The organism is Kangiella sediminilitoris (genome assembly GCF_001708405.1).
Classification (GTDB): domain Bacteria; phylum Pseudomonadota; class Gammaproteobacteria; order Enterobacterales; family Kangiellaceae; genus Kangiella; species Kangiella sediminilitoris.
In genome coordinates this window covers 2170001-2285343 of the sequence record NZ_CP012418.1, presented here as the reverse complement: position 1 = coordinate 2285343, position 115343 = coordinate 2170001, and the positions used below count along the sequence as shown (strand labels likewise).

The 115343-nt window shown below is 44.7% G+C and carries 116 protein-coding genes, 1 tRNA gene and 1 pseudogene (1 of these 118 cut by a window edge); 73 read left to right on the top strand and 45 right to left on the bottom strand.

Annotated elements, in window-relative coordinates; genetic code table 11:
• Positions 1 to 199, bottom strand: the 5' end (the start) of a protein-coding gene (locus KS2013_RS10760; protein WP_068993683.1) for a YiiD C-terminal domain-containing protein. Its footprint begins 245 nt before the window's first position; only the first 199 of its 444 coding nucleotides appear in the window; its start codon is at positions 197 to 199; its stop codon lies beyond the left edge, outside the window.
• A gap of 138 nt (positions 200 to 337) precedes the next feature.
• On the opposite strand from KS2013_RS10760, the gene KS2013_RS10755 reads away from it, so the two are divergent.
• The 7 genes from KS2013_RS10755 to KS2013_RS10725 all read left to right on the top strand — a co-directional run bounded on the left by KS2013_RS10755 (position 338) and on the right by KS2013_RS10725 (position 8138).
• The gene (locus KS2013_RS10755; RefSeq protein ID WP_068993680.1) at positions 338 to 2053 is read left to right on the top strand and encodes a vWA domain-containing protein; all 1716 of its coding nucleotides are present in this window, start codon (positions 338 to 340) and stop codon (positions 2051 to 2053) included.
• Positions 2054 to 2065: 12 nt separating this feature from the next.
• On the top strand, positions 2066 to 2764 hold the full coding sequence (locus KS2013_RS10750) for a sigma-70 family RNA polymerase sigma factor (protein WP_228703674.1): 699 nt from the start codon (positions 2066 to 2068) through the stop codon (positions 2762 to 2764).
• Complete coding sequence (locus KS2013_RS10745; RefSeq protein WP_068993677.1) at positions 2761 to 3654, top strand: hypothetical protein; 894 nt, start codon at positions 2761 to 2763, stop codon at positions 3652 to 3654. Before KS2013_RS10750 ends, KS2013_RS10745 begins: the two co-directional genes overlap by 4 nt.
• A gap of 207 nt (positions 3655 to 3861) precedes the next feature.
• Complete coding sequence (coxB, locus tag KS2013_RS10740; RefSeq protein ID WP_068993674.1) at positions 3862 to 5034, top strand: cytochrome c oxidase subunit II; 1173 nt, start codon at positions 3862 to 3864, stop codon at positions 5032 to 5034.
• 2 nt (positions 5035 to 5036) lie between these two features.
• Positions 5037 to 6596 carry a cytochrome c oxidase subunit I gene (gene ctaD, locus KS2013_RS10735; RefSeq protein ID WP_068993670.1) on the top strand — a complete coding sequence of 520 codons (1560 nt, stop codon included), beginning with the start codon at positions 5037 to 5039 and terminating at the stop codon, positions 6594 to 6596.
• A 61-nt stretch (positions 6597 to 6657) separates the two neighbouring features.
• On the top strand, positions 6658 to 7215 hold the full coding sequence (locus tag KS2013_RS10730) for a cytochrome c oxidase assembly protein (RefSeq protein ID WP_068993667.1): 558 nt from the start codon (positions 6658 to 6660) through the stop codon (positions 7213 to 7215).
• A gap of 29 nt (positions 7216 to 7244) precedes the next feature.
• On the top strand, positions 7245 to 8138 hold the full coding sequence (locus tag KS2013_RS10725; protein WP_068993665.1) for a cytochrome c oxidase subunit 3: 894 nt from the start codon (positions 7245 to 7247) through the stop codon (positions 8136 to 8138).
• A gap of 67 nt (positions 8139 to 8205) precedes the next feature.
• Here the strand turns inward: KS2013_RS10725 and KS2013_RS10720 are convergent, their stop codons facing one another.
• Positions 8206 to 8862, bottom strand: a complete 657-nt coding sequence (locus KS2013_RS10720; protein ID WP_068993663.1) for a Fe2+-dependent dioxygenase — start codon at positions 8860 to 8862, stop codon at positions 8206 to 8208.
• Positions 8863 to 8959: 97 nt separating this feature from the next.
• Between KS2013_RS10720 and KS2013_RS10715 the strand changes: the two genes are divergently transcribed.
• Complete coding sequence (locus KS2013_RS10715; RefSeq protein ID WP_068993660.1) at positions 8960 to 9766, top strand: hypothetical protein; 807 nt, start codon at positions 8960 to 8962, stop codon at positions 9764 to 9766.
• 46 nt (positions 9767 to 9812) lie between these two features.
• Here the strand turns inward: KS2013_RS10715 and KS2013_RS10710 are convergent, their stop codons facing one another.
• Together KS2013_RS10710 and KS2013_RS10705 are read right to left on the bottom strand one after the other, a co-directional pair.
• Complete coding sequence (locus tag KS2013_RS10710) at positions 9813 to 10688, bottom strand: YheT family hydrolase (RefSeq protein ID WP_228703673.1); 876 nt, start codon at positions 10686 to 10688, stop codon at positions 9813 to 9815.
• A 199-nt stretch (positions 10689 to 10887) separates the two neighbouring features.
• Positions 10888 to 12225 carry an HD-GYP domain-containing protein gene (locus KS2013_RS10705; RefSeq protein WP_068993655.1) on the bottom strand — a complete coding sequence of 446 codons (1338 nt, stop codon included), beginning with the start codon at positions 12223 to 12225 and terminating at the stop codon, positions 10888 to 10890.
• Between the two features lie 229 nt (positions 12226 to 12454).
• On the opposite strand from KS2013_RS10705, the gene ndhC reads away from it, so the two are divergent.
• The 23 genes from ndhC to pnp all read left to right on the top strand — a co-directional run bounded on the left by ndhC (position 12455) and on the right by pnp (position 36623).
• On the top strand, positions 12455 to 12811 hold the full coding sequence (gene ndhC, locus KS2013_RS10700; protein ID WP_068993651.1) for an NADH-quinone oxidoreductase subunit A: 357 nt from the start codon (positions 12455 to 12457) through the stop codon (positions 12809 to 12811).
• A 6-nt stretch (positions 12812 to 12817) separates the two neighbouring features.
• Positions 12818 to 13354 (top strand): NuoB/complex I 20 kDa subunit family protein, encoded by a 537-nt coding sequence (locus tag KS2013_RS10695; RefSeq protein WP_068993648.1) that lies wholly within the window; start codon positions 12818 to 12820, stop codon positions 13352 to 13354.
• The gene (locus KS2013_RS10690) at positions 13329 to 14039 is read left to right on the top strand and encodes an NADH-quinone oxidoreductase subunit C (protein ID WP_068993645.1); all 711 of its coding nucleotides are present in this window, start codon (positions 13329 to 13331) and stop codon (positions 14037 to 14039) included. Before KS2013_RS10695 ends, KS2013_RS10690 begins: the two co-directional genes overlap by 26 nt.
• Entirely contained in the window at positions 14032 to 15285 is a 1254-nt protein-coding gene (locus tag KS2013_RS10685; protein ID WP_068993641.1) for an NADH-quinone oxidoreductase subunit D, read from the top strand. The genes KS2013_RS10690 and KS2013_RS10685 overlap by 8 nt, the downstream gene beginning before the upstream one ends.
• A gap of 15 nt (positions 15286 to 15300) precedes the next feature.
• Positions 15301 to 15804, top strand: a complete 504-nt coding sequence (locus tag KS2013_RS10680; protein ID WP_068993637.1) for an NADH-quinone oxidoreductase subunit NuoE family protein — start codon at positions 15301 to 15303, stop codon at positions 15802 to 15804.
• A gap of 15 nt (positions 15805 to 15819) precedes the next feature.
• A complete protein-coding gene (nuoF, locus tag KS2013_RS10675; RefSeq protein ID WP_068993636.1) occupies positions 15820 to 17091 on the top strand; it encodes an NADH-quinone oxidoreductase subunit NuoF in 1272 nt (423 codons plus the stop codon).
• 39 nt (positions 17092 to 17130) lie between these two features.
• Positions 17131 to 19365: an NADH-quinone oxidoreductase subunit NuoG gene (gene nuoG, locus KS2013_RS10670; RefSeq protein ID WP_068993635.1), complete on the top strand. Its 2235-nt coding sequence runs from the start codon at positions 17131 to 17133 to the stop codon at positions 19363 to 19365.
• Complete coding sequence (nuoH, locus tag KS2013_RS10665) at positions 19365 to 20405, top strand: NADH-quinone oxidoreductase subunit NuoH (protein WP_068993630.1); 1041 nt, start codon at positions 19365 to 19367, stop codon at positions 20403 to 20405. The genes nuoG and nuoH overlap by 1 nt, the downstream gene beginning before the upstream one ends.
• A complete protein-coding gene (gene nuoI, locus KS2013_RS10660) occupies positions 20402 to 20893 on the top strand; it encodes an NADH-quinone oxidoreductase subunit NuoI (protein ID WP_068993627.1) in 492 nt (163 codons plus the stop codon). Before nuoH ends, nuoI begins: the two co-directional genes overlap by 4 nt.
• A gap of 36 nt (positions 20894 to 20929) precedes the next feature.
• Positions 20930 to 21598, top strand: coding sequence for an NADH-quinone oxidoreductase subunit J (locus KS2013_RS10655; RefSeq protein ID WP_068993625.1), 669 nt, complete (start codon positions 20930 to 20932; stop codon positions 21596 to 21598).
• Positions 21595 to 21897: an NADH-quinone oxidoreductase subunit NuoK gene (gene nuoK, locus KS2013_RS10650; RefSeq protein WP_068993623.1), complete on the top strand. Its 303-nt coding sequence runs from the start codon at positions 21595 to 21597 to the stop codon at positions 21895 to 21897. Before KS2013_RS10655 ends, nuoK begins: the two co-directional genes overlap by 4 nt.
• A complete protein-coding gene (gene nuoL, locus KS2013_RS10645; protein WP_068993622.1) occupies positions 21897 to 23915 on the top strand; it encodes an NADH-quinone oxidoreductase subunit L in 2019 nt (672 codons plus the stop codon). The genes nuoK and nuoL overlap by 1 nt, the downstream gene beginning before the upstream one ends.
• A 27-nt stretch (positions 23916 to 23942) precedes the next feature.
• A complete protein-coding gene (locus tag KS2013_RS10640; RefSeq protein WP_068993621.1) occupies positions 23943 to 25454 on the top strand; it encodes a complex I subunit 4 family protein in 1512 nt (503 codons plus the stop codon).
• A gap of 2 nt (positions 25455 to 25456) precedes the next feature.
• Entirely contained in the window at positions 25457 to 26884 is a 1428-nt protein-coding gene (gene nuoN / locus KS2013_RS10635; RefSeq protein ID WP_068993620.1) for an NADH-quinone oxidoreductase subunit NuoN, read from the top strand.
• A gap of 161 nt (positions 26885 to 27045) precedes the next feature.
• Positions 27046 to 27122: transfer RNA gene (locus KS2013_RS10630), tRNA-Met, on the top strand.
• A 284-nt stretch (positions 27123 to 27406) separates the two neighbouring features.
• Entirely contained in the window at positions 27407 to 27859 is a 453-nt protein-coding gene (gene rimP, locus KS2013_RS10625; RefSeq protein ID WP_068993619.1) for a ribosome maturation factor RimP, read from the top strand.
• Positions 27860 to 27914: 55 nt separating this feature from the next.
• A complete protein-coding gene (nusA, locus tag KS2013_RS10620; protein WP_068993618.1) occupies positions 27915 to 29408 on the top strand; it encodes a transcription termination factor NusA in 1494 nt (497 codons plus the stop codon).
• A 17-nt stretch (positions 29409 to 29425) separates the two neighbouring features.
• The gene (infB, locus tag KS2013_RS10615) at positions 29426 to 32065 is read left to right on the top strand and encodes a translation initiation factor IF-2 (protein ID WP_068993615.1); all 2640 of its coding nucleotides are present in this window, start codon (positions 29426 to 29428) and stop codon (positions 32063 to 32065) included.
• Positions 32066 to 32090: 25 nt separating this feature from the next.
• Positions 32091 to 32459 (top strand): 30S ribosome-binding factor RbfA, encoded by a 369-nt coding sequence (gene rbfA / locus KS2013_RS10610; protein WP_068993614.1) that lies wholly within the window; start codon positions 32091 to 32093, stop codon positions 32457 to 32459.
• Positions 32460 to 32485: 26 nt separating this feature from the next.
• Entirely contained in the window at positions 32486 to 33400 is a 915-nt protein-coding gene (gene truB, locus KS2013_RS10605) for a tRNA pseudouridine(55) synthase TruB (RefSeq protein WP_068993611.1), read from the top strand.
• 10 nt (positions 33401 to 33410) lie between these two features.
• Positions 33411 to 33962: an alpha/beta hydrolase gene (locus KS2013_RS10600; RefSeq protein WP_083217838.1), complete on the top strand. Its 552-nt coding sequence runs from the start codon at positions 33411 to 33413 to the stop codon at positions 33960 to 33962.
• Positions 33963 to 34148: 186 nt separating this feature from the next.
• On the top strand, positions 34149 to 34418 hold the full coding sequence (gene rpsO, locus KS2013_RS10595) for a 30S ribosomal protein S15 (protein ID WP_068993606.1): 270 nt from the start codon (positions 34149 to 34151) through the stop codon (positions 34416 to 34418).
• Between the two features lie 84 nt (positions 34419 to 34502).
• Entirely contained in the window at positions 34503 to 36623 is a 2121-nt protein-coding gene (pnp, locus tag KS2013_RS10590) for a polyribonucleotide nucleotidyltransferase (RefSeq protein WP_068993602.1), read from the top strand.
• 96 nt (positions 36624 to 36719) lie between these two features.
• Here the strand turns inward: pnp and KS2013_RS10585 are convergent, their stop codons facing one another.
• The 4 genes from KS2013_RS10585 to KS2013_RS10570 all read right to left on the bottom strand — a co-directional run bounded on the left by KS2013_RS10585 (position 36720) and on the right by KS2013_RS10570 (position 40168).
• Entirely contained in the window at positions 36720 to 37403 is a 684-nt protein-coding gene (locus KS2013_RS10585) for a CPBP family intramembrane glutamic endopeptidase (protein WP_068993598.1), read from the bottom strand.
• A gap of 152 nt (positions 37404 to 37555) precedes the next feature.
• A complete protein-coding gene (locus KS2013_RS10580; RefSeq protein ID WP_228703786.1) occupies positions 37556 to 38428 on the bottom strand; it encodes an endonuclease/exonuclease/phosphatase family protein in 873 nt (290 codons plus the stop codon).
• 481 nt (positions 38429 to 38909) lie between these two features.
• Positions 38910 to 39410 (bottom strand): hypothetical protein, encoded by a 501-nt coding sequence (locus KS2013_RS10575; RefSeq protein WP_068993594.1) that lies wholly within the window; start codon positions 39408 to 39410, stop codon positions 38910 to 38912.
• Positions 39411 to 39583: 173 nt separating this feature from the next.
• Complete coding sequence (locus tag KS2013_RS10570) at positions 39584 to 40168, bottom strand: YceI family protein (RefSeq protein WP_068993591.1); 585 nt, start codon at positions 40166 to 40168, stop codon at positions 39584 to 39586.
• A 255-nt stretch (positions 40169 to 40423) separates the two neighbouring features.
• Between KS2013_RS10570 and miaB the strand changes: the two genes are divergently transcribed.
• From miaB to KS2013_RS10460, 22 genes are all read left to right on the top strand, one after another.
• Positions 40424 to 41773, top strand: coding sequence for a tRNA (N6-isopentenyl adenosine(37)-C2)-methylthiotransferase MiaB (gene miaB, locus KS2013_RS10565; protein ID WP_083217837.1), 1350 nt, complete (start codon positions 40424 to 40426; stop codon positions 41771 to 41773).
• A 24-nt stretch (positions 41774 to 41797) separates the two neighbouring features.
• The gene (locus tag KS2013_RS10560; RefSeq protein WP_068993588.1) at positions 41798 to 42817 is read left to right on the top strand and encodes a PhoH family protein; all 1020 of its coding nucleotides are present in this window, start codon (positions 41798 to 41800) and stop codon (positions 42815 to 42817) included.
• A gap of 4 nt (positions 42818 to 42821) precedes the next feature.
• Positions 42822 to 43313, top strand: a complete 492-nt coding sequence (ybeY, locus tag KS2013_RS10555) for an rRNA maturation RNase YbeY (RefSeq protein ID WP_068993584.1) — start codon at positions 42822 to 42824, stop codon at positions 43311 to 43313.
• Between the two features lie 62 nt (positions 43314 to 43375).
• Entirely contained in the window at positions 43376 to 44230 is an 855-nt protein-coding gene (locus KS2013_RS10550; protein ID WP_068993582.1) for an HlyC/CorC family transporter, read from the top strand.
• A gap of 34 nt (positions 44231 to 44264) precedes the next feature.
• Complete coding sequence (lnt, locus tag KS2013_RS10545) at positions 44265 to 45806, top strand: apolipoprotein N-acyltransferase (protein ID WP_068993579.1); 1542 nt, start codon at positions 44265 to 44267, stop codon at positions 45804 to 45806.
• 248 nt (positions 45807 to 46054) lie between these two features.
• Positions 46055 to 48673 (top strand): leucine--tRNA ligase, encoded by a 2619-nt coding sequence (gene leuS, locus KS2013_RS10540; protein ID WP_068993576.1) that lies wholly within the window; start codon positions 46055 to 46057, stop codon positions 48671 to 48673.
• Positions 48674 to 48695: 22 nt separating this feature from the next.
• On the top strand, positions 48696 to 49208 hold the full coding sequence (locus tag KS2013_RS10535; RefSeq protein WP_068993573.1) for an LPS-assembly lipoprotein LptE: 513 nt from the start codon (positions 48696 to 48698) through the stop codon (positions 49206 to 49208).
• Positions 49209 to 49222: 14 nt separating this feature from the next.
• The gene (holA, locus tag KS2013_RS10530) at positions 49223 to 50308 is read left to right on the top strand and encodes a DNA polymerase III subunit delta (RefSeq protein WP_068993569.1); all 1086 of its coding nucleotides are present in this window, start codon (positions 49223 to 49225) and stop codon (positions 50306 to 50308) included.
• A 2-nt stretch (positions 50309 to 50310) separates the two neighbouring features.
• Positions 50311 to 50970, top strand: coding sequence for a nicotinate-nucleotide adenylyltransferase (nadD, locus tag KS2013_RS10525; RefSeq protein ID WP_083217836.1), 660 nt, complete (start codon positions 50311 to 50313; stop codon positions 50968 to 50970).
• Between the two features lie 8 nt (positions 50971 to 50978).
• Entirely contained in the window at positions 50979 to 51323 is a 345-nt protein-coding gene (gene rsfS / locus KS2013_RS10520) for a ribosome silencing factor (protein ID WP_068993566.1), read from the top strand.
• A gap of 20 nt (positions 51324 to 51343) precedes the next feature.
• On the top strand, positions 51344 to 51814 hold the full coding sequence (gene rlmH / locus KS2013_RS10515; protein ID WP_068993562.1) for a 23S rRNA (pseudouridine(1915)-N(3))-methyltransferase RlmH: 471 nt from the start codon (positions 51344 to 51346) through the stop codon (positions 51812 to 51814).
• Positions 51815 to 51867: 53 nt separating this feature from the next.
• Positions 51868 to 53817, top strand: a complete 1950-nt coding sequence (gene mrdA, locus KS2013_RS10510; RefSeq protein ID WP_068993558.1) for a penicillin-binding protein 2 — start codon at positions 51868 to 51870, stop codon at positions 53815 to 53817.
• On the top strand, positions 53807 to 54925 hold the full coding sequence (gene rodA / locus KS2013_RS10505) for a rod shape-determining protein RodA (RefSeq protein ID WP_407656672.1): 1119 nt from the start codon (positions 53807 to 53809) through the stop codon (positions 54923 to 54925). Before mrdA ends, rodA begins: the two co-directional genes overlap by 11 nt.
• Before the next feature lie 42 nt (positions 54926 to 54967).
• On the top strand, positions 54968 to 55969 hold the full coding sequence (mltB, locus tag KS2013_RS10500; protein ID WP_068993551.1) for a lytic murein transglycosylase B: 1002 nt from the start codon (positions 54968 to 54970) through the stop codon (positions 55967 to 55969).
• Positions 55970 to 55988: 19 nt separating this feature from the next.
• A complete protein-coding gene (locus tag KS2013_RS10495; protein WP_068993547.1) occupies positions 55989 to 56870 on the top strand; it encodes a septal ring lytic transglycosylase RlpA family protein in 882 nt (293 codons plus the stop codon).
• 37 nt (positions 56871 to 56907) lie between these two features.
• Positions 56908 to 58074: a D-alanyl-D-alanine carboxypeptidase family protein gene (locus KS2013_RS10490; RefSeq protein WP_228703671.1), complete on the top strand. Its 1167-nt coding sequence runs from the start codon at positions 56908 to 56910 to the stop codon at positions 58072 to 58074.
• A 59-nt stretch (positions 58075 to 58133) separates the two neighbouring features.
• The gene (locus KS2013_RS10485; RefSeq protein ID WP_068993541.1) at positions 58134 to 59021 is read left to right on the top strand and encodes a D-amino acid aminotransferase; all 888 of its coding nucleotides are present in this window, start codon (positions 58134 to 58136) and stop codon (positions 59019 to 59021) included.
• Positions 59018 to 59284 carry a YbeD family protein gene (locus KS2013_RS10480; RefSeq protein ID WP_068993538.1) on the top strand — a complete coding sequence of 89 codons (267 nt, stop codon included), beginning with the start codon at positions 59018 to 59020 and terminating at the stop codon, positions 59282 to 59284. The genes KS2013_RS10485 and KS2013_RS10480 overlap by 4 nt, the downstream gene beginning before the upstream one ends.
• A gap of 16 nt (positions 59285 to 59300) precedes the next feature.
• Positions 59301 to 59954 (top strand): lipoyl(octanoyl) transferase LipB, encoded by a 654-nt coding sequence (lipB, locus tag KS2013_RS10475; RefSeq protein ID WP_068993535.1) that lies wholly within the window; start codon positions 59301 to 59303, stop codon positions 59952 to 59954.
• A 102-nt stretch (positions 59955 to 60056) separates the two neighbouring features.
• On the top strand, positions 60057 to 60977 hold the full coding sequence (lipA, locus tag KS2013_RS10470) for a lipoyl synthase (protein WP_068994547.1): 921 nt from the start codon (positions 60057 to 60059) through the stop codon (positions 60975 to 60977).
• Between the two features lie 270 nt (positions 60978 to 61247).
• A complete protein-coding gene (locus tag KS2013_RS10465; RefSeq protein ID WP_068993532.1) occupies positions 61248 to 61730 on the top strand; it encodes an FKBP-type peptidyl-prolyl cis-trans isomerase in 483 nt (160 codons plus the stop codon).
• A 120-nt stretch (positions 61731 to 61850) separates the two neighbouring features.
• On the top strand, positions 61851 to 62513 hold the full coding sequence (locus KS2013_RS10460) for a glutathione S-transferase family protein (protein ID WP_068993529.1): 663 nt from the start codon (positions 61851 to 61853) through the stop codon (positions 62511 to 62513).
• 24 nt (positions 62514 to 62537) lie between these two features.
• Here the strand turns inward: KS2013_RS10460 and KS2013_RS10455 are convergent, their stop codons facing one another.
• Positions 62538 to 63341, bottom strand: coding sequence for a M48 family metallopeptidase (locus KS2013_RS10455; protein WP_068993526.1), 804 nt, complete (start codon positions 63339 to 63341; stop codon positions 62538 to 62540).
• Positions 63342 to 63500: 159 nt separating this feature from the next.
• On the opposite strand from KS2013_RS10455, the gene KS2013_RS10450 reads away from it, so the two are divergent.
• Complete coding sequence (locus tag KS2013_RS10450; RefSeq protein WP_068993523.1) at positions 63501 to 64100, top strand: hypothetical protein; 600 nt, start codon at positions 63501 to 63503, stop codon at positions 64098 to 64100.
• Between the two features lie 23 nt (positions 64101 to 64123).
• On the opposite strand, the gene KS2013_RS10445 is transcribed toward KS2013_RS10450, so the two are convergent.
• Positions 64124 to 64570, bottom strand: coding sequence for a hypothetical protein (locus tag KS2013_RS10445; RefSeq protein ID WP_068993521.1), 447 nt, complete (start codon positions 64568 to 64570; stop codon positions 64124 to 64126).
• Positions 64571 to 64721: 151 nt separating this feature from the next.
• Here KS2013_RS10445 and KS2013_RS10440 point away from each other — a divergent pair, with 151 nt between their 5' ends.
• Positions 64722 to 65501: a DedA family protein gene (locus tag KS2013_RS10440; protein WP_068993518.1), complete on the top strand. Its 780-nt coding sequence runs from the start codon at positions 64722 to 64724 to the stop codon at positions 65499 to 65501.
• On the top strand, positions 65498 to 66172 hold the full coding sequence (locus KS2013_RS10435; RefSeq protein ID WP_228703670.1) for a LysE family translocator: 675 nt from the start codon (positions 65498 to 65500) through the stop codon (positions 66170 to 66172). The genes KS2013_RS10440 and KS2013_RS10435 overlap by 4 nt, the downstream gene beginning before the upstream one ends.
• Here KS2013_RS10435 and KS2013_RS10430 read toward each other — a convergent pair.
• Together KS2013_RS10430 and KS2013_RS10425 are read right to left on the bottom strand one after the other, a co-directional pair.
• Positions 66165 to 67568, bottom strand: coding sequence for an ATP-binding protein (locus tag KS2013_RS10430; protein ID WP_068993511.1), 1404 nt, complete (start codon positions 67566 to 67568; stop codon positions 66165 to 66167). The genes KS2013_RS10435 and KS2013_RS10430 overlap by 8 nt on opposite strands.
• Entirely contained in the window at positions 67549 to 68247 is a 699-nt protein-coding gene (locus KS2013_RS10425) for a response regulator (RefSeq protein ID WP_068993508.1), read from the bottom strand. Before KS2013_RS10425 ends, KS2013_RS10430 begins: the two co-directional genes overlap by 20 nt.
• A gap of 353 nt (positions 68248 to 68600) precedes the next feature.
• On the opposite strand from KS2013_RS10425, the gene KS2013_RS10420 reads away from it, so the two are divergent.
• Positions 68601 to 69470, top strand: coding sequence for a DUF1853 family protein (locus KS2013_RS10420; RefSeq protein WP_068993505.1), 870 nt, complete (start codon positions 68601 to 68603; stop codon positions 69468 to 69470).
• A 3-nt stretch (positions 69471 to 69473) separates the two neighbouring features.
• Here the strand turns inward: KS2013_RS10420 and acs are convergent, their stop codons facing one another.
• The 9 genes from acs to sfsA form a co-directional block, all read right to left on the bottom strand.
• Positions 69474 to 71405: an acetate--CoA ligase gene (gene acs / locus KS2013_RS10415; protein WP_068993502.1), complete on the bottom strand. Its 1932-nt coding sequence runs from the start codon at positions 71403 to 71405 to the stop codon at positions 69474 to 69476.
• A 116-nt stretch (positions 71406 to 71521) separates the two neighbouring features.
• On the bottom strand, positions 71522 to 72388 hold the full coding sequence (panC, locus tag KS2013_RS10410; RefSeq protein ID WP_068993499.1) for a pantoate--beta-alanine ligase: 867 nt from the start codon (positions 72386 to 72388) through the stop codon (positions 71522 to 71524).
• 16 nt (positions 72389 to 72404) lie between these two features.
• A complete protein-coding gene (gene panB, locus KS2013_RS10405; RefSeq protein ID WP_068993496.1) occupies positions 72405 to 73199 on the bottom strand; it encodes a 3-methyl-2-oxobutanoate hydroxymethyltransferase in 795 nt (264 codons plus the stop codon).
• Between the two features lie 23 nt (positions 73200 to 73222).
• The gene (locus tag KS2013_RS10400) at positions 73223 to 73873 is read right to left on the bottom strand and encodes a deoxynucleoside kinase (protein WP_068993493.1); all 651 of its coding nucleotides are present in this window, start codon (positions 73871 to 73873) and stop codon (positions 73223 to 73225) included.
• Positions 73863 to 74384 (bottom strand): 2-amino-4-hydroxy-6-hydroxymethyldihydropteridine diphosphokinase, encoded by a 522-nt coding sequence (gene folK, locus KS2013_RS10395; RefSeq protein WP_068993492.1) that lies wholly within the window; start codon positions 74382 to 74384, stop codon positions 73863 to 73865. Before folK ends, KS2013_RS10400 begins: the two co-directional genes overlap by 11 nt.
• Before the next feature lie 12 nt (positions 74385 to 74396).
• A complete protein-coding gene (pcnB, locus tag KS2013_RS10390) occupies positions 74397 to 75746 on the bottom strand; it encodes a polynucleotide adenylyltransferase PcnB (RefSeq protein WP_068993491.1) in 1350 nt (449 codons plus the stop codon).
• A gap of 42 nt (positions 75747 to 75788) precedes the next feature.
• Positions 75789 to 76664: a tRNA glutamyl-Q(34) synthetase GluQRS gene (gluQRS, locus tag KS2013_RS10385; RefSeq protein ID WP_068994545.1), complete on the bottom strand. Its 876-nt coding sequence runs from the start codon at positions 76662 to 76664 to the stop codon at positions 75789 to 75791.
• Between the two features lie 89 nt (positions 76665 to 76753).
• Positions 76754 to 77200: an RNA polymerase-binding protein DksA gene (gene dksA, locus KS2013_RS10380; RefSeq protein ID WP_068993488.1), complete on the bottom strand. Its 447-nt coding sequence runs from the start codon at positions 77198 to 77200 to the stop codon at positions 76754 to 76756.
• A gap of 171 nt (positions 77201 to 77371) precedes the next feature.
• On the bottom strand, positions 77372 to 78094 hold the full coding sequence (gene sfsA / locus KS2013_RS10375) for a DNA/RNA nuclease SfsA (RefSeq protein ID WP_068993485.1): 723 nt from the start codon (positions 78092 to 78094) through the stop codon (positions 77372 to 77374).
• Positions 78095 to 78480: 386 nt separating this feature from the next.
• On the opposite strand from sfsA, the gene KS2013_RS10370 reads away from it, so the two are divergent.
• A complete protein-coding gene (locus KS2013_RS10370; protein WP_068993482.1) occupies positions 78481 to 78795 on the top strand; it encodes a hypothetical protein in 315 nt (104 codons plus the stop codon).
• 83 nt (positions 78796 to 78878) lie between these two features.
• Here the strand turns inward: KS2013_RS10370 and KS2013_RS10365 are convergent, their stop codons facing one another.
• Positions 78879 to 79208 carry a Rieske (2Fe-2S) protein gene (locus tag KS2013_RS10365; RefSeq protein WP_068993479.1) on the bottom strand — a complete coding sequence of 110 codons (330 nt, stop codon included), beginning with the start codon at positions 79206 to 79208 and terminating at the stop codon, positions 78879 to 78881.
• 215 nt (positions 79209 to 79423) lie between these two features.
• Between KS2013_RS10365 and KS2013_RS10360 the strand changes: the two genes are divergently transcribed.
• From KS2013_RS10360 to pepB, 3 genes are all read left to right on the top strand, one after another.
• A complete protein-coding gene (locus KS2013_RS10360; protein ID WP_228703668.1) occupies positions 79424 to 80158 on the top strand; it encodes an alpha/beta hydrolase in 735 nt (244 codons plus the stop codon).
• 75 nt (positions 80159 to 80233) lie between these two features.
• Complete coding sequence (gene ribA / locus KS2013_RS10355) at positions 80234 to 80815, top strand: GTP cyclohydrolase II (protein WP_068994544.1); 582 nt, start codon at positions 80234 to 80236, stop codon at positions 80813 to 80815.
• Between the two features lie 31 nt (positions 80816 to 80846).
• Positions 80847 to 82118, top strand: a complete 1272-nt coding sequence (pepB, locus tag KS2013_RS10350; RefSeq protein ID WP_068993474.1) for an aminopeptidase PepB — start codon at positions 80847 to 80849, stop codon at positions 82116 to 82118.
• A 42-nt stretch (positions 82119 to 82160) separates the two neighbouring features.
• Here the strand turns inward: pepB and thpR are convergent, their stop codons facing one another.
• A complete protein-coding gene (gene thpR / locus KS2013_RS10345) occupies positions 82161 to 82748 on the bottom strand; it encodes an RNA 2',3'-cyclic phosphodiesterase (RefSeq protein ID WP_068993471.1) in 588 nt (195 codons plus the stop codon).
• 58 nt (positions 82749 to 82806) lie between these two features.
• Between thpR and mrcB the strand changes: the two genes are divergently transcribed.
• Positions 82807 to 85119: a penicillin-binding protein 1B gene (gene mrcB, locus KS2013_RS10340; protein WP_083217834.1), complete on the top strand. Its 2313-nt coding sequence runs from the start codon at positions 82807 to 82809 to the stop codon at positions 85117 to 85119.
• On the top strand, positions 85109 to 85537 hold the full coding sequence (locus KS2013_RS10335; RefSeq protein ID WP_211267764.1) for an HIT domain-containing protein: 429 nt from the start codon (positions 85109 to 85111) through the stop codon (positions 85535 to 85537). Before mrcB ends, KS2013_RS10335 begins: the two co-directional genes overlap by 11 nt.
• A 13-nt stretch (positions 85538 to 85550) precedes the next feature.
• Here KS2013_RS10335 and KS2013_RS10330 read toward each other — a convergent pair whose 3' ends face one another.
• The 8 genes from KS2013_RS10330 to KS2013_RS10295 form a co-directional block, all read right to left on the bottom strand.
• Positions 85551 to 86588: a M28 family peptidase gene (locus tag KS2013_RS10330; RefSeq protein ID WP_068993468.1), complete on the bottom strand. Its 1038-nt coding sequence runs from the start codon at positions 86586 to 86588 to the stop codon at positions 85551 to 85553.
• Positions 86585 to 87958: an FAD-dependent oxidoreductase gene (locus KS2013_RS10325; protein ID WP_068993461.1), complete on the bottom strand. Its 1374-nt coding sequence runs from the start codon at positions 87956 to 87958 to the stop codon at positions 86585 to 86587. The genes KS2013_RS10330 and KS2013_RS10325 overlap by 4 nt, the downstream gene beginning before the upstream one ends.
• Positions 87955 to 89244, bottom strand: coding sequence for a kynureninase (kynU, locus tag KS2013_RS10320; protein WP_068993458.1), 1290 nt, complete (start codon positions 89242 to 89244; stop codon positions 87955 to 87957). Before kynU ends, KS2013_RS10325 begins: the two co-directional genes overlap by 4 nt.
• A gap of 15 nt (positions 89245 to 89259) precedes the next feature.
• Entirely contained in the window at positions 89260 to 90099 is an 840-nt protein-coding gene (locus KS2013_RS10315; protein WP_068993455.1) for a cyclase family protein, read from the bottom strand.
• Complete coding sequence (locus KS2013_RS10310; RefSeq protein ID WP_068993452.1) at positions 90096 to 91115, bottom strand: amidohydrolase family protein; 1020 nt, start codon at positions 91113 to 91115, stop codon at positions 90096 to 90098. The genes KS2013_RS10315 and KS2013_RS10310 overlap by 4 nt, the downstream gene beginning before the upstream one ends.
• Positions 91116 to 91118: 3 nt before the next feature.
• Positions 91119 to 91658 (bottom strand): 3-hydroxyanthranilate 3,4-dioxygenase, encoded by a 540-nt coding sequence (locus KS2013_RS10305; protein WP_068993449.1) that lies wholly within the window; start codon positions 91656 to 91658, stop codon positions 91119 to 91121.
• A gap of 10 nt (positions 91659 to 91668) precedes the next feature.
• Positions 91669 to 92091, bottom strand: a complete 423-nt coding sequence (locus tag KS2013_RS10300) for a RidA family protein (RefSeq protein WP_068993445.1) — start codon at positions 92089 to 92091, stop codon at positions 91669 to 91671.
• A 331-nt stretch (positions 92092 to 92422) separates the two neighbouring features.
• The gene (locus tag KS2013_RS10295; RefSeq protein ID WP_068993442.1) at positions 92423 to 92908 is read right to left on the bottom strand and encodes a YajQ family cyclic di-GMP-binding protein; all 486 of its coding nucleotides are present in this window, start codon (positions 92906 to 92908) and stop codon (positions 92423 to 92425) included.
• A 150-nt stretch (positions 92909 to 93058) separates the two neighbouring features.
• Here KS2013_RS10295 and KS2013_RS10290 point away from each other — a divergent pair, with 150 nt between their 5' ends.
• Positions 93059 to 94972, top strand: a complete 1914-nt coding sequence (locus KS2013_RS10290) for a DUF885 domain-containing protein (protein WP_068993439.1) — start codon at positions 93059 to 93061, stop codon at positions 94970 to 94972.
• A gap of 64 nt (positions 94973 to 95036) precedes the next feature.
• Here the strand turns inward: KS2013_RS10290 and KS2013_RS10285 are convergent, their stop codons facing one another.
• The 6 genes from KS2013_RS10285 to KS2013_RS10260 all read right to left on the bottom strand — a co-directional run bounded on the left by KS2013_RS10285 (position 95037) and on the right by KS2013_RS10260 (position 101467).
• Positions 95037 to 96482, bottom strand: coding sequence for an aldehyde dehydrogenase (locus KS2013_RS10285; RefSeq protein ID WP_068993436.1), 1446 nt, complete (start codon positions 96480 to 96482; stop codon positions 95037 to 95039).
• An 18-nt stretch (positions 96483 to 96500) separates the two neighbouring features.
• Positions 96501 to 97292, bottom strand: coding sequence for an SDR family oxidoreductase (locus KS2013_RS10280; RefSeq protein ID WP_068993431.1), 792 nt, complete (start codon positions 97290 to 97292; stop codon positions 96501 to 96503).
• Between the two features lie 70 nt (positions 97293 to 97362).
• Positions 97363 to 98217 carry a GGDEF domain-containing protein gene (locus KS2013_RS10275; protein ID WP_068993427.1) on the bottom strand — a complete coding sequence of 285 codons (855 nt, stop codon included), beginning with the start codon at positions 98215 to 98217 and terminating at the stop codon, positions 97363 to 97365.
• A gap of 186 nt (positions 98218 to 98403) precedes the next feature.
• A complete protein-coding gene (locus KS2013_RS10270; protein ID WP_068993422.1) occupies positions 98404 to 99051 on the bottom strand; it encodes a prenyltransferase/squalene oxidase repeat-containing protein in 648 nt (215 codons plus the stop codon).
• A gap of 79 nt (positions 99052 to 99130) precedes the next feature.
• Entirely contained in the window at positions 99131 to 100408 is a 1278-nt protein-coding gene (hemL, locus tag KS2013_RS10265; RefSeq protein WP_068993420.1) for a glutamate-1-semialdehyde 2,1-aminomutase, read from the bottom strand.
• A 45-nt stretch (positions 100409 to 100453) separates the two neighbouring features.
• Entirely contained in the window at positions 100454 to 101467 is a 1014-nt protein-coding gene (locus tag KS2013_RS10260; protein ID WP_068993417.1) for an aspartate carbamoyltransferase, read from the bottom strand.
• Positions 101468 to 101624: 157 nt separating this feature from the next.
• Here KS2013_RS10260 and KS2013_RS10255 point away from each other — a divergent pair, with 157 nt between their 5' ends.
• A complete protein-coding gene (locus KS2013_RS10255) occupies positions 101625 to 101813 on the top strand; it encodes a rubredoxin (RefSeq protein WP_068994541.1) in 189 nt (62 codons plus the stop codon).
• Between the two features lie 58 nt (positions 101814 to 101871).
• Here the strand turns inward: KS2013_RS10255 and yghU are convergent, their stop codons facing one another.
• On the bottom strand, positions 101872 to 102735 hold the full coding sequence (yghU, locus tag KS2013_RS10250) for a glutathione-dependent disulfide-bond oxidoreductase (RefSeq protein ID WP_068993413.1): 864 nt from the start codon (positions 102733 to 102735) through the stop codon (positions 101872 to 101874).
• A gap of 122 nt (positions 102736 to 102857) precedes the next feature.
• Positions 102858 to 103604, bottom strand: a complete 747-nt coding sequence (locus KS2013_RS10245) for a hypothetical protein (RefSeq protein WP_068993411.1) — start codon at positions 103602 to 103604, stop codon at positions 102858 to 102860.
• A 246-nt stretch (positions 103605 to 103850) separates the two neighbouring features.
• Here KS2013_RS10245 and KS2013_RS10240 point away from each other — a divergent pair, with 246 nt between their 5' ends.
• From KS2013_RS10240 to KS2013_RS10220, 5 genes are all read left to right on the top strand, one after another.
• Complete coding sequence (locus tag KS2013_RS10240; protein WP_068993408.1) at positions 103851 to 104384, top strand: RNA polymerase sigma factor; 534 nt, start codon at positions 103851 to 103853, stop codon at positions 104382 to 104384.
• A gap of 3 nt (positions 104385 to 104387) precedes the next feature.
• The gene (locus KS2013_RS10235; protein ID WP_068993407.1) at positions 104388 to 104825 is read left to right on the top strand and encodes an anti-sigma factor family protein; all 438 of its coding nucleotides are present in this window, start codon (positions 104388 to 104390) and stop codon (positions 104823 to 104825) included.
• Positions 104822 to 105154, top strand: coding sequence for a YbjQ family protein (locus tag KS2013_RS10230; protein WP_068993406.1), 333 nt, complete (start codon positions 104822 to 104824; stop codon positions 105152 to 105154). The genes KS2013_RS10235 and KS2013_RS10230 overlap by 4 nt, the downstream gene beginning before the upstream one ends.
• A gap of 92 nt (positions 105155 to 105246) precedes the next feature.
• On the top strand, positions 105247 to 106584 hold the full coding sequence (gene msrA, locus KS2013_RS10225; protein WP_083217833.1) for a peptide-methionine (S)-S-oxide reductase MsrA: 1338 nt from the start codon (positions 105247 to 105249) through the stop codon (positions 106582 to 106584).
• 86 nt (positions 106585 to 106670) lie between these two features.
• Positions 106671 to 107480, top strand: a complete 810-nt coding sequence (locus tag KS2013_RS10220; protein WP_068993405.1) for a DUF817 domain-containing protein — start codon at positions 106671 to 106673, stop codon at positions 107478 to 107480.
• On the opposite strand, the gene KS2013_RS10215 is transcribed toward KS2013_RS10220, so the two are convergent.
• The 3 genes and pseudogenes from KS2013_RS10215 to KS2013_RS12080 form a co-directional block, all read right to left on the bottom strand.
• Positions 107452 to 107871 (bottom strand): CopD family protein, encoded by a 420-nt coding sequence (locus tag KS2013_RS10215; protein WP_068993400.1) that lies wholly within the window; start codon positions 107869 to 107871, stop codon positions 107452 to 107454. The two genes, KS2013_RS10220 and KS2013_RS10215, sit on opposite strands and share 29 nt — an antisense overlap.
• 3 nt (positions 107872 to 107874) lie before the next feature.
• A complete protein-coding gene (locus tag KS2013_RS12165; protein WP_228703784.1) occupies positions 107875 to 108081 on the bottom strand; it encodes a CBS domain-containing protein in 207 nt (68 codons plus the stop codon).
• Between the two features lie 447 nt (positions 108082 to 108528).
• Positions 108529 to 109649 (bottom strand): annotated as a pseudogene (locus KS2013_RS12080) (chloride channel protein); the annotation flags it as partial.
• A gap of 214 nt (positions 109650 to 109863) precedes the next feature.
• Here KS2013_RS12080 and KS2013_RS10205 point away from each other — a divergent pair.
• From KS2013_RS10205 to erpA, 3 genes are all read left to right on the top strand, one after another.
• Positions 109864 to 110610, top strand: a complete 747-nt coding sequence (locus KS2013_RS10205) for a DUF6776 family protein (RefSeq protein WP_068993395.1) — start codon at positions 109864 to 109866, stop codon at positions 110608 to 110610.
• A complete protein-coding gene (locus KS2013_RS10200; protein ID WP_068993392.1) occupies positions 110591 to 111052 on the top strand; it encodes a bactofilin family protein in 462 nt (153 codons plus the stop codon). Before KS2013_RS10205 ends, KS2013_RS10200 begins: the two co-directional genes overlap by 20 nt.
• Before the next feature lie 77 nt (positions 111053 to 111129).
• Positions 111130 to 111456 (top strand): iron-sulfur cluster insertion protein ErpA, encoded by a 327-nt coding sequence (gene erpA, locus KS2013_RS10195; RefSeq protein WP_156768993.1) that lies wholly within the window; start codon positions 111130 to 111132, stop codon positions 111454 to 111456.
• 12 nt (positions 111457 to 111468) lie between these two features.
• Here the strand turns inward: erpA and KS2013_RS10190 are convergent, their stop codons facing one another.
• The 3 genes from KS2013_RS10190 to KS2013_RS10180 all read right to left on the bottom strand — a co-directional run bounded on the left by KS2013_RS10190 (position 111469) and on the right by KS2013_RS10180 (position 115247).
• The gene (locus tag KS2013_RS10190; RefSeq protein ID WP_068993386.1) at positions 111469 to 112581 is read right to left on the bottom strand and encodes a GGDEF domain-containing protein; all 1113 of its coding nucleotides are present in this window, start codon (positions 112579 to 112581) and stop codon (positions 111469 to 111471) included.
• 65 nt (positions 112582 to 112646) lie between these two features.
• Entirely contained in the window at positions 112647 to 113753 is a 1107-nt protein-coding gene (locus tag KS2013_RS10185) for an anhydro-N-acetylmuramic acid kinase (protein ID WP_068993383.1), read from the bottom strand.
• A gap of 18 nt (positions 113754 to 113771) precedes the next feature.
• The gene (locus tag KS2013_RS10180) at positions 113772 to 115247 is read right to left on the bottom strand and encodes a peptidoglycan DD-metalloendopeptidase family protein (protein ID WP_228703666.1); all 1476 of its coding nucleotides are present in this window, start codon (positions 115245 to 115247) and stop codon (positions 113772 to 113774) included.
• Between the last annotated feature and the right edge of the window lie 96 nt (positions 115248 to 115343).

Genomic DNA, 115343 nt, shown 5'->3' with positions numbered 1-115343 from the left:
TATTAACCAGCGACCAGCCTGCAATAGTGGCAACAGTGTAGATGCTGCCAGCGAAGGCAGTATTATGTATGTTCTTATTGGTTTCAAAAGGCGCAGTAACCTGAATCGATTGCGCTGTTAAATTGGCGATATGTATTTCAAGTGCTTTGGTGATCGGAATTTCTCGATGCACCAAGGCTTCAAGCTGTTGCGGGTTCATAGTTGTAAACGGCTGCCTTCGTTAATTATTGCCACTCTATCAATTTTTAAAAAAAAGTTAACCCTTTTTAGGTATGACCACGTTTATAGAGTCAGAAACCATGTTGGTAGAGATTTCATCATTAAAGCGGAGTGGACCATGAAACAAGAAAAAAAGAGTTCTTTTAAATACGCACTATTGGCAACTATGGTTGCTACAAGCTTAACGGCCTGCCAGAACTCGGGCTCTCAGAATGAATACGATAAGCAGAAGGCTGAAAAGCAACGTAAAGAGCAGCAGCTTGCCAAAAAAAAAGTCAGGATGGCTGAAGAAGCTGAAATGATTCAAGTTACTGGTGCCAGAGTGAAACGTAGCTCTGCTGATTTTGCACCACAAGCAATGATCAGCAGTCCCGCGCCAGCTTATGAACCTCCGGTTAATCGTGAGCAGTATCAGAAAATTGAGCCATCGGATATTCATTCGACAATGGAGCAGCCAGTATCCACCTTCAGTATTGATGTAGATACCGGCTCTTACTCGAATGTAAGGCGAATGCTGAACGACGGTTATTTACCACCAGAGGATGCGGTACGTTTAGAAGAGTTTGTGAACTACTTTAACTATGACTACCCAACCCCTGAGAGAAAAGATATGCCGTTTTCGGTGTCGACAGAAGTCATGAATGCGCCCTGGAATAAAAACGCAAAGTTGATGCAGATAGGAATCAAGGGATACGAAGAAATGAGTCAAGAGCTACCACCTTCCAACCTGGTGTTTCTGGTCGATGTGTCGGGCTCAATGCAAAGTCCGGACAAATTAGGGCTGGTAAAGAAGGCATTAAAGCTTCTGGCAAAGGGCAGCCGAGAGCAGGATAGCATTTCTCTGGTCGTTTATGCCGGTGCATCGGGTGTGGTACTTGAACCGACAGCGGCAAACGACAGAGTGAAAATAGAGCAGGCTCTGGATAGCCTGACTGCTGGTGGCTCGACCAATGGCGGTGCAGGAATTGAGCTGGCTTACAAAATGGCGGAGCGGGCATTTATTAAAGATGGCATTAACCGCGTAATTTTGGCAACCGATGGTGACTTTAATGTGGGCACAGTCAACCGCGAGCAGCTGATTGATATAGTTGAGCGTAAAAGGAAGACAGGAGTGAGCTTCAGTGCCCTCGGGTTTGGCAGGGGGAACTACAATGAGCACCTGATGGAACAGTTGGCCGATAAAGGAAATGGTAATTATGGCTATATTGATAATCTGCAGGAAGCAAAAAAACTATTAGTCGATCAGCGCGCAGGTACATTAATGACCATCGCCAAAGACGTAAAAATACAGGTGGAGTTTAATCCTGCAGTGATTGCTGAATACCGCTTGCTGGGTTATCAGAACCGCATGTTAGAACGGGAAGATTTTAATAACGATAAGGTGGATGCTGGGGAAATTGGTGCAGGTCATACCGTAACTGCTTTATATGAGGTGGTACTGCAAGACTCGGACGGTAAGCGACTGGAGCCGCTACGTTATGGCTCTAAGGAAACTTCCAGTAAAGAAAGCAAATTAGATGAAGCTGCAATGATTAGTTTGCGCTATAAACTGCCAGAGTCGGACACCAGTACTCTATACCGAAACTATCTTACTTCCAGCCAGTTAAAAGCAGCAGATGGTGGCGACAATATACGCTTTGCCGCCAGTGTTGCAGGATTTGCACAGCTACTGCGTGGCGGTCAGTTTTTACAGGACTGGGGCTGGGAAGATGCAAAAGCACTGGCTCAGGATGCCAAGGGCATGGACGAAAACGGGTATCGGGGTGAAATGCTTCAGCTAATAGGGCTTGCGCAGCTATTGGACGACCGTCCAGCGGCCGGTGGCAGTCAGTAAGCGGAGGCCATTTTGTTGAAGACGCTTGCACAAACGAATGGGAGAGGTCAGTATAAAACCGTTAATGACAGTTTATATGTGAAGGCAACCCCAGTGAGAGACAGTGCAGGCGACAGTGGAAACATGAAGGATACTGCCATCAGTGATGAGGCGCTGATGGCAGGCTATGCATCAGGAAATATCAAAGCTTTCGAAAAACTGTATTTGCGGCATAAAGATCCATTATTAAGATTTTTTTTACGTCAGGTCAGTCGCCGTGATGAAGCCGAAGAACTGTTTCAGGATACCTGGCAGCGCTTAATCAAGCATAGCAAGGCTTATAAGAGCAGCGCCAAATTCACAACCTATTTGTATCATATTGCCCGAAATCGTCTTATCGACCATTATCGAGCGTTAGGCAGACAGCAGGAGTTCACTCAGGACTTTGATGGGTGGGAGGACGATAACAGTAGTCAGATACCGATCGAACCAGAGCATTTAGTACAACAGGAAGAGCATAAGCACCAGTTTTTACATGCTTTGGAACAATTGCCAGCGCTTCAGCGTGAAGTCGTTATCATGAAATTGGAAACAGGCATGACAGTTAATGATATAGCTGAGGTGGTACAGGAAAAGCCAGAAGCAGTCAAAAGTCGATTACGCTATGGACTGGATAAATTGAAACACTATTTACGCGAGCTTAACCCGTCAGTGGTTGAGGGGGCGTCATGAGTAATAAGATGAACGAGCAAGACCGAGACAAAAACATAGGCCGAGCTTATAAGAATGCCAGCAATGAAACGACAACGTCAGAGCTGGATGATTCGATTATGGCCATGGCTCAGGAAGAGGTAGAGGTGCAGGATGCTGGCGACAAAAGTTGGTGGCAACGACTGCGGATGCCTGTGTCAATTGCTGCCTCTCTGCTAGTAACGGTTGGTATTGCTCGTTTTATGGTTGAGCTGGGGTATTACAGCCCTGACTCGATTGCCAGTAGTGAAAACCAGGTGGAGGTGATGGCATATGCGGAGGAGGTTAGTGCTGAGCATGCGCCGATGAAACCTGATGCTCCTACACCGTCTAAACACGCTGAACTAGCGGCAAAAGCAAAAGAAAGCGCGGATGCAGCTCAGGTTAGTGCTGCACGTATTGCCGTTGAAGAAAAACGCATTATGAGCCAGCGTCAAGAGCAGGAAAGGCATGAGGCTGAAGCTGAAATGCAAATGGTGCAAAAGAAATCAATCGAACAAAAGCCGGTGGAATCGGAACCAAGTGCGATTCAATCTAAGGCAGAAGATTCGGCTTTGGCTGATTTTGCACAGGAGACATCTGAGGTGGAGACCATTGTGGTCACAGGCTCTCGAATTAAACGAACTGAGCTTGAAACCGAAGCAAAAGATGATGCTAATCATTTAGGTACCTTAAAGGAAGGCAGTGGGACTGGTAACCAGATTTCCGCCCCAGCTCCCGTTCTAAGCGCTGAAGAGTGGCTTGAAGAGATCAGGCTGGCACTAGAGGCAGAGGATTTGGAAGCTGCCAGGGCTAAATGGTCGGATTTTAAACAATACTATCCGGACTATGACGTTGATAAGTCCTTGAAGGATCGTCTTGAAGCACTCTAAACACTGAAAATCTGGCTTTTAGTGTCAGGATTTATTGCAGATCACCTAGTTTTTCTGAGTTTACTCAAGTAAAATGGCGACCCTAAAAATTTGACCCAGGTCATTGCAAGGCTGTTTCGTTGGTGAAACGGGCCTTTTAATGTCTGGGATGTTTTGTTTAATAATAAGTTCCGCCTAGGCGGGTAAATATTAAGTGGAGAGAAGAGCATGTCATTGTTCCGCAAATTGGCTTTGATTGTTGCCTCGTTCTCAGCATTATTGTTGAGTGGCTGTGGTGGCGATTTAAAGTACAACATGCGTGAAGGTGTGACCGAGATTAGTAGAGAAGTCTACGACCTGCACATGATTGTAATTTGGGTCTGTGTAGTTATCGGTATTATCACTTTCGGCGCAATGTTCTATTCGATGTTCGCGCATCGTAAAAGTAAGAATCCAAACCCAGCTAAATTTTCGCACAGTACAACTGTGGAAATTATCTGGACTGTGATTCCTTTTATCATCCTTATTGCGCTTGCCGTTCCGGCTGTAGGCCTGTTAATCAAAATGGAAGATGCCAGTAACTCTGAGCTGACTGTGATGGTTAAAGGTTATCAGTGGAAATGGGAATACAAGTACATCGATGGTGATGACAACCTAGGAAATGACGTTAGTTTCTTCTCGAACCTGGACCAAAAATCACGTGATTTATCCGTGAACTCTGGTTCTGGCTTCTCTGGTACAGAAATTACTGATGAAAACTACCTGTTGGAAGTGGATAACCCGCTAGTTATTCCAGTTGATACAAAGGTACGTTTCTTAGTTACTGCTGATGACGTTATCCACTCGTTCTGGGTACCAGATTTCTCAGTTAAAAAAGATGCAGTTCCAGGCTTCATTAATGAAGTATGGACAAAAGTTGACGAGCCGGGTACTTACCGCGGTGTGTGTGCTGAGCTTTGTGGTAAAGACCACGGCTTCATGCCTATCGTCGTAAAAGTACTTCCTCAAGCAGAATATGACGCTTGGTACGCAGAGAAAGTGGCTGAAGCAGAAGCTGGTCCTGATCTGAATGAGCGTACTATGAGTCAATTAATGGCAGAGGGTGAAGCCGCATACAACAAGTACTGTGCGTCTTGTCACATGCCTAACGGTGAGGGTAATGGTCCATTCCCATCGCTGGTTGGTACTGAAGTCGTTACTGGCGAAGGCAGCATGGCTAAGCACATTGATATCGTAATAAACGGTGTTTCTGGTACAGCAATGCAGGCGTTTGGTAACCAGCTAACTGAAGCTGAAATCGCAGCGATTATTACTTATGAGCGTAACGCTTGGGGTAATGACACTGGTGAGAAAGTTCAGCCTCAGGAAATTCACGACATTAAAAATGGTGGAGGGGAGTAATCATGGCTGACCATAAACCAAAAGGTATTTCTCGCTGGTTGTTTACGACCAACCACAAGGACATCGGTACTATGTACCTGGTGTTCTCGTTCATCATGTTCTTGATTGGTGGTGGCATGGCTATGGTTATCCGTGCCGAGCTTTTCCAACCAGGCTTGCAGTTTGTTGAACCAAACTTCTTTAACCAGATGACTACATTGCATGGTTTAATCATGGTATTTGGTGCCGTGATGCCTGCAACTGTTGGTTTGGCTAACTGGTTGATTCCTATGATGATTGGTGCGCCTGATATGGCTCTACCACGTATGAACAACTGGAGCTTCTGGATCCTTCCAGCAGCCTTTGGCTTGTTGCTTTCATCATTATTCATGGAAGGTGGTGCTCCTAACTTCGGTTGGACGTTCTATGCGCCTCTTTCTACGACCTATGGTCCTCCATCGACTGACTTCTTTATCTTTGGTGTTCACTTGATGGGTATCTCATCCATCATGGGTGCTATTAACGTAATCGTAACGGTGTTCAACATGCGCGCACCGGGCATGACGTTGATGAAGATGCCTCTTTTCGTATGGACCTGGTTGATTACTGCATTCTTGCTTGTCATGGTTATGCCGGTACTTGCGGGCGCGGTTACAATGATGTTGACTGACCGTCACTTCGGCACGTCGTTCTTCGACGCGGCAGGTGGTGGTGATCCAGTATTATTCCAGCACGTATTCTGGTTCTTCGGTCACCCAGAAGTTTACATCATGATCTTACCAGCGTTCGGTATTGCTTCGGCGATTATCCCGACTTTCGCTCGTAAGAAACTGTTTGGTTATTCTTCAATGGTTTACGCGACGGCGTCAATTGCATTCCTATCGTTCATCGTATGGGCTCACCACATGTTTACAGTGGGTATGCCGGTACAGGGTGAATTGTTCTTTATGATTGCAACCATGCTGATTGCAGTTCCAACCGGTGTGAAAGTATTCAACTGGGTTGCGACCATGTGGCAGGGTTCGATCACATATGAAACACCAATGCTTTATGCTCTGGCATTCGTGATTCTGTTCACTATCGGTGGTTTCTCTGGCGTAATGTTGGCGATGACTCCGGTTGACTGGCAGTACCACGATACGTATTTCGTTGTGGCACACTTCCACTATGTATTATTCCCGGGTGCAATTTTCGGTACGATGGCTGCGGTTTACTACTGGTTACCTAAGTGGACTGGACGTATGTATGACGAGAAGCTGGCGAAAGTACACTTCTGGTTATCAATCGTATTTGTTAACTTGACGTTCTTCCCAATGCACTTCTCTGGTCTTGCGGGCATGCAGCGTCGAGTTCCTGACTATGCGATCATGTACTCAGACTTCAACATGTGGTCGAGTATCGGTGCATTCGGTCTTGGTTTAATGCAGCTTCTATTTGCTTGGATCCTGATTAAGGCATGTATCCTTAAGAAAGGTGAGAAGGCGACTGACCAAGTATGGGAAGGTGCTGAAGGTCTTGAGTTTACTCACATGCCTTCACCAGCGCCGTATCACTCGTTCGATACGCCGCCTAAGATCGACTAATTGGAACTTGAACAGCAAGTTTTTAAGAAAAGTTGCTAAGACGTAACAGAGGTTAAAAGCGATGAGCCAAGAGCAAGTAAAAAATGAAAACAAAATTATGACTAAGAAATTAGTCGTAGTGGTCGTTATCATGGTTGCTTTTGGCTTTGCTATGGTTCCTTTGTACGACGTTTTTTGTCAGATTACTGGGCTTAACGGTAAGTCCAATGGTCTGGCGGTCTATGAAGAGCAGGAAGCGGACATGAGTCGCGAAATTACTGTTCAGTTCATGACCATTAATAAAACGGATATGCCGTGGGATTTCCGTCCAGTGAAAACTGAGGTTAGAGTTCACCCCGGCAAAGAGTATGAAGTCTATTTTGAAGTAAAAAATCATACGGGTAATAAAATGGTGGGGCAGGCTATCCCTAGCTTCTCTCCAAATTTAACGGCTCAGTACTTTAATAAAACTGAGTGCTTCTGCTTTAATCAGCAGACGCTGGCCGCTGGGCAAAGCGAAGAAATGCCGATGCGTTTCTTTATCGATAAAGATATTCCGGCGCGTTACGATACCATCACGTTAGCCTATACTTTGCATAACGTGACCCCAGATGATGAATCATTAGCAGCCGCTGAGTAGCTGGCGACGTCTTTAACGGAGACATTAATATGAGTGAACAACAAAATACAGAATACGAAAAGTATTATGTACCAGAGCAGAGCAAGCTGCCGTTTATCGGCTCAATTGGTCTGTTATTAACAGCATTCGGTGCTGGTCATATGGTTCAAGGCAATTACCCTGAAGGTTATATCCTATACTTGGGATTGATTGTTTTGACCGGGATGCTATACACGTGGTGGTCGGCGACTATCCGTGAATCGCATGATGGTTTATATAGCGCACAAATGAGCCGTTCATTCCGTCAAGGTATGATCTGGTTCATTACATCAGAAGTGATGTTCTTCGCTGCCTTCTTCGGCGCATTATTCTATGGCCGTGTATTGGTTATGGAGTGGTTAGGCGGTGCGGGTAACAATGCTGCGACCCATGAGTATCTATACCCAGAGTGGATCCCGGGCTGGCCATTCACCTCTAACCCAGGTGAGTTGGACAACGGTTATCCTACAACATGGGAAGCTATGGGAGCTTGGGGCTTGCCTGCGATTAATACGGCAATCCTGTTATTCTCGTCTTTCACATTGACCATTGCTCACCACGCATTACTCGAAAAAAATCGTCCTACGTTGATCCTTTTTACTGCTATCACAGCTGCGCTAGGTTGTATCTTCTTAGGCCTGCAGGTTTGGGAGTATATGCACGCCTATCAGGAAATGGGCTTAACGCTAGGCAGTGGTTTCTATGGTTCAACATTCTTTATGTTGACAGGCTTCCACGGTATGCACGTGACGGTCGGTACAATCTTCTTGATTGTGATGACGCTACGTTGTGCCAAAGGCCACTTCACGCCAAAAGATCACTTCGCTTATGAAGCAGGTGCCTGGTACTGGCACTTTGTCGACGTGGTTTGGGTATTCCTATTTATCTTTGTTTATATCCTATAAGCAGCGATTCTGGAAACACTTTAAAAAAACCGCCTTCGGGCGGTTTTTTATGCTGGCTGGCTTGAGTTTATTCAGCCCAATGCCGAAGAAGGTTATTATAAGTTTTGCTCAGCCTATCGTATTGGGTAGTTTTGCCACGTTGCTCAAACTCTTCGGACATGGAGCACTTCAAATCGAACAACATCTCCCGTTGCTGACTGTCGCGTATATGACTCTGGATCCAGCCAACCATAGCGAGACGTTCTCCAGTTTTCACAGGGTTTACCCGGTGGAGGTAATGGCTGGGGTAGAGTAAAAGCTCGCCTTGTCCGAGTTTCCAACTACGCTCTCCCGTCGTATCCTCCAGAACAAGCTCGCCTCCTTCGAAGTTATCAGAAGGTGTCAGTCCAAGGGTAAAAGAAATGTCTGTGCGGGTATGTCCCATTAGGGCGTCGTCGACGTGCAAGCCATACTCCATCCCGGACTGATAACGATTAACCATAATATTGGTATATGACCGCGGTAGAGCTGCAGATTGTACCAGGTTATTTTGTTGGAGATGGTTGAGCAACAGTCGGAGCGCAGCTGGTTGCTCTCCTTCTAGTCGAAGTTGCTGGTTTCGTTTAACTTCCTTAGCGGCTCGTCCGGCGGTTTCTAAACCATCTAAAAAGTCATACTTTTTGATGGTCTCGACGATGGCCTCCAGTGTGCCACCTTCGATAGCGTGCTCGATATGTAAAATCATGAGTTTTAGTCAGTCCTTACCGATTTTATTATTGAGAATTATTCGCATTTGTGAAATCATAGCCAGTATAGCAACTTTATTGAAATAAGGTAATTTGATGTTTGAGAAACGTAAAGTTTGGGCAGGTGTAGGCTCTGCCTTAATCGCTACGAGTGTCGCAGCGCAGCCCAGCGATAATTTGACAGTAACCCCGGTCACTTCGACTGTTGTAAGCTTTTCTTCGATGGGCGAAGGAGAAGGTGGTGAAGGTGAGGGTGAAGGTAGCGCTAAGGTTGATTTACGTACCGATAACTCTGCCTATCTGGCTCGTTTAGGACTAATTCGTGGTCATCTATGGGTCGGAATGAAATTATATCGAGAAGGTCATCTGGCCATGGCAAAAACTCATATGAAACATCCAGAGGATGAGTTATATGCAGGTCTGGCACCGGTATTTAAAGCTCGCGGTGTCGAAGGTTTTGCTGATGAGCTAAGCGTATTAGCCGATGCTGTAAATAATGAGGAAGGTGATAAGGCTGTCGAGTCTGCCTATCGACACTTAGTAGCGGCAATATCAAAAAGTGAACAGATGGAAGATCGTACAGCGAAAGAGGCTCTGCTGAGTATCAGTCAAATGATTCGCACTGCGGCTGACGAGTATGCTATTGGCGTAAAGTCAGGAGAAGTAGTGAATGTTCATGAGTATCAGGATGCCTACGGATTCACTGAAATTGCAATACAGCGGCTTGAACAATTAAGTGATGAACAGAAAATGCAGGCTGCTTCTGATATTGAGTCGACCAAGAACTGGTTGATGGAACTGAGAAGCTTGTGGCCAACAGTTGATCCGAAAGGTAATGTGGAAGGTGATGCAAAGCATTTATACGGTGCTTCAGCACGTATTGAGCTAGCTGCGCTTAATTAGTCAGTACTGTAAAATCAAAAAAGCCACCCTCGGGTGGCTTTTTTGATCAATCCTGAAGTAAAGAAAGGGACTGTTCTTTGATAAAATCGTCTATCCAGCTATCAAGTTTATAATTTTTAATGTAGCCACAGTGTCCCCCATGCTCTGTCAAATAGCGCTTTATGTACGGTGTTTCGGGTAAAGTATAAATCCCCTGGTAATCAATAATAGGATCGTCTTTGCTCATTAGAATGGTCGTTGGGGTGTCAATCTGAGCCAGTCTGTCGCCACAAATATTGTAACCGTCAAAGTAATCGTTAATGGTTTGGTAATCGCCATAATATTGAACAAGCTTCTCCGTCAGGTCGCGCATCGAGTCCGTCTGAAGATCTTCTTCGAGATCATACAGATCAGGGAACAGCTCCTGCTTTTTTCGAATCGAGCGTTTCCATTTATGCATAAAATATTTCATGTAAAGTGAAAAGCTTGTTTCGAGCTTTATAAGAATGTCAGCGGGGTCGAGTGCCGGACAGACGGCAATCGTTTTGGTTAATGAAATACCAGCCTGCTTTGCACGATTTGTCACTCTCAGTGCAAAGTTGCCACCAAGGGAAAATCCACAGAGTAAAAGCTTGCTCGGCTTAAAGTCTTGCTCAATCCTGGCAACAGCCTGAACGACTTCATCCAGACGGTTTGAGTGGAAAAGCTCCGCATTAAGGTGATGACTGGTTCCGTGATCACGAAGATTAAGTCGAATAATAGAAAAGCCAAGATGGTAAAGGGTATTGGCAGTAGATAGCTGGTATAGAGATTCATGGCTTCCTTCCCAGCCATGAATAAGTATAGCTAAGGGGGCCTCAGAAGAGGCCGCAGGAGTATAAAAGCTCTGAAGCTTGATACCATCTTCGCATTCAATAATCCGCTCTTCACTATTTAATAGCATAGTGTGAGCTTGTTTCTTTAAATTGTTACGACGTAATTTAAAGGTCGCTAAAAGCGATTGAAAATGTTCGTTGCTACACCCAAAAGGGGCTTTATATTGGGTTGTCTGAATGGAATTTGTCGACATCATCAGTGAAAACTTTTTAAGGATATAACAACTCTAGGGTAAAGCTGCCATAAATACAAATAGACCTTAAGGTTTAGGCTGCGGCTGCTCGTATGAATTCCTCAAAATCAAGGTTAACCTGGTGGTCTGCAAGGGTATGTAATATTTTTAGAGGTTGACCGGTTTTATCGATGAGTTGCTTTGATAAATCTACGGCAACCGGTTTAACTCGTTGTTTATTTGCATCGGTGATAATTTCAACAACCGGAGCGAGTTTATTGTCTGGGTTAACCGATAGGACGACTCCCACCTGTCCAGAGCTCAGTTCAACAAGACTACCAACGGGGTAGACACCAACCATCTGGATAAAATGCTGTATCAGTTCGTCGTCGTACAGCTTTCCCTGTCCTTTATATAATTCTGAGAGTGCTTTGGACGGAGACATCCCGTTCCGGTAACAGCGATTACTGATCATAGCGTCGTAACTGTCAATAATGGCTATAATGCGATCATATTGCGAAAGTAACTCAGGCTCTAGCTGTCGAGGATAGCCATTACCGTGCATCCTTTCATGGTGATTGTAGGCAGCTGTACAAACCTGTTCATCAATGCCTCCGTGTTCCCGTAGGAAGACATAACCCAGGACAGTATGTTCTTTCAAAATCTTGAACTCGTCATCGGTCAGTTTGCCAGGCTTATTGAGAATATGTTGGGGGACTTTCATTTTTCCTACATCGTGAAGAATGCCACACATTCCAAGTAACTCCAGCTCTTTCCTGGGAAGTTGCAGATGCTTGCCAAAGGCAATGGCGAGTATTCCTACTCGAACGCAATGCTCAGATGTATATTCATCGCGATGTTTTATCTTAGAAAGCCAGAATAGAGCAGTTTCATTATTTAAAATGCTGTCAACACAGCTGGACACTATCTGTTTAGACCCTTCAATATCAATTTTACTGTCGTGCTGGACATCCTGCATTAATTTGGCGATATGTTTTCTGGACCTGTCAAAAGTTGCCTTTGCCCTAGGTAGCTCGTCCCTTAACCTTTGACTGGCTTCTTTGGGGGAAAGATCAGGTTTCTTATAGATAGGTCTACGTTCGCGACTGAGTAGCTGATCGGCATAAATGGTGGTATATGAGTGGTGGTCAATATAGACATGCTGACAGTATTTCTTGAGCATACGGATATCATCTTCTGAAGATAGAGTGACTTCCTGAAATTGAACTGGAACATCTGTCCATGGGCGATCAAGTTGAACAACCGTCATACCCATAGCCAACCTGGATACGGGAATTTTTTTCTTTTCAAATTTATGTGAGACCACAGGACGTGGTGCAGATGACTGCCTGTTTTCTTTCTCTGATGACCTGCTAAAAAAGCTCCTTATTGAGTCAAACACTGTCAATCCTCCATGATTTCCTATAGTCATATTAATGTGTTTTGGTTAATTTGCAAGAAACATTGGCGTATAAGGGCTGGCGGAGGAAAATCACTGATATTAAAGAAATATGAGGGAAGCAGACTGTGTAAATATTTTATTCCGAAAATTGTAATGCGTAATCATCACTAGCCAAAGATTAAAACTGCTGGTAAGGTATTTGCTGTGAATGCCTAAATCTTATTGATTTATAACAAATTAGGGCAACATTTTACGATCTATGATAGAACAATACGCACCTATTCTAGTGTTCATTCTGATTGGGTTACTATTCGGAGTTGGTTTGCTGTTAGTCGGGTACTTCGCTAGCCCTACCAAGCCAAGTGAAGCCAAAGGGAAACCGTTTGAATGCGGCTTTGATGCCTTTGAAGACTCCAGAATGAAGTTTGATGTACGGTTTTATCTAGTAGCAATTCTCTTCATTATTTTCGATCTCGAGATCGCATTTCTTTTTCCATGGGCCGTAGTTCTGGATGATATCGGATGGTTTGGATTGACCACAATGGGAATATTTTTATTGTTGTTGTTGGTTGGCTTTGCCTATGAGTGGAAAAAAGGTGCCTTGGAGTGGGAGTAAGAGGGTATGGGATTAGAGGAAAAACTCAATAGCGACGGATTTGTAACGACCAGTATCCAGGATTTGCTGGACTGGGCACGTACAGGTTCGATGTGGCCAGTAACATTTGGTTTAGCCTGTTGCGCTGTGGAAATGATGCACGCTGGAGCAGCCCGCTATGATATGGATCGGTTCGGAGTGATATTTCGCCCTAGCCCAAGGCAGTCAGATGTCATGATTGTGGCTGGTACTCTTACCAATAAAATGGCTCCTGCCTTACGCCGAGTGTATGAGCAGATGCCCGAGCCGAAGTGGGTTATCTCAATGGGTTCCTGTGCAAACGGTGGCGGTTATTATCACTACTCATACTCCGTTGTGCGAGGTTGTGATCGAATCATACCCGTTGATATCTACGTACCAGGTTGTCCGCCCACAGCTGAAGCGCTCTTGTATGGCATTATTCAGCTGCAAAATAAAATTAAGCGCCAGACTGTAATCGCACGTGACTCACGTAAGAAAAAAAAGAACTCCATAGAAAATGGTAGTGAGGTTGCCAGTGCCTGAAGCATTACTGAAGCAGCTAGGAGAAGTATTTGAAGATGCTCTTGTATCTTGTGAGGAAGCTTTAGGAGAAATCACTATAGAGATAGGCAAGGATGATTTGCTCAGCGTAATGACACGGCTAAGAGATCACGACGATCTCGCTTTTGAGCAGTTAATTGATTTGACTGTGGTGGACTATCTGACCTATGGACAGGATGAGTGGGCAACGACGGAAGCGACAAGCTCGGGATTTAGCCGTGGACAAGAATCGTCACAGCAACAGAGGCAGGTCTGGCAAAGGGAACGCTTTGCAGTGGTGTATCACCTGCTGTCTATTTCACGGAACCAACGCTTAAGAGTTAAGTGTTTTGTTAAAGAAAATAGGACCACCATACCATCTGTTATTTCTATCTGGGCCTCGGCTAACTGGTACGAAAGAGAGGCTTTTGACTTATTTGGCATACTCTTCACGGGGCATCCGGACTTACGCCGAATTATGACTGATTATGGTTTTGTCGGTCATCCTTTCAGGAAAGACTTCCCCTTAATTGGTAACGTCGAATTACGCTTTGATGCGAAGCAAAATCGTTGCGTCTACGAACCAGTTTCGATTGAACCAAGAGTATTGGTGCCGCGCGTCATCCGAAAGCAGAAAGATGAAACCATCTACGTTGCAGCCCCGGAGGGAGGAAGCAAAGATGCCTGAGATTCGTAACTACACGGTCAACTTTGGGCCACAGCACCCAGCAGCGCATGGTGTCTTGCGTTTGATACTGGAAATGGACGGTGAAACAGTGGTTCGTGCTGATCCGCATGTTGGTTTATTGCACAGAGCGACAGAAAAGTTAGCAGAGAGTAAGCCTTTTAACCAGAGCATTGGTTATATGGATCGTCTGGATTACGTTTCCATGATGTCAAATGAGCATGCTTACGTGATGGCGATTGAGAAGCTAATGAACATCACACCGCCAAAGAGAGCTCAGTATATTCGAGTGATGTTTGCTGAGGTAACAAGAATTCTGAATCATTTGATGTGGTTGGGTGCTCACGCACTAGATATTGGTGCAATGACCGTCTTCCTGTACGCCTTCCGTGAGCGGGAGGCTTTGATGGATGCTTATGAGGCTGTCAGCGGTGCTCGAATGCACGCAACTTATTTCCGTCCAGGTGGAGTCTATCGAGATTTGCCAGAGACAATGCCGCAATATCAGGAATCAGCATTTACGGACAAGAAAAAAGCAGAAGAACTTAACGCAAACCGTCAGGGTTCACTGCTGGATTATCTATGGGATTTTACTGAATCTTTTCCACAGTGCATAGAAGATTATGAGAGCTTGTTAACTGAAAACAGAATTTGGAAACAGCGGACAGTTGGCGTTGGTATTGTTCAGGCAGAAAGAGCGCTACAGCTCGGTTTCTCGGGACCAATGCTGAGGGGTTCAGGTGTGGCATGGGACCTGCGTAAGAAACAACCATACGAAGTCTATGATGAACTGGAATTTAATATTCCGCTGGGTAAAACCGGTGACTGCTATGACCGTTATCTGGTCCGTATGGAAGAGATGCGCCAGTCCAATAAGATTGTACGCCAATGCATTGAGTGGTTACGAAACAACCCTGGACCAGTGATGCTGGATAATCACAAAGTAACTCCCCCAGATCGTGAAACAATGAAACATGATATGGAAGCCCTAATTCATCACTTTAAACTTTTCACTGAGGGATACTGTGTTCCTGAGGGTGAGGGTTATGCTGCGGTGGAGCATCCGAAGGGTGAGTTTGGAGTCTATTTGGTATCGGACGGGGCTAATAAGCCTTATCGGGTAAAAATACGTGCGGCCGGCTTTGCACATTTGTCAGCGATGAACGAAATGGTGAAAGGGCATATGCTGGCGGATGTGGTAGCTGTAATTGGTACGCAAGATATCGTTTTTGGCGAAATTGATCGTTAGCTGGTGTAGATAGAGATGTCGCAAACTGAAACTAAAACACTGGAAGACCTGCTTAGCTCAAAAGGGCTCGAGCAAGCCGCTGACTGGGTAAAAAAATATCCAGAGGAGCGTAAGCGTGCAGCAATTATTCCGATAATGTCTATTGTGCAAGAAGAATTGGGCTATCTAACACAGGAATCAATGGATGCTGTAGCCGATTATCTGGTGTGTCCTAAAATTGCAGCCTATGAAGTAGCAACTTTTTACTCTATGTTCCGTTTAAAAGCTGCCGGTAAGTATGTTATTTCTTTATGTACGAATGTGTCCTGTATGCTGGCAGGCAGCGAGGATATAAAAAAATGGTTTAAAGACGAACTTGGTATTGAGCCTGGAGAAACCTCGGCTGATGGCAAGTTTACTTTGAAAGAAGTAGAGTGCATGGCTGCTTGTGGTGGCGCCCCAATGTTGGAAGTAGACAAGCAGTACCATGAAAATTTAACGGTGGATAAGGTGGCGCATCTAATCCGCGAACTGAAGTAAAGAACAGGCTAAAGCATGGCAAATGAAGTTTGTTTTAGAACATTGGAACTAGACAAGCCTTGGACACTGGAGACATACCAGTCTGCTGGTGGTTATGCTATGTGGCGCAAAATACTGGCGGAAAAGATCTCGCCAGATGAAATCATCGAACAACTTAAGCTGTCTGCATTAAGGGGGCGTGGTGGTGCAGGTTTCCCCACAGGATTAAAGTGGAGTTTTATGCCCAAACATGATCCTGGACAAAAGTACGTAGTCTGCAACTCTGATGAGGGTGAGCCTGGAACATTTAAAGACAGGGATATCTTACGTTATAACCCACATCAACTTATAGAAGGTATGGCCATAGGTGGCTACGTTATGGGAGCAACGGTTGGCTATAACTACATACGCGGGGAATTCTATGAGCCAATTGAGCGCTTTGAGGAGGCTCTGAAGGAAGCTTATGATGCGGGGCTTTTAGGCAAAGATATTTTGCAGTCTGGTGTCGACTTTGACCTCTATAGTCATATCGGTGCTGGTGCATACATATGCGGCGAAGAGACTGCATTACTGGAATCTCTCGAAGGGAAAAAAGGTCAGCCGCGATTCAAACCGCCATTTCCGGCAAATTACGGTCTATTTGGGCGTCCAACCAATGTGAACAATACTGAAAGTTATGCTTCCGTTCCTGTTATTCTTGAGAAAGGTGGAGACTGGTTTCTAAATCTCGGCAAGGAGAATAACGGCGGCACTAAAATTTTCTCTGTATCAGGTCATGTAAATAAGCCGGGCAACTATGAAATTGGCCTCGGCACACCGTTTAAGGATTTATTGGAAATGGCCGGGGGAATGAAAGACGGTAAAAAATTAAAGGCTGTCATCCCTGGCGGTTCAAGCGCGCCAGTGCTTCCGGCAGATGTCATGATGGATATCACCATGGACTACGATGCCTTGGGCAAAGCTGGTTCCATGTTAGGTTCTGGTGCGGTGATTATCCTGGACGAGGATACGGATATGGTGGAAGTCTTAGGCCGTATCGCTCATTTCTATTATGAAGAATCATGTGGTCAGTGTACCCCATGCCGTGAAGGAACAGGATGGATGTCACGCATGATTCATCGGATTGCTAACGGTCAGGGGCAGCCAGAAGATCTTGATAGACTGGATGAAATCGCTGGCAATATCATGGGGCGTACTATTTGTGCTTTAGGTGATGCCGCCGCTATGCCTGTGCAAAGTTTTATAAAGTATTTTAAGGATGAATTTGTGGCGAAGATTGATAAGGCTCAGGCTCGGAAGGCGAGTTAATCGTACGAATTATTGATACAACGAGGGTGAATAGAACCAATGGTTTCAATTGAAATTGATGGTAAAAAAATAGAAGCCGAACAGGGCGCTATGATTATAGAAGTGGCTGATGCCAATGGCATTACCATTCCTCGTTTCTGTTATCATAAAAAGCTATCCATCGCGGCAAATTGTCGGATGTGTCTGGTTGAGGTCGATGGTTCTAAAAAGCCTCTCCCCGCTTGCGCGACACCAATCTCAGACGGCATGGTGGTTAAAACTCAATCTGAGTTTGCGCAAGATTCACAAAAATCCGTAATGGAGTTTCTATTAATCAATCATCCGTTAGACTGCCCTATTTGTGATCAGGGTGGTGAGTGTGAACTGCAGGACGTAGCACTTGAGTATGGTAAGGATGTCTCTCGTTTTTCAGAAAAAAAACGGGCTGTCGTTGATGAAGATCTGGGCCCTTTGATAGAGACAGAAATGACCCGATGCATTCACTGTACTCGTTGCGTTCGTTTTGGTCGTGAGGTTGCGGGTATCAGAGAACTCGGTGCTGTTGGCCGCGGCGAACATATGGAGATCAGTACCTTTATCGAACAGTCGGTTGACTCTGAAGTCTCTGGAAATATTATTGATTTATGCCCAGTTGGGGCTTTAACAGCAAAGCCCTCTCGTTATCAGGCCCGGTCATGGGAAATGGCACAACGAGACTCGGTTTCTCCGCATGACTGTATAGGTGCTAATTTACATGTCCATACTTTGCGTAATCGTGTCATCCGCGTTGTTCCTAAGGAAAATGAAGAAGTCAACGAAGTCTGGCTGGCTGACAGAGACCGCTATTCTTACGAGGCACTGACCCAAAGTGAGCGTCTCTTGAAACCAATGATTCGACAGAATGGAAACTGGCAAGAGGTTGACTGGGAAACAGCTTTGGAGCGTGCGGCCAGTAAACTGAATATGATGGCACAGACAGATGGCGCGGATCAGATTGCTGCCATTGCGCACCCGAGCTCTACTACGGAAGAGATGTATTTATTGCAAAAGGTCATTCGTGGGCTGGGTTCGAATAATATCGATCACCGTCTCAGAACGTCTGACTTTACCTGGCAGAAGTTTGAGCCTTTGCACCCTGAGCTTGGTGTTAAGTTATCAGAGCTCGACAGCTTGGATTCCTGTCTTTTAATTGGAGCAAATTTAAGGAAAGAGCAGCCACTGGCTTCATTGCGAGTTCGTAAAGCTACTCGCCATGGCGATATTGCCTCAATTGGTTTATACCCGGTTTATCATAACTTTAATCTCAAGCATGAAATAATTACAGACGCTGAAACCTGGCTGGGTCAGTTGGCTGCTATCGCGAAATATCTGCTTGAACGTCAAAACGAGTCAGAGAAAGAGCATTGGTCAGATGCAATGGATCTGGAGCAGTTAGAAAATCTGGTAGCTCATGTTCCGGTCAAAGACGAACATAAAAACATCGCAGAAATGCTTTTGCAGTCTGACAAAAGCAGTATCATCCTGGGGGCCAGCGCTCTAGAGTTTAGCTATGCTGGACACTTAAGGTTACTGTCAAAAGCTATCGCTAATTTGTCCGGTTCGAGTTATGGCTTTTTCCCGCACGGCGGTAACAGTGTCGGCGCATATCTGGCAGGTGCCATTCCGCATCGCGGACCTGCGGGTGCTGATGTTGAGCAGGATGGTCAGCACATCAAAGATTTATTTGAACAAGGAAAAAAGGCTTACGTTCTACTGAAAACAGAACCCGGAAAAGAGTCGGTGATAGCAGACAAAGCGAGACAGAGTCTCGAGCAGGCAGATTTTGTCATTTCAATGACCTGTCATGCCGATGATGAAGCATTTGAATATGCTGATATTATTTTGCCAGTTGCCAGCTTTCTTGAAACATCGGGCTCTTACGTTAATTTGAATGGAACCTGGCAAGATTTTTCAGCAGCCGTAAATGCACCGGCAGAAGCTAAGCCAGCGTGGAAAGTGCTTCGGGTACTAGGCAATTTACTGAATTTGAAAAATTTCGATTATGTATCGGCGGAAGAGGTAAGAAAGGAAGTCAAAGGACGCCTGAGTGCGGTGGGTGACAGGATTAAGCCGAAGTGGCAATGTCCTGAAAGTTTACCCAAAAACGGATTTTCTCCTCGTCCAGTCAATATGTATCAGATTGACGGTTGGTTACGCCGAGCACCATCATTACAGGCCACGGCGTTAGCGCAGGGTCGCGAGATTCTAAAAAGGCCACGTCTAAGTCCATTCCATAATATTGTAGGGGGAGTCTGATGCTGGATATGATAATCGACTTCTTCATTATTGGTTTTAAAATCGGACTGATTTTGTTGCCCTTGATTTTGGCTGTGGCCTACACCACTTTCGCCGAGCGAAAACTGATAGGTTTCATGCAAATGCGTCTGGGACCTAACCGGGTGGGTCCCAAAGGTTGGTTACAACCAATTGCCGATGTCATTAAGTTATTAATGAAAGAAGTGGTTGTTCCAACGGGTGCAAATAAAGCTCTGTTTCTTTTAGCCCCAATATTATTTATTGCACCGTCCTTTGCAGCATGGGCTGTCATTCCGTTTGATGTTGAGTTGGTATTAGCAAATAGTGACGTTGGCTTACTGTATATTTTAGCGATGACTTCAATTGCTGTGTATGGGGTGATTATAGCGGGATGGGCCTCGAACTCTAAATATGCCTTGCTCGGTTCATTACGATCAGCATCACAAATTATTTCTTATGAAATCGCAATGGGTTTTGCTCTGGTTGGCGTATTGATGGCATCGGGAAGTATGAACCTTGGCGAAATTGTTAAGGCGCAGGAAGGTGGCTTAATAAATTGGTTCTGGATCCCATTGTTGCCATTATTAGTCATTTACTGGATTTCAGGAGTGGCTGAAACAAACCGTGCTCCTTTCGACTTACCTGAGGGTGAGTCTGAAATCGTAGCGGGCTTTCATGTGGAATATGCGGGGATTTCTTTTGCTCTATTCTTCCTTGCAGAATATGCCAACATGATTTTAATTTCGGTACTAACCACTTTGTTCTTTTTTGGCGGCTGGCTGAATCCGTTCCAAGGTATTCCGTATGTGGAGCAGGCAACTGCCTGGATTCCCGGCATTGCATGGTTATTACTCAAATCCGGTTTCTTTTTATTCCTATTGATTTGGCTAAGAGCAACTTTCCCTCGTTATCGTTATGATCAAGTTATGCGACTGGGTTGGAAAGTTTTTATTCCGGTAACTATCGTCTGGTTATCCATTCTAGCCTTCATGATTAAAGCTGGTGTGAGTCCCTGGTTTACTGGAAGAGGTGTTTTATGACTAAGTTAAAACATCTATTAAGATCATTTACTTTACGAGATCTTCTGACGGGACTACGTATTACTGGAAAACATTTATGGCGACGTAATGTGACCATCCAGTTCCCGGAGGAGCAAACTCCACAATCTCCTCGCTTCCGTGGCTTGCATGCCCTGCGCCGTTACCCTAATGGGGAAGAGCGCTGCATTGGTTGTAAATTATGTGAAGCGGTATGTCCCGCTGCGGCTATTACCATTGATGCGGGGCCAAGACAGAGTGATGGCACCAGACGTACCACACGTTATGAAATCGATATGTTTAAGTGCATATACTGCGGATTTTGTGAGGAATCCTGCCCGGTTGACTCCATTGTAGAAACACGGGTTATGGACTACCACTTTGAAAAGCGCGGGGATCATATCTTAACCAAAGCCCAATTATTGGCAATAGGCGATAAGTATGAAGATATGATAGCCGAGGACAGGAAACAAGATGCCAAATACAGATAACAACAAATCAGTGATAGGCGCTGTTAAGGATAATGGATGACAGTTGAATCCATTGTATTTTATTTATTTGCCACATTAACTGTGATTGGCGCAATTGGCGTCATAACAATACGTAATGCGGTTCAAGCGGTTTTGTGCCTGGTGCTGACATTCTTTTCGGCTGCTGTTTTATGGATGCTGCTGGAAGCAGAGTTTTTGGCTGTAACGTTGGTTTTGGTATATGTCGGCGCGGTAATGGTTCTGTTTTTGTTCGTGGTGATGATGCTTGATGTTGATTACGCCAGTTTGAAAGCGGGTTTTACAAAGTATTTGCCACTGGGAATTATTACTGCACTCGCTATGTTTGGAGGGATTTACTGGGTCATAAGAAGTGAGGTTTTTGGTCTGGATAAAGTCCCTGAGCCAGCAAAGCATGGGCCGGAATACAGTAACGTTACCGAGTTGGGCAGTGTACTTTACACCAACTATTTCTTTGCCTTTGAGGTGGCTGGAGTCATTCTATTAGTGGCCATAATTGCCGCTATAAGCCTGACTTTCAGGGGCAGACGCGACCGCAGAGGACAAAGTGTGCCAACTCAGCAACAAACTAGCAAGGAAGAGCGGTTACGAATTGTCGATATAGAAATAGGACCAAGACAAGATGGCCGCGATAAAATTGAGAAGAAGAAAAAATCAAAGCGTAAAACAAAAGGAGGCAAGTCATGAGCTTAACCCATTACTTAATCGTGAGTGCCTTATTGTTTTCGATTAGTGTAGTCGGCATCATTATTAACCGAAAGAATGTGATCACGCTATTGATGTGCATAGAGTTAATGTTATTGGCGGTTAATACGAACTTCATTGCTTTCTCGCGTTACCTGAATGATGAAGTTGGTCAGATTTTTGTATTCTTCATTCTGACTGTAGCCGCAGCTGAAGCTGCTATCGGATTGGCGATCTTAGTGGTTTTATTTAGAACGAATAAGAAAATTGATGTGGCGGAGCTGAAGGAGTTGAAAGGCTAATGACGATACAGACTCAGTTACTTCTTGCTGTCATGGCTCCTTTGGTAGGGGCTATTATTGCCGGCCTATTAGGCAAAAAGCTGGGTAAGGTAATTACACATAGAGTAACCATCACTGGTGTTGCTGTATCTTTTGCTATTTCAGTCAAGTGGTTCTTTGATTTTTTATGGGGTGATGCTACCGCTATCGACCTGACGATCTATGAGTGGGCAAGCTTTGGTCAGGTGACGATACAGATAGGTTTTTTATTGGATAGTCTGACATCAATCATGATGCTGGTCGTAACTTTTGTCAGCCTGATGGTGCATATTTACTCGATTGGCTATATGCATGATGACAAGGGTTATCAACGATTTTTCAGCTACATTTCGCTGTTTACTTTTTCCATGCTGATGTTAGTGATGTCCAATAATTTTCTGCAGTTGTTCTTTGGATGGGAAGCTGTGGGGGTGGTCTCATATCTATTAATCGGATTCTGGTATCAAAAAGAAACCGCCATATTTGCAAATATGAAGGCATTCCTGGTTAACCGTGTGGGCGACTTTGGTTTCCTATTGGGTATCGGCGCCATCTTCTTATTATTCGGAACTTTTGACTATGCCCCGGTATTTAAGACCATGGGACAGGCTGAAGAGTTGATATCGCTTGGTGGGCAACAACAGACAAACGCTCTTGCGTTGACTGGGCTGGATCAACAGTTCAAGGTCTGGGGCGGAGTGGAATGGTCGGCTATTAGTTTTGTTTGTATCTGTCTCTTTATTGGTGCCATGGGTAAGTCTGCGCAAGTTCCCCTGCACGTATGGCTTCCAGACTCAATGGAAGGTCCTACCCCAATTTCAGCATTGATCCATGCAGCAACTATGGTGACTGCGGGTGTCTTTATGGTAGCCAGAATGTCGCCCTTGTTCGAGTTCTCGGAAACTGCTTTAGCAATGGTCACTCTCGTGGGTGCTATTACAGCGTTGTTTATGGGACTGGTGGCGATTGTTCAGAATGACATCAAGCGCATAATTGCTTATTCAACCTTATCGCAGCTGGGTTACATGGTGGTGGCTCTGGGTGTCTCAGCTTATTCTGCAGCTATATTCCATCTGTTCACTCATGCTTTCTTTAAAGCATTGCTGTTCCTTGGTGCAGGGTCGGTGATTGTGGCGCTTCATCACGAACAAGATATCCGGAAAATGGGCGGATTGTATAAGAAGTTACCCATTACCTATTGGTGCACATTAGCAGGGACCTTAGCTCTCATCGGCACTCCCTTCTTTTCAGGCTTTTATTCCAAAGACACAATTATTTCGGCCGTAAGTAATGCTGAGGGGGGCTTTAGCAGCTTTGCATATTTTGCTGTGCTGACAGGCGTAGTGGTGACTGCTATATACAGTATTCGGATGTTGCTTATTGTGTTTCATGGAAAGTCGAGGCTTGAGCCTGAGCAGTATAATCAACTACAAGAGTCACCTAAAGTTATTACCTGGCCCCTCATTGCATTAGCTATCCCATCTCTGGCTGCGGGATTTGTTTTTGGGAAGTCGGTATTATTTACCACCTTTTTTAACGACTCGATAACGGTATTAGAACAGCACAATGTTTTGTCTGGTGTTAGAGAGCATTATGATAGTGCGATAAATTTTGCCTTACATGGAATGTTGAGTTCTGTATTTATCATGCTTATTGCGGGAATTGTTATCGCAATAGTTGTTTATGGTTGGGCTCCACGATTTGTCACTATGTGGTCGATCTTCCTTAGACCAATTAAGCGACTTCTTGAACGTAAATACTTTTTTGATGAATTTAATCAGAGGGTATTCGCCAGAGGAAGTTACTGGATAGGTAAGACATTTTGGCGTTACGGAGACAAGGCTATTATTGATGAAGGAATTATCGATGGTGGTACTCAAGCGCTGAAGAAGATTGCATTAAAAGTTCGCAAACTGCAAACAGGTTACCTGTTCCATTATGCACTGTTCATGCTCGTAGGCCTGGTGGCCTTCCTGGGCTGGTTATTGTTTAAGGGATAAAGTATTAGACGTGGATAATAAGAATTTATGTTAGACCAATTACCGGTTTTAAGTTTACTCATCTGGTTGCCGCTACTCAGCGGGGTTCTGGTGTTGCTTGGCCCAAGCGACAAAATGCAGACCTGGGCGTTTCGCATCGGAATCCTTATTTCACTTCTGGTTGTTGTATTAAGTGGTTGGGTATTAATAGAGTTTGATCGGACAACTGCAGCTTATCAATATACTGAAGTAACTCGTTGGATCCCTTCTTTGAATATTGACTATGCATTAGGAATTGATGGTATCTCACTCCCGCTGATTGTTTTAACAAGCTTGATTAATCTACTTGTTATCTTTGGCTCAACTGCATCCATTGGTTTTCGTAAACCTCAGTTTATCGCGGCTGTGCTGCTACTTACTGGTGCAATGAACGGTGTGTTTTCCTCGCTCGATAGCATACTGTTTTATGTATTTTGGGAAGCGATGCTCATCCCCATGTTTTTAATGATAGGTATTTGGGGTGGTCCTAATCGGATTTATGCGACCCTGAAGTTTTTTCTCTATACCTTTTTCGGTTCCATATTTATGCTGGTGGCGCTTATTTATATGGGGCGAGAGGCCGACAGTTTCGCAATTGAAGCAATGCGGGAAATGCCCTTATCAACAACTGAGCAAAACTGGATTTTCTGGGCATTTCTAATCGCATTTGCGGTCAAGATACCGATGGTTCCTGTGCATACGTGGCTTCCAGATGCTCATGTTGAAGCACCTACGGGCGGTTCAGTGATACTGGCTGCAATTATGCTAAAAATGGGCGGCTACGGCTTTCTGCGTTTCACCTTGCCTGTTACTCCGGATGCGTCAGCAGCTTTTGCTGACATTTTGATCATTTTATCGCTTCTGGCTATTGTCTATATCGGTTTTGTTGCTTTGGCGCAAAAAGACATGAAAAAGCTGATCGCCTACTCATCCATTGCTCATATGGGCTTTGTAACTCTGGGAAGTTTTGTTATTTTGCAGCTAACCGCACCAGATACGCAGTCGATGGCAATGCAGGGTGCAATGATACAGATGGTATCGCACGGATTGATTTCGGGCGCATTATTCTTCTCTATCGGCGTACTATATGACAGGCTTCATACCAGGAAAATCAGTGATTTTGGTGGTGTCGTCAATAGTATGCCTATATTCGCATCCTTTTTGATGTTATTTATTTTGGCAAATGCCGGTTTGCCTGGAACCTCCGGCTTTGTCGGTGAATTCTTTGTGATTATTTCTTCCTTCCAGGCCGACTGGAGGATAGCACTGTTTGCCGGATTGACTTTGGTTTTGGGAGCAGCGTATAGCCTCTGGTTCTATAAAAGGGTCATATTCGGTAAGCCTGCCAGTGAAAATATTGCTCGGCTGGATGATATTAATTTTCGAGAAACAAGTGTCCTTGCCATCCTGGCAATACTTATTATCGCCTTAGGCGTCTATCCACAACTTTTAATCAGCGTAATGCAGCCCAGTATCGAACAGTTACTGGACTTTGCGGGACGCAGTAAGCTGGGAGGTTAGAAATGTATAATTTAATGCACTTACTTCCAGAGATGTTTTTACTGACAGCATCCTGCATTATTTTACTGGTTGATGTTTTCTCTAAAGATCTCGACAGAAATTTAACTTATCGACTGACGCAGCTCGCTTTGTTGGCCACTGCAATTATCTGTGTGGTGCAGTTTCCGCAACTACAATATCATTTATATGACCGTCATTATGTACTGGATCCTATGGCTGGAATTATAAAAATAAGCGTCATTATTCTGGCTATGCTGGCGTTATTATTTGCCCGGCCATACATTTTGCCCCGTCGCATTTTACGAGGTGAATATTATCTGCTGCACCTGTTTGCCGTGCTGGGGATGATGGTGCTGGTCAGTGGCGGCAGTATGCTGACCCTTTATCTCGGCTTGGAATTGCTATCGTTATCTCTATACGCCATGGTGGCCATGCAACGACACTCATATGAGGCGGCAGAGGCGGCGGTAAAGTATTTTGTTATGGGGGCAATAGCGAGTGGCTTTTTACTTTACGGGATGTCGCTGATCTACGGGGTAACTCAGGAAATACATTTGTCTGATATTGCAGCTTATATCGCTCAGAATGAAGCAAGTTTAACCCTACGGTTTGGTTTAGTTTTTATAGTGGTTGCCATTGCCTTTAAGTTTGGTGCGGTACCTTTTCAAATGTGGGTACCTGATGTTTATGATGGTGCGCCAACTTCTACTACCGCCTTTTTATCATCGGCACCCAAAGTAGCAGCATTTGGTTTGGCCATTAGAGTTCTGGGCTATGGGTTTATTGGTGTCATCGCTGACTGGCAGGGATTGCTTATAATTCTCGCCTGTTTATCTATGCTCATAGGTAATGTTGTAGCCTTGATTCAGAATAATATCAAAAGGTTACTGGCCTATTCAGCGATAGCACATATTGGTTATTTCCTATTGGGAATTATAAGCGGTACTGCCGATGGGTTTAGTGCTTCTTTCTTTTATATTCTGATTTACGCCATTATGTCGTTAGGCGGCTTTGGCTGCCTGATTTACCTGGGCAAAGGGATTGAAGATGTTAAAAATATCGACCAACTTAAAGGATTGGGCAGAAATAACCCCTGGGGAGGTTTACTGATTAGCTTCCTGTTCCTTTCTATGGCAGGTCTTCCCCCCTTTGTTGGTTTCTGGGCAAAGCTTGAAGTATTTCTGGCGGTATTAAATTCTGGCTTTGTGTGGTTGGCTGTTTTAGGTGCCGTTATGTCGATCATTGGTCTGGTGTATTATCTGAAAGTGGTTAAGGTTATATTCTTTGATGAACCTGAGTCAGAGCAGAAGGTTGTAGCCGCTCGAGGACTGCGATTGGGCCTGGGATTGACAAGTTTGAGCGTGGTTGCACTGGGTATATTCCCTACTAAGCTATTGGAGTTATGCCAGCAGGCGTTTGAATATTTCTAATTAGTGAAATTTAATTGGATTTATTCTGAAAGAGCTCTTGTCAAAGCATTATAAGTGAGTATAATGCGTTTCACGTTGATGTAGGGGCTCGTTAATTCCTACGCCAACTTGGCTCTTAGAGCAACTTATTAGTGATACCAGACTCTAATAAGTTATATGGATGCGGGGTGGAGCAGCCTGGTAGCTCGTCGGGCTCATAACCCGAAGGTCGTCAGTTCAAATCTGGCCCCCGCTACCAAATTTAAGAAAGTGAGTCATCTGTATATAAATTGACTGACTTCATATTATGAATATAATAATAAGGCCCCTTTTATAGGGGCTTTATTGTTTCTAGGTTTGTTTGCGTTTGCAATAAACCTGTTTGGGTAAAGTGGATATTGAGCTTTATCGCTAATATCCTTTAGCCCGTCATAAAGATTGAGCTTTGTGCTCAACAGTTTGATAAATGATGGGGCCATATGGGCCTTTTTTTGTATTTGGCATTTGAGTTTTGCCGAATAAAGAGAGTAAGCAGAGAGCGTAATGAGTAAGCAGTCACAACTGGAACAAATTATTCGCCCAGCCGTTGAAGCCGCAGGCTTTGAGTTTTGGGGATTAGAGTATTTGTCACAAGGTAAGCATTCGATTTTACGGGTGTTTATTGAACATGAAGACGGTATTTCTGTGGATGATTGCGCTGAAGTAAGTCATCAGGTTAGTGGTGTTTTAGATGTTGAAGACCCTATCAATGGTTTTTACAACTTGGAAATATCATCGCCTGGTATGGATAGACCCTTGTTTACAGAGCAGCAGTTTGCCCAATATCTTGGGGAAGAAGTTGAGTTACGTTTATCAGTACCGCTGAATGGACGACGTAAGTTTAAGGGCACTATTGAGCAAGTAAATAATGGCGTGATCAGTCTGTTAGTTGACGGTGAGTCACACGATATTAATGTACAGCAGGTTGAAAAAGCCCAGTTGATCGCAAAGTATTAATCTCGAAGGGATTAAAGTTAAAAGTAATCGCGAGTTTTATTGAAGGTTAACACGTATGAGCAATAAAGAAATTTTGTTAGTGGTTGAGGCCGTCTCTAATGAAAAGGACGTCAAGCCAGAAGTTATTTTCGGTGCTTTAGAAGCAGCGCTAGCAACGGCTACGAAGAAAAAGCATGGTGTAGATATTGATGTGCGTGTTGACATCGATCGTGAGACTGGTGAGTACGATACCTATCGTCGCTGGACCGTGGTTGAAGATGATGCCGTCGAAGATCCGTTAACGGAAACAACACTGTCAGCTGCGCAGCATGAAGATCCTGATGCTCAGCTTGGTGACCACGTTGAAGAGCAGATTGAATCGATTGAGTTCGGCCGAATTGCCGCTCAAACAGCTAAGCAGGTTATCGTACAAAAGGTACGTGAAGCGGAGCGTGCAAAAACCGTTGAGGCGTTCCGTGATCGTGTCGGTGAATTAATTACCGGCGTCGTTAAGAAAATCACTCGTGACTATATTTACCTAGATTTAGGAAATAATGCTGAAGCCGTAATTCAACGTGACGAAATGATGCCACGTGAAACGGTTCGTGCTGGCGACCGTGTCCGAGGTCTGCTGTATGCGATAAAAGATGAAAATCGTGGTCCTCAGCTGTTTGTTAGTCGTACTCGTCCTGAAATGCTGGAAGAACTATTCCGTATTGAAGTACCAGAGATTGGCGAACAAATCATAGAAATTAAGGGTGCAGCACGTGATCCTGGTTCGCGCGCAAAAGTTGCCGTAAAAACCAATGACAAGCGTATTGACCCTGTCGGCGCTTGTGTCGGTATGCGTGGCGCTCGTGTTCAGGCCGTTACAGGCGAGCTTAATGGTGAGCGAATTGATATCGTGTTATTCGATGATAACCCGGCTCAGTTTGTCATTAACGCTATGGCACCTGCAGAAGTCGCATCGATTGTTGTTGATGAAGATAACCGCAGTATGGACATTGCTGTCGACGAAGATCAGTTGGCACAGGCAATTGGTCGAAACGGTCAGAACATCCGTCTTGCCAGCGAGTTGACAGGCTGGGAGCTGAATGTCATGACTGAAGAAGAGTTTGCTGAAAAGAATCAGTCTGAGACAGAGTCTATCATTAAGCTGTTCATTGACGAATTAGGCGTTGACGAAGACTTGTCTCAAATCTTGGTACAAGAGGGTTTCACAACACTGGAAGAAGTGGCGTATGTACCACAGTCTGAAATGCTTGAGATTGAAGGTTTTGATGAAGATTTAATTGATGCTTTAAAATCACGAGCAAAAGATATTTTGCTGACTAAAGCAATTGCCAGTGAAGAAAAGTTAGAGAAAAACGAACCAGCAGATGATTTGTTAAATATGGACGGTATGGACCGCCATCTGGCTTATGTTTTAGCTAGCCGTGGTGTTATAACTATGGAAGATTTAGCAGAGCAGTCAGTGGATGATTTGATAGATATCGAAGAACTGGATGCAGAGCGTGCAGCTCAATTAATTATGACCGCGCGTGCTCCTTGGTTCGAGGAGCAAGAATAACCTAGCGGGGAGACTAAATGTCAGATACTACAGTAAAACAATTTGCCGAAACCTTGAATACTCCAGTAGAAAAGCTACTGGAGCAGTTAGAGGCGGCTGGCTCAAAAATAAAAAATGCAGATGAAGTGATTTCTGAAGATCAGAAAAAGTCACTACTATCCTATTTACAAAAGTCCCATGGTGGGGAAGAGTCTACTGGCCCTAAAAAAATCACATTAAGTCGTACTAAGAAAAGCACGCTTAGCGTGACTAGTTCTGAGGGCAAGAAAAAATCCGTGCAGGTTGCGGTAAAAAAGAAGCGCACCTATGTGAAGCGCTCTAGTGAAGATTTACAGAAGCTTGCAGCGGAAGAAGAAGCTGAGCGTAAAGCGGAAGAAGAAGCTAAACGTCAGGCGGAAGAAGAAGCCAAGCGTCAGGCGGAAGAAGAAGCTAAGCGTCAGGCGGAAGAAGAAGCCAAGCGTAAAGCCGAAGAAGAAGCCAAGCGTAAAGCGGAAGAAGCCAAGCGTAAAGCTGAAGAAGAAGTTAAAAGTAAATCGAAAGAGCCTAAGCAGGATAAAGATAAAGGCAAGGCTAAAGCGAAAGATGAAAAGAAATCATCTGACAAGGTTAAGAAGAAGATTGAAAAGCAGTTAGAGGAAAAGCAAGAAACTGAAGAGAAAGTAGTTAAAGCCGATCCTAATAAGCCTGCTAAGCCGATGTCGATTCGTGATTTCGAAGAAAAGTCAGGCCCTAATAAAAGAAGAAAAAAGAAAAAGGGTAAAAAGAAAACCAGTGATGCAGATTTGGTAGCAAAAGCTTTTGAAGAAAAGAATAAGCGTGGAGCTGCATCCAAAAAGAAAGTGTATCAGGCACCAGATAATATGAAAAAACATGGCTTTAAGAAGCCTACAGACACCATTATTCATGATGTACAGATTCCTGAAGCGATTACCGTTGGGGAACTGGCAAAAGCAATGGCGGTGAAAGCTCCTGAGCTAATGAAAGCAATGATGAAAGTTGGTGTTATGGCAACTGTTAACCAGTCAATTGATCAGGAAACGGCAAGTCTGATCGTTGAAGAGATGGGACATAACCCAGTATTGGTTAATGAAAATGCGATGGAAGAAGCCGCACTATCGGAAGCAATGGCTGAAGAGGGTGAGGGTAAACCACGAGCTCCAGTGGTCACCATTATGGGCCACGTTGACCACGGTAAGACATCCTTGCTGGATTACATTAGAGCAAGTCATGTAGCAACAGGCGAGGCTGGCGGAATTACTCAGCACATTGGTGCTTATCACGTGGAAACAGATCGTGGCATGGTAACTTTCCTTGATACCCCGGGTCACGCTGCATTCACCTCAATGCGTGCACGTGGTGCCGAAGTTACTGACATTGTTATTCTTATTGTTGCTGCAGACGATGGTGTTATGCCGCAAACGATTGAAGCGGTTCAGCATGCTAAAGCCGCAGGCGTACCAATGATTGTTGCTGTCAACAAAATGGATAAGCCAGAGGCAGATCCTGACCGAGTTAAGAACGAATTGTCACAGCATGATGTTATCCCTGAAGATTGGGGTGGTGACGTGCAGTTTGTGAATGTTTCTGCAAAGTCAGGAGAAGGTGTCGATAATCTATTAGAATCCATTCTACTGCAGTCAGAACTACTGGAACTTAAAGCGGTAGATGAAGGTGCAGCTAAAGGATTTGTGATTGAAGCGCGCTTGGATAAAGGTCGCGGTGCTGTGGCATCGGTTCTTGTTCAAAAAGGTCAGCTTAATAAAGGTGACATCTTACTTGCTGGTACCCATTACGGTCGAGTCCGTGCCTTGCTAGATGAGAACGGTCAAAACATTGAATCAGCTGGCCCATCTATACCAGTGGAAGTTCTGGGTTTATCTGGTGTACCGGTTGCAGGTGACGAGGCCGCTGTCGTAGCAGACGAGCGCACAGCGAGAGATATTGCAGAACGACGCGAGACTAAACAGCGTGAAGAATTCCAGGCACGCCAGCAGAAGGCAAAGCTGGAAAACATGTTCGCGAATATGGGCAGCGATGAAGAAACTAAACAGCTTAACGTTATCATCAAGGCTGATGTACAGGGTTCGGTAGAAGCGCTAAGCAAATCACTAACAGATTTAGCCACAGATGAAGTTGAAGTAAGAGTAATTTCAAGTGGTGTTGGTGGTATTAAAGAAACCGACGTAACCCTTGCTGCTGCATCAAGTGCTGTCATTATTGGCTTTAACGTTCGTGCCGATGGTACGGCTAGAAAAGTTGCCGAGAAAGAAGCTGTTGAGATTCGTTATTACAGCGTAATTTACGAAGCGATTGAAGATGTTAAAGCTGCTCTAGGTGGCATGCTGTCTCCAGAGTCACGTCAGGAAATTATCGGTTTGGCCGAGGTTCGTGATGTCTTCAAATCACCTAAGCTAGGAGCTATTGCGGGCTGTATGGTTGTCGAAGGTGTGGTCAAACGTCACAACCCAATCCGTGTACTACGAGATAATGTGGTTATTTACGAAGGTGAACTAGAGTCACTACGCCGCTATAAAGACGACGTGAATGAAGTACGTAAAGATATGGAATGTGGTATTGGCGTGAAAAACTACAATGACGTAAAACCTGGTGATCAGATCGAGGTTTTCGAAATTATTGAAGTGAAACGTACACTGTAATACTTAACGATACATTGAGATAGATATGTCCCAAGCAAGAGCGAGTAGAGTTGCCGATCAGATCCAGCGTGAGCTGGCTCTGATCTTTCAGCGTGAAATGAAAGATCCAAGACTCGGCTTAGCCACGGTGTCTGCTGTTGAGGTCTCCAGTGATTTGCAAAATGCTAAAGTCTTTATGACGTTCTTAGGTAAAGATGAGCAGGAAGAAATCGACGAAGCCTTGGAGGTAGTCCGTGGTGCTGCTGGCTTCTTACGCTCGCAGTTAGCGAAAGAGATTCGTATGCGTAGTGTCCCTTCTTTACGTTTTTTTTATGATAAATCAATTCAGGAAGGGCAGCGTATGTCCTCTTTGATTGATGAAGCTGTGTCTGCAGATAAAAAGAACAACTCCTAGTTAGACCTTATTCCCGGAGCAAGAAAATGGCAAGACGTCGGAAACGCGGTCGTGATATTACGGGTATTTTATTGCTTGATAAGCCGATGGATATGACATCCAATAAAGCGCTGCAGCAGGTAAAATACCTTTATTTTGCACAGAAAGCTGGACATACAGGTGCGCTAGACCCTATTGCAACAGGTGTATTACCAATCTGTTTTGGAGAGGCAACTAAGTTTTCACAGTTTTTACTTAACGCGGATAAAAAGTACCGTGTGGTGGGAAAGCTGGGACAAAAGACAACTACCTCCGATCGTGAAGGTGAGGTTGTTGAAGAAAAGCCGGTTGATGTAACAAAAGATCAGTTTGTCAAAGTAATGCAACAATTTGTCGGTACTATAAGCCAGGTTCCATCGATGTATTCCGCCTTAAAAAAAGATGGAGTTCCGTTATACAAGCTGGCAAGAGAAGGTATTGAAGTAGAAAGGGATGCACGAGAAGTAACCATTTACTCCATTGATCTTTTAGCATTCGGTGGTGATACTTTTGAGCTGGACGTGCACTGCTCCAAGGGAACTTATATCAGAAATCTGGTCGAAGATATTGGGGATGAGTTAGGTTGTGGAGCTCATGTCCAAGAGCTGTGTCGCACGGCCGTAAGCCATCTTGAGCTTTCAGATTGCGTTGAAATGACAACATTGGAAGCGATGAAGGAAGCGGATGAAAAGTTAGCAATGGACGAGTTGCTTATACCGCTTGAAGAGGCATTGCAGCATATCCCATTGATTACTTTAGATGATGAGCAGGCTTACTATATTCGTTTAGGGCAGTCGGTTCAGATGAGTGGCGTGCCTGATAGTGAAGTATTTATTCTAGAAAGCCCTGAGGGCTTTTTGGGCATTGGTTGTATTGATGACGATGGCAAGGTAGCTCCTCGTCGCCTGGTTAAACAAGATTAAGAATAGTGTTATGAATCCATTGGTAAAGCCATTAGTTATATTTTCGCACGGAAAAGTGTCTGGTCCGAAAGGGAACCGTATCCAAGCGCTTTCAAAGGTCTGTGAGAAGCAGGGTTTTGATGTTGAGTCATTAGACTACCGTCGTCTGCCGACCAACGAGCGTGTGACAAAGCTCAACAGTTATTTAATGAATTTGTCACGCCCTTATATCCTGGTGGGTACCAGTATGGGTGGATATGTTTCAGCGGTGGCTGGGTTAAGTAATGAGCCAATGGGAATCTTTCTGATTTCTCCAGCGGTTTACATGGATGGTTACGCTGAGGCTGAGTTAGAAAAACTAGAGTGTCCAGTAGCCGTTGTTCACGGTTGGCAGGACGATATTGTACCTGTTGAGAATGTGGTTCGTTTTGCACATGCAGCAAAAGCTGATCTTCATCTTTTTGATGGTGGGCACAGACTGCGTGAGAAATTGGCGGAAACTGAGTCTTGCTTCATGCAGTTTTTAGACAATTGTCGCCGTAAAAATCCACAATTAGCATTACGCAGTGTGGCTAATCAGTAATCATTTACTTCCATCACCAGCAAAAAGTATTTTTTCTTCAAAATAGAAGGCTTCCAGAGGGGTTTCGCTTGCTGAAAGCCCTTCAATTAAGGTACAATCGCGCATTCATTGAGTCGGCTGAATTAGTGATTGGCTGGCTTGTACATAAAACTTGGGTTTTAAACCCGACATTGGAGATATAGATATATGTCACTAAGTGCAGAACAGAAAGCAGAAATCGTAAAAGAACACGCTCGCGTTGAAGGCGATACGGGTTCTCCGGAAGTGCAGGTAGCGTTGTTAACAGCGCAAATTAACCACTTGCAAGGCCACTTCAAGGCTCATAAGCATGACCACCACTCACGTCGTGGTTTGCTACGCATGGTAAGCCAGCGTCGTAAGTTGTTGGACTACTTAAAGCGTAAAGATCAAGCACGTTACTCAGACTTAATTAAGAAACTGGGTCTACGTCGCTAGTCAGAATTAAGGGGCCGTTAGGCCCCTTTTTGCTTTCAGACGAAGTAGGTTCTGAAAGTGTAGTAACTAAAACAGGAAAATATTGTGGATTATACAAAAAAATCATTTCAATACGGTGGCCGCGAAGTCACTATCGAAACAGGACGAGTAGCTCGTCAGGCATCAGGTGCAGTTATTGTTGATGTTGAAGGCACTACAGCGTTCGTATCCGTTGTTGGTAAAAAAGAAGCGAAAGAAGGTCAAGACTTCTTCCCGCTAACTGTTAACTACCAAGAGAAAACATACGCAGCGGGTAAGATCCCAGGTGGCTTTTTAAAGCGAGAAGGTCGCCCTTCGGATGAAGAAACATTAACGGCTCGTTTAATCGACCGTCCATTACGTCCATTATTCCCAGAAGGTTTCGTTAACGAAGTACAGGTAGTAATTACTATCGTTTCGATTAACCCAGAGATCGATCCAGCAGTACCATCAATGATTGGTGCTTCAGCTGCATTGGCTATTTCTGGTATTCCTTTCGGCGGTCCAATCGGCGCAGCACGAGTTGGCTACATTGATGGCGAATACGCTCTTAACCCAACCACGACCGACATGGCTAACTCAAAGTTAGACTTAATGGTTGCGGGTACGGATAAAGCTGTTCTGATGGTTGAGTCAGAAGCTGACGAGTTACCTGAAAATGTAATGCTTGGTGCTGTGATGTACGGGCATCAGGAACTTCAGGTTGCCATTCAGGCGATTAAAGAATTACAAGCCGAAGCGGGTAAACCTGCTTGGGACTGGAAAGCTCCAGAGAAAAATACTGAGCTATACAATGCCGTTAAAGAAAAAATGCACGGTGCTATCGTTGAAGCGTATCAAATCGCTGAGAAAGCAGATCGCTATGAGAAAATCAGCGAACTATCTGCAGAAGCAGTTGAAGCTTTGGCAGGTGAAGAAGAAGGCCAGCCTTCTGAAGATGAAGTGAAAGATATCTTCCACGACATCGAAAAAGAAGTTGTACGTTCTCGTATCGTTTCTGGTCAGCCACGTATCGATGGTCGTGAGCCAGATATGGTTCGTGCACTGGACATCCGTACGGGCGTTTTACCACGCACACACGGTTCTGCAGTATTTACACGTGGTGAAACTCAGGCGTTGGTTGTTGCAACCTTAGGTACTGAGCGTGACGCGCAGATTAAAGATAGCATTATGGGTGAAGGCAAAGACCACTTCATGATGCACTATAATTTCCCTCCTTACTGCGTAGGCGAAACTGGCTTTATGGGTTCTCCTAAGCGTCGTGAAATTGGTCACGGTCGTTTGGCTAAGCGCGGTGTTGCTGCGATGGTACCTAGTATTGCTGATTTCCCTTACACACTGCGTGTTGTTTCGGAAATTACTGAGTCAAATGGTTCCAGCTCAATGGCTTCTGTTTGTGGTACGTCATTAGCATTAATGGATGCTGGTGTACCGATGAAGGCTCCGGTCGCTGGTATCGCTATGGGCTTAGTAAAAGAAGGCGAGAACTTCGTGGTTCTTTCTGACATCCTGGGCGATGAAGATCACCTTGGTGATATGGACTTTAAAGTAGCTGGTACTTCTGATGGTATTACAGCACTTCAAATGGACATCAAAATTGACGGTATCACTCAAGAAATCATGGAAAAGGCACTACACCAGGCGAAAGGTGGCCGTTTGCATATCTTGAGCGTTATGAACGAAGCGATTGATAAGCCTCGTGATGATATCTCTGAGCATGCTCCACGTATCACAGCGATTAAGATTCCGGTAGACAAGATTTCAGAAGTTATCGGTAAAGGTGGTTCTACTATCCGCGCCCTAACAGAAGAAACTGGCGCTACGATAGAAATCGAAGACGATGGTACGGTAAAAGTAGCATCAAGCGATTCAGAGGGTGCTGCGGAAGCCGTACGTCGCATCGAAATGATGACCATGGAAATAACAGCAGGCATGGAATTTGATGGTAAGGTTGTCCGTATCGCAGATTTCGGTGCTTTCGTTGAGTTGACTCCTGGACGTGATGGTCTGGTACACATTTCACAAATCGCTCACGAGCGTGTGAACAAAGTAACAGACTACCTGAAAGAAGGTGACATTGTTAAAGTTAAAGTACTTGAAGTTGACCGCCAAGGTCGAATTCGCCTAAGTATGAAAGCTTTGATTGACCAACCTGAGCAAGAAGAAGCGCCAGCTGGTCAAGAGTAATTCGTTACTCAAAGTAAAAAAAAAAGGGAGCTTAGGCTCCCTTTTTTGTTTTTTTAAAAAATAAATTTAGAAGTGAAACTAAAGATATTGGCTGGCTTAACGATATTTTGATGAATATTTAAGGAATAACATTACCAGTAGTGGTAATAGAAGCGGGATCACCAAGTTAATGCCCAGTGCCGTCCATTCGTTAATACTTTCAACAGCGTTCGCTGGCTCCGCCAGAAGAAGCTGCTTGCCGACCGGCCCTTTTGAGAAGACCATAATATTGGCAATATTCCAGCCGAGATGTAGGCCGATGGGCAGTATGATGGATTGTGTTTTAAAAAAGGCGTAGCTGAACATTAAGCCGGGTATTGCAGTGAGAATAAATACGTAGACCATGGTGGTGGGCTGGCCAAAAACCTCATAAGAAAACCAGTGGTAAATTCCGAAGGCTACAGCTGAGATAATACAGCCTGTTTTCGGGCCGAGGTACTGGATGGCTTTATATAGAAAGTAACCTCTGAATAATAACTCTTCATAAATAACAGAGTTAAAAACCCAGCGGAGCGATTCAATCGCAAGAGTAAAATTATAATCAGGATTGAGCTTCCAGCTAAAACTTCCAGCTAAAGCCAGGCTTCCATTTTGAGCAATACAGAATAAAGCTGCTACTAAAATACCAGCAGCAAGTTCCAAACTTCGTTGAGCAGGCTTATTGAAGCCAATTGCAGTTAAATTCTTTTTTTCTAATCGTAATAGTAACCAGCTGACGACCAGTAATATGATTCCTATCATTATTGTTAGTGTTCCTTTTTGTTTGGTGATTTATATCATAAAGTGGTCCTGTGCAGGAGATATTTTAACTGGCTTATAAAGGAAAATTATCATTTGATAAGGGGATACTTTAGAAAACCTGTTATATAGACTCTAGAAATATAAGCTCATAGTTAAATGGGGTCAGGAACATCCTCGCTTGAAGACTTTTGTTTTTTCATTTTCTCTTGAGCCAGCTCTTCATCCTCTTCTTCTTTGGAGATACCAGACTGCTGTTCGGATTGTTTTGGCTCAAGAGTAAGCTCGGTATAGAGCGCGAAGTGATCAGAACCAAAGTCAGGTAACCGGGTCATTTTAGTGAAAGTGAAGTGGGAGCTGTGGAAGAGATGATCCAAAGGCCAGCGTAAAAACCAATATTTTGCATGGAACGTGTTAAACATACCGCGGCCTATGCGTGGATCGAGCAAGCCACTTAGCTTGCGGAACAACCTGGTAGTTCTCGACCAGGCGACATCATTCATATCGCCAGTAACTATGACGGGTTGGTCTGCCTCTGCTGTCTCTGCAATATTTTTAGCTACCATCACAAGCTCGGCATCACGCTCGGCTGACTCTTCATTTTCTGTCGGACTGGGCGGTGCCGGATGTAAAAAGTGCAATCTGACTTTTGAGCCATCCGTTAATATGGCCTTGGTATGTATTGAGGGTACATCTCTTTGGACGAGATATTTTATTTCACTATTCTCTAGCCGAAGCTTTGAGTAGACGTGCATACCATAAAGGTTATCCAGAGGACACTTAATACTGTAGGGGTAGTTTGGGGTAAGTTTGTCGAGATGGGACTGCCACCAACCGTTGCTTTCTAGCGTTACCAGAATGTCGGGGCTGAAATGTTCTATAAGGTGGATAAGTTTTCTGGCATTACGATTGGTCATCAAAACGTTTGCCGTTACGATACTTATATTAGTACTTGACTGGGTAGACGAATGGACTTCGGGGTTCACTAATTTGGTATAAGGGGAAATCCACCAAAACTGATACGCCATACAGCTGAGGGTTATAAACATTAGTACCCAGGTAGAGGGTTTGCTCAATTGAAGGAATAATAATACCGCGAGCAATAAACAAAAACTCAGTACGGAAAGTTGTAAGCGTGGGAAATCTAGCCCCCGAACCCACCATTTTTCGCAGTGTAATAGTGGCAGCAAGGTACAGACCGAAAGAAGTACCACACAGACACTTAAAGCTATCAACATAACGCAAACTATCCTGAAATTAGAATCTTTGTTCTGGTGTCATGCTACTGTATTTGAACGCGTGTTTCTTTAAAAAGGTAGCAAATTAGCGACAAAAAAATAGAAAAACTAGACATAGATTAGAGATAATCATAAGACGCAAAATAAAAAAAGGGGCGCCAGGCGCCCTAACGTCAGTGTGGAGGAGAGTCTTTTTTATTATAGGTAGAGACTTACTGCTTTGAGATAGCTTAGGGGTGACATCCTTGTCTGGCAGTCCTGTTTTGGGGGATTAGTTCTGTGCAATACTGGTTTCCATCAATTCTGGTGAAAACTCTGGCTGAACGGTCTGATGGAAGCCGACCAGAAGCTGAGGGTTAAGTTCGTAGCGTACTTTATAAGTAATGCTCTCGCCCTGTTGCAGAGTCAGCTGTTGAGGTTCGCTCAAAGCCTCTTTATCTTGACTTGAAGTAACTTCGTAATTCAGGAGAGCACCTGGGTTAGGCAGTGGTAAGTGGTAATAGCCAACTAATTCTGAATCACTGTTATTAATAAAAGTTTGTGACAATGTTAGAACTGTTAGTCCATCATTATGTTCCTGCGTTATGCTGCTGGAGGTTGGCTGTAAGCGTTGTATGTCACTTGTCTCATTAACGGTATCGACTACACCAAAAAGTTTTACGTTTTCTAATGGCTCGGTAGGTTGATCGGCATGGCTGACAGCGGCCATGGTTAGTGCAGTAGCAGCAATGATTCCCAGCGAAGTGTTTTTTAACATTATTGATAAGTTCATATTGTTCTCCTTGCTCGTGTTTGGTTTGAGCTATTTCGTTGCTCGATGGTGTTATTAAACCGAACCTTTGTGGAGCCAATATGTGGATAAAATGATAGAAACTTAATTGAATCGGGCAAAAAAATGGCGGCCTAGAAAGCCGCCAGATAGCGTAGGATAACTAACTAAAACTATTAATTTTTTTCCTTTGACAGCGAAATATCAAAGGTAACAGGAACGACATGATCAATGCTCTGCAGGCCCGCAATTTCCTGTAGTTTATTAATCCCTTCAACTAATCCGAGGGATTTGGCTGATAGTAATAGGGGTTTACTGTTAGTAACACGGATCATGTGGTCGTTGGCAGGTTGTACCGTGACTTCAGTCTCCACTGTTACGCTACTTTCGCCCAAGCTAAGCGTAGCTTGTAGGGGGTACTTTACAGGAGAGGTACCTTCGAGCCCTTCAAGAAATTCAGGAGCAATATCAGCTGTTACCGTGGCCGTTGGATATTGCTCTGTCTTGAAGAGGTGTTTTTTCATGCGCTGATCACGGATATCAATCTGGGTATCGACGCTGTTCAAATCAATGGTTAACTCTAATTTTCCAGACTCTGACAGATTACCATCAAAGCTTCTAAACTGGTGGGACTCGCCTACCGTGTCGTTTTTGATACTGATAAAGTTAATTTCAGACCATTCTGGGTTTACAACCCAGCCAGCCTGAGCGGCTAACCCTGCCATAGAGAGTAATGAACCGATAAGGATTTTATGCAACATTTATGGCTCCATTTCTTGAATTAATAAATTTAATAAACCGAGTGTAACAAATAATCCTGAAAAAAAAGTGAATATGGCAATTATTTTGATAGATAACCCAGAAAATCAGGAGCCAGTGTAAGTGACGATTTGCTTAAAAAATAACCACTGAATACTGGCTTAGCGACCTTAGCTGATGGTATAATTCGCGCCCTTTTTTAAACAAATCGGCTAAATTTAGCAAAATTGCTAAGCGTCAGGAGCAAGTAAGGTCACATGAGCAAGAAACTATTTATCAAAACCTGGGGTTGTCAGATGAACGAGTATGATTCGTCACGTATGTCGGATCTGCTGAATAAGACTCACGGTTTAGAAGCAGCTTCCTCGGCGGAAGAGGCGGATGTTGTGTTGTTGAACACTTGCTCGATCCGTGAAAAGGCTCAGGAAAAGGTATTCTCTCAGCTGGGACAGTGGAAAAATCTAAAAAATGATAACCCTGATCTAATCATTGGTGTAGGTGGCTGTGTTGCTTCACAGGAAGGTGATGCCATACGCCAACGTGCGCCTTACGTTGACGTTATTTTTGGTCCACAAACTCTGCACCGCTTGCCAGAAATGATCAAAGAAGCAAGTACCAAAGGTGGTAAGAAGAAAGCCGTTGTTGATATTACCTTCCCTGAGATTGAAAAATTTGACCGCTTGCCAGAGCCGAGAGCAGAGGGCCCCACGGCTTTTGTATCAATAATGGAAGGTTGTTCAAAATATTGCTCTTTCTGCGTGGTACCTTACACCCGTGGTGAAGAAGTTAGCCGTCCCTTCGACGATGTTTTGGCAGAGTGCGCGCAGCTGGCTGATCAAGGCGTTCGCGAAATTAACTTACTGGGACAGAACGTTAATGCATATCGTGGTCCAACCCATGAGGGGCATACCGCTGATCTGGCGGAACTCATTACCTATGTTGCGGCGATTGATGGTATTGACCGTATACGTTTCACAACGTCGCATCCTGTTGAGTTCTCGGATCGTCTGATTGAAGTTTACGCCGAAGTACCGGAACTGGTCAGTCATTTACACCTGCCGGTTCAAAGCGGCTCCGATCGCGTTTTAGCATTGATGAAGCGTGGCCATACAGCGTTGGAGTACAAATCAAAAATCCGCCGCTTGCGTAAGATCCGCCCTAACATGTCGATGTCATCAGACTTTATTATTGGTTTCCCGGGTGAGAGCGAAGCTGATTTTGAAGATACAATGAAGCTGATCGGCGACATTGGCTATGATCACTCATTCAGTTTTATCTACAGCGCGCGACCGGGAACGCCTGCTTCTGATATCGTGGATGACACGCCGATGGAAGTAAAAAAACAGCGCTTGTCGATCCTACAACAAAGAATTAATCAGCAGGCCTTCTCGATTAGCCGAAGCATGGTCGGTAATAAAGAAAAAATCTTGGTTGAAGGACCTTCAAAGAAGGATCCGATGGAACTTCGAGGTCGCACCGAAAACAATCGTATTGTTAACTTTGTTGGTCCTCATAGTTTGATTGGTAAGTTTGCTGAAGTGACCATCACTGATGCATTCCCGAATTCATTGCGCGGTGAATTTGAGCCTGATGGCCTGGTTCACTGAGCCCAAATCGTAATAGGATAGTTCTTGTCACAATTATCGAACGAAACTTTTGATTTACTGCCTGCCGATAATAACCGTTTATCGGCATTGTGCGGTTACCTTGATGAGCATTTAAAGCATATTGAGCGTCGTCTTGGCGTTGAAGTGAATGTACGAGGCAACTCGGTCAGCCTGATTGGTGATGGCGTGAATATCGCCGCGGCACGTCAGGTTGTAGAGAAACTGTATGATGACACGGCAAAAAAGAAAATGCTGGATAGCGCTGACGTTCATCTCGCCATTCAGGAGATTTCTACGGAGCTGGAGGGTACTCAACCTAAAGGTCACGTAGATGATGACGTCAAGTTAGTGACAAAGCGTGGCCTGATTAAGCCGCGTAGCCCAAATCAGAAGCAATATCTGCAAAACATCATCCATCACGACATCAGTTTTGGTATTGGCCCGGCAGGTACAGGTAAAACTTATCTTGCTGTAGCAAGCGCTGTAGATGCCTGGGAAAAACAGCAGGTGCGGCGTATCTTGCTAACTCGCCCAGCGGTTGAAGCCGGCGAGCGTCTGGGGTTTTTGCCGGGAGATCTGGCGCAGAAAGTGGATCCTTATTTACGCCCGCTATATGACGCTTTATATGAAATGTTTGGCTTTGAAAAAGTAGCAAAACTGATGGAGCGCAATGTGATTGAAGTAGCGCCTCTGGCTTATATGCGTGGCCGTACCTTGAATGATGCTTTTATTATTCTCGATGAAAGCCAAAATACGACTATCGAGCAGATGAAAATGTTCCTGACCCGAATAGGTTTCAGCTCGAAAGCTGTTGTCACTGGTGATATTACACAGGTGGATTTGCCGCGTGGCCAGAAATCAGGTTTACGCCATGTGATCGACGTTCTTAAAAATGTTGATGGTATTAGCTTTACGTTCTTTCAGTCGAAAGATGTGGTCCGTCACCCGGTGGTTCAGCGAATTGTTCAGGCCTACGAAGAGGCGGATTCAGCCGAAGCCAAACGATCTGCTGAAACTGCCAGCGACGCAGCAAAGAAATTATAAGCAAATGAATCAACTGGAGTTTGAGTTGCAGTTTGCCTGTGACCATGAGCATCTGCCTACTGAGGAGCAGTTCAAGCTATGGCTGCAGACTGCACTGGAACACCTGTCGATAACCGATAAGGTTGCATTGACGTTACGGGTTGTGTCGGTGGATGAAAGTCAGTCCCTGAATCACCAGTTCCGGGGCAAAGATCGTCCAACCAATGTCTTATCATTCCCTTTTGAAATGCCCCAAGGTTTGCCTCCTGAATTGATGCCGGAGGAACGGCTGCTGGGCGATCTGGTGGCCTGTGCAGAGATAGTTGCTAAAGAGGCGAAAGAGCAGAATAAGCCACTGCACAATCATTGGGCGCACATGGTGATTCATGGATGCTTGCATTTATTAGGCTACGATCATATAAAAGATGATGAAGCTGAAGCCATGGAAGCTTTAGAAATAAAGATTTTGGAAAAATTGGGAATTGGTGATCCATATCATATTGATGGAACACTATAATCATTAGTATCGTATTGGTTTAATCGAATATTTTTAGGTAATTAGAGGAAAAGTAAAGCGCAATGAGCGATGACAAACCTCCGTCGAGGAGCTTTTTTCAACGAATAGTAGATATTTTCCATTCTGAACCCCAAGACCGCCAGCAACTGGTGGAAGTGTTACGGGTTGCTACAGACGATAAGCTGATCAAGACCGACTCTCTGGCAATGATGGAGGGTGTATTACAGGTCGCAGAAATGCAGGTACGCGATATTATGATCCCACGGTCACAAATGAACGTGATTCATGAGAACGCCTCGTTGCAGGAAATTCTGCCAATCGTCAGTGAGACGCGTCACTCACGTTACCCGGTTGTGGGTGAAAACCGTGATGACATTGAAGGCATTATGCTGGCTAAAGAGCTACTGACCTATGCTTTTGATGACGGTGAAAAAAATAACTTCGACATTAAAGATATTCTCCGTCCTGCCTATATCATTCCAGAAAGTAAGCGTCTTGATATTCTCCTGACAGAGTTCCGCTCTAAGAGAAATCACATGGCGATCGTCGTTGATGAATACGGTTGTGTGTCCGGGCTGGTGACAATTGAAGACGTACTGGAACAAATTGTGGGGGACATTGAGGACGAGTTTGATATCGATGAAGAGGAAAGTAATATCAAGCTTCACTCAAATGGTGAGTACATCATCAAGGCTCAGACTGATATCGAAGACTTTAATGAGCGATTAGGTTCTGATTTTTCAGATCAGGAATTTGATACGATTGGCGGTTTGTTGGTTAACAAATTCGGCCATATGCCAGAGCGTGATGAGACCATTACCATGGGAGACTTCAAATTCACCGTACTGAATGCCGATCAACGTCGTGTGCATTTGTTGCGAGTCAAGCCACTGGCACAAGAACAAATATTAAGTTAGTACACACAAAACAATAATTGATAGAGAGTCTGTGATGACAAGTAAATTTGCCAGCCCATCAGGCTGGCTGGCATTTTTTATTGCCCTGGTAGCTGGAGCTGTATACCCGCTTGCTTTTGCCCCCTTAAAATGGTGGCCCGTTGCACTGATATCCATCGCAACGTTCTGGTGGCTCATCCAAAACCAGACGCCCAAAAAAACTTTTTGGCTGGGCTGGGGCTATGGCTTTGGGGTTTTCATAGCAGGAGTGTCCTGGGTCTATGTGTCCATTAACACCTTCGGTAATGCGTCTCCGCCCTTAGCCGTTATTCTGACAATTTTATTTGCAGCGATTCTGGCGTTCTTTTACAGCATTCTCGGCTGGATAATGCAGAAATTTTTTAGTCAGTACTCACTGACTTCTCGTGTTCTCCTTTTCAGTATACTTTGGGTCGGAATGGATATTGCCCGTGGTTCGGGTTTTGTCAGCTTTCCCTGGTTATATGCCGGATATAGCCAGGCAGAGGCTCTGATGCAGGGGATTGCCAGTTACCTTGGGGTCCATGGAGTTACTTTATTTGTAGTTATTCTGAGTTGTCTACTATCAGAAGTGGTGGTTAGTAAAGGCTATGCCCAGCAGCGACGCTTCATACTACCAATTCTGGTTATTCTGGCAATTCCGTTTATAACAACCTTGCACCTGTTTTCTAAAAAGCCAGAGAAAGAGCAGACCCTGACGTTGGCTTTAGTTCAGCCAAACGTTGACCAGCACATCAAATGGAATCCTCAGTATTTCAATGCGATTATGAATGGCCTGTTCGAGCAGACCGAGTCTTACTGGGGTGCTGACCTGGTGGTGTGGCCTGAAGGCGGTATCCCGTCTTTTGAAAATAATGTACCGGGGATCATGAGAAAGCTTGAAGAGCAGGCTAAAGAGAGCAATAGCCAGTTCATCACCGGGATCCCAATGTATGAGCCTGATAATCGATCGGTCTATTATTCTGGGGTTCGTTTATTAGGGGAGCAGAACCAGGCCTACCATAAGCAGCAACTTGTTCCTTTTGGTGAATACATCCCGTTTACTGAATTACTCCGTGGAGCCATCGACTTTTTTGACTTGCCAATGTCGAGCTTTACCCCTGGCAGTCCCGAGCAGGAACCATTACGGACCGATAAGGCAGCGCTGGTGCCAGCCATATGCTACGAGATAGCCTTTTCTGGCCTAATACAGAGTCTGGGTAATCAGTCGCAGGATCAGTTTACGGCGATCCTGACCATCAGTAACGACACCTGGTTTGGCGATAGCTGGGGACCATTACAGCATTTCCAGATTGCTCAGATGCGTGCTATTGAAACGGGCTTACCGGTGATTCGTGGCACCAATAATGGCCTGACCGCAGTTATTGATTCGCAGGGCCGAGTGCTGGATCAGATCCCACGTTTCGAACGCGATGTGTTGGCTGGAGCTTTTATTCTGGATAATAAGCCAACCTGGTTTTTACAGTATGGCTACTGGAGCCTGCTGGTGCTGGTGATTGTTTTGCTGGGGCTAGCTTTCATGTTGAAAACGAACCAAGACATTAGCACTGAAAGTTAGTTGTTGTAGGTTGGGCTGACGTATGAGTCCAACTTTGATTATTAGTTTTTTGATATATTGGGCTTAACAGGCTTCGGGCCAATCTGCGAAACTTCACCTGAACTCCGCTAAACCTTGAAAAGCCTAACAATTAACCTTGTTGCTATTCTCCCTGTCAGGTAACATTAAGGGCTTATAGTTTGAGGCTTTATGGGGCTTTGCGCCTGACTCCTCCTAATCCGATTTCATAATTAAAGAAATTTTAGACAATGCAACTAACTGAGCACTATCAACCTTCTGAAATTGAAGGGAAAATCCAAGAGAAGTGGCAAAAAAATAAAACTTTCAAAGCGGTCGAAGATGCTTCTAAAGAGAAGTACTACTGCTTGAGCATGTTCCCTTACCCCAGTGGTCGATTACACATGGGCCACGTTCGTAACTATACCATCGGTGATGTTATTGCACGTTTCCAGCGTATGCAGGGTAAAAATGTGCTGCAGCCGATCGGTTGGGATGCGTTCGGATTACCGGCTGAGAATGCGGCGGTTAAAAATAAAGCGTCCCCGGCGCCTTGGACTTACGAAAATATCGATTACATGAAAGGTCAGCTGAAAATGCTGGGCTTTGCCTATGATTGGGATCGTGAATTAGCGACCTGTCAGCCAGAATACTATCGCTGGGAACAGTGGTTCTTCACTAAGCTGTATGAGAAAGGCTTGGTTTATAAGAAAACCTCATCAGTAAACTGGTGCCCGAATGACCAGACTGTTCTGGCCAATGAGCAGGTGGTTGATGGTGCTTGCTGGCGTTGTGATACGCCAGTTGAGCAGAAAGAAATACCACAGTGGTTTATTAAAATTACTGAATACGCTGATGAGCTGCTGGCGGATCTGGATAAGCTGGATGGCTGGCCAGATATGGTTAAAACCATGCAGCGTAACTGGATCGGGCGCTCGGAAGGGGTTGAAGTAGAGTTTGGTTTTGGTGACGAGAGTGATCATAGCGATAACCTTCGTGTTTATACCACTCGTCCTGATACTCTTTACGGTGTGACTTATCTTGCAGTAGCCGCGGGCCACCCAATCGCCACTATGGCGTCTAAAGATAATCCAGAACTGGCTGAGTTTGTGAGTGAATGCAAGAACAGCAAAGTATCGGAAGCTGAAATGGCGACCATGGAAAAGAAAGGCATGGCGACAGGCCTGTATGCCAAGCACCCGTTAACGGGTAAAGACGTCCCTATCTGGGTTGCTAATTTTGTTCTGATGGATTACGGCACCGGTGCGGTTATGGCAGTCCCAGCACACGATCAGCGTGACTGGGAGTTTGCTACTAAGTACGGTATTGAGAAGGCTCCGGTAATTCAGCCGGCGGATGGTTCTGAGCTGGACATCAGCGAAGCGGCCTATACTGAAAAGGGCGTAACCTTTAATTCCGATGAATTTGATGGCATGGAATTCGAGCAAGCATTCCATGCAATTTCAGCGAAGCTGGAAGCCGAGGGCAAAGGCGAGAAAACTGTCAACTATCGTTTGCGTGACTGGGGCGTTTCCCGTCAACGCTATTGGGGTGCTCCTATTCCAATGATCAACATGCCTGATGGCTCAGTGGTTCCAGCTCCTGAAGATCAGCTGCCAGTCCGTTTACCGGAAGATGTGGTGATGGATGGCGTGACCAGCCCGCTGAATACTGATGAAGAGTGGAAAAAAGCGGTTGTCGACGGCGTGGAAGGTGTCCGCGAAACAGATACTTTCGATACCTTCATGGAGTCGAGCTGGTATTACGCACGTTACACCAGCCCAGATTATGATAAAGGAATGCTAAACCCGGAGCAGGCAAATTACTGGCTGCCAGTAGATCAGTATATCGGTGGTATCGAACATGCCACCATGCACCTGATGTATTTCCGTTTCTTCCACAAATTGCTGCGCGATATCGGTCTGGTTAACTCGGATGAGCCAGCCAAAAAATTATTGTGCCAGGGCATGGTTCTGGCCGATGCCTATTACTACACTGATGAAAAAGGTGCGCGTCACTGGGTTTCACCGCTGGAAGTTGAAGTGAAGGAGCGTGATGACAAAGGTCATATCTCTAAGGCGATTGATCAGGATGGTAATGAGGTCGTTCATGCCGGTATGACAAAAATGTCGAAGTCGAAGAACAACGGTATTGATCCGCAGTCGATGGTGGAGCAGTACGGTGCAGATACCATGCGCTTATATACCATGTTTGCTTCGCCACCGGATCAAGCGCTGGAGTGGCAGGATTCAGCGGTAGATGGTTCGCTCCGGTTCCTACGTCGTTTGTGGAAAATGGTACAGTCGCATCAGCATAAAGGTGAAGTAAGTAAACTGGATGTATCTGGATTAAATTCGGATCAGAAAGCATTACGTCGTAAAACCCACGAAACGATTGCAAAAGTAACCGATGATTACGCTCGCCGTTATACTTTTAATACGGCTATTGCTGCGGTCATGGAGCTACTGAATCATGCAGGAAAAGCAGAAGAGATGACTGAACAGGATCGTGTTGTATTGCATGAAGCTCTAGAGACGGCGGTCTTGCTACTGGCTCCAATCGTGCCACATATCTGTTCTGAGTTGTGGACTGCTTTGGGTGAGCTAGTTAACGATGACGACCGTTCAGACGTTGTCGACGCTAAGTGGCCAGAAGCAGACAAGAGCGCCATGGTACAGGATGAGAAGCTAATTATCGTACAGGTAAATGGCAAGCTACGTGCTAAAATTACGGTTGCTGCCAGCGCCACAAAAGAAGAGGTTGAAGCTATGGCTTTGGCTGATGACAATGTTAAAAAGTTTACTGACGGCAATACTGTGCGTAAGGTGATTGTGGTACCAGGTAAGCTGGTAAATATTGTTGCGAATTAGGCTGTGACAGCATAGGTACTGAATGAAAATACGTTTAATCATACCATTAGTTTTCCTGAGCGGTCTTCTGACCGCTTGTGGATTCCATTTGCGTGGTGCTGGAACGGATCTGGATGGGGCGAAAGTTTGGCTATTAAGCGACAGTCCAAATGCAAGTTTTGAACGTACCCTGAAACAACGTCTTGCTTACCAGGGAGCACAACTTGTCCAGTCAGCGGAAGCATCAGAAATGCAACTGGCAATCGTAGATTATAATACTGAAAAACGTACGGTGGCTCGCGACAGTTTCGGCCGTGCCAGTGAACTGGAGTTGATTTTCACATTGAAATATCAGTTACTGACACCTGATACTATTACAGAAGGTGAGCCACAAACACAAACCCTGAATAGTAGACGAGAGTTTGCTTACCAGCGTACGCTGGAGTCAGGTCAGGAAAATGAGCAGCAACGCCTGATTGATGATATGCACCAGGACGTTATAGGTCGTCTCCTTTTACAGATGGCAACAACCCATCATCTGAACCCCATACAATAAACTCAGAAGGTCCCGTGAAGGTTTATCCAGAGAAATTAGAACAAGCTCTTAATCAGCACTATCCAGTTTTTCTGGTGGCTGGTGATGAACCTTGGCAAAAAATGGAAGCCGCTGATCAAATCCGAGCTCATTGTAAAGATCAGGGAATTTTAGAACGACAGATTATAGAAGACTCAACCGCCAGCAATCCACTTGCTGATCAGGCAGGAACCATGTCTTTATTTGCAGAAAGCAGGTTGCTGGAATGGCGCTTTGATAAATCCATAAAAAAAGCTCAGGGTGAAGCGATACAGAGTTTTATCAGCAGTCAGCCAAGTGATGTCTTACTGATTATTGCTCCAAAACTTTCAAACGAAAAACGCACGTCGTGGTTTAAAACACTGGAACAGGTTGGCATCGTTGTCGAAGTATGGCCAATACCTGCTGAAAGGCTTGGTGGCTGGTTACGTCAAAGGGCAACTAAACTTGATTTAAAACTCGATAATGATGCGCTACAGGTTCTGGTAGAGCGTTGTGAAGGTAACTTATTGGCTGCTCACCAGGATCTTCAAATGCTGGCATTATTGGCGAAGGATGGGGTGGTTACTGGTGATAATATCAGAGAGTATGTGGGCGAAAGCGCTCGCTACTCAATGTTTGAACTTGCTGATGCCTGCCTGTTGGGCCAGGCCGAGCGAGCACTTCGGATGTTAGCTAGCATCCAGGCAGAAGGAACTTATCCTTTACCGGTAGTGAATCAGTTACTGCGGGAATGCCAACAGCTAGCCCTATGGTCTGAAGAGGTGGCGGCAGGAACGCCCATCCCTGAAATTTTCAAAGCCAATCGAGTATGGCCCAAAAAGCAAAAGGTTTATCAGGCGGCTTTAAGTAATGGTAGTGTTAAAAAGTGGTACGCCATGATTCAGCGCTTAACCATGATCGATAAAGGGATTAAAGGACAGGCGGATATTGATGTCTGGCAGGAAATGGCGCAAGTGGTTTGTCTGATTTCTGGCGTCAATCCTTTCAGAGCAAGAAAGCCACAACGCTCAGCAGAGCAGCCATCCCAGGCCGCTAAAGACGGACTGAGTAATCTGAAAAAAGCATTTGGAATGTCGTGACCATGTTGCAGCAGAAAAAAATGGATATTATTCTTGGCGGGACTTTTGACCCTGTGCATTTTGGACACTTAAGAATGACCCAGGAGATGTTGAATCGCTTCCCTGATGCTAACGTTTCATTGATGCCTGCAGCCTATCCTCCTCACCGTCCGGAACCGGGTGCAACCCCAAGACAGAGAATTGAAATGCTGGAGCGGGTACTGAAGCAGTATCCGGAATTAAAAGTTGATAGCAGAGAATTGTCGCGACCAGAGCCAAGCTATAGTGTGGTTACCCTAAAGGAAATTAGGCGCGAAGTAGGGAATGATTGCCTGGTGTTTTTAATGGGCGCAGACGCCTTTGCCAAAATTGATGAATGGTATCAGTGGCAAGAGCTAATTGAATTAACCAATATTCTGGTAGTGGGGCGCCCCAGTAGCGAAATTCCGACGGCAGGGACAGTAGCCACGTTCTACAGGCAGCATGCGCTGAACGACGTGATGCAACTACCCAGTTACAGTCATGGAAAAGTTGGTTTTTGTCAGATGCCGCAACTGGATATTTCTTCAAGCTATATCCGAGAGCAAATAAATCAAGGCTTTTCGCCCCGATTTCTATTACCAGATGATATACTAGACTATATGTATCAGCATGGCCTATACGGCCTAAACCCTAAGAGTTAAGGTAACCAATGCAAGTTGAGCAAGTTAAGAATGTTGTTGTCGAGCAATTAGAAGACTTAAAAGCTAAAGAAATCAGTGTATTAGATGTGAAAGACCTCAGCACGGTAACGGATTATATGGTCGTTGCCAGTGGTACTTCTAACCGTCACGTAAAGTCGGTTGCTAACAACTTGGTCAGTGAAATGAAAGAGTTAGGTCTTCAGCCGCTAGGGGTTGAAGGTGATGATGTCGGTGAGTGGGTGTTAGTCGATCTCGGCGATGTGGTCGTTCATATCATGCTGGCCCAAACTCGGGACTTTTATCAGCTGGAAAAATTATGGGATCCTAACTGGAAAGAAGCTCGCTCTCAGTAGACCGTATAGCTTATACAAACATGCAATTACGCTTAATCACCGTTGGTCAAAAGATGCCGGGCTGGGTAGAGCAGGGCTATAAAGAATATGCGCGGCGATTCCCCAGAGATTTTGCATTGGAACTCGTTGAAGTTCCAGCGGTCAAACGAGGCAAGAACGCGGACATAGTGCGTTTAACTGATAAAGAAGGTGAGGCTATGTTGTCACATATTTCCAGTGGCGACTGGGTCATAGCCCTGGACGTTAAGGGTAAGCAATACTCAACGTCGCAATTAGCTTCTCAAATAGAGCATTGGCAGTTAAATCACCCTAATGTCGTGTTGCTGGTTGGCGGTCCGGAAGGACTGGCCCCGGCTTGTTTGCAAAGAGCAAATCAGAAAATTTCATTATCAAATTTAACTTTTCCGCATCCTTTAGTTCGCGTATTGATTGCGGAAGCGTTGTATCGAGCCTGGTCGGTTACGGTAAATCATCCGTATCACCGCGAATAACCGTTTGTAATACAGTGCACATAAGAACCTCATGAAGGGTCTAGTCATTTAACATGTTAAAAAAGCGTGAAGCTACAAAGGATGTAGGACGAGAGACGTCCATATTCTACATACGTTGCGTTATAGCTTTGATCATAGTGGTCGGCTTGATGGGCTTTTTATTAGCTCGAGAAATTAAACTCCAGGTACTGGAGCATGATAAATATCAGACTCAGTCGGAAAATAATAGAATTCAGGTCCGGCCGATTGCACCGGTTCGCGGTCTGATTTATGACCAGACCGGGAAGCTGCTGGCACAAAACCGTTCGATCTTTGCACTGGAGGTGGTACCGGAGCAGGTTGATAACATGGCCGATACGGTCATGCGATTGAAGCAGATATTCAGTATTTCAGACGAGCAAATTGAAAAGTTTTTAGAGCAGATCAAGTTCCGCCCCAAATTCAATTCCTACGCTATTAAAACCAACCTTACAGAACAGGAAGTGGCAACCTTTTCAATTAACCAGCACTTTTTCCCCGGTGTCAGTGTAGAAGCAAGATTGGAACGATACTACCCTTATGGTGCTACCTTGGTACATGTCCTCGGCAGAATGGGGGCGATTACGGAAGATGATCTTATCCGTATGGATGAGCGAGACGTCGCAAATAACCGTGAGATAGGGACGACACGACAGCGCTACGCAGCGACGGGCAAAATGGGAAAGCTGGGTTTAGAACGATATTATGAAGATATTCTACACGGTGACGTGGGTAGTGAAAAAGTTGAAACAGATGCTCGTGGGCGAGTGGTTCGTGTTTTAGAACGCAAAGAGCCAGTTACTGGAAAAGATTTACATCTTTACCTCAATTTGGCTTTACAGCAAAAGATCACTCAGTCAATGCAGGAAAAGGGTGTGCGCGGGGCGGTTGTTGCCGTTGACCCGGCTACTGGCGGTGTGTTGGCAATGGTTAGCCAGCCAGCTTACGATCCGAATATGTTTACCGGTGGTATTTCGAGCAAAGAATATCAGAAGCTGCTAACGCCTGAGCGTCCTTTATATAACCGGGCGGTACAGGGTACTTATCCCCCGGCTTCAACCATTAAGCCTCATTTGGCTTTCTTAGGTTTGAAAGAGGGCGTCATTACTCCCAGTACCAGAATTCGTGATCCCGGCTGGTTTTCATTACCTAACAATAACCATCGATATCGGGACTGGAAAGCATGGGGACATGGTAAAACGGTAGATGTGACACAAGCTATAGTTGAATCCTGTGATACCTTCTTTTACGACCTTTCGGTTAGACTTGGGATCAACCAAATTTACGAAGGGATGCGACAGTTCGGTTTCGGACAAAAAACCGGAATTGATATTGTGGAAGAAAAGGTGGGCATCATGCCTTCCAGAGAGTGGAAAAAAAGCACCCGAAAAGAACCCTGGTACAATGGTGATACCGTTAATATAGGAATTGGACAGGGCTTCTGGACAGTAACACCTCTGCAACTGGCTAACGCAACTGCTGTACTAGCTAATGATGGGATTCGATATAACCTACAGCTGGTTAAAGAGTTTGCCGAGGCAAACCGTTTTGAAGCAAACACTCCAGTGATGGCATACCACCAGATAGATACCAGTGATGGCAGTTGGCTGGATTTGGTAAAGAACAGCATGAAGGAAGTAACCGAGCCACCTAGAGGTACGGCCCGAACAGCTTTTGAGGGTGCGGAATATACGGTAGCGGGTAAGACCGGTACGGCACAGGTGAAGAGTATTGCACAGGATGAAGAGTACGATGCCACCAAAATTGCAGAAAAATTCCATGATAATGCCCTATTTATCGGTTACGCTCCCTTTAAGCGACCGAAAATAGCGTTGGCGGTAATGATGGAAAATGCCGGAGGTGGCGGCTCGAATGCGGCACCTTTGGCCCGTGAAATTATGGATTTTTATTTATTAGAGGTTTTACAAATTAACCAGCAATCTGAAGATGGCGGTGAGGAGAGCAACAGTGGCGATACGAACTAGTGCAGCCAATTCGCACAAAGCTCGCCGTAGCTTATTATGGCGGTTGCATATTGATGTGCCACTGTTGTTGGGGTTGTTAGCATTAATGGCATTCAGCCTGTTGGTTGTATACAGCGCTGGGGGTGAAAGTCTAGCTCTGGTGGAAAGGCAGGTGGTGCGCTTCGGAGCAGGACTGGTAGCAATGTTTATGTTGGCGCAAGTGTCGCCTCGAACGCTAAAAGAATGGGCACCACTATTTTTTGTTGTTGGGATTGGGTTTCTGCTTGCAGTGCTGTTTTTTGGTGAGTCCAGTAAAGGCGCTCAGCGTTGGATTAATATAGGGGTTCGCTTCCAGCCTTCGGAAATTATGAAATTAGCGGTTCCGATCATGGTCGCATCTTATTTTGCCGATAAGGCTCTGCCTCCAAGCTTTAAACATCTTTTGATAAGCCTGGTCTTGGTTTTTACTCCGATGATACTGATCATGCTACAACCAGACCTTGGAACCTCGTTACTAATCGCAGCATCAGGTCTTTTTGTTATATTCTTTGCCGGGCTGCGCTGGCGTTATATTTTAGGGGCTGGGCTGATTGGTGTCATTATGGCACCAATCATGTGGTACTTCGTTATGCATGATTACCAGAAAGGTCGAGTTCTGACATTCCTCAACCCAGAGAGTGATCCTCTGGGTTCGGGCTATCACATTATACAGTCTCAAATCGCGATTGGTTCGGGAGGAATTTATGGCAAGGGCTGGCTTAACGGGACTCAGTCTCAGCTAGAATTCTTGCCTGAGCGACATACCGACTTTATTTTTGCTGTACTGGGCGAGGAGTTTGGACTGGTTGGTATCATATTACTACTTGCTTTGTATTTGTTTGTAATCTGGCGAGGACTGTATATCAGTCTACAAGGGCAGGATACTTTTAGCCGCTTGTTGGGTGCGGCTTTAACCCTGACCTTTTTTGTATATTTGTTTGTAAATATTGGAATGGTCAGTGGTTTGTTACCGGTGGTCGGGTTACCATTACCACTGATCAGTTACGGTGGTACTTCTATTGTGACATTGATGGCTAGTTTTGGCATTTTAATGTCCATTCAAACGCACCGACGGTTACACTCGGCTTAACCTATATTCAAGGGTAATGTGGATTCATCCTGGGAGAAGAATGTGAGAAAAATTATCGTAGCAGCATTACTGGGTTTGAGTAGTTATGCAGCAAGTGGTGGTAGCGCACCAACTGAGCCAGAAGCTTTCGCTCAACACATGCAAGAAAAACATGGCTTTACTGCCAGCTATGTTAAAACTGTATTGTCAAAAGCTAAAGTAAAAGACAGCATTATCAAATTAATAACTCGTCCCGCCGAGAGTAAAGACTGGTTTGAATATAGACCCATATTCATTCAGCAGGATCGAATTAAGAAAGGCGTAGAATTCTATAAAGAAAACTATGAGCTTTTAAAAAAGGCTGAAGAGAAATACCAGGTTCCTGCAGAAGTAATTACTGCAATTATTGGTGTGGAAACAAAATATGGTCGCATCCAGGGTAGCGACGCGGTGATTGATGCCCTCAATACATTAGCTTTTCACTACCCAAAGCGCGGAAGTTTTTTCGCAGGAGAGCTTGAGCAATATTTCGTACTAGCCCGAGAGCAGGGCTGGGAAATTGGTGAGCCAAAAGGGTCTTATGCTGGCGCCATGGGAATGGGGCAGTTTATCCCAACCTCTTACCGGCACTATGCAGTTGATTTTGACGGTGATGGTAAAATAAATTTATTCAATAATACGGCTGATGCGATTGGTAGTGTCGCCAATTATTTTAGTGTTCACGGTTGGAAATTGGGCGAGCCGGTGGCTGAGTTTGTAGATATTGATGAGCCGATGGCCAAACGCTTTAAGAACGAGCAATTAAAGCCACAATTTACGATCAGTCAAATGAAACAGGCGGGCCTTGATTACAAAGGAGCCGCAGAGGATAGCGACATTGCAGGAATTTACCACTTTAAGCAAAAAAATCATTATGACTATTGGCTGGGGTTCCATAATTTTTATGTCATTACGCGCTATAACCGTAGCCCGTTATATGCCATGGCGGTTCACCAGTTAAGTCAGGAAATAGAAGCAGAATTTGCTATACATCAGCAAAAAGAAAAGACACATCGTGAATCTTAAGAGTGTGAGACGATAAAGCATGAGACATTCGAAACGAAGTATTCAATTAATTAGCAGCTTGCTGGCTTTAAGCGTATTGAGTGCTTGTACCACTACGGTGAGCCGTGATGATCAGCCAGCCTATGGTAGTGCTGCCGATCGAAAGATCCCGGATTATGCACCAGATGGTACTGCAAGCTCTTTCCAGGACGGTCCGGCAATCGAGCCGACGCCGAGGGTTGAAGAGAAGAGTGCTTTTGGAAATCCTCCCTACTATGAAGTGGATGGAGTGGTTTATCACGTACTGGCATCTGGCAATAATTACAAAGAAGTTGGGACGGCCAGTTGGTATGGGCAAAAGTTTCATGGTCGTCGTACATCCTCAGGCGAAGTTTACGATATGTATCAGTTCAGCGCTGCGCATAAAACATTGCCGCTTCCAAGTTACGCGCGGGTGACAAACATCAATAATGGTAAATCAGTGATCGTAAAGATTAATGATAGGGGCCCTTTTGTAAAAAATCGTTTGATTGATTTGTCTTATGCTGCCGCAAAGAAGCTGGGCTATGACGATAAAGGCACGGCCCAGGTAGAGGTGACAGTATTAAAGTCACCCAAGGGTGCAAACCGCATGGTTGAATCTGATGGAAAGTTAGAAATTGCACCTATGGATCAGCAACACGATAACGCCAAACTTTATGTTCAGGTTGGTGCTTTTGCTGATGAGATGAGGGCAGACACGCTAGCTTCCAGGTTACGTGATCATTTCCGTCAACCTATCAGTCTTACGGCAGTGGAAGTCAACGGTCAGACATTACAAAGAGTACGGATTGGTCCTCTGGAAAGTCCTCGCGCCGCAGAAGCTATCCTGGCGCAGTTAAAACAGTATAGTTTTGGCGCACCACGGGTAGTTGCAGATTAATTTATATTTTTAGGCTTAAATGAATAGTGTTGAAATCATGATGAAACGAATTTTTTCCATTGAAGTACTGATTTTTAGTTTGGTTTTGTTGATGGTAGCCAGCAATGCGCAGGCTATACAGCCAGGGAAGCCGAGTGTTGACGCCAGCTCATGGTTAATAATGGACTATGAAACCGGGCAGATTTTGATGGAGGAAAACTCCAGACAAAAGTTGCCTCCAGCGAGTCTGACCAAGATGATGACCAGCTATATCATTGCTGACCAGTTACACAAAGGTAACATCAGTGAGGATGATAAAGTCTTAATCAGCGAAAACGCCTGGGCACAGAACCCTAAGCTGAAAGGTAGCTCCTTGATGTTTGTTGAGGTTAACAAGTACGTGTCAGTGGAGGACTTACACCGTGGAATCGTGATTCAGTCGGGTAATGATGCAAGTATTGCCATGGCAGAGCACATTGCGGGTAGCGAAGATGCTTTTGCTGATCTAATGAATCAGTATGCCAAGCGACTGGGAATGAGTGATACTCATTTCATGAATAGTACAGGCCTTCCACATGAGCAGCATATGACCACTGCCCGTGACTTGGCTAAGCTGGCAAGAGCCTTAATAGCAGACTTCCCTGAAGACTATGCGATGTACTCAGAGCGTGAATTTACCTACAACAACATTACTCAGAAAAATAGAAATGAGTTGTTAGGAGATACTACTTTGGGTGTGGATGGAATTAAAACAGGCCATACAGAAGACGCTGGTTTTTGTCTGGTGTCTTCTGCCGAAAAGAAAGGAATGCGTCTTATCTCTGTAGTTATGGGTACCGACAGCATGAGTGCTCGTGCCAGTGAAAGCCGCAAATTGTTGAACTTCGGTTTCCGCTTCTACACCAATATTAATGCATTTGCCGCAGGAAAGCCGCTTAAACAGGCTGAGGTATGGAAGGGCGAAAAAGAGCAGGTTGGAGTAGGCTTGGCGCAGGACGCAGTGCTATCCGTTCTTAAAACAGAGAAAGATCAGTTAAAAGCAAACTATACCATGAGTGGTAAGCTGATCGCCCCGATCCAAAAAGGTCAGGTAGTTGGCGAAGTCACCTTCAGTATTGGCGACAAGGTAGTTAAACGCTTACCTATGGTAGCATTGGATAATGTAGAAGAAGCAGGTTTCTTTGGCCGTATGTGGGACTCTATTGCCCTTTGGTTTAATGACTAACTAACTCAACAGTCAAGACCGAACTATTATAGGCAGTAGCCAATTAGTATAGTGAGATTATGTCAGTTGCCTATCTAAATGGTCATTATGTAGACCTTGAACAAGCTAAAGTCCCGGTCCTGGACCGGGGCTTTTTGTTTGGTGACGGTATCTATGAAGTCATTCCCGTTTATGCCGGAAATCCTTTTCGTTTAACCAGTCATATTAATAGGCTACGTAAGAGCCTGGCTGCAATTTACATGTCCCTGCCACAATCTGATGATGAGTTGAAAACTATCATTGGTACCTTAATTGAGAAAAATCCTTACGATAATGCTTCCGTTTACCTGCAGATAACCCGCGGGGTCTATGTTGAGAGGCATCACGACTTTCCAGAGCAGGGTGAGGCGACTGTTTTCGCCATGATTTCACCGTTGCCTCCCGTACAAAAGCTTTCACAAGCTACTGAAATTAAAGGTTATTCTGTAATAACAGCTGAGGATATCCGCTGGCAACGATGCGATATCAAGGCAATAACGTTGCTGGCTAACTGTATGCTGAAGCAGAAAGCGCTTGAATCTGGCGCGGATGACACCATATTAGTACGCAACGGTGAGGCGAGTGAGGCAACATCTAGTAACCTGTTTATTGTTCGGGATGGTGTTATCATTACGCCGCCTTTGAGTGAGCATCTATTGGCAGGTGTGACTCGGGAGTTTATTCTGTTATTAGCTAATCAGCATGGCATTCCGTATGAAGAGCGCCCGATCCCTGAACATGAGCTGGAGCTTGCAGATGAAATCTGGCTAACCAGCTCAACCAAAGAAATCCGCCCAGTCGTCAAAGTGAATGATGTTACAATTGGTAGTGGTCAGCCAGGCTCGGTCTGGCGACAAATGTATGAATATTACCAAGTATTAAAAGAACGTTTATACTTGGGAGAAATTAGTGGTGAGGCTAAGTTATGACACAATATGATCGAGATAAAGTATGGGAGTTTCCATGTGAAATTTGCTTCAAGGTCATGGCTGTGCATCGAGAAGGTATTGATATGGAGGTGGCTGAGGTAGTCAATCGCCACGCGCCTAGTGACTACTCACCAACCTCAAAAATGAGTCGTGACGGTAATTATATATCTTTGTCTTTCATGGTTACGGTAGAAAACCGTGAGCAGGTAGACGCGATGTATAAAGAAGTTTATACCGTTGAAGGCGTAAAAATGACCCTGTAGTTAGAAAGAAGCGACGATGAGTATCGAAAATACGGTAATTATTCGTGAACTGGGGCATGAAACCTATGTTCCGGTTTGGAAGCGAATGCAGCGCTTTACTGACGAGCGCGATGAAAGCACTACCGATGAGATTTGGCTTGTGGAGCATGACCCTGTATTTACTCAGGGACAGGCCGGTAAGCCAGAGCACCTGTTATTTCCGGGTGATATACCGGTGGTACAGGTCGATAGAGGTGGCCAGGTAACCTATCATGGGCCGGGTCAGCTGGTCGCTTATTTTATGATTGATTTAAGGCGCAAAAGCATGGGCCCCAGGGATCTGGTGTCGGCGATAGAAAATGCCGTGGTGGATACCTTAGGTACCTATGGAATTGAGGCCTATCCCCGTTCCGATGCGCCGGGCGTTTATACCGATGAAGCTAAAATTTGCTCTCTGGGCCTTAGAATCCGGAAAGGGAAGTCGTTTCATGGTTTAGCGCTGAATGTTAACATGGACCTTGAGCCGTTCGCGCGGATTAACCCATGTGGTTATCAAGGTATGGCGATGACGCAAATCGCCGAGCGTGGTGGTCCCGAGACACTGGAGAGAGTTAAGCCAGACTTAGTGGATCAATTATGCAGCAAATTAGGTTATAATAGCCGTCTTGAAATGAAGGGCCTGCCTGAGTAATTGGGTTAGGTTTGAGTGCTTTTTATGTCAAAACCAGAGTCTGTTGCCCAGACATCTCCTCGTAAGAAAAAAGTTACCGGGAAAGTGATTCCAGGGCATAAAATGCGTGCCGAAGAGAAAATGGCGCGTATCCCAGTGAAAATTATGCCAACGGAAGAAATGCCTCGTAAGCCGGACTGGATACGTGTGCGTTTACCGAACGGTAACCAAATTACCAAAATTAAGGATATGCTGCGTGACAAGAAGCTACACACAGTGTGTGAAGAGGCTTCCTGTCCTAACCTGCCAGAATGTTTTGGTCACGGTACAGCAACCTTTATGATAATGGGTGATATCTGTACTCGACGCTGTCCTTTCTGTGATGTTGCGCATGGTCGCCCATTGCCGCTTGATCCGGAAGAGCCACAACACTTGGCTGACTCGGTAAAGTCGATGAAGTTGAACTATGTAGTCATCACCTCAGTGGATCGTGACGATTTACGTGATGGTGGATCTGCACATATCAGTGAGTGTGTACGAGTAGCGAAAGAGCAGAACCCTGGGCTGAAGGTGGAAGTTCTTGTTCCTGACTTCCGTGGTCGTATGGAAGTGGCCCTGGATAAGATGGAAGCTGGTCTCCCTGACGTATTCAATCACAACCTGGAAACGGTGCCACGTTTGTACAAGCAGGCTCGCCCAGGTGCTGATTACCAGTGGTCATTAGACTTGTTGAAACAGTTTAAAGAGCGCTATCCGGGGATTCCAACTAAGTCAGGTCTGATGGTTGGCCTGGGTGAGACTAATGAGGAAATCATTGAGGTCTTGAAAGACTTGCGTGCACATGGCGTAGACATGTTAACGCTGGGCCAATACTTGCAGCCAAGTAAGTATCACCATCCAGTCATGCGTTTTATGCCACCGAAAGAATTTGATGAGTTAGGTAAGATCGCTGAAGACCTAGGTTTTACCAATGTAGCCAGTGGGCCTATGGTTCGCTCGTCATACCATGCAGACCAACAGGCTGCGGGTGAGAAAGTTAGCTAAAAGCAAACTTTCGATTTGAGCATTAATGACTTTCTTCTACGAAAGTCAGGCTGTAGGCAAGTGATTAATAAACTGGGGTTGTAATTATATGAACCAACCCCATGTTTATAACTAGTGTTAAGCTAGCCAAAATTTGATTACTCTGTATAAGAGTTTCCCTGTCGATATACCCACTTCATATTCTTTTATTACCCAGAGTTTAGTATTCCGTATCCAGCATGGTTTGCATTCCGTCTGGATAAAATTTTATAGAAAGTAGGTGAGTTGATTATGCAAATTGAAGAAAACAAAGTCGTAAAGATTGAATACACTGTCAAAACAGATGAGGGTGTATTAGTTGATACATCAGAAGGTAATGAGCCATTGGCCTATTTGCATGGTCATAAAAACATTATTCCTGGTCTGGAAAATGCATTAGCTGGTAAAGCGGTTGATGATGAGCTGTCTGTTACAGTAAATCCAGAAGAAGCTTATGGTGAGCGTCACGAGCAACTAATCAAAGAAGTTCCGATGCAAGCTTTTCAGGGCGTTGATAAAGTTGAGCCTGGTATGCAGTTTAATGCAGAGTCTCCACAGGGACCGCAGCTGATTACTGTGACCAAGGTTGATGGTGATACGGTAACAGTAGACGGCAACCATCCTTTAGCGGGTGTAACGTTAAACTTTGATGTAAAAGTTGTCGAAGTACGCGATGCAAATGAGGAAGAACTTTCTCATGGTCACGTTCATGGCGCTGGTGGTCACGAACACTAAAAAATAAAAAGGCCTTCATTCGAAGGCCTTTTTTATATCTGTTTCAGCGTGAAAAGTATTGTTGCTTTTCCATGAAATCCGTTTTACATTACCTCTAGATACTAACTTTAAGTTGCGAATATGGCTTCTTTAGAACAACCAATATTAATAAGCTTTAAGTTATGCCCTTTCGTTCAGCGATCGGTTATTACGCTATTGCATAAGAAAATTGATTTCACCATTGAGTATATCAATCTTCGGAAAAAACCGGACTGGTTTTTAGAAATCTCGCCTTTGGGAAAGGTTCCATTACTTCGTGTTAAGGAACATGTTTTATTTGAGTCGGCAGTCATTAACGAGTACTTGGATGAAACCCATGGTGAGCGAATGCTACCTGAGGACCCTCTAGCAAGAGCCGAGCACAGAGCTTGGATTGAATTCAGTACCAGTCTATTCAATGCCCAGCATCAGTTAACTCAGGCGCGTCGTGAAGAAACCTATTACAAAATTGAGGAAGACCTAACCAAAAAGCTTGCTCCTCTGGAACGAAAAATTGGTGACCAGGGATTTTTTGAAGGTGACTCTTTCAGTTTGGTTGATAGTGCATTTGCACCATTTTTGATGCGTTCGCAAATTGTGGCTGATAATATTGGCGTTGATCCTGTCAGTGACTATAAAAAAATCTCTAAATGGCGTAAGAACTTATTATCACTTCCTGAAGTACAAAAATCTGTAGTTAAGGATTTTGAAGACCTTTACATGGAAGGGATATATGAAAGAGGCGGCTATTTGGCGGATCAATAACAATCCGCCAAATGTAATCCTTCGTTATAAGCTACAGTTTGGATTTTTCCCTTCTGATCTAGCCTGTCTATAATCTGACATACTGTCTTCCATGAGAGCCTGAAGTTTACTAATTCGTGTCTGCGGAGCTGGGTGTGTGGAAAGAAGTTCCGGTGCTCCTCCACTGCCTTGTTTAGCCATGTTTTTCCATAACTCTACGCTTTCCCTAGGATCAAAGCCCGCTTTGGCCATCAGCTCAATACCAATTTCATCTGCTTCGGACTCGTCTCCACGGCTAAAAGGTAAAAGTACACCGACCTGAGCCCCCACACCTAGTAGTCCCAGCAGCTGCTTCTTTTCCTGTGTAGGCTCACCAGCAGCAATAGCAGCCAGCTGTAATCCAGTTGAGGTTATGAATTGGCTGGATACACGGGCATTACCATGCCGAGCCCATACATGACCAATTTCATGCCCAATGACTGCTGCCAGTTGACTTGAATTTTCAGCAACCTTAAACATGCCGGTATGTACGCCAATCTTACCTCCGGGCAGAGCGAACGCATTTGCTGAATCATCAACGAATACCTGAGTTTCCCAGCGGGTAGACCGCATTTTAGGGTCTATTCGATTAAGTTCTGGAATAAGGGCATCAACTACACAGTTAACGTAACGGTTATGGGCTCGATTCGTATCAATTTTTTGACTTTCCTTCATGGATGTAAATGATGCCGCACCCATTTCCGCCATTTGTGATTCAGAAAATATAAGAACCTGGTCACGACCTGTTGGGGAAGTTGCACAAGCGGTGAGAAGTAATGCTGTGATTCCTGCTAAATATGGTTTTCTCATAATGAGACTCCTTGCCTTCTAGTTAGTAATAATAGTAGAAGGTACAGATGGTTAAGGCAACATTGATAGAAAAGATTTAACAAAGCAAATGTCCCGTTGCAAATAGTTTCTAAATAGAGTATTTTTTAAACAGCCCAAGTCGAATGGAGACTGGATAATATGGAAGGCGATATCGTGGATGATGAACGTTTACAGCATATGCTGCAATCCCATAAGGATATAGAAGTCATTATTTCAGTGACTGGTACTGATAATGAAGAAATTATTGTCAATCTCTCTGAGATAATAAACCGCTTTAATGCTCGTTTACAGGCTTCAAGGTTCAACCGCATGGGAAATGCGTTTAATGGCTTACTCAGTGTTTCTATCAACCCTGTCTATTTTGGCTCATTCAGAGCCTGCCTGGATAGTTTAAGTTCCGAGCGACTACAGTTTAATCTCACTCCTGCCAATGAAAATATCAACGCCCAGGAAGATAAAGTGGGATTTGAAATTGAGCTATACGGTTTAAGAGACAATGTTATTGATGTTGAGTTACTGAGAGCATTGATCAGAAATCATCTGGTTATCGATGAAATGACCCGTAAACCCTACATGAGTAAAGTGGGGCAGCAGTTATACAAAGTTCGATTAAAAGTCTCAACAGACTATATTATCGACCTTGATGAAGTAGAAGAGGAGTTATTGTTAACTGCAGAGAATCTGGATATTCACTTGGTCCTTAATTTTGATGAAGAAGATTTGCAGGAAGCGATTTAACTTCCTGCTATTAAATCTAAACCTTATTCTTCGGTTTCTTTACCGTCAACCACAAAACCAATTCTTGTCTCATGCTCTTCCTCAGCGATTTGCTGGATATAGCATAAGAGTTCTACATTATTCTGGTGGGTTAATACCATACAAGGGTTACCATTGGCAGATCCTTCTATTCGGATACCATGAAATGATTCCTGAGCAAGCCTTGATACATTGATCTGAAGGCCACCATTCAGCATAGCTACGATAACGGGCTGGGCATCTTTTGGCATATTGTTGCGCCACTGTTTGATGGTATTGGCGAGACTTCTTATCAATTCACCCGAAGAACGGTAATCATTAATGCGCTCATGATCTGAGTAGAGATGATCCACATCCATTTTTGGTGGCTTCACATCAGGGTGTACGTTATGAAAAATTTCAACATCCTTTGGTTGACGTTGTTGAATTATGGTTTTGTATTTATCACTCATGGGGCGACCTGTTATCTATCCGTATTAAAAGTATTAAAACGATAAACGAGGGTAGGAAAATTAGCAAGAAGGTTAGGTAACCACTCCTGAAATATAAAAGCTTACAAATAGTTGTCGACTTTTGCTTTAACTTTATTCATTATTAGCTCCCATGGAAGAGTTTGTAAATAACATTATTGAGTGGATACGTGCTAACCCGCACTGGGCGGGCATCGCTGTATTTGCTATAGCATTTCTAGAGTCTCTGGCGATTGTCGGTCTGGCTATGCCGGGCTGGTTACTGTTAGTTGGCGTAGGCAGTCTCATTGGTTCGGGGAGTCTGAGTTTCTGGCCAATTGCATTTTTTAGTTTTGCCGGAGCTGCTTCTGGCCAGGCTCTTTCATTTCTGGTTGGTGTTGCTTTCAAGGAGCGCGTGCATCATTGGCCGTGGGTCGAAAATCATCAAAAATTATTGCACAGGGCAGAAAGCTTTTTTAGACGTCATGGCTTTGCCGGAATATTAATTGGTCAGTTCATTGGCCCAATTCGTGCAGTTATTTCCCTAATCGCTGGCATTCTTGATATGCCGGCTAAAAAGTTTTTAGTTGCCGTACTCATTGCCAGCATGATCTGGGCTCCAGTATATCTTATGCCTGGAGTAGTTTTAGGCGCGGCACTAACCTTCGAAAAAAATCAAATCTTTATTCTGCTGAGCTGTCTGGTAACGATGGCAGTATGCTTGTGGTTATTAGGAGGCTATTTAAGACAGCTATGGGCCAGGAGAAGAGCTCACCGGACGGATAGGTCGTACGAAATGACTCGGCATTTTGCTCTTAAAATGATAAGCACAATGTCAGTGATGACAGCAGTTATTCTGTTTTTAGTAGTGAGCTCCTATGGCTCTCTGATGCTGGAATTATCACAAAAAATACTGGTCGTAATAGGCGAATGATGTGGCAGGAGTTCAGCACTTTATTTGGTGAATATTGGCAGCAGTTTGTGCTGATAGCTTCGGCTCATGCGCTAGCAGTAGCGAGCCCTGGACCAGACTTTGCAATTGTCATGCGTCAGTCGATAATATTTGGACGACGTTTTGCTATTATCACCAGCCTTGGTATTGGTCTTGCTATTTTCGTTCACGTGACCTATGCCGTACTAGGTATTGGTCTTTTAATAAAAAGTACCGACTGGCTATTTATGCTGATTCAGTTAGCCGGGGCAAGTTATTTGATTTATATAGGCTGGGGTGCTCTTGGCTCAAAGGCTCATAAAACTCTGGGTAAGGTTGAGCAGGAGCAGGAACGGCCCGTGATGACTGATGGTAAGGCCTTCCGTCAGGGGTTTATTACGAATGTACTGAATCCGAAGGCAACTCTGTTCTTTTTATCGCTGTTTACCACACTGGTTGGCCCTGAAACACCTTTGTTGATGCAAGGGTTTTATGGAGTCTGGATGGCGTTTGCGACAGCAGCCTGGTTTGCTTTTCTATCCTATATCCTGGCCAGTAAACAAGTGAGAGGCTTTTTCAATAAGTTTGGTCACTGGATTGACAGAATCCTTGGTGGCTTTCTAATCGCTTTAGCACTGCTGCTGTTGTGGAGTATTCTCAGCCGTTTCATATAACTGTTTTTGGTAAGGTCATGGTGACCTGCAACCCGCCCGATTCTGCGTTTTCTGCTTTAATACTTCCGCCGTTGACTTCTACACCACGCTTAGCAATTGTTAGTCCAAGGCCTGTTCCGCCTGAGCTTCTTTCTCTCGCTTCGGTTGGACGATAAAACGGTTCGAAGATTTTATTCAGATGGTCCTCGTCAATTCCTTGCCCCTGATCGGTAATAACAATGTTGAAATAGCGGCCCGCATCCTTAAGCTGGACGACGATCTTTGTGCCATCAGGTGTATGACGAATTGCATTGCGAATTACGTTTTCAATTGAGCGTCCAAGTAAATTATAAAAGCCCTTAAAACTTATTGTCGGACTTTCCTGTAGTAAAACTTCTTTGTTATTGGCAGTTGCTTCAAATTGTGCATCACTGATGATGACATCAAGCAGATCGTTAACCACAAAAATGTCGGGATCGCCATACTGGTTGCCACGCTCAAGAGCTGCAACCTGTAGCAACTCACCTATCAGTTGATCAAGGCGCTCAACCTCAAGTTCAATACGGTCGATATGGGTAGCACATTCAGGGTGACTATTTTTTTGCGCAAGACTGGCAGCAATTTGCATACGAGTTAAGGGTGAACGCAGTTCATGAGAAACATCGCTGAGCAGTCGTTTTTGAGACATGATGATACGGTTAATGCGATCAGCCATGAGGTCGAAGTCTTCGGCAAGATCAAAAAATTCATCGCCTCGCTTACCTACATAATCTTTGGCCCGAGCATCCAAGTTACCTTTGGCCAGTGCTTTGGTGGCTTTCTGTAGCTGATGTATGGGGCGCGTAAGGTACCAGGCTAACGCGAAACATACGAGGAAACTGATACCCAGCGCTGTCAGAAGATGCCAGATACTGATTGAATGATAAAACTCGGTGACCAGTGTACTGAAGTGTTGCTGACTCTTTTTCTTAATAAAAAGCAGATAGTACTGGCCACGGCTAAAAACAATTTCCGGGCCGGAGTAGGAGTAGTTGTTTATCGTTACCGTTGCTGGTCTATTACGTTGTTTGTAATAAGCTCGAAGCTGGTAAATAACGTCGGGGACTTCCTTATCGGATATTTCATAGCCTTGGTTATTGATAATGAAGGTATTATCAAGCTCTTTAGATGTGCCACTTGGCTGAATCGGTAAGCCGTTTTGATACTCTTCAATAACATGGCGCAACTGTACGGTGATTGCCGTTTGTCGCAGTAGCTCAGATTCTTCAACGGTGGTGGGTACCAGTCGAGTATCTTTAGACGTAATACTGTACAGAAAGATAATAGAGGTTAGGGTTAGCAAGGTTGCTAACCAGAACCATAAAAAGATTTTCCAAAATAGACTGGGTTTGGTTAGCTTACGTATCGTGCGAAACATATTGGTAACCAACACCTCGGACTGTTTTTATTCGCTCATCACCGTGAGAGTCTGTACCTAATTTACGGCGGAGGTTACTGATGTGCATGTCGATGCTGCGGTCATAAGCTTCTAACGAGCGACCCAGGCACTTCTCTGACAAGTCATCGCGCTTCACCAGTTCACCGGCCTGGCTTGCTAAAAGGTATAAAATATCGAATTCAGTTGCTGTAAGCTTTATGGCTTCGTTGTTCACCAACGCTTCGCGAGAACCAGGATTGATATAAAGATCTTCTAGATGAATCGAGCGAAGTTTCTTTTTATTGCTGCTGTAGTCAGTTTCGGTACGGCGTAATATAGAACGGATGCGTGCGGTTAATTCTCGCGGATTACATGGCTTACCAATGTAATCATCGGCTCCAAGCTCAAGACCTACTATACGATCAATTTCATCTCCGCGAGCGGTGAGCATAAGGATAGGAACCTGAGACTCTTTTCTGACTTCTTTCAAGACATCGAATCCATTCATATTAGGTAACATGACATCCAGTACCATAAGATCAAATGACTCATTTAAAATCAGTTGTGCTGCCGATGCACCATCGTGAGCAACCGTAATATCAAAGCCTTCCTGAGACAGGTATTCCTGCAGCAGTTGGCAGAGCTCGGTGTCATCATCAGCTATTAATAATTTGGTCATAGGTATCCCTTAAATTACCGCACTGTTATTGTATTAATCTAAGTATAATAGCGAATATAGCATGCGCCTTTTATCCTAAGTGTAAAGAATAGTCAGTGTCCTTTACACAAATTTTCTGACTTTTTACGTAAACCCGAAATATTTTAACAGGTTTGTACGCTATAGTATTAAACATAAGTTTGGTGGCTGACTTTATGAAATCCGTCAAACTTTGTATGAATTTTCTCTCCTTTGACAGAACTACCCCTAAAATTCATACCCCTGGTGAATAAGGCCAGCTTGAAAACAAGCTGGCCTTTTCTTTTTTTGCTATGATATCGAAATCAGAATGGAACGACTAAACTGGAAGTTACATGTCTCGCTACCAAAAAGATTTGGCATGGTTTCTCAACACCCCTGAATTACTAGCTTTGCCGCGACATCAGAATACGATGGAGCTGGTCAGTAGGATGTCACCGGGCGGAACTTTTGATTACAAGCAAACCCATCGACTTGGGGTTTACTTTGAGCAACTATGGCAACACTTGACCAAGTATTGTGACAGCCTGGATGTTGTAGTTCATAACCTACAAGTAATCATTGATAACCATACCTATGGTGAGTTTGACTCTATCCTCCAGGATAGGGTCTTCGAACGCACGATTCATTGTGAACTGGCAGTCAAGTTTTACCTCCAGGTCGGAGAAGGGGAAGCATTAAGTGACTGGGTAGGTCCAAACCTAAGAGATCGCTTTGATAATAAATATGAACGCCTTTTCAATCATCAGTTAAAACTGTCTGAACAGCCCTTGATAAAACAATGGCTTCGCCACAAAGAAATATTTATTGATGAAAAGAAAGTACTAACTCGGGGGCGGCTTTTCTATCCGGTAAAGTCCTTTATGCAGGAACATTATGCTTACCCTAAAGAAGTAAGCCCAAGGCACTTGAAGGGATTCTGGACAACCTGGGAGGAGTTTGCTCACCTCCAGCTGAGTTCTGATATACAGTGGTTACTATTACCTAAAGACTACTGGTTATCTGAGGTTGACCCGGAGGAGCAGGAGGAGCTTAAAGTTATTAATAAAAATACTTTCTTAATTCATGGTCACAGCGAGGGATACCCATTTCAGAAAATACAGCAGATTATTGGGGTTCGCAGTGGCAAAGAGATAATGCGCGGGTTTGTAGTGACTGATGATTGGCTGGAGAAGGCTAAAGCCAGGGTGCTTCAGCCTTCCTGATAATTACAGCTTTTCTTCAATCAGCTTTTCAACCACTGCTGGTTCAGCCAGAGTCGAGGTGTCCCCTATATGCTCAACATCATCTGCCGCTATTTTGCGTAAAATGCGTCGCATAATTTTACCAGAGCGGGTTTTGGGGAGATCGTCGGCGAATTGTAACTTGTCAGGCTTTGCGATAGGACCAATTTCTTTGGCAACATGAGCCACCAGTTCATCTTTTAGCTCATCGGAGCCTTTCTGACCTTTCATCAGGGTTACATAGACGTATATTCCCTGGCCTTTTATATCGTGTGGGTAGCCGACAACAGCAGCCTCAGCAACTTTTGGGTGGAGTACTAAGGCACTTTCAATTTCAGCTGTACCCATGCGATGGCCTGAAACATTAAGAACATCATCCATTCGACCTGTAATCCAGTAATAACCATCGGAATCACGTTGCGCTCCATCGCCAGAAAAGTAGTAACCCGGGAACTGCGAGAAGTAAGTATCATAGAATCGTTGATGATCACCCCAGACACTTCGCATCTGACCAGGCCATGAGTTTTTCATGACCAGACTGCCATTGGCTACACCATCCAGTTCCTTAGCATCGGTATCTAACAGTGCGGGCTCAACGCCAAAGAAAGGACGTGTTGCGGAGCCCGGCTTAAGAGGTGTTGCCCCGGGTAGTGGTGTAATCAAGATGCCGCCAGTTTCTGTCTGCCACCAGGTATCAATGATGGGGCAGCGTTCTTCACCAACGATTTTGTAGTACCACTCCCAAGCTTCTGGGTTAATAGGCTCGCCAACCGTGCCTAGTATTCGTAAAGACTGACGAGAGCATTTAGTCACGGCTTCATTACCACCTGCCATTAAAGCCCTGATTGCAGTTGGAGCTGTATAGAAGATAGAAACTTTATGTTTATCAATGACTTCCCAAAAACGCGAAGTCGATGGGTAGGTTGGAACACCCTCAAATACCAGGGTAGTCGCACCATTAGCCAGTGGGCCATAGAAGATGTAAGAATGTCCGGTTATCCAGCCTGCATCGGCGGTACACCAGTAAATTTCACCTTCGTGGTAATCAAATACATATTTATGAGTCATGGAGGTGTATAGGAGATAGCCGCCAGTCGTATGGAGCACACCCTTTGGCTTACCTGTAGAGCCTGAAGTATAAAGGATGAAAAGAGGATCTTCGGCATCCATAACCTCAGGTTTGCACTCTTTAGGCATATCCTTTTTTAACTCAAAATAGTCAACGTCGCGCTCGTCATTCCAGCTGATGTCGTAATCCTGACTTTTTACTACCATCACGGTATGGACGTCAGGACAGTCTTTCAGCGCTATATCTGCATTAGCTTTTAATGGAACCTTCTTACCACCACGGGCGCTGGCGTCTGCGGTAATTAATACCTGGCAGTCACTGTCCAGAATTCTGCTCTTGAGAGCTTCTGGAGAAAAGCCACCAAAAACAACGGAATGCACGGCTCCTATGCGCGCACAGGCCAGCATGGCGAATCCTACTTCTGGAATCATAGGCATGTAGATACAGACACGGTCGCCTTTTTTTACGCCTCGCTCTTTAAGCGCATTCGCAAACTGGCAAACCTCGTCATGCAATTCTTGATAGCTGATGTAGCGTTGCTGGTCCGGTTCATCGCCTTCCCAGATAATAGCGGTATGCTCAGCTTTATCTTTTAGGTGCCTATCAATGCAATTGTAGCTGGCATTGAGCTTACCTCCCTTAAACCAGCTAATCTCTGCTTTTTTGAAGTCGACATTACTGACTTCATCCCAAGGTTCGAACCAGTCAATGAATTGGTGTGCCATCCGTCCCCAAAATTTATCGGGATCACGAATCGATTGTTGATACATGCGGTGGTACATCTCCTCATCAATATGAGGCTTATGCTGGGGACTTTTGATTATGGGATAGGTTTTAACCTCGGACATTCTGCTGACTCCTAAAGCTAATATCTTTTATTATCATGTCAGCATAAACCAAATTTTCAGCAGGGGAAAGTTGAAGACGGGACAATCTCTCCGGATTGCCCACCATTCTTAAGTTTCTATTGAAGTGACAATGTAAGATTATCAATTAATCTAACTTTGCCCAGGAAGACTGCAGCAAGTATGACGATTTCCTTATCAGAGCTTTCAGCAACCTGAAGGGTTGTTGCGTTGGCAATATTAAAGTAATCAACGCGGAGGTCTCTTTCATTAAGACGTTCCAAGGCTCCCTGCTCGACCTGATCAAAGTTAAGGAGGTGGTTTTCTAGTTGGGACTTAGCCCATTGCAAAGTTTGCTGTAAACCCGCCGCTTGCTGAAGTTCTGCTGGACTCAAATATCCATTTCGCGAGCTCATCGCTACACCATTGGGTTCACGCACTATGGGGGCCCCAAGGATGGTGACAGGAATATTTAGATCTCGAACCATACGCTTGATAATGGTCAGCTGCTGAAAGTCTTTTTGACCAAACACAGCCAAATCGGGGCGTACCATGTTAAATAATTTACAGACAACGGTGGTGACCCCATCGAAGTGGGTTGGACGTGACTCTCCACAATGATCATTGCCCAACTCTGCTACATGGACTGTGGTCAAATTAGGACGATCAGGGTTGTTGATATAGTCTGGATAGACTTCTTCCACCGACGGTGCAAATACAATATCGGCACCTTGTTCATTAAGCTTGTCGCAGTCCGCTTCAAAAGTTCTTGGGTAGGCATCGAAATCTTCGTTTGGCCCAAACTGAGTTGGGTTAACGAAAATGCTGACAACCACACAGTCCGCTTCTTCCTTGGCTTTGTCTACCAGGCTAAGGTGACCCTGGTGCAGGTTACCCATGGTGGGTACAAAGCCGATGGTTTGGTTATTACTCCGGTAATCTGCTAGAGCAGATTGAAGCTCGGAAATCTTATTAACGATTTTCACAGAACTTATCCATTACTTATTCAAACGAGTGTTCTGGTGCAGGGAAAGTCTTGGCTTTCACCTCATCATGGAATTGCTGAATAGCTGCAGTGATATCACCTTGAGCTTCAGCCATGAAGTTCTTAACGAACTTAGCCTGGAAGGGTGAAATACCCAACATGTCGTGCAACACCAGAACCTGCCCATCAACCTCTACTCCTGCACCAATGCCCATGACAGGAATGGTCAGGGTTTGAGCGATCTCTTTTGCTAATGCACTTGGCACACACTCAAGTACTAGCATGCGCGCACCGGCTTCCTGAAGGCGTTTTGCATCGGCTAGCATTGATTTGGCAGCGCTACTGTCGCGTCCCTGAACCTTAAAGCCCCCAAGGGAGTCTACGGACTGTGGAGTAAGCCCAAGATGAGTACAGACGGGAATGCCTCTGTCGGTCAGGCCCCGTATTGTGTCTTCCAGCCAGGCTCCACCTTCAAGTTTTACCATCTTCGCGCCTGCCTGCATAATCCGGCGAGCAGTCTGGTAAGCTTCTTCCGGAGTGCTGTATGTCATGTAGGGCATATCGCCAATGAGCAAGCAACTTTTGTTGCCTCGAGCGACACAGGCAATGTGGTATTCCATATCTTCTAGAGTTACAGGCACCGTCGTTTGTTGTCCCTGAATAACGTTACCTAACGAATCACCAATAAGAATGACGTCAATGCCGACTTTTGACATCAAACCAGCAAAGGTGGCGTCATAGGCCGTGAGACAAGAGAATTTTTCACCTTCGGCTTTTAGTTTTTCAATTTGACTTATGCTTGTGTACTTCATAGCAGTTCTCTTGGCAGTTGCATTTATACTGCTGGATGCGGGTTAAAGTAGTTTCGTCCAGAAGTTGTTGCATGGATCTGCTCCAGCAACATTTCAAAATCTTTTTCATTCTCGACCAGATCAATACCTGAAGCATTGACGATCAGTAGCGGGGACTCCTGATAATAATAGAAGAAGTCAGTGTAGGCATCACCAATAGTTTTCAGGTATTCCTGACTGATAGGAGCCTCTTCTCGGCGTCCGCGTTTTTTAATACGCTCAGCCAGCACTGAAGGATCTGCTTGCAGGTAAATAACTAAATCGGGTTTGGGTGCATCAATAGTGAGGTTTTCATAAACCTGCTCATACAGTCTCAGTTCTTCCTCATCCAGCGTTGAGCGCGCAAACAGGCGGTCCTTATCCATCAGATAGTCTGCTACTCTCAGTGGGGTAAACATATCTGATTGGCGGACTTCCTGAAGCTGTCGTGCACGTTGAAAAAGAAAGTATAGCTGTGTTGGTAGCGCACCGTTTTTTGGATCTTGGTAAAATCGCTCCAGGAAAGGGTTTTCCTCTGCTTCTTCCAAAATGAGATCACTGCCTAGAACTTCTGATAGCTTGCGAGCTAAGGTCGTTTTGCCTACCCCGATAGGGCCTTCTACCGCGATAAAGTTATGTGGAATTTTATAATTCATGCCGACTCATAGTCTCCTGGTCATTATCTATCGTTATTTTCTGCAATCCATAGTTCTGGCAGTGTTGCAACGCTTCTTGAACCGATTCGCCATCAGGGAAGGTTAAGCGAGGCGATATTTCTGATAAAGGTAACAACACAAAGTCGCGCTCTTTTGCTCCGTAATGAGGAAGTATTAAACGCTCTGTTTGCATGATTGTATGATCGTAGAGAATAATATCCAAATCAATTGTTCGAGCACCCCACCGCTTTTCACGCTTACGCCCCTGGGTATCTTCAATCTTTTGTAACGCGTCGAGAAGCTCGATGGGAGATAAAGCTGTCGATAACTTTGCTACAGCATTAATATAGGATGGCTGATCCTGCGGTCCCATGGGGGCGCTTTGATAGAAACTAGAGTAGGCCAGCAAATAGCTTCCAGGTAGTCCGTCAAGGGCCTGTAGTGCCCGGATAATTTGCTGCTCGGGATGGTTTAGATTACTGCCTAGAGCTATGTAGCTGATGGACTGCATAGATGACCCGCACTAGTGCTGATTCTTGTTTTTCTTACGTCGCTTGGGTTTGCGACGTTTACTTTTCGGTAACATTGAGTGCTGGGTACTTTTGTCAGCATCCTGAAACTTGGTCCACCAGTCGGCAGTCTCACGAAGAGAAGGATCAGCTTCTGCACGTAACATCAGAAAGTCATAACCAGCTCTAAAACGGGGGTGCTCAAGTACAGACCACACTTTTTTGCCATGCCGTTGTGGCAGGCGAACTTGCAGCGCCCAGATATCACGGATAACCATGCCGTAGCGCCTAGGGATAGAAATATGCTGACTTTGTTTTGCCAGTACTTTCCCCATACTTTTAAAAAAGGCGTCATTAAAGTTCATACCGCGGGTTTCCATCTTATGGGCTTCTTCGAGTAAAGGCTGCCATAAGAAAACTGCGATCAAAAATGCTGGGTTGACGGTTTTATCGTCGGCAATTCTGCGGTCGGTATTTTCCAGAGCTGAGTGAATGAAAGCTTCAAAGTCGGCATGAACGTGCATCAGGTGGTCAGTTGCCGGGAATAACTTGGACAACAGGTCGTGTTGCTGTAACGACTGAAACGTTGCCTGGCCTTTGCCAGACAGAAACATTTTTCGGTACTCTTCCCATAGTCTTGCTGCAGGAACCTGTTCTAATAAGGGCGCCAGATCAGAAATAGGAGCCTTTGTTTCAGGCTCAATACTAAGCTCTAACTTTGTAGACAAACGTATTGCTCTTAACATACGAACAGGGTCTTCCCGGTAGCGCTTTTCAGCATCGCCAATCATTCTAAGCTGGCGCTTTCTTAAATCGGTTAAACCACCACAGTAGTCATGAACGCTGAAATCTTTAATATTGTAGTAAAGCGCGTTGATGGTGAAGTCACGACGCTCAGCGTCCTCCTCAATATCACCGTAAACATTATCCCGCAGAATCATTCCTTCGGATGCCTGTTCGATCTTTTGGTCGCAGTGAGCACGGAAAGTAGCAACTTCAATCATATCCCGGCCAAATAGGATATGTACCAGCTTAAAGCGACGACCAATAATACGGCTGTTTCTGAACAGCTTTCGAACCTGTTCTGGAGTTGCGTTTGTAGCTATATCAAAGTCCTTGGGATGTAAGCCAAGCAGAATGTCTCGTACTCCGCCACCCACAAGGAACGCCTCATAGCCTGCCTTGCTGAGGCGGTAGAGGACTTTCAGTGCATTCTCACTGATTTCTTTTCGGGATACCGTATGGTGATCGCGCGGTACAATATGGCTGGAGTCAGTCATAGCTGATTGGGCATCATCTCGATTTGAATTATCATGACCGGATCCTGAAAACCATCGTTTAACTGTTGATAAAAAAGCGCTCATACATCATACGTTTTGTAGTGTGGTGCAATAATATCACAGACCTTAGTCAAAATAAGGGATTTGTTGCTTTTGCGGGATCTTTTGCAGTGAAAAGTGTTCTAAGGCCCAGTCCATTATAAGTTCAATACTTTGGTTAATTAAATCTGCAGGCGGTTGCTGGCCAAGAAAATCCAGAGCTTCGACCAACAATGGTCCAGCTTTCTCCTCGCTCACCGCTTCGGCATGGTTTTGCTTGGATAATTTATTGCCATCCTGGTTTATGGCTACCGGTAAGTGGTACCAAAGAGGGGGTTCCTTGCTCAGAACCTCATATAGACGTAATTGGCGCGGAGTAGAGTCCAGCAAATCACTGCCTCGAACCACGTGATCAATTCCTGCATCAATATCATCTACTACAACGGCTAACTGATAGGCCATTAGCCCATCTTTTCGACGAACGGTGAAGTCCTCTTGGTACAGGTCCTGGGGAAACTGGCATTCGCCCTGAATCAAATCCATAAAGTCATATTGACCTTGTCCATGACGAAGCTTCCAGGCAACTTCGCCATCAAAGCCGAGGTTTTTGCCACTACAGATATTTGGGTAGCGACCATTATCACTGACTTTATTAATTTGTTTTCTTGTGCAATTACAGGCGTAGAGCAACCCCTTGGTTTTGAGTTCCTCCAGTATCTGCTGAAATCTCGGAATATGTTCACTCTGATAAATAACAGGGCCATCCCAGTGAAGACCAAAAGCTTCCAGCTGTCTGAGAATAGTATCTGTCGCGCCGGCAATCTCGCGTGGTGGATCGATATCTTCGATCCGAACCTGCCATTCTGCATTATGGGTTTTGGCGATAAGGTAACTACCAACCGCGGCAATCAGTGAGCCGAAATGGAGCGGTCCTGAGGGAGATGGAGCGAAGCGACCCCGCATAAGGTGTATATGCGAGGTAGCATTTTCCGCCCCAGACTCAGACGTATCGGCCGGGGAGGAGGTCTGTAAATCTAGTGGCTTTTGGGGCATTAACTGCCGTATTGACGTTCTTTTATTTCGTCTAACGTTTTGCAGTCAATGCAAAGCTCTGCAGTTGGGCGAGCTTCAAGGCGACGAATACCAATTTCGATACCACAAGATTCGCAGTAGCCGTATTCTTCGTCGTCAATCTTGCCAATAGATTGAATAATTTTCTTTAACAGTTTGCGTTCACGATCGCGTGTGCGTAACTCAAGCGAGAACTCTTCTTCCTGTGATGCACGATCCACTGGATCGGGAAAGTTCGCAGCTTCGTCCTGCATATGGTGTACAGTACGATCAACTTCTTCCATCAACTGTTTTTTCCATTCGTTGAGGATATGACGGAAGTGCTCATACTGAGCATCGTTCATATACTCTTCGCCTTTCTTTTCTTTATAAGGCTGAATTCCAAGTTTTTCTAACGTTGTGTTTGTAGCTGTTTTTTTACGTGGCATCGAATTTAATGCTCCATGACTAATGGTAAATCAGTTCACTTTTTTCATTTGCATTGACAAACTTTTAAAAAAGTGAAAGAGGGATATTAGCCCTATGAGTACCAATTGAAAAGCCGAATTTGCTAAAAACAAGCAAATTTTGCGTTTTTTTTGACCAACCCATTGAATTTACTAAAAAATTACTGGTAAGTCCTGTTGCAAAGTTATTTCTGCGGCACTGATATGGGTATTATATGCATAAATTTCAACCCCTTTTTGTGCTGCACTGTTCAATAATTCAGCATATTTTGGATCAATGTGTGCTGCGGGACTGACAGTTTGGATGCCGGAATGCTGTACCAGAAATAATAAAACGGCTCGCTGACCCTGCTCAACCATAGCTATCAGCTCCCTTAAATGCTTTTGACCACGGGCGCTGACGGCGTCTGGAAAGAAACCAGCTCCATCGGAAAACTCCTCGCCTGTCTCCAATAACGTAACCGTTTTGATTTCAACATAGCAGTCTGGTTTCTCAGGATCTGTCAGAAGCAGATCAATACGGCTGTTTTCGTCGCCATACTTCACTTCCTGCTGCAGTGACTCATAGTCCTGCAATTCTTTTAAAACACCGTTTTCAATTCCTTCGGTCACAATCTGGTTGGCGAGGTGAGTGTTAATACATATCCAGTCGCCCTTGAGGTTATGGTTAAGGACCCAGGTGTAGCGATATTTTCGTTTCGGATTTTGAGAGTCCAGCAGCCACGCAGTATCACCTTCCTGCCAGCAGTTTTTCATTGAACCTGTGTTGGGACAATGAGCGGTAAACTCACCATGTTCGTCGCTCACAACGTCCGCTAAAAAACGTTTGTAGCGTTTGAGAAGAGTGGCTTTGATAAGAGGGGGCGAGAACTTCAAAATTAAAAACCTTAGTGCCTTATAAATTTTTCTTATGATATTGGGGTTTATATTTAATGCAAGAATTGTATTTGAAGCACTATATATAGCAGGGCAATAAAAAGAAATGTATAGATAAAATTTAATGCTTAACTGCTTTGTTTTTAATGCAAATTAGCCGATACAAAACGATACTAATTTATGATTGTAACTTTCTTTTTGTTTGCTAGTCTTTTAGATAGCTAAAATGCTTCAATAGGAGTTTAAGTTAAAGTAATTTCGACATAGAAACATGGAGCGAGATTAGATTAATAGAAGATCTCTAATGAGGAACTTGGCTTGAGAGGGACGTTTGGGGTGACGGGTAGACTGGCTCCTTAATAATAGTTACTTATCAGGATAAAAGGATGTTTAAAAACAAAAGTTATAAACAAAAGCTAATAACACTGGGTTTACTTTTTTCGGGGCCAGTTGTAGGCAGCCAAATAGAAAATATAGAAAAGGAATGTAGTGAGGTTGCCAAAGATTTTATAGAAGCTATTAAAAAAACCAAGCCAGGCTCTCTGCCTAATAATGTTAAAGTTCATAGCGCTGAGTTTGAGACCACTACGAATATGAAGGTCAAAACTGAATACACTAGCAAAGAATATGAAGTTGAATGCAGCAAAAAAGTAGATAACTACATGGATGTAACTGTAAAAATAGTAGTAAGTGTAGATTAAGAGCAGATTGCTCAAATACCCTACCGCTGTTTTAAGCTACGTTTGATTGCTTGATCTTTTAAGTCACTTATTTTGTTAGTTTCTTATCCCGCGTAAAAAACCTTTCCGTTTTCCACTTCCAGTTTTACTTCGCTAAGGTGAGCGCCTGCACAAGGGCCTGCCACACACTTACCTGTATTGGGTTCAAAAAGAGCGCCATGGGTAAAGCACATCATAAATTGCTCGTCGTCGGTCATGAATTCGTCTTCCTGCCAGTTTAGATTGGTTCCGGCATGAGGGCAGCGATTGATATAGCCATACACATTGAGTCCCTGGCGGACAATAATAATGTCACGGTCTTCTGACGCGGATGGGTGCGGGTACGCTTTAGCTTGGCCGTCTTTAATATCGGTGACTAAACATAAATGTGACATATTGGAGCTCATTGTTAAATAGTTACTATTTTACTTACCATGCGAGCGAGAGTATAACGCAAGAACGCTCAGTTGGTGTTAGAATAAAAGAATTCTAACAGTATAAATAATAGACGCAATATATAAGAGATATGCATATAGTGATCTGGGGTCTTATTGGACTGTCGGCAAGTTACTTGCTCTACATACTGGTGTTCTATTTCTTGCAGCGCAGAATGTTGTTTCCTACACATGAACTGCCCGTGCCAGATGCCGAATTAATAACTCAAGCTGGAGGTGAGTTAATTCGTCTACCATTCTCACAAGGTGAGTTTGAACTGGCTTATATGCCGCCGATAAATCAAAGGTTTGGAGAGCTGACTCCGGTGATTATGTTTGCTCATGGTAATGGCAACATCATTGATGATTGGGCAAATCGAGTCGACTATGTCCGGGAAAAAGGTTTCGGGGTCGTGCTGGTCGAGTATCCCGGTTACGGACGTTCCGACGGTAAGCCCAGTTATAACACCATTAAAGAATGTATGCTGAAAGCCTATAACTGGATTGAACAACAACCCCAGCTGGATAGTAAGCATATATCCCTCATGGGCCGCTCCATGGGTGGTGGTGCCGTCCTCAGTGTATTATCAGAAAAAAATCCTTATGCAGTGGTATTGATGTCAACTTACTCCAGCATCACTGACTTAGCTCGGCAACGCTGGCTACCGCACTTTCTGGTAAGGGACCCGTTTGATAATGTCTCAGCATTAAAGGATTATGACGGTATGGCGTACATGATTCATGGCAAAACCGATAAAACCGTTCCGATTAATGCACTAACCAAGTTACTGGCCGCCAAGCAGGATGCCGAGCACAAAATTTACTCTACCGGTCATGCCGATACACCTGATAACTGGCATGAGTTCTGGGTGGTTGTTGCTCAGCTGCTAGAGGATAATCGTGCAGTTTAAGATGCAGGCTGTTGCTGGTTTGACAGTTAGTGTAAAATGATGGGGTTTCCGACAGATAGTGGTAAAACTGATCTAATGAACCAAAAAGATAGCCTACAGGCCAAACTTCCTACTCCTTGGGGAGATTTTGTCATTCACGCCTTAGAAACGAATGATGGTAAAGAACATGTTGCCATGACGTATGGTGACTGGGAAGGTGAGGAGCCTGTATTGGCCCGAATTCATTCTGAATGTTTAACAGGCGATGCATTATTTAGCTTGCGTTGTGACTGTGGATTTCAGTTGCGAGCAGCTCTGGAAAAAATTGCTGAGCAAGGCTCCGGTGTTTTGCTGTACCTGAGACAGGAAGGGCGAGGCATTGGCTTGACTAACAAAATCCGAGCCTATTCATTACAGGATCAGGGAATGGATACAGTCCAGGCGAATGAGCATCTTGGTTTTGGTGCCGATGAGCGGGACTTTAAAGTTGCCTCGGATGCCTTGGAGCAGTTAGGCATTAAAAAGATTCGCCTGATGACCAATAACCCTAGAAAAGTCAGCTCGATGAAGGACGCTGGGATCGATGTGGTCGAACGCGTACCACTGAAGTTTGGTCAAAACCCTCATAACGCCATGTATCTGTCGACTAAGCAATCGAAACTGGGGCATTTGTTCTAGGCTCCTGCAATACAATACTGTAAGGATTCTTATGACTTTAGATATTTATCTATCAAGCGATAGTGCGCCAGCACAATGGGGTGAAGGTGCGCTACTCAGTTTTAAAGAAGATAGTGCGACGATCCACACTGATGATGCGGAGATGGTTCAGGTTGCAGCACGACGTTTAATGGCTCAGGGCTTGTCCTTTTTTGCATTAAAAGGCGACTGGTCGCTTGAGCAGCAATGGGCCTTTTTCCAAGGTGCTTATGAACCAAAAGTTGACGTTCAGATTGATTTTGCTGATTTGAGCGAAAAAGATAGCGCCGAACTTGATGCACGAATTCAGGTGAGCCGCTGGATGCGCTCAATGGTTAATGAAACTCCGGAAGTGTTAGCTCCGGAAGTACTGGCTCAAGAAGCGGCGCAGTTTGTACAAAGCCTGTCTCCAGATCATGTCAGCTATGAAATTGTTTCTGGCGAAGACCTGGAGAAGCAGGGCCATATCGGTACCTGGGAAGTTGGTCGCGGCTCAAAGCGCCCACCAGCATTGTTAAAATTAAAGTTTGATCCAAAGGGTAATGGCGATAAACCAGCTGCGGCGCTGGTGGGTAAAGGCATTACTTTTGATAGTGGTGGCTACAGTATTAAGCCAAGCGCTGGCATGTTGCACATGAAAGCAGATATGGGTGGCGCGGCTACCGTAACCGGTGGTCTGGCTCTAGCGATTTTGCGAGGCCTTGATAAGCCGGTGAACTTGTATCTGTGCTGCGCTGAAAACTTGATCAGTGGCCATGCATACAAGTTGGGAGATATTTTAACGTATCCTAATGGCCTGACTGTTGAAATTCATAATACTGATGCTGAAGGTCGTGTTGTACTGGCTGATGGTTTATTACTGGCTGGCGAGTCTGGGGCTGACGTCATTATTGATGCGGCAACACTAACAGGAGCCGCTGTAACGGCTCTGGGTAACGATTATAACGGTGTATTCGCATTGGATCAGGAAGCGAGCACGGAGTACCTGAGCATTGCTACTGATGAGCAGGAAAAGCACTGGCCTTTGCCGCTTGAACCGTTTCATGCGCATCGTTGCCCGTCTCAGTTTGCCGATACTGCAAACAGTAAGGCCGTTAAGGGTGGTGGTCCCGGTGGTGCGAGTAACGCGGCAGGGTTCTTATCACGTTTCGTACCTAATGATGGTAAAGGCTGGCTGCATATTGATTTGGCATCAGCTTACAATGATAGCCCAACATCAAAGTGGGCTGCTGGCGGCACTGGTCTTGGTTTTAGAACGATCGCTGCTAAGCTATTACGTAGCTAAAGATAATGGTCATTCCCGTGTTCGCGGGAATGACTTTATCCTCTAATCTTTTATTCCGAAAAACTGCTCTTTGACAGTGGGCTCGTAAGTATCCCATTCCTCAATTACTTCGTAATACACTCCTTTATGATTTTGATGTGACTGCATCAGACAGAAATGGTCGACCGTAAAGCTTAAATCCAGCGCTTGTTCAATTTCAGATAACGCCTGACACTCCCTGAATAAAGTAACGTGTGGCCTGAATGAATGTCTGTCTTTGGCGAAATGAAGTCCAGCGTCCGCCAGGCAGCGGCTTATATGGTTCTTCAGGTCCTTTAGTTTAAGATTGCCCTGACTTACTTCAACGCAACCGACCTCATTTTTTGGGTAATAGGCGTAACGTTCAATGCTGGTGGAGAAAGGCCTGATTCCGGGGATAGAAACGGCTTCAATGATTTCATCCACAGTATCTGGGGCGACTGAGCCTAAAAATTGAAGTGTGATATGAAAGTTGTGAGGGTTAACTGCACGACCCATGAAAGCAGGGTTCGTCTGCTGTAATAACTCGAGTTTATTCTTGAGATGTTGCGGTAAATCAATGGCAAAAAACAGTCTCGCCATATTTTTACCAGAATTTGCTATAGAAGACATATAATTATTGAGCTTTAATTTGTTAGTATAAACGGATAGAAACCAATAATCCGATAATATGTCAAAAAAGACTCGAAAGAAAACCAGTAATAAAAAGAATGAAGCGAAACTGGCGCGTCGAAAGAAGTTACGTTCATTATTTTGGAAGTTGGCCTTAATTTTTATAGTTGTATTTGCCGGCTTTACGATTTATCTCGATTCTATCATCCAGAGTAAATTTAAAGAGAATCGTTGGGAGTTACCCGCTCGAGTGTATGCTCAGTCTCTTGATCTGGCGAACGGTAAGCCGATGACACCGACACGCTTACGCCAGGAACTGGAGTTGCTGGGCTATCGTAAAGTCGTTAAGGCTACTCGGCAGGGTGATTATGAGAACTATCAGAATTCTTTTTTCATCTATATCCGTGAGTTCCAGTTCTGGGATAGTACACAGCCAGCGCTACCGGTCTCTTTCAATATTAAGTCGGGACGTATCAAGGACCTCAAAAATCGAGATACCGGTGAGTCCCTGCAGATGGCTCGACTCGATCCGTTGCTAATAGGTCAGTTTCACCCCAATCGTTTAGAGGACAGAATTCTGGTGCACCTTGATCGCGTTCCTGATCATTTGAAACAGGCGTTACTGGCAGTTGAGGACAGAGATTTCTATGAGCACAGTGGGGTGTCAGTAAAAGCCGTGGCGAGAGCTCTGTGGCACAACGTGACTAGTGATGGCCGAGCCCAGGGCGGAAGCACCATTACTCAACAGCTGGTTAAAAACTACTTTTTAACCAATGAGCGGACTCTATGGCGAAAATTTAAGGAAGCCATAATGTCCGTTATCTTAGAAGTTCGCTATGAAAAAGAGGACATCCTACAGGCCTATTTTAACGAGGTATATTTTGGGCAAGATGGTGGTCGTGCTATTCATGGTGTTGGGTTAGCCAGCCAGTATTTCTTTGACAAACGAGCGAGAGATCTGACTCCAGCACAATCGGCATTATTGGTCGGAATGTTAAAGAGCCCAACCGGTTATAACCCAAGAAGAAATAAAGAAGCATCGCTGCAGCGTCGAAATCAGGTACTGAAAATAATGTACCAACAGAAAATTTTGACTGAGCAAGAATATAAACAGCAGCGCCAGACGACTTTGTCGGTGGTTTCCAAACCCTCACTGAAGTTATCTAGAGTCCCTGCATTCATGGATCTGGTACGTCGACAGTTGCAGAAGTCTTATTCGGAAGAAGAGCTGAGATCGGAAGGTTTGAGAATTTTTACTACACTTGATCCGGTGATGCAGCGTTATACCGAAGAAAAAGTACAGACAACATTGGAGCGTATCGAGCTGATGAAAGGGATCGAAGAAGATTCCCTACAGACTGCTGTAATCATTACTTCAAGTGAAACAGGTAATATTCTGGCCCTGGTTGGCGATCGTTATTCCGATAAGGCGGGCTTTAACCGTGCTATTGATGCGAAACGTCAGATTGGTTCTGTGATTAAGCCATATGTCGTATTGGCTGCCCTGGAAAAAACAGATGATTATAATCTGGCGACCATTGTGAGTGATGAGGAGTTATCAATTAAGCAGCGTGACGGTACCTTATGGGTTCCTAGGAATTATGACCGCCGCTTTCACGGTGAAGTACCGCTGTTTGTAGCCCTCATGGAGTCCTACAATATTGCCATGGCTCGTTTGGGCCAGCTGGTAGGCATCGATACGGTAGCGGAGTTTATTGAGCAGGCGGGTGTAGAAGAAGAAGTTCGAGCCCTGGATGCATTACCTTTGGGTGTGTTAGAACTGACTCCTATAGAACTTGCGGGTCTATACCAGTCTCTGGCCAGCGGTGGCCTGAAGATTAAGCCTTCTGCGATTACCGCAGTGACTGATAATGAAGGAAGTTTACTCGAGCGCTATCCAATTGAGTCTGAGCGTATTGCCTCTGAATTAAATACCTATCTGGTGAAAGCTGGTATGCAGCTAGTCGTTGAGAAAGGAACCGCCCGTTACCTTCATCAACAAAACCCGTTTACGAACTTTGCGGGTAAAACGGGAACCACCAATGACCTTAAGGACTCCTGGTTCGCGGGTTTCTCAGGTGAGCATTTGGCAGTAGTCTGGGTTGGCCGTGATGATAACAAAGAAGCAAATATAACCGGCTCTTCAGCAGCACTACCTGTGTTTACCGACATTTTTAATGGCGTGCCAACAGAGTCTTTAAGGCTGGGATATTACGACGAGATCGAGTGGAAGCTGATTGATCCAGAGTCGGGCTTAATTGCTGGTGATGGCTGCATTGAAGCTATCGAGATTCCATTTATCCGAGGCACAGCGCCGGAGGATGTCGTGGATTGTAATGCGGATGAAGAGGAGGGGTTCCTTGAGTTTTAAACTTCATCCAGTACTGGCTAACGATTGCATCGTAATTGGAGAGTTTCAATTATCTCAAGTGCTATTGATGAATGACGAGCATTACCCCTGGGTGATCCTCGTCCCTATGGTTGCAGAGATATCGGAAGTTTTTGAGCTGAGTCAGTCGCAACAGACGATACTGGCAGAGGAATCAACGTTCGTGTTGAAAGCCATGAGTGAGACGTTTAAGGCGGATAAAATGAACCAGGCTGCGCTTGGAAACATGGTTCCGCAACTGCATATTCACCATGTTGCTCGTTTCCATGATGATGCTGCCTGGCCTGCTCCCATATGGGGGAAAGTTACGCCGAAGAAATACTCCGAACAGGCCTTACAACAAATGGTGGCTGACTTACATAAAGCATTCAGCCACCACTCTTCATATCAGCCTCTGTAATAGCTTACCTATCTTAAGGGCGCGAGAACTCAAACTGCGGGTTGTCGTGCCAATTGATCTTAGTGTCCTGTGGTAACTCGCTAAGAGCTGCTGCAAGAGCCTGCGCCAATGAAACTAAATTAGGGATATTGATTAATTCTGCTTCATCATGAGTCTGGTGATAGTGGCCTTGCCCACGCCACACAGAGATGGCATGCATGGGGATACCTGTAACAGAAACTTTTCCTTTACCTTCAAAAGCTTTTTTTATGGCATCACTACCCGCATCCAGTAATGCGAAGGGCGCATTATCAGAGCGGAAAAATAAACCCATTTTCGGATCCAATACCGGATCAAGTTCCCAGCCCTGCTTTCCCAGAGCATCTTTCAATACAGGATAAAGGCTTGAGTATTGATCTCCCGTCATCCATGCACTATTGAGCTTATCTTCCAGTGGTACACCTACCAGCTCGAACATAAAACCACTTTCTATTTTGCTGAGCTCTACCCATGGGTTATTTGCAAAATAATCCGAGCCCTGAAGCCCCATCTCTTCTGCATCCCATGCTGCAACGATGATGTTGAAGGGAAGGCTGTCGTATTGTTGAAGTGATTTTGCCAGCACCAAGGTTGCAACAACTCCACTGGCATCATCATCTGCGCCATTGAAGATGGTATCACCATCCAGTTTTGGATTGGTTCCGACGTGATCATAATGTGCGCCAATCATGAAATAACGATCATTTTCACACTGGCATGGAATGTAACCAATGATATTAGCAGCCTGACGTGGTTCACCCTGGCGGTCGGTAGCTGTGAATGGTTGTCGGTAAGTATCTTTACCTGGCAGAGTTTTAATGCCGAGCTCTTTAAAACGCTCCACGAGCCAATCCTGGACCTCTAGGTTTTCTTCGCTACCAGTAAGGCGACCTTGACGATCATCATGGGCCAGATAGTTTATCCACTGTTGAGCCAGCTGATTATCTTTATTTTCGGATTTCTCAGATGCCAGAGTTACTGATGGTGTACCCAGTCCAATAAGCACCAGCAAGTTCAAGATAATAGATTTCAATGTAGAAACTCCTTAGAAAATGGTTCAAGATTTTGCTCGACCAACTGGCGAGCCTGATCCCAGTCTATATGTTCGATACTATCACTGTTCTCTGTTAACTGATTTAAGATATCGTTTTGGACTTTTCCGCGACGATACGCCTCAGCATAAGGCATATGGTGGAACATCACCATAGAGTAGCGAGGTATGAACGTGGTTGGGTACAGCTCTTCCAGCTTAAAGGCTATTTGTTTCTTTAACTGGAATTTTGGATCACGAACAGAGTCCCGCATTTCAATGTAATTTTCTAGCGCCATGTCTGCGATAGCGTTGGCATTATCTTTTCTAGCATCTGCAAATGCCTGCATTACTGGGGACCAGTCATCCGAGTACTGATTTAGCAAACGGTGTAACTCAGAGCAGTCCTCGAAGCCGCAGTTCATGCCCTGCCCATGAAAAGGAACGATGGCATGAGAAGCATCACCGAACAATAGAATGTCTTTATAAGACCAATTCTTTGAGCGGACGGTTCCCAATATCCCAGTAGGATTATTGAAGTAGTCCTGAGCCAGGCTCGGAATTAACTCCAGAACATCAGAAAACTGCTCTTTAAAGAATGCCTCAACCTCTTCTTTACTCTTGAAGGCTTCGAAGCTGACAGGCCCTTCGTTAGGCATAAACAGGGTTACAGTAAATGATCCGTCAAGGTTGGGTAGGGCAATGAGCATATAACCCCCTCGAGGCCAAATATGTAGTGCTTCCTTTTCGATCTGGAATGGAGCGTCAGCAGTTCCTGCTGGGATGGTTAATTCTTTGTAGGAATGTTCGAGCAGTTCTGAAGAGAATCCGTCAACACCTAGCTTTTCTAGTACCTGACGAGTTTGAGAGCCGGCTCCGTCTGCTCCTAACAATATATCGTAATCTAGTGTCTGAATATTATTAGTCTGAGTATGTTTAATACTAAACGTCTTGTTATCTGGATCGATGTCGGTCAATCCCTGCTCAAAGCAGAACGTCACGTTACCTGTAGACTCTGCTTCGTCACGCAATAAACTGACCAGCCCTGCACGTGAAACCGAGTAAATAACTTCTTCTGGCTTACGGCCGTAGGGTTGCAGCGTTAATTCACCATTTACATCATGCAACATACGTCCTTTCATCGGAATCAGTAACTCATTAACCTTGTCTATGATCCCAACCTGTTCCAGTGCTCGAATACCGCGGTTAGCTAGAGCAAGGTTTATTGAGCGACCTGCAGGAATCGTTGTCTTGCGAATATCAGGAAGCTTTTCATAGACGTTGACCTGATAACCGCGTTGGCCTAAATAAATACTCATCAGTGAGCCAACCAGACCCGCACCAATTAACGTAATTTCTTCTTTACTGCTCATGATGCTGCTCCCTCGATAGCTTGTTTGAGGATAACCACAAAACGATAACAGTCTTCGAATGAGTTGTACTGCGGAACTGGTGCAACCCGAATCACGTTAGGATATCGGAAGTCACAGGTAACACCTGCCGCTTCAATCGCATCAAAAATTGTTTTGCCGTCGGTTCCGTGCAAGTTAATCGTAAGCGAAAGTTGCGCACCAGATGCTTTTTCTGATTTCGGTGTCAGAATGTTCACTTCATCAGCCAGTTCGCTTTCCAATAACTGACGAAGATAGGCTGTCAGCTTCAGAGATTTTTCGCGTAGCTTATGGATGCCACCAGCTTTTGCCACAGTATCCAGAGAACCGCGTATTGAGGCCAGGGATAGAATCGGCGGGTTGGATAATTGCCATGCTTCGGCACTTTCCGTTGGAACAAAACTGTTTTCCATTTTAAAGCGCGACTCTTTGTCATGTCCCCACCAGCCAGCAAACCGAGGAAGCTCTTTGTTCTTGTGGTGACGTTCGTGGACAAAGCAGCCCGCAACAGAACCGGGGCCTGAGTTTAAGTATTTATAAGTACACCATGCAGCGAAATCTGGTCCCCATTGATGCAGTTCCATCGGAATATTACCCGCAGCATGAGCCAGATCGAAACCAACATAACAACCTTTGGCGTGGCCGGCCTTAGTAATCGACTCCATATCCAGAACCTGACCGGTATAGTACTGAACTCCCGGCAATAAGATTAAAGAGGTGGTGTCACCGTGCTCCTCGATAGCCTGAATTATATCTTCATCGCGCAGAGTCTCCTCGCCATCACGAGGCTTTAATAAAATCATGCTCTCTTTCGGATCATGGCCGTGGTACTTGATTTGAGACTCAACAGCATAATGATCAGAAGGGAATGCATGGTCTTCGATAATAATTTTATGACGTTGGTTAGTCGGGCGATAAAAGCTGACCATCATAAAGTGTAGGTTTGCTGTTAGTGTATTCATACTCACGACTTCGGTGGTTTTGGCACCAACCAGATCAGCAAACCCCTGACTTAAAAACTCATGATAAGGCATCCATGGGTAATCACCGGAAAAATGGCCTTTAACACCCAGAGCCCGCCACTGACCTAACTCATCATTCACATACTGTGCGGCAAGGCGAGGCTGTAATCCAAGAGAGTTGCCGCACAGGTAAATTTCATCTTCGCCATTGCTTTGTTTTGGTATAGAAAATTCTTCACGAATTTCTCTAAGGGGATCTTGGTTATCCAGATCCTTTGCGTGGTCTAAACTAAAAATTGTACTCATGTTCTTGTTCCAAACTTAGTCATCACTGTCATCAGTAATGTCAGTTAACGGGTATAACACTGGGCGGCTTGGTGCCGCGTCCAGCTGAAAGTGGGGTAGCTGCAGGTTGAGCCAATACAGGCCATCGGTAATATCATCGTCGACGAAAATCATTTCGGTAATAGTCCGGTGGAGCAACGTAGTGTCGGTCAGTTGATGGGTGCCTTGAGGTACATTCCAGAAGGTATGATGATTATGCAACTGTCCTTGGTCGAACATCTTATCGATAGAAGGGAAGTCGACTAAAAGGTGATGGATATTAGAATGGCTGAGCCACTCGATCGCCTCGGTTGAGAAAAATGGGGGCTGTTGGGATTCACCATACTCGCGTCGACACTTGCCTTCGGTATTTGGAAGCGTTCGAACGGCAATAGCGCCCATCAGATCCAGATCCTGACTCGATAACTCCTGCTCCAGGGCCTGTCGAGTAATGAGCAGGTCGCTGTCCTCTAGATTAGGATGGTAGTGCTCGTCTGTTTCACTGGCACGCTGCGGTGTCACTGATAGCAGATAGCAGCTGGTTAGCGAACTACTCAGAGAATCGCCAATCAATACGGGCTCATCAGTAATATGGTGAACGGTTTCTGTATGGGTTCCATTGCAATGTGGCACCATTTTAATACTACTGACATTGCAGCTACCTCCCTGGCGGGTGTCGCCTACAAAATCGCTCCCCTGCAAAATTTCTTTTTCCGCTCGGTTGGCTCCAAAGTGATTCGGTTGATTCTTATCGAAAGTTAGCGGGATCGCGATGGAGCTGGCCTGAGACAGCTCCAGCTGATACGTTCGTCCATCAAACTCGACGAAAGTACTCATGGCATAAAGTCCTGCTTATTCAATTTTAGCCATTCCAGAGCCGTGCCATGTAACAGACGATCTTCAACAGAACGATCATAGTTCATGGACTCGATTAACTTACCTGGCTCTAGCTCTCCCAGAGGGAAGGGGTAGTCAGTACCCAGAGCTAATTTTTCAGGTCCCATCAAATTGACAATATAATCAAGCATCCCTTTATCATGCACCAAGGTATCCAGATAAATTTGCTCAAGATACTTACGTGGATTATGCGGGTTATCTACCGCCATTAAATCAGGGCGAACATTGTAAGCATGCTCAATACGGCCGATTGTCGCCGGGAAGCTTCCGCCACCGTGAGCAAAAGCGACACGAAGATTCGGGTGACGCTCCAGGACGCCGCCAAAAATCATAGAGTTTATGGCAAGGGACGTTTCAGCTGGCATACCGACAAGCCATGGCATCCAGTACTTTTGCATTTTTTCCTTGCCCACCATATCCCATGGATGAACAAAAATTGCAGCGTCCAATTCTTCTGCAGCAGCAAAAAACTCGGCTAATTCCGGATCGTTGAGGTTCCAGTCGTTAATGTGTGAGCCAATTTGCACTCCGGCAAGCCCTATCTCTTTAACACACCGCTCAAGCTCTTTAACCGCAAGATCAGGAGCCTGCATTGGTAGTGTTCCTAATCCGATAAAGCGCTTAGGGTATTTTTCTACTATCCCAGCGATATGGTCGTTAAGAAAACGAGACAGGTCATGGGTATCTTCGGCTTTGGCCCAATAATTGAACATAATTGGAACCGTTGATAATACCTGAACGTGTACACCATGATGATCGCACTCTTTCATGCGAACTTCTGGCGACCAGCAATTTTCTTCAATTTCTCTAAAGAACTTGCCATCAACGATCATTCGAGCGCAGCCGCATTTATGGTGGTCGAGCTGAACAAACCCCCCATAACCATATCGCTCTTTTAAGTCAGGCCAGTTCTCGGGAAGTATATGAGTATGGATATCAATTTTTAGTGGGTTCATAAACTACAGGTCCAATTTATTTTCTTTCGGCATTACAGTCCCACAGTTATTGCAGGTTCTGTGCTCTTCGCTTTCCAGGAAACGCTCAAAGACAGGCAGGAAATCTTTCTCAACGTTGGTCAGTGGAAAGTATTCCTCGTATAGCTTGTTATCGCAGTTCTCGCAGAACCACATCAGGCCGTCTTTTTCATCAGGCAGGCGTTTGCGCTCTACGACTAAGCCGATTGAGTCTTTGAACCGAACCGGTGAGTGTGGAACTTTTGGCGGTAATAAAAATACTTCACCAGCTTTAATCGGGTAGTTAACTCGCTTCCCATCCTGGATAGTACGAAGCTCCATCTCACCTTCAAGCTGGTAGAAAAACTCCGGTCCTTCATCATAGTGAAAGTCGCGGCGTCCATTTGGACCACCAACAACCATGACGATAAAGTCGTCCTGTTCGAAAACCTGTTTATTACAAACCGGTGGTTTTAGCAGGTGTCGATGCTCTTCGATCCACTGATGTAGATTAAATGGGGGCAGAGTTGCTGAATCTGAACTCATCCTGATCTCCTTAATCGTCGTAAATGGTTGCGATGCACTTCAGCTCGATAGCAATTGGCGTTGGAAGTGAGCTGATCTCGATCGTAGTTCGACAGGGCTGATTGTCCGCGAAGTATTCAGCGTAGACTTTGTTATAGGTCTTAAAGTCATCTTTCATATTGGTCAGGAATACCTGAACGTCGACAAGCTGATCCCAGCTTGAACCTGAATCTTTAAGAATAGTACGGACGTTCTCAAAAACGCTGCGACATTGGGTTTCTATACAGTAGTCTGTGATATTACCCTCACTATCGAGGGTTACACCCGGAATATCTTTAGTGCCTTTCTGACGTGGACCTACACCCGATAAAAATAATAAGTTGCCTGCTCTACGGGCATGAGGATAAAGACCGACTGGCTCTGGAGCGGTCGAAGAAACAAATTTCTGACTCATATAAACCTCTATCTAATCAACTAGCTCACTCTTAAACTCAATAAGGTAAAACGCTTTTCACTCAAATGAAGTAATAAACGTCGGTTAAAGCTAGAATATACTGTTATTTAATAATGAAAATACTAGGAATTACGGGCGCGCGCAAACCGCGCAAAGAAAGGTATGCGTTCTCAATCGAGGATCCATTTGCAGCCACCTTGGTGGGCAAATATAAATCCTGATGTTTTCTGGTGTGGGAAATAGTGCATGGCCCCTTTTATAGCCGAAAAGTCCTTGTTAGGCAAGGGGTAGAGGTCGGACAGGCTGGCACGCCTGCCCTTATACTCTAGGATTAATCTCTGAAATTCTTAAACTGGAATGGTTGTCCAAGCTCTGCCTGTCTGACCAATGCCATGACCTGCTGTAAATCATCTCTCTTCTTGCCAGTGACTCGAACTTCTTCACCCTGTATAGAAGCCTGTACTTTCATTTTAGAATCTTTAATCAGCTTGACGATTTTCTTGGCGATATCTTTCTCGATACCTTGCTTAAAAGTCACTGATTTATAAAAGGTTTTACCGGAGTGCGTTGCTTCGTCAGAAATATCGAGTGCGTTGGTATCGATATTACGTTTGGTGCAACAGCGATAGAAAATATCGATCATCTGGTCAACCTGGAAGTCAGCCTCGGCTGTAACCTTGATGCTATCGCCGGTTTGCTCAAAACTGGCATCCACGCCACGGAAGTCAAAACGGGTGCTCAGCTCACGGTTGGCATTATCGACGGTATTGGTGATTTCGTGCTTGTCGACTTCAGAGACAATATCAAAGGAAGGCATAGTAGGGGCTCTCAATTAATAGCGAATAATAAGCGTATTATAGGCAAAAAAACCGTACAGGCTAGTCAGTTTCAAAGTCAGGGTGTGACTTTTGATGATGAATTGTTAATAATCGATAAACTGAAAATTCGATAATCAGGGGAGAGGTATATGTCTCAACTTGAACATGGTTTCCGTAAAACACTCACTAGCCTACTGGTGGCTACTTCATTATTAGTAGTCGGCTGTCAGCAGGACGAGTCGGCACAGGGTAAGCAAGCAGAGAAAACTCCTGAAGCTGAGAAGGTGGCTCAGACTGTCGAGCCAGTGCAAACAAAAGCAGAAATAAAGCCTGAAACGGTTTTTGATCAGGCGACTACCGCTCTGTTTAAGGCGCGGCCTATGAACGCTTCGATGTATGGCGTCAGCCAAGAGATGGCGGGGGGCTATTACCAGGACAAACTTCCTGATTTTTCTCCTGAGAGCGAAGCTGCTCTTAGAGAGACGTTGCGTATCCATACAAAAACCTTACAGGAATTGAAATCTGATACTGCGCAAGGCGAAGAAAACCGTAAGGTCGTCGCTGATCTGACGCGCTATTATTCTGGCGAGCCCGACTTTGATATTGGCTATATCGATTTATGGATGGGGCATACTCCTTTCATAGTCAGCCAGATCAACGGTCCGGCGATTGATGTACCCAACTTATTACAGAATAACCATCCGATCAAAACGGAACAAAATGCCAAGGACTATCTGGCTCGACTAAGTCAGTTTGGTGATTTTATCAATAGCGTGAACATTAAGGTCAAGGCTGACGCTGAAAAGGGATGGGTTCCTCCTAAGGTTATCGTTAAAGGAGCACTCAATTTCCTGAACGGTTTTGTAAAAGCTAAGCCTGAACAGCATGCGCTGGTGAATAACTTGCGTGACAAACTTGCAAAATTAGAATTGCCGCAGGAAAAGAAGGACAGCATGGTGGCTGAAGCCGTTAAGTTGACTGCTGACACTGTGTACCCGGCCTACAAAACTTTGGCGGCGACTATGGAAGGACTCATGGAACAAGCTCGAGAAGAGTCAGGTATCTGGGCTCAGCCTGAGGGAGCAAAGTTTTATCGTGATGCTGTGCGTCAGTTAGGGGACACTAATCTGACTCCAGAAGAAGTTCATCAGATTGGGCTTGATGAAGTCGAAAGAATTACGACTGAAATGGATGCCATTTTAAAGTCTGAAGGCTATGAAGAAGGTTCTGTCGGTGAGCGTATGGCGGCGCTCAACGAAGAGGAACGTTTCATCTATGAAGATTCAGCTGAAGGTCGTCAGAAATTATTGGACTACCTCAATGAAAAGCTGGATGAAATCAATCAGGTCATGCAGACACAGTTTGCGACCATCCCACCTTATGATGTAGAAATTCGACGCATTCCCGTCGAGCGTCAGGATGGGGCTCCCGGTGGGCAATACACGCCACCGCCACTGGATGGCTCTGAGCCAGGCATTTATTGGATTAATCTGCGTGATATGAAAGCCAACGCCAAGTTTGATCTAAAAACACTGACCTACCATGAAGCAAACCCCGGTCATCACTGGCAGATTGCCCTTAACATGGCACAGGAAAGCCTGCCCATGTTACGCCGTATAGCTCCCTATAATGCCTATGTTGAAGGATGGGCGCTATATTCTGAGTTAGTTGCCTGGGAGATGGGCATGTATAAGGATGACCCGTATGGTGATTTAGGGCGTCTGAAGGCCGAGCTATTCCGAGCGGTTCGTCTGGTGGTGGATACTGGGCTTCACCACAAGAAGTGGACGCGTGAAGAAGCCATTGATTACATGGAAAGCACTACGGGTACAGCCCACTCGGATGTGGTTTCAGAAATTGAGCGTTACATGGTCTGGCCGGGACAGGCGTTGGGTTATAAACTTGGCATGTTGAACATTGTTAACCAGCGTGCAAAAGCAAAAGAGGCGCTGGGCGAGAAGTTTGATATCAAAGAGTTTCATGACTTAGTGCTACTTGGTGGTGCTGTGCCCATGGCGGTGTTGAATGAAAAAATTGCTAAATGGGTAGAGAGTAAGAAGTAACAGCTAGGAACTAAAAAGCCCCGATTATCGGGGCTTTTTTATAACTAATGGCGAATTACTCGTACTAACTATATTTGATACAGACGTTTTTCGTTTCGGTGAAAAAACGCAGTGCTTCCAGGCCGCCTTCACGACCGACGCCTGAGTTTTTGACGCCACCAAAGGGAGTTCTTAAATCACGCAGTAACCAGCAATTCACCCAGACAATACCAGCTTCAATTTGCTTTGCTACGCGATGAGCACGTTTTAAGTCATTGGTCCATATGCTCGAAGCGAGGCCGTACTGTGTTCCGTTTGCTAGAGTCACTGCTTCTTCGTCAGTATCAAACGGCATGATGGTACAGACTGGTCCAAATATTTCTTCCTGGTTGGTGCGACAATCGTTATCTAAACCCTCGATGACGGTGGGCTCAACAAAGTAGCCTTTCTCGCAGCGCCCCTCAAGAGTCACCTGCTTACCGCCGGTCAGGATATTACCGCCTTCTTCTTGAGCGAGCTCAATATAGGAGAGAACTTTTTCCATATGAGGCTTAGATACAAGAGCGCCATGCTGCGTGTCCTCTTGAAGAGGGTCGCCAACTTTCAACGCTTGTACTTTTTGGATAAATGCCTGTTTGAATTTTTCGTAAATCGGTCGTTCAATATAAATACGTGATCCGCAAAGACAGATTTGACCCTGATTGGAGAAGGCTGCGCGTACAACATTGCTTACGGTATCTTCAAAATCACAATCGGCAAATACCAGGGTTGGATTTTTACCGCCAAGTTCCAAGGACAACTTTTTAAACATACCGGCAGTAACTTTACTGATGTGAGCGCCAGTAGAAGTGCCCCCGGTAAAGCTGATGGCCTTGATTTTTGGATGAGTCGTAAGTGGATCTCCGATAGATGGACCATCACCATGCAGTATATTGAGTACACCAGCTGGCAAGCCTGCTTCAATACAGATTTTGGACAATAGGAAAGCTGTCATCGGCGTTACTTCTGACGGTTTTGCAATTACCGCATTACCCGCGGCTAAAGCCGGAGCGATTTTCCAGGTGAATAAATACAATGGCAGGTTCCAGGGAGAGATACAGCCGACTACACCGACAGGATCTCGGAGCGTGTAGTTGATGGCTTCGTCACCCATAGCATGGCTTTCACTGGAAAACTGGGTTATGGCCTGTGCGAAAAAACGAATGTTGGCAGAGGCGCGATAAATATCAACGGCTTTAGCCAGGCTAAAAGGTTTCCCATTATCGATGGCTTCCGCTTTGGCTAACTCATTGGAGTGATCGTCAATCGCATCAGCAACCTTCATTAAGATTTCAGCACGCTTCTCCAGAGAAAGGCCGGCCCATGACGGCTGAACTTTTTCAGCAGCTTCGACTGCCAGCTCTAAATCTTCCGCGGTGGAATTTGGGATTTGGCTGTAGACCTGACCAGTTGCTGGCTCTACGTTGTCCAGATACTTTTTCTTCGCAGGCTCTTTAAGTTCGCCAGCTATATAGTTTTTAATTAACTGCATGGTGAGATCCTTGCTAATCTATAGACAGCTGGTTCGTCCACCGTCTACCGGCAAGTTGATACCTGTAATGTAGCCTGCCGCTGGAGACGCTAAAAAGCCCACAGCGTTAGCAAACTCTTGTGCTGTGCCAAAGCGCTTCATTGGTATAATCGATTTTTCTTCCTGCTCCATTTCTTCAATGGAAACACCTTTCTTCTCCGCTTTATTCTGGATAATCGCTTCTAATCGAACGGTATTAGTAGCTCCCGGTAAAACATTGTTTACCGTAATATTAAATTCACCCAGTTCATTAGCTAACGTTTTAGCCCAGTTAGCAACAGCACCTCGGACAGTATTGGAAACACCTAATCCGTTTAATGGTTGTTTTACTGAGGTAGAGATGACGTTAATGATGCGACCAAAGTGGTCTTCTTTCATACTTGGCAAAGCTAATTTCATTAGCTCATGGTTACAAACCAGATGCTGCTGGAATGCTGCCAGGAAATCTTCGGTATTAGCGCTATTTGCCGGACCGGGAGCTGGTCCACCGGTGTTATTAACCAGAATATGTATGGCTGCCTCTGGAGTCTTTAAAAAGCCCTCTACCGCGTCTTTAACCTGTTCTGGCTTGGTGAAGTCTGCCACTAAAATATGGTGGTCCTGACCTTGTGAGTGATCCAGTTCTTTATGTACCGCTTCTAGTTTTTCTTTGTTTCGGGCCAATAGCACAACATTGGCTCCCTGCTCTGATAGCTGTTTAGCGATAGCTTTGCCCATACCTTGGCTAGAGCCGCAAACCAGTGCGGTTTTTCCAATTAGCGATAAATTCATAGTATTTCTTTTTGTTGCCTAAAAGGAATATTTAAGCATATTTATGGCATGACGGAAATGGTCAAAATATTTAGAGATAGGTCACTTTATTACGACCACTATTTTTAGATTCGTATAGCGCTTTATCCGCACGCGCAAATAAGCTTTTTAAAGGTTCGTTATGGTGAGAGCAGGAAAGTCCTATACTGCAGGTGATGGTTTCGGGCTTTGAAAAGGAATGGCTGGCGACCATACTGCGTAGCTTCTCTGCAAAAATATTGGCATGCTCTGGATCGGTTGCGGGACAGAGAACGGCAAATTCCTCACCTCCCCAGCGGGCTAGAGTATCGGTTTTTCTAATATTATCACTTAGTAGCTTGGCCAGCTCGATGAGGACCTCATCACCTGCCAGATGGCCGTAGTTATCGTTGATACTCTTAAAATGATCGACATCCAGTAATAGAAGGGCAATATGCGCCTTTCCACTTTGATAGTTAACGTAACGTTGTTCCAGGAATTCACGATTATGCAATCCAGTTAATCGATCAGTTTGAGCTTTTCGCTCCAGAGCCGTCTGTTTGATTTTTTGCACTTTGCCGCGAATGACAAATAGAAAACCTAGGGATACCAGTGTAAGAATCAGAGTGACGTAAGTTAATAGTCGATAAGTTACCAGTTTGGATGAGGTATGGGTGGGTGACAGAAAGGTTAAAGTTTTAACCACGGAGTAGACAGAATAGATATCGCCGGAAAAACCACCGTTTAAGTCTCTATAATTTTTTATAAATTGTACAATTTCCCACGATGGAATGGCATCCAGCTTTCCAAGCTCACTAAACATGCGTACTGTCAGGTATGAAGCTTTTAGAGAGTTTATCTGAGACTCACCACGCTCGCTGTATACCTTATCGTTGGTTAGGAAAGTCGTATTTAGCGTGTTTATCATTTCTGGTAGATGAAGAATCTCGGCAACCTTTTCAGGAGTTTCCTGGTTTAGAGGAAGGTAGTGAACACTAATCCAGGCTCTATAGTTATCGTAACTACTGTTTGCTGGCTGGCCGGGGAGGTGAGAGAAAGCTTTTACATCCTTAGACCAGGAGCTTTGTATGAATTGATTGATTTGCTGCTGTTGTTACTTATTCAATAACTTTATCTTATCCAGATGGAGCAAAGTCCTGATAGCAAAAGATGTCGCCTGTACAGTCGACCTTTGCCCAAACTCCGAATAGCCGGGATCCCAGAAGCCACCATCTTCATTTTGATAAGCCAAGATAAGGTTTGCAATGGCATCGGTGTCAACTCGGTCGAGTGCATTTAGCTGCTTTAAGATCATTACCGAATCCATGGTTGCTCGAATATTAACGATGCTATTAGGTAATGCAGAAAAGCCTTTTAAGTTTCCAATTGCATTGCTCGGAGCCTTGTGATTTTTCAGAACAAACTGGATTAAGTTTTCTCGATCAATGTTATCCAAAGCACCAAGCAGATTTAAAGTGTCCACTGCATATCGGGAAAGCCTCAGACTCTCTAAGTTAAGCACAGATGGCTCTGCAAACAGGTCTGGATTATTGACGAAAAACCCCTCAGGGTGCTGTCGTTTCAAGAGTAAACGATTAGTGTCTTCTGCATAGGACGGCGTTTTACCCGGCTGAGGCAAAATACTGTAATGGGAATCAAGTTGACTGTATTTTTGATAAAAAAAGATGGAGAGAACAGCACTGATAAGAGCTATCCAGAAAAGGATGGAGCGTTTACTTTTAAAAAATGGGCCTAAGCTCATTACTTCAGCTTTTCCTTATATGTTATAAGCTAAGGATTCTAAAGTGCCTCAGGCCCAATATATCAAAAAATATGTGAAATTACTTCGTTAAAGCTTGCTCAAACGCTTCCAGCGTTAGCTTAAGCTCTTTATCACCGTGAGCTGCTGATACAAAGCCAGCTTCAAAGGCTGAGGGTGATAAATAGACTCCTTGATCCAGCATAGCGTGATAGAACTTTTTGAATCGGTCCATATCACCGTTAGTTACCTGCTTAAAGTTAGTTACAGTCTCAGCATCGTTAAAGAAGAAACCGAACATGGATCCTACATGGTTGGTGGTAAATGGTATGCCTTTCTGATCAGCAATCTCTCGCATACCTATAACCAGTGCTTCTGTGTAAGCGAACAACGGCTCGTAAAAGCCTGGCTTAGACAGTTCATTCAATGCGGTTAGACCTGCAGCCATGGCAACTGGATTACCGGATAAGGTTCCTGCCTGATAGACCGGGCCAACTGGAGCCAGGTGGTCCATGATCTCTTTTTTACCACCAAAAGCACCGACCGGCATGCCGCCGCCAATAACTTTACCCAGCGTCGTTAGATCCGGCTGGACCTTGTAGTAGCCCTGAGCACCATCTACTCCCATGCGAAAACCAGTCATGACCTCATCAAAAATTAATACGGCACCATACTGATCACATAAAGAGCGAAGTCCTTCGAGGAATCCTTCTGCTGGAGGTATGCAGTTCATGTTGCCCGCGATAGGTTCTACAATAATACAGGCGACATCGTCTTTATTAGCTTTTAAAAGCTCCTCGACACTGTCTAAATTATTAAACTCAGCTGTCAGTGTATGTTTCGCAAAGTCGGCAGGCACACCCGGGGAGGTCGGTTCGCCAAGGGTTAAGGCACCGGAGCCTGCTTTTACCAGTAGGCAGTCAGCATGGCCGTGATAGCACCCTTCAAATTTAATCAGCTTATCTTTACCCGTGTACCCCCTTGCTAACCGGATCGCACTCATTGTCGCTTCGGTACCTGAGTTAACCATGCGAACCATATCGATGGATGGAATGAGCTCACAGATCTTCTCCGCCATCTCGGCTTCAATCTCTGTTGGTGCACCATAACTAAGGCCGCGTTTGGCTGCATCAATGACTGCTTCTAATACAGCAGGGTTATTATGACCCAGTATCATGGGTCCCCAGGATCCGACATAATCCAAATATTGCTTGTTATCGGCTGAAGTAAAGTAAGCACCGTCAGCTGACTTTATGAAAACAGGGGTGCCACCCACTCCAGTAAAGGCTCTGACAGGAGAGTTCACACCGCCAGGAATATGTTCCTGAGCTCGAGTATAAAGTTGTTCAGAAATAGTCATAATGGTCACACTTCTAAAATTAGGAGAATGGTTACCGATGGTCGATTAAGAATGACGTGGTGAGTACCAGTTCATCGGCTTTTCAAATTGAGATAGCTTATCTTCAACTCCAAGTACTAGAGCAAAAAGTGCCATACGGACTTTTACTCCGTAATGCGTCTGGCGGAAAATTGCTAAGTTTGGATTGTCGTTCATGTCTTCACTCAGCTCGTTTGCTTCCGGGCGAGAGTCACGCGGTAGCGGATGCATGATAATGGTATCCTTCGCGCAATACTGTTGATATAAGCTTTGGTTCAGGCAGTATTTACCTCGGTACAAATTAGCTTCTTCCTGTGTGGTAAAGCGCTCTTCCTGGACCCGCGTTAAGTAGATGACATCCTGGTTTTTCAAACCGTAATGGAAGTCCTCTGAAATACTGTAGTTAAGACCAGCATTATCACACGCCTCCAGCACCTTATCTGGCATAGCCAAGGCTTGTGGTGAGATAAAGGTGAACTGAATATTCGGGAAAAGGCAAAGCAGTCTGGTTAGCGAATGTACCGTTCTACCGTTCTTCAGGTCGCCAATCATGGCAATTTTGATAGTGCCCTTGTCCTTACCCAGTGCTTCCAGTTCATTATGAATAGTGTATAGGTCAAGCAGTGCCTGGGTCGGGTGCTCATTGGCACCGTCACCGCCATTGATGACAGGAACATTGCTGCCTCGTGCAAAATCAGCTACCGAACCAATTTCCGGGTGTCTAACCGCAATAACGTCGGCATAGTTCGCAGTGACGCGGGCTGTATCATATAGGGATTCGCCTTTTGACAAAGAGGAAGTCGTCATTCCTACTGTTTCGCGAACATGGCCTCCAAGGAGGTTGAAAGCCGTACCAAAGCTGATTCGGGTTCGCGTGCTGGGTTCAAAGAAAAGATTGGCCAATATGGCTCCGTCAAGCACGTTGCAGCACTTAACACGAGTGGCGTAGGGCGTCATATCATCGGCAACCTGGATAATACGCTCAACCGCATCGCGGTCCAGTTGATCAATGGAAAGTATGTGTTGCCCTTGAAATACCATTCGTTAGTCCAAATCTTATTACTAAGCTACTTGGGACGCAATTCTAACACGAACAATCAGAGATGTTGTCAAATTTGATGCGCTGAAAGTGGAAATTCGCTCAGAAATGCTTAAAATGGGCGCGAAATTGGTGAACGTACGAAATTTAGAGGTCAATGTGGAATATAGAAAGTATCGTTGTTTAGTCTGTGATTTTATTTATGATGAAGAGCAGGGATGGGAAGAAGACGGTATTGCACCCGGTACGCGCTGGGAAGATGTTCCAGATGACTGGTATTGTCCGGACTGTGGTGTGGGCAAGGAAGACTTTGAGTTAATGACTGATGAGTTAAAAAAGAGTCTTTAATTTAATCGGTTCTCTATGAAAAAAGCCTCCATGACGGAGGCTTTTTTATTGGAAGACATTATTTTATAACCTTATCGATATCCGAACTGTCGTGACGCTCTCGTAGTTGCTCATCTTCATCACCCCAGGTTCGGTTAACCAGACGACCTCGCTTCACAGCTTCTCTGTCACCTATCTGCCTGGCCCAGCGCAGTAAATTCTTATAGGACTCAGCCTGTAAAAACTCAACAGCGTCGTAGACATTCCCCAGTACCAGATTGCCGTACCAGGGCCAGATAGCTATATCCGCTATAGAATATTCATCACCTGCCATGAAGTCATTATCGGCAAGGTGCTTATCCAGCACATCCAGCTGACGTTTGGTTTCCATGGTAAATCGATCAATCGCATACTCGATAGGCTCCGGTGCGTATTTATAGAAATGGCCGAATCCGCCACCGACGTAAGGCCCGCTACCCATTTGCCAGAATAGCCATGATAGTGCCTCGGTGCGTTTAGCACTGTCTTTCGGCAACAGATCGTCAAATTTTTCTGCCAGATAGAGCAGAATGGCACCGGATTCAAAGACTCGCTGTGTCGACTGACCGCTTGCTGGAGCATGATCCATTAATGCTGGAATCTTGGAGTTGGGGTTAATGTCGACAAAGTCACTGCCGAACTGATCACCTTCGCTAATATCTATCAGATGTGCGTCATACTCGGCATCCTTATGACCGGAAGCCAAGAGTTCTTCCAGCATGATCGTTACTTTCTGACCGTTTGGCGTCGCAAGTGAATATAGTTGTAATGGATGCTTACCCACAGGGAGCTTGTGCTCATGCCTGGCTCCAGCTGTCGGACGATTAATACTGGCCCACTCGCCACCATTACCAGGGTTCCATTCCCACACTTTTGGAGGTGTATATTGATTATTGTTGCTCATGGTTTATCAGCGTAAGTTCTGCCTATGTTGGCTTGATGATGAAACCATTGAAACGCTACACATATGAGTTGTCAATTTAGGCATGTGAATAACCACTATTAGCCATTCACATGTTAATACTTTTAAGGCTTTTTTAATTCTTTTGAGTACACGCAGGTAACGGCGAGTCGGAACGATAGGCCGATAAGTAATGCCATCAAGCCGACTAATACCGAGTCCGCGGATAATAAACCAAATAATTCCCAGCCTTGTGTGCCCATGGCCCAACCATTGAGTTTATAGTGAAGAACCATCGGTGCTCCAACGAGTAGGATTGGGAAAGCGGTATACAGTAGTTCAAACAGATACGATTTTGGAGAGAGTTCCCCTTCAAGATGAACCCCGCAAAGCTTTAGAAGACCTTTTACCAGTCTATCTCTGAATAAAAACATCGGTAAGAGTAAAACGAGTAAGGGGATAAAGGGGGCGATACTGGCCGGGATATCAGTTTTGGTACTTAACCATGCTGTAAAGCTAGCCCCGAAGTAAGTTACGAAAATAAGAGCCGCCAGTACGAGAACCGCAGTCACCAATATCAAGTTTCTCTCGAAAGTAGTGAGCGGGAAAAGCTTACTCTTATCCCAGTGCTGAGCGGAGAGTTTCAGAATCAACAGTGATGGCACGATGATACCTAGGACTTTTAAGAAACCAAAAGCGAGCCTAATGACGGTTTCTGTTCCTGGTTCAACCGAATCACCAAGGGTAAACATGCCTAATTGAACTTCAACAAAGTGTTGTATACCTTCTATCAGTGCTGGGATGATCCAGAACAATGGTGCAATAAAGAGTAACGTATAGAGTCCTTTGCCAAGGTCCTTGATTATATTCATAGTGTCTTCCCTGTCGATAGTTCAATTAATTATGTCGTAGGGAGTATAGTTGCGAATGGGGTTATCTTCAATTTCCCCGTGATAAGCATCTGTTACAAGATATGAATAGCGGCTTAGAATATAGCTTTTGGTTGTATCATGCTATAACTAGTCAGATCAAAAGTAGAACATTGAATGGAATAAAAAAAAGATTTCCTCGTTATATCAATACAGCGGTTGTTTTTATGTGGTTTAAAGGAGTTTTATTTGTCCCAGGTCAGCTTACAACTTGATGCGCCTTTTCTTGAAGAGCTAGGCCGTAAAAGTCTGGTTTTTGCGTTGCAGCTACTGGGTAATCAGTCTGAGGCTGAGGATGTGGTACAGGCCAGTATCGAAAAGGTTCTATCTCATCCCAAGGCACCGAAAGGTGGTGTTGACCTTCAGAAGTGGCTCTACCGGGTGGTCAGGAATGCTTCCATTGATCGAATCCGACAGCAGTCGCGAGAAACTTCTTTAGATGAAACGGGTGCACTTTTGGAGCCATCAGACTCCATATCGCCAGAAGTTCAGCTTGAGCGAGAGCAGATCAGGCAACGCTTGAGAAGCGCATTACAAACGCTCCCTGTACATCACCGAGAACTGGTGGTGTTGCGAGATTATCATGGCCATAGCTATGATGATATCGCGGAAATATTATCGGTACCCAAAGGTACCGTCATGTCACGACTTCACCGGGCGAGATTGGCGTTACGGGAAGCTCTAAGTGATAAATCCAAAGATACATCATTTGAGACGAGGTAAGTGATGAATCAATGTGAACATATTCAAGAGCTAGTGAGCGGCTATATTGATAACGAGCTCACTCAACAAAAATCGCAGAAGGTCAGGTTACATCTGAAAGAGTGCGACAGCTGCCGAAAAATTTATGATGATCTGATCGCTATTCGACAGGAAATGGGGCAGCTAAGTTACCCGGAATGTGAAGAAAGCAAGATAGAAGCGTTAATGAACGAGCCTACGTCGAAACTGTTCGGTGTTATTGGTTGGCTGTGTCTAACTATCGGCCTGCTCGGTTTTATGATCTGGCAGCTATTCGTTTTTTACACGGAACCTGGAATAGTTACCTGGGTAAAAATTGGCGTGTTATTAATAGAAGTTGGCGTCTTATCATTATTCATCAGCGTTTTAAGACAAAGATTAATTGCCAGAAAAACAGATAAATACAGGAATGTGAAACTATGAGCCATGATATTGAGCTTTACACTTTAGAAGAAGTCCCGGGGTATAAAGTAGAAAAAGTTTTAGGGCTGGTACGAGGAAATACAGTCAGGGCTCGCCACGTCGGCCGAGACATATTGGCCGGATTACGAAATATCGTCGGTGGTGAGGTCAGCGAGTACACCAAATTGATGGCAGAAAGCCGTGAGCAGGCAATTGACCGTATGCTAGATGAAGCCAGAACGTTAGGTGCCAATGCTGTCATCGGTGCGCGTTTCTCTACCTCCATGGTTGCCAGCTCTGCTGCAGAGCTCTTAGTCTTTGGAACGGCTGTGATATTAGTCAAAGAATAATTTCGCCAGGCTGATTTTGTAACATTTCAGCCTTCACATCATCTATACACCGTAAGCCTAATAATTGTATTAGTTAATTGATAGCAGGTGTTATGGTGAAATTGATATACAAGACAATTGCTTTGGGTTCACTGGCCCTGGGGTTAGTGTACTTAGCCTTTCTTTCTCAGAATCCCCAACAGAGAGCCGTTGACAGTGCTCAGCTCGGCAAAGTCCTTGATAGCAGCGATAAAAAATCGCAGGTGACTCAGCACATTGATTCGATTGTTCTTGGTGCTGGATGCTTCTGGGGTGCGGAAAAGCGTTATGCAGCGATTCCCGGCGTGATGGATGCAGTATCAGGTTATGCCGATGGACGTGGTATAGAGCCAAAATACCGTGAAATTATTAAGCCACAATACCGCATGGATCCAAATAACTATGCGGAAGTAGTTAAAGTTACCTTTAATAAGAACCAGGTCAGTCTGGAAGCTATTCTGCAAAACTATTTTGAAGGACATGACCCTACTCAGGTTAATCGTCAGGGCAATGACATCGGTACGCAGTACCGCTCAACAATTCTTACCAATTCACCTGAACAACAGGATATTGCGCAACGTGTTAAAGCGGAATATCAGGTCTTAATGAAAGATGCTGGATATGGGGAGATTGCGACTATCATAAAGCCGTTAGATCAATTCCATCCAGCCGAAGAGTACCACCAGGATTATTTGGTAAAAAATCCCAATGGCTATTGTCCCGATCATTCCACCGGCGTTGTCTTTAATGAAAAGGATAAGGCTCCTCAGGTGGATAATAGCGCGTTACAGCAAGGCAAGCAGATTGTCGTTATTGAGCCGCAGTCCTTCTGCCCTTATTGCGAAAAGTTTAAGGAAAACGTGACCAATGATTATAAAGGAACTATTCCTGTAACCTGGCGTTTTGGAAGCCAGCTTGATGGCTTAAAAATAGAAACAGAAACCTGGGCCACGCCAACCATTTTGTTTTTACAGGATGGTGAAGAGGTATTTGGTCATCAGGGTTATTTAACGCCACAAGAGTTTTATGCGGTATTAGGTAAGTTTAAGTTAGGCGATAGCGAGGCATACGATGTCGCGTTTCAGCAGGGCACCGACAGTCGCTTCTGTAAAGAATACGATATCTTTAAGGATACGCCACCCGGTGTGTTTATCGATAAACTCAGTGGACAACCGCTTTTCGATACTAAAGACAGGTTTAATTCAGGAACCGGTTGGTTATCGTTTACTAAACCTGTCGATGGCTCTGTCACCTACCACGAAGACAATGCCTTTGGCCTGAAGCGGACTGAAATCCGATCCAAGTCTTCTGGAATTCATTTGGGACATGTTTTTGATGATGGTCCTAACGGGCAGCCGAGATATTGCATTAACGCAACAGTGCTGGAGTTCGTGCCTCGCGATAAATCCTGATCGGCATAATTGTTCTCGATTTATTTATGACTTTGCCATAATTGTTGTTTAGTATGATTTAAAATAAAAGTTGACTAAATAACATCATGGAACGGTATAGAGAGTTTTTATACGAATTTATTCTGTTCGGCCTTAAGCAGGCCTATGCCTGTATCTTTGGCGGATTTTTATTATTGGTCATGGTGGTGACCCACTACTGGTATCCAATGGAAAGTCTGCACCGTTACGACTTTATATTTATAGCCGCCATCGTTTTTCAGCTTCTACTGTTAGCCTTTAAACTCGAAACCTTCAAAGAAGCGCTGGTTATTATTGTTTTCCATGTTGTGGCAACAGTCATGGAACTTTTTAAGACCTCCGATGCTATCCAGTCGTGGCACTATCCCGAAGAGTTTATTTTTGGTATTCAAAACGTTCCTCTCTTTACCGGTTTTATGTACAGTGCTGTGGGGAGTTATCTGGCACGCGTATGGCGGATTTTTGATTTCCGCTATTCGAATTATCCCAAGGTATCCTTAACGGTTTTACTGGTGGTCGGGGTTTATATCAACTTCTTCTCCCATCATTTTATATGGGATTTTCGCTGGCTATTATTAGGCTTGGCAGCTGCTCTATTTCACAGCACGCGAATCCATTTTAAGGTGATTAAAACACACAGAAGCATGCCTTTGTTGTTTGGCTGGTTTCTGGTCTCTCTTTTTATCTGGTTTGCGGAGAATATCGCGACCTTCGCCAATATCTGGATCTATCCTAATCAGAGCCAGGGCTGGGAAATGGTGCCGCTGGCTAAACTATCGTCCTGGTACCTGTTGATGTTATTAAGTTTTGTATTAGTAACTTTGGTTAATGGTTTAAGAGAACCTGTAATTAAAACGGCTTCACTACAGCCAGAATAATGGCGCCAAGCAAAATGAGTACAGGAAGTTCATTGAATACACGGAAATAAGTATGGCTTTTGTTACAGCGTCCATCGGCAAATTGTTTCTGATACATACCGCAAACAAAGTGGTAAATGATGAGAAGGATGATTAAGGCCATTTTTGCGTGGAACCATCCCGCTTTCAGATAATATTCCCAATTATAGGAGGCTAGCCATAGACCGAAGATCACTGTCAGAACCATAAAGGGAGTGATGAAACGATACAATTTACGCGCCATAATATTCAGTTGGTTGAAGGCTCCATCATTTTCGGTCTGGGCGAGATTCACAAAGATTCTGGGCAAATAAAAAATTCCAGCGAACCAGGCAACCATAAAAAATAAATGAAATGTTTTGACCCACTGCATGCGTTAACCAACCTGTGTTTTTGAGAAAATATACTGATCTGTAATCATATCTCGGGTAATAATACCGTAAATACGCTCTTCTTTATTATGTGTGATGCGATAGACATAAGCCGCTGAAATTTTACGTTGTTCCATCTTATCGTAGGCTTCTTCCAGCGTTGCCTGTAAGTCGATGGCTACCAGCTCCTGGCGATTAGCTGGAATGTCCATCAGGTTAATGACATCTGGTTCACTGTCAACCTGCTGGCTTTGTTCTTCCATTTCCTCTGAAAACTCTTCCGACGGAGTTTTCTTTTTAGCACTTTTCTTTTCTGTCTGTTCTTCTTTTTCAATAAGGTATCGACCCAGGTCACTCGCAACCATTAGAGAAATAACTTCCTCCTGATCATTTTTGATCAAAATCCAACGGGGTTTTTCTTGTAATGCAATTGAGATTTCTTGAGCTGTAGCCTTAGTTTTTAAATAGGTGATACTGCGAGTCATAACCCCTGCAACACCAATACTACGCAAAACCTGCTTCATTGGGCTGACTTTAAGCCGCATTCCACGATCGGTCATTTGAGTTTCCCAGTAGGACTCACGTTTAAACAGCTGACTTACGACCAGGTTGCTGATTACGATTGAAAACATCCCCGGCAAGAGAATATTGGGATTATTGGTTAGTTCTAGTAAAGCCATCAGTGCAGCCAGGGGAGCTTGAAGAACCGCACCCATCAGCGTTGCCATGCCGATGATGGCATAAAAGCCTTCGTAGCTAGCGTGATCTGGGAATACTTCGCCACCCAGATTTCCCATAGCGCCACCAAGCATGGCGCCCATAAATAGAGTAGGGCCTAGTACTCCCCCGGTAATGATAACCCGGAGCAGATTATGGTCGCCAAAAATTTTCCGGCAAGACTCAGTGCTAATATTGAGAGCAGCAGTTCGCCGTGTAACGAAGCATTAACAGTGTCATAGCCAATACCCATAACTTCTGGAACGCCTAAAGCGATAATGCCAACGCTGGTTCCAGCAACAGTGGTCTTTATCCAGACGGGCCAGTCTCGCGAATGTTTGCGTACCTGGCTAGTGAAATAGATAAATAAGCTGGCAACGATTCCACTGATGAAACCTAGCAGCAAAAAGTAGGGCATCTCCCATAGAGACTGTACGTCCATTGCCGATGGGACGCTGAAAGAGGGATCTGAGCCAAAAAAGATGCGACTCATTACGGCGCCTGAAACCGACGCCAAGATGATCGGAATAAAGCTGGCCACAGCATATTCCATCATCACCACTTCCATGGCAAAGATGACGCCGGCCAAGGGAGTGTTGAAGTTTGCGGAGATAGCCGCTGCGCAACCACAGCCAACCAGAATGCGAATACTGTTATTTGGCAGTTTAATTTTCTGGCCAATGTAACTGCCGGTGGCTGAGCCGAGATGTATCCCGGGGCCTTCACGACCTACGGATTGACCCGAGGCAATTGTTAATCCACCGATAAAAAACTGAACAATGGCATTTTTCGGTGGTAAATGTCCTTGGTGGTAAGCCATGCGCTCCAGTACGTGCGATACACCGACTCGTCGTGTCTCTGGGTTTAACTGCTGTAGCAGTAGGCCCACTATTAAGCCACCTATAGATGGAAGGAGTAATTTCAGTAACCAGCTGGCATTTTCGAAGTCATTGGTACCGGACTGATCGGTTGCCCAAAGAACGTAGGAACTTTCAGTGAAATAGCGAAAAAGAATGTTGGAACCACCGGCCAAAATACCGCAGATCAAACCAATAACGGCCATCAATGCAAGCGCATCAAAGCCTCCAAGGCGTAATCTAAGGCGGTCAATCAGTGTCATTCGTCACTCTGTATTGTGAATACTTCTGTTCCCTTCGGCTACAAATTCTGTTTTAATGCGACAGAAGTACCGACTTTGGTAGTAATATTAGCCAATGTCATCAACGACTTACATAATAAGAAAGTGTGACTCAAAGAACAAACGATTTCAATGATTTATGGCTAAAGATCCGAATCAACCAGATTATATAATTCGAAAAAGGCGAAGTGGCACCTGGTATTGGGCCTGGGCACTCGTCATATTATTTTTATTAGTTGCTGCAATGATCTTTGGCTACTGGTTGAACAAGCGCCAGCATGGCATGTCAGTGACTGTCCAGGAACGCTTTGACGAATTGCAAGAACGTTTGACAGAGGCTGAGGCCGGTCAAACCCACTGGCAACAACAGTACCAGATAGAGCACGAAATTACTCAGCAACTTAAAACTGAGCTAGACAAGCTGCATCGGCAAAAACGAGGTTTAGAAAAAGAGCGCGAAGCGTTGCAAAGAATTTTTGATCCCGATGCGGTAGACTCGGGTCTGCAAATCGCCAGTATGTACTGGGAAGAAGCACAATCTAATGTATTTCAATACCGCTTGATGCTAATTCAGGCCAAGCGACAAAGTGATAGCCTTAAAGGAAATATCAAAATCTCTATAGTTGGCGAGGAAGCTGGGGAGAGAAAAAGCTATGACTTTGATGCCCTGAATGGGACTGACAGTCAGAACGGTAAATTTGATTTTACTTATGTGTCGAGCCATACCGGAAGCTTTGAAGTGCCGGATGGTTTCAAACCAAGTTTTATCAGAGTCGTCGTGGCCACAGCGGGGCGAAATGCGCAGTCGGTTCTTCAGGACTTTACCTGGAAACCTATTAATTCAAGCAATGAGGTTGATGTAACGAATGCGAAAGAACAAACGTAAATCTAATAATGTGGATACGTTAATTGCTGATGGAACCTGCATTAATGGAGATTTAACCTTCTCCGGTGCACTATTTGTGGATGGTGAAATTACCGGTGAAGTGAAAGGTGATACAGACAAGCAGTCTGTCTTATCTATTGGAGTACATGGCAAAATTAAAGGCAATATTTCAACGCCTTATGCAGTTATTTTTGGTCAGGTGGACGGTGATGTATACGTCACAGAGAAAATAGATCTAAAGCCTGGCGCTAAAATCAATGGCGACCTGTACTACAAAGTTATAGAGATGAATGCCGGTGCAGAAGTAAACGGCAAAATGGTCGTTGTTGGTGATCCTAAGGCTCTCGAACATAAGTCAGAAGAGTCTCAGAATAAGGAAATGCAAGAACCACAGGCTGAAAACGAACAACAGTCAGTGGAAGCTGAGCCAGCAAAAGCATAAGTCTGGACTTGATATATTGCGAACTGCCCCCCATCTTCGGGTATAATAATAGGGTGTTCGATTAAATAGGTGACTGTATGTCAATTACCGTAACGGAAGCTGCAAGCAAAAAAGTCCAACAGTTGATTCAGGAAGAAGAAAACCAGGACTTGAAATTGCGTGTGTTTGTCACAGGTGGTGGCTGCTCAGGCTTTCAGTATGGCTTCACATTTGATGAAGAGCAGAAAGAAAATGATATGGCAATTGAGCAGGATGGCGTTAAAATCCTGATCGACTCGCTAAGCTTTCAGTATCTAATGGGCTCTGAGGTGGATTATACCGAAGGGTTGCAGGGATCCCGTTTTATCATTAATAATCCACAGGCAAAGACTACCTGTGGTTGTGGTTCTTCATTCTCAATATAAAAAGTAGCGTACTTAGCTTGCCTGCTGAGTGCGCGCACTCTTTTTATCCTCAAACATTTTCCGATCCGCTTCCTTTAAAATATCATCTTTGGTTACGAGATAAGGTGTGTGTAATGCATTATATTCTGCATATCCTGCACTGCAGCTTACTTTCAAAGTGGTTCCGTCATATTCATACGGGAAAGAGACTGCTTGCTTTAAACGTTTAATTAAGTGGATGATTTCCAGAGAGGAGTATCGTTTAGGATGTTCCAGTAAAATCAAAAACTCATCGCCACCAACGCGACATAAAGTATCTCCCCCTCGAGTGATGCTGAGTAACTGGTTTGCGACATGCTTGAGAATCTGATCTCCTGCATGGTGTCCATAGTTATCGTTTACCTGCTTGAATGAATTCAAGTCAATATTAATCAAGTATACCCAGGAGTCATGGCGTTTTGAGCGCTCCATTGCCTGCTCAATCAGCTGTTGAAAAACACGGGTGTTATATAAGCCGGTGAGGCTGTCCTGTTCCGCAAGAATGGTTATCTCAATTTGCTGCTTTTCTAATTTTTGAAGCATACTTCTAGCGCTGTTATAGAGTGTACCCACTACGAGTACGGTCAGTGATAAAGGAAGTAAAGCTCCTATAATTGCGGTTGCCCATCCAGCTATGGATGTTACATAGCTCCCAGGCTCTACGGCAAGCTGCAGTTTACCAGTAATATATAGGACTCCAATGATAGTGCAGTAGAGACAAAACAGGACTGCGGATATGGCCCCAAATTTACTGCCATAGTACAGAGTAATAAAAATAATTCCCAATACTGACCATATAAAACCATTGCCCATCAACCCCCAGTTGTATACGCCAAATGTGGAAATCAATAGTGATAGCAGTAATAGATAGTTGAGTTTTAGTTTGATGGAGAAATGCCTACGCCGAAGAGCGAAAAATACTAAGCTGGCGCTGACTGCGATATGTAACACCATGCTTGGTTGGAATCCCGAAATGGTGACCCGGCTAACTGAAGCCAGGGCTGCGGGAATGGCGCATACTGCTAAAACAATTAAAATCTTATTGATGGATCGTTCTAATACACGCTCCCATCCTCTTATTTGATTGATGTCATTTAGCAGTTTCATTGAACAAGTATGCCAAATTTAATGCAAATGTGCATTAAATAAGCAATTTTACAGCAGGAAGGTGATCAGGGGTGGTAAATGCCGCCTATAATCGTATTCTCTCTGGCTCCCGTAATGCTCTTAAGATCTACGGTCTCACGATTGAGGGTTTGGCGAGCAAACCAGGCAAAAGCCATAGCCTCAACCCAGTCAGGGTTAATTCCCAGCACATCTGTTGTTTCGACTTTTATCGGCAGTAACAATTCTTGCAGACGGCCAAGAAGGGCTTTGTTATGGGCGCCACCTCCGCAGATATAAACAGTACCTAACGAAATGTAGCGTGTAATATCCTTGTAGACAGTAAGGGCTGTCAGCTCAAGCAAAGTTCTTTGGACATCTTCTGGAGCATAGCTTGCTTTTATATAGGGCTCTAGCCAATCCAGATTAAAATATTCACAGCCAGTGCTTTTCGGAGCCAGTGTATCAAAGTAAGCCTCACTCAATAAGTCATCGAGGAGCGGCTGTATGATGCTCCCGGTCAAAGCCCATTGCCCCTGCTTATCATAGGCAAGTCCCTGATGTTTGTTAATCCACTGATCCATCAGGGTGTTCGCGGGACCCGTGTCAAAGCCAATAGTATCTTTACCTTGTCTGAGTACAGTAACATTAGCTATCCCGCCCAGATTAACTACGGCCCTTAACTCACTCTCATCAGCAAAAAAAGCCTGGTGGAAGGCTGGTGCAAATGGCGCTCCCTGACCACCGAATGCCATATCTTTACGTCTAAAATCAGCAACGGTTGTAATGCCAGTCTGGGCAGCGATGATATTGGCGTCACCGATTTGAAGAGTAAAGGGATGATCAGCCTTAGGGCGATGGCGAACAGTTTGGCCATGACTCCCAATACCTACAATATCTCTGGCTTCACAAGGACTGTTCTCTAATAAAAGCTTTACCGCTTCAGCGAAATACTGTCCAACCTGGTGATCAAGTCGACCAAGCTGATCAATGCTATCACCTTGATATTGCAGTTTGCCGAATTTAAGGAGTTCATCTTGTAGAGACTGAGGATACGGAAGACTGAGGGTATTCAGTAGGTTTATTGACCTTCGGGATGAGCTGCTGATATCACAGAGAACAGCATCGATAGCATCGACGCTGGTCCCTGATATCAGTCCAATATAAAGTGCCACTTAAAGGTTCGACCAATATTATTTTTGTAGTTTGCTTGAAGAACCACTATTGACGACAGACTCTTCTTCATTCAATCGAGCGAAGTAAGTTGTACGTTCTGTTTCTAAGCGCTTCATCAGAGGTTTTGAGTGTTCCTGGAATCGAGCCATCTCAGTTTTTGGCACTGGAGCTGCTTGAGGAAGCTGAACTGTGCGTGGATTACGATGCACGCCGTTAACCACAAACTCATAATGTAAATGAGGAGCCTGTGACATACCGGTTGAGCCGACATAACCAATGATTTGCCCCTGCTTCACTCGCTCACCCGTTCTAACGGCTCTCTTCGAGAAGTGCAGATATTTAGTCGTAATGTTGCCACCGTGTTGGATGAAAACATAGTTACCGTTAAAGCGGTTATAGCTTGACTTTACAACGCGTCCATCACCTGCAGATCTTACTGGAGTGCCAATGGGTGCTCGGTAGTCTGTTCCTCTGTGAGGCTTAACCCGCTTTTGGATTGGGTGGAAGCGTTTCGGATTAAAATTTGAACTGACGTAGTTAAATTTCAAAGGTGCACGAAGGAACGATTTACGAACCGCCTTACCTTCTGGGGTGTAATAAGCTGTACGGTTATTTGTATCGGTATAACGTACTGCGGCAAAGTGGTCGCCCATATTGTTAAACTCTGCCGAAAGAATATTGCCGTAGCCTACTTTCTCGCCATCAATATATTTCTCTTCATAGAGTACTGAAAAGCTGTCTCCTTTACGGATCTCAAGAGCGAAATCAATGTCATATTCGAAAACGCCAGCCAGTTCCATAATAACGCCGTCAGGTAAGCCTGCATTTTTGCCTGCTATATAAAAGCTACTATCAATGGTTGCTGTAGCGAAACGCTGCTTGAACTCGATGGGTTTCTTATCCAGCTTAACATCAAACTCTTTATCGCCAGCTTTGGTTATGACAAGAGTGTCACTGGAGTTAAACGGGTAGCGTAAGCCATAGAATCCATTATCAGTTTTAGCAAATTCCAGCTTATGGCCAGGGCGAATCTTCTTTAGGATTTCAACTTGCTCATCCGCTCGCATCATGTAGTGCAAATCTTTTGAGCTGAAACCCATTTTTTTGAATATTTTGGCTAAGCTTTCGCCTTTAGCAACGGTGACACTTTCCCAGTCAATTCTTGGACCAGTAGTGTTTTTGACAAAGTTTTTAATCGCATCGGTTGCTTTTGTTAATTCTTGGGATGCTTTATCTCTATCAATGGCTTCAGGCTCAGCTTGTTGGGCAGATATCTGCTCATTACTCTCAAGTTCACCCTTTACTGAGTTTGAGCTGTCAGTTGCTGACTGCTGGCTGTCAACAGTAAGAGTGCCTTCTGTTCCGTCCTGTGATATCTGAAGAGTTAACGTTTCTTGTGGGTTTTCTTGAGCTGTTGACTCTTCTGCTGGAGTCATTGCGAGATAGGATACTGCCGCGAACACAACCGACAGCGCTGAGATCGTAATGATCATGCTCTTTCGTCGGCTCTTTTTCTTGGCAAACAGAGGCTTCCCTCTGCTTAAACCTTTGTAGTCACGGTTTATCATAGTAGTTAAAAAATGAGGTTG

Excerpts from the sequence above, each read along its gene's own strand:
- KS2013_RS10755 (WP_068993680.1), top strand. The coding sequence starts at position 338 with ATGAAACAAGAAAAAAAGAGTTCTTTTAAATACGCACTATTGGCAACT.
- KS2013_RS10745 (WP_068993677.1), top strand. The coding sequence starts at position 2,761 with ATGAGTAATAAGATGAACGAGCAAGACCGAGACAAAAACATAGGCCGA.
- coxB (WP_068993674.1), top strand. The coding sequence starts at position 3,862 with ATGTCATTGTTCCGCAAATTGGCTTTGATTGTTGCCTCGTTCTCAGCA.
- ctaD (WP_068993670.1), top strand. The coding sequence starts at position 5,037 with ATGGCTGACCATAAACCAAAAGGTATTTCTCGCTGGTTGTTTACGACC.
- KS2013_RS10730 (WP_068993667.1), top strand. The coding sequence starts at position 6,658 with ATGAGCCAAGAGCAAGTAAAAAATGAAAACAAAATTATGACTAAGAAA.
- KS2013_RS10725 (WP_068993665.1), top strand. The coding sequence starts at position 7,245 with ATGAGTGAACAACAAAATACAGAATACGAAAAGTATTATGTACCAGAG.
- KS2013_RS10720 (WP_068993663.1), bottom strand. The coding sequence starts at position 8,862 with ATGATTTTACATATCGAGCACGCTATCGAAGGTGGCACACTGGAGGCC.
- KS2013_RS10715 (WP_068993660.1), top strand. The coding sequence starts at position 8,960 with ATGTTTGAGAAACGTAAAGTTTGGGCAGGTGTAGGCTCTGCCTTAATC.
- KS2013_RS10710 (WP_228703673.1), bottom strand. The coding sequence starts at position 10,688 with ATGCTATTAAATAGTGAAGAGCGGATTATTGAATGCGAAGATGGTATC.
- KS2013_RS10705 (WP_068993655.1), bottom strand. The coding sequence starts at position 12,225 with ATGACTATAGGAAATCATGGAGGATTGACAGTGTTTGACTCAATAAGG.
- ndhC (WP_068993651.1), top strand. The coding sequence starts at position 12,455 with ATGATAGAACAATACGCACCTATTCTAGTGTTCATTCTGATTGGGTTA.
- KS2013_RS10695 (WP_068993648.1), top strand. The coding sequence starts at position 12,818 with ATGGGATTAGAGGAAAAACTCAATAGCGACGGATTTGTAACGACCAGT.
- KS2013_RS10690 (WP_068993645.1), top strand. The coding sequence starts at position 13,329 with ATGGTAGTGAGGTTGCCAGTGCCTGAAGCATTACTGAAGCAGCTAGGA.
- KS2013_RS10685 (WP_068993641.1), top strand. The coding sequence starts at position 14,032 with ATGCCTGAGATTCGTAACTACACGGTCAACTTTGGGCCACAGCACCCA.
- KS2013_RS10680 (WP_068993637.1), top strand. The coding sequence starts at position 15,301 with ATGTCGCAAACTGAAACTAAAACACTGGAAGACCTGCTTAGCTCAAAA.
- nuoF (WP_068993636.1), top strand. The coding sequence starts at position 15,820 with ATGGCAAATGAAGTTTGTTTTAGAACATTGGAACTAGACAAGCCTTGG.
- nuoG (WP_068993635.1), top strand. The coding sequence starts at position 17,131 with ATGGTTTCAATTGAAATTGATGGTAAAAAAATAGAAGCCGAACAGGGC.
- nuoH (WP_068993630.1), top strand. The coding sequence starts at position 19,365 with ATGCTGGATATGATAATCGACTTCTTCATTATTGGTTTTAAAATCGGA.
- nuoI (WP_068993627.1), top strand. The coding sequence starts at position 20,402 with ATGACTAAGTTAAAACATCTATTAAGATCATTTACTTTACGAGATCTT.
- KS2013_RS10655 (WP_068993625.1), top strand. The coding sequence starts at position 20,930 with ATGACAGTTGAATCCATTGTATTTTATTTATTTGCCACATTAACTGTG.
- nuoK (WP_068993623.1), top strand. The coding sequence starts at position 21,595 with ATGAGCTTAACCCATTACTTAATCGTGAGTGCCTTATTGTTTTCGATT.
- nuoL (WP_068993622.1), top strand. The coding sequence starts at position 21,897 with ATGACGATACAGACTCAGTTACTTCTTGCTGTCATGGCTCCTTTGGTA.
- KS2013_RS10640 (WP_068993621.1), top strand. The coding sequence starts at position 23,943 with ATGTTAGACCAATTACCGGTTTTAAGTTTACTCATCTGGTTGCCGCTA.
- nuoN (WP_068993620.1), top strand. The coding sequence starts at position 25,457 with ATGTATAATTTAATGCACTTACTTCCAGAGATGTTTTTACTGACAGCA.
- rimP (WP_068993619.1), top strand. The coding sequence starts at position 27,407 with ATGAGTAAGCAGTCACAACTGGAACAAATTATTCGCCCAGCCGTTGAA.
- nusA (WP_068993618.1), top strand. The coding sequence starts at position 27,915 with ATGAGCAATAAAGAAATTTTGTTAGTGGTTGAGGCCGTCTCTAATGAA.
- infB (WP_068993615.1), top strand. The coding sequence starts at position 29,426 with ATGTCAGATACTACAGTAAAACAATTTGCCGAAACCTTGAATACTCCA.
- rbfA (WP_068993614.1), top strand. The coding sequence starts at position 32,091 with ATGTCCCAAGCAAGAGCGAGTAGAGTTGCCGATCAGATCCAGCGTGAG.
- truB (WP_068993611.1), top strand. The coding sequence starts at position 32,486 with ATGGCAAGACGTCGGAAACGCGGTCGTGATATTACGGGTATTTTATTG.
- KS2013_RS10600 (WP_083217838.1), top strand. The coding sequence starts at position 33,411 with ATGAATCCATTGGTAAAGCCATTAGTTATATTTTCGCACGGAAAAGTG.
- rpsO (WP_068993606.1), top strand. The coding sequence starts at position 34,149 with ATGTCACTAAGTGCAGAACAGAAAGCAGAAATCGTAAAAGAACACGCT.
- KS2013_RS10585 (WP_068993598.1), bottom strand. The coding sequence starts at position 37,403 with ATGATAGGAATCATATTACTGGTCGTCAGCTGGTTACTATTACGATTA.
- KS2013_RS10580 (WP_228703786.1), bottom strand. The coding sequence starts at position 38,428 with ATGGCGTATCAGTTTTGGTGGATTTCCCCTTATACCAAATTAGTGAAC.
- KS2013_RS10575 (WP_068993594.1), bottom strand. The coding sequence starts at position 39,410 with ATGAACTTATCAATAATGTTAAAAAACACTTCGCTGGGAATCATTGCT.
- KS2013_RS10570 (WP_068993591.1), bottom strand. The coding sequence starts at position 40,168 with ATGTTGCATAAAATCCTTATCGGTTCATTACTCTCTATGGCAGGGTTA.
- miaB (WP_083217837.1), top strand. The coding sequence starts at position 40,424 with ATGAGCAAGAAACTATTTATCAAAACCTGGGGTTGTCAGATGAACGAG.
- ybeY (WP_068993584.1), top strand. The coding sequence starts at position 42,822 with ATGAATCAACTGGAGTTTGAGTTGCAGTTTGCCTGTGACCATGAGCAT.
- KS2013_RS10550 (WP_068993582.1), top strand. The coding sequence starts at position 43,376 with ATGAGCGATGACAAACCTCCGTCGAGGAGCTTTTTTCAACGAATAGTA.
- lnt (WP_068993579.1), top strand. The coding sequence starts at position 44,265 with ATGACAAGTAAATTTGCCAGCCCATCAGGCTGGCTGGCATTTTTTATT.
- leuS (WP_068993576.1), top strand. The coding sequence starts at position 46,055 with ATGCAACTAACTGAGCACTATCAACCTTCTGAAATTGAAGGGAAAATC.
- KS2013_RS10535 (WP_068993573.1), top strand. The coding sequence starts at position 48,696 with ATGAAAATACGTTTAATCATACCATTAGTTTTCCTGAGCGGTCTTCTG.
- nadD (WP_083217836.1), top strand. The coding sequence starts at position 50,311 with ATGTTGCAGCAGAAAAAAATGGATATTATTCTTGGCGGGACTTTTGAC.
- rsfS (WP_068993566.1), top strand. The coding sequence starts at position 50,979 with ATGCAAGTTGAGCAAGTTAAGAATGTTGTTGTCGAGCAATTAGAAGAC.
- rlmH (WP_068993562.1), top strand. The coding sequence starts at position 51,344 with ATGCAATTACGCTTAATCACCGTTGGTCAAAAGATGCCGGGCTGGGTA.
- mrdA (WP_068993558.1), top strand. The coding sequence starts at position 51,868 with ATGTTAAAAAAGCGTGAAGCTACAAAGGATGTAGGACGAGAGACGTCC.
- KS2013_RS10495 (WP_068993547.1), top strand. The coding sequence starts at position 55,989 with ATGAGACATTCGAAACGAAGTATTCAATTAATTAGCAGCTTGCTGGCT.
- KS2013_RS10490 (WP_228703671.1), top strand. The coding sequence starts at position 56,908 with ATGATGAAACGAATTTTTTCCATTGAAGTACTGATTTTTAGTTTGGTT.
- KS2013_RS10485 (WP_068993541.1), top strand. The coding sequence starts at position 58,134 with ATGTCAGTTGCCTATCTAAATGGTCATTATGTAGACCTTGAACAAGCT.
- KS2013_RS10480 (WP_068993538.1), top strand. The coding sequence starts at position 59,018 with ATGACACAATATGATCGAGATAAAGTATGGGAGTTTCCATGTGAAATT.
- lipB (WP_068993535.1), top strand. The coding sequence starts at position 59,301 with ATGAGTATCGAAAATACGGTAATTATTCGTGAACTGGGGCATGAAACC.
- lipA (WP_068994547.1), top strand. The coding sequence starts at position 60,057 with ATGCGTGCCGAAGAGAAAATGGCGCGTATCCCAGTGAAAATTATGCCA.
- KS2013_RS10465 (WP_068993532.1), top strand. The coding sequence starts at position 61,248 with ATGCAAATTGAAGAAAACAAAGTCGTAAAGATTGAATACACTGTCAAA.
- KS2013_RS10460 (WP_068993529.1), top strand. The coding sequence starts at position 61,851 with ATGGCTTCTTTAGAACAACCAATATTAATAAGCTTTAAGTTATGCCCT.
- KS2013_RS10455 (WP_068993526.1), bottom strand. The coding sequence starts at position 63,341 with ATGAGAAAACCATATTTAGCAGGAATCACAGCATTACTTCTCACCGCT.
- KS2013_RS10450 (WP_068993523.1), top strand. The coding sequence starts at position 63,501 with ATGGAAGGCGATATCGTGGATGATGAACGTTTACAGCATATGCTGCAA.
- KS2013_RS10445 (WP_068993521.1), bottom strand. The coding sequence starts at position 64,570 with ATGAGTGATAAATACAAAACCATAATTCAACAACGTCAACCAAAGGAT.
- KS2013_RS10440 (WP_068993518.1), top strand. The coding sequence starts at position 64,722 with ATGGAAGAGTTTGTAAATAACATTATTGAGTGGATACGTGCTAACCCG.
- KS2013_RS10435 (WP_228703670.1), top strand. The coding sequence starts at position 65,498 with ATGATGTGGCAGGAGTTCAGCACTTTATTTGGTGAATATTGGCAGCAG.
- KS2013_RS10430 (WP_068993511.1), bottom strand. The coding sequence starts at position 67,568 with ATGTTTCGCACGATACGTAAGCTAACCAAACCCAGTCTATTTTGGAAA.
- KS2013_RS10425 (WP_068993508.1), bottom strand. The coding sequence starts at position 68,247 with ATGACCAAATTATTAATAGCTGATGATGACACCGAGCTCTGCCAACTG.
- KS2013_RS10420 (WP_068993505.1), top strand. The coding sequence starts at position 68,601 with ATGTCTCGCTACCAAAAAGATTTGGCATGGTTTCTCAACACCCCTGAA.
- acs (WP_068993502.1), bottom strand. The coding sequence starts at position 71,405 with ATGTCCGAGGTTAAAACCTATCCCATAATCAAAAGTCCCCAGCATAAG.
- panB (WP_068993496.1), bottom strand. The coding sequence starts at position 73,199 with ATGAAGTACACAAGCATAAGTCAAATTGAAAAACTAAAAGCCGAAGGT.
- KS2013_RS10400 (WP_068993493.1), bottom strand. The coding sequence starts at position 73,873 with ATGAATTATAAAATTCCACATAACTTTATCGCGGTAGAAGGCCCTATC.
- folK (WP_068993492.1), bottom strand. The coding sequence starts at position 74,384 with ATGCAGTCCATCAGCTACATAGCTCTAGGCAGTAATCTAAACCATCCC.
- pcnB (WP_068993491.1), bottom strand. The coding sequence starts at position 75,746 with ATGAGCGCTTTTTTATCAACAGTTAAACGATGGTTTTCAGGATCCGGT.
- gluQRS (WP_068994545.1), bottom strand. The coding sequence starts at position 76,664 with ATGCGGGGTCGCTTCGCTCCATCTCCCTCAGGACCGCTCCATTTCGGC.
- dksA (WP_068993488.1), bottom strand. The coding sequence starts at position 77,200 with ATGCCACGTAAAAAAACAGCTACAAACACAACGTTAGAAAAACTTGGA.
- KS2013_RS10370 (WP_068993482.1), top strand. The coding sequence starts at position 78,481 with ATGTTTAAAAACAAAAGTTATAAACAAAAGCTAATAACACTGGGTTTA.
- KS2013_RS10365 (WP_068993479.1), bottom strand. The coding sequence starts at position 79,208 with ATGTCACATTTATGTTTAGTCACCGATATTAAAGACGGCCAAGCTAAA.
- KS2013_RS10360 (WP_228703668.1), top strand. The coding sequence starts at position 79,424 with ATGTTGTTTCCTACACATGAACTGCCCGTGCCAGATGCCGAATTAATA.
- ribA (WP_068994544.1), top strand. The coding sequence starts at position 80,234 with ATGAACCAAAAAGATAGCCTACAGGCCAAACTTCCTACTCCTTGGGGA.
- pepB (WP_068993474.1), top strand. The coding sequence starts at position 80,847 with ATGACTTTAGATATTTATCTATCAAGCGATAGTGCGCCAGCACAATGG.
- thpR (WP_068993471.1), bottom strand. The coding sequence starts at position 82,748 with ATGTCTTCTATAGCAAATTCTGGTAAAAATATGGCGAGACTGTTTTTT.
- mrcB (WP_083217834.1), top strand. The coding sequence starts at position 82,807 with ATGTCAAAAAAGACTCGAAAGAAAACCAGTAATAAAAAGAATGAAGCG.
- KS2013_RS10325 (WP_068993461.1), bottom strand. The coding sequence starts at position 87,958 with ATGAGCAGTAAAGAAGAAATTACGTTAATTGGTGCGGGTCTGGTTGGC.
- kynU (WP_068993458.1), bottom strand. The coding sequence starts at position 89,244 with ATGAGTACAATTTTTAGTTTAGACCACGCAAAGGATCTGGATAACCAA.
- KS2013_RS10315 (WP_068993455.1), bottom strand. The coding sequence starts at position 90,099 with ATGAGTACTTTCGTCGAGTTTGATGGACGAACGTATCAGCTGGAGCTG.
- KS2013_RS10310 (WP_068993452.1), bottom strand. The coding sequence starts at position 91,115 with ATGAACCCACTAAAAATTGATATCCATACTCATATACTTCCCGAGAAC.
- KS2013_RS10305 (WP_068993449.1), bottom strand. The coding sequence starts at position 91,658 with ATGAGTTCAGATTCAGCAACTCTGCCCCCATTTAATCTACATCAGTGG.
- KS2013_RS10300 (WP_068993445.1), bottom strand. The coding sequence starts at position 92,091 with ATGAGTCAGAAATTTGTTTCTTCGACCGCTCCAGAGCCAGTCGGTCTT.
- KS2013_RS10295 (WP_068993442.1), bottom strand. The coding sequence starts at position 92,908 with ATGCCTTCCTTTGATATTGTCTCTGAAGTCGACAAGCACGAAATCACC.
- KS2013_RS10290 (WP_068993439.1), top strand. The coding sequence starts at position 93,059 with ATGTCTCAACTTGAACATGGTTTCCGTAAAACACTCACTAGCCTACTG.
- KS2013_RS10285 (WP_068993436.1), bottom strand. The coding sequence starts at position 96,482 with ATGCAGTTAATTAAAAACTATATAGCTGGCGAACTTAAAGAGCCTGCG.
- KS2013_RS10280 (WP_068993431.1), bottom strand. The coding sequence starts at position 97,292 with ATGAATTTATCGCTAATTGGAAAAACCGCACTGGTTTGCGGCTCTAGC.
- KS2013_RS10275 (WP_068993427.1), bottom strand. The coding sequence starts at position 98,217 with ATGATAAACACGCTAAATACGACTTTCCTAACCAACGATAAGGTATAC.
- KS2013_RS10270 (WP_068993422.1), bottom strand. The coding sequence starts at position 99,051 with ATGAGCTTAGGCCCATTTTTTAAAAGTAAACGCTCCATCCTTTTCTGG.
- hemL (WP_068993420.1), bottom strand. The coding sequence starts at position 100,408 with ATGACTATTTCTGAACAACTTTATACTCGAGCTCAGGAACATATTCCT.
- KS2013_RS10260 (WP_068993417.1), bottom strand. The coding sequence starts at position 101,467 with ATGGTATTTCAAGGGCAACACATACTTTCCATTGATCAACTGGACCGC.
- yghU (WP_068993413.1), bottom strand. The coding sequence starts at position 102,735 with ATGAGCAACAATAATCAATATACACCTCCAAAAGTGTGGGAATGGAAC.
- KS2013_RS10245 (WP_068993411.1), bottom strand. The coding sequence starts at position 103,604 with ATGAATATAATCAAGGACCTTGGCAAAGGACTCTATACGTTACTCTTT.
- KS2013_RS10235 (WP_068993407.1), top strand. The coding sequence starts at position 104,388 with ATGAATCAATGTGAACATATTCAAGAGCTAGTGAGCGGCTATATTGAT.
- KS2013_RS10230 (WP_068993406.1), top strand. The coding sequence starts at position 104,822 with ATGAGCCATGATATTGAGCTTTACACTTTAGAAGAAGTCCCGGGGTAT.
- msrA (WP_083217833.1), top strand. The coding sequence starts at position 105,247 with ATGGTGAAATTGATATACAAGACAATTGCTTTGGGTTCACTGGCCCTG.
- KS2013_RS10220 (WP_068993405.1), top strand. The coding sequence starts at position 106,671 with ATGGAACGGTATAGAGAGTTTTTATACGAATTTATTCTGTTCGGCCTT.
- KS2013_RS10215 (WP_068993400.1), bottom strand. The coding sequence starts at position 107,871 with ATGCAGTGGGTCAAAACATTTCATTTATTTTTTATGGTTGCCTGGTTC.
- KS2013_RS12165 (WP_228703784.1), bottom strand. The coding sequence starts at position 108,081 with ATGGACATTCCAGCTAATCGCCAGGAGCTGGTAGCCATCGACTTACAG.
- KS2013_RS10205 (WP_068993395.1), top strand. The coding sequence starts at position 109,864 with ATGGCTAAAGATCCGAATCAACCAGATTATATAATTCGAAAAAGGCGA.
- KS2013_RS10200 (WP_068993392.1), top strand. The coding sequence starts at position 110,591 with ATGCGAAAGAACAAACGTAAATCTAATAATGTGGATACGTTAATTGCT.
- erpA (WP_156768993.1), top strand. The coding sequence starts at position 111,130 with ATGTCAATTACCGTAACGGAAGCTGCAAGCAAAAAAGTCCAACAGTTG.
- KS2013_RS10190 (WP_068993386.1), bottom strand. The coding sequence starts at position 112,581 with ATGAAACTGCTAAATGACATCAATCAAATAAGAGGATGGGAGCGTGTA.
- KS2013_RS10180 (WP_228703666.1), bottom strand. The coding sequence starts at position 115,247 with ATGATCATTACGATCTCAGCGCTGTCGGTTGTGTTCGCGGCAGTATCC.